The sequence below is a fragment of the Sphingomonas sp. KR3-1 genome, from assembly GCF_040049295.1.
In the GTDB taxonomy this organism is placed as follows: Bacteria; Pseudomonadota; Alphaproteobacteria; order Sphingomonadales; family Sphingomonadaceae; genus Sphingomonas.
In genome coordinates, this window is record NZ_JBDZDQ010000001.1 from 1,789,403 (window position 1) to 1,897,236 (window position 107,834).

A 107,834-nucleotide genomic window follows, 5' to 3' on the forward strand; every position below is an offset into this window, starting at 1 on the left:
GCAGTGGAACAAGGCGCCCTACGGCTATGCGGTGATGGCCGACGTCACCACCAAGGCGCAGGCGGACCATTGCCCGGGCTATTGGTGGTCCGAGCAGATGAAATATTACTGGCTGATCTTCTCCGACTGCCGCCGCTTCGATTACCGCAAGAACTATCTCTCGACCGAGGGGAATGTGCTGCTGGGGTTCAGGCACTAGCCATCATCCAAACCCGCCGTCATCCCGGCTTTCGCCGGGACGACGGATTGGCCCGGAGGCGTTTCGCAGGCGTACCGCCCACAGATTTTCGCCGCAGCGCGCTTCCCCCCGCCCCTCCCATACGCCAAAGCAGCCGGGATGACGGTGCGCGTAGACATGGGAACGGACGGCAAGGGCGATGCCGTGTCCATGGACCTCGAGGAGCTGCTGGCGACGCGCTTGCTCGTCCAGGGCAATTCGGGGTCGGGAAAGTCGCACCTGCTGCGCCGGCTGCTCGAGCGCAGCGCCGGGCACGTCCAGCAAGTGGTGATCGATCCCGAAGGCGACTTCGTCACGCTCGGCGACAAATATGGGCATATCGCGATCGAGGCGGCCGATTATTCGGAGCGCGAGATCGCGCGCTTCGCCACCCGGATCCGCGAGCATCGTGCCTCGGTGGTGCTCAGCCTCGAGGGGCTCGAGGCCGAGGGGCAGATGAAATGCGCTGCGGCGTTCCTCAACGCGATGTTCGATGCGCCGCGCGACCATTGGTATCCGGCGCTCGTGGTGGTCGACGAGGCGCAGCTGTTCGCGCCTTCGGGCGGCGGCGAGGTTGCCGAGGAGGTGCGGCGCGCCTCGCTGAGCGCGATGACCAACTTGATGTGCCGCGGGCGCAAGCGCGGCCTCGCCGGGGTGATTGCCACGCAGCGGCTGGCCAAGCTCGCCAAGAATGTCGCGGCCGAGGCCTCGAACTTCCTGATGGGGCGCACTTTCCTCGACATCGACATGGCGCGCGCCGCCGACCTGCTCGGCATGGAGCGCCGCCAGGCCGAGGCGATCCGCGACTTGGCCCGCGGGCATTTCCTGGCACTCGGCCCCGCCGTGTCGCGCCGACCGATCTCGGTGCAGATCGGCGCGGTCGAGACCAGCGCGCGCAGCGGCAGCCCCAAGCTAACGCCGCTGCCCGAGGCGCCTTCGGCCGAATTGAAGGACCTGCTGCTCGCGCCCGCCGAGCCCGAATGGACCCCGCCCGCGCCGCCGACGCCGATCGCCGCGCCGCAGCTGGCGAGCGACCGGCTGCTCGAGCAGCTCGCGCGCTCGACGCCGCAGCGCGAGGAGATTCCGGAGGTCGACCCAGAGGAAGCAGCGGCCAAGATCGCCGATGTGCTGCGCGACATCGTCGGCGATGCCGAAAGCGCCTATCGCTCGCCTTCGGTGCTCTACCAGGACTTCCTGGTGCGCTGCCGGATGGTCGGCCTCGCACGGCCGCCGCTCGATCTTTCGGGCTTTGTCCGCCGGCTCTCCGCCGCGCGCGCCGGCATTCACGGCAATCCCGACGACGACTGGGCGCAGGCGCTGGAGGCGGCGCGCGCGCTGCCCGACGACATGCTCGGCCCGTTCCTGCTCGTCGCCCGCGCCGCCCGCGAGGGCGCGCCCTGCCCCAGCGATGGCGAGATCGCCGCGACCTATGGCACCAGCTCGCTCGGCCGCGCCCGGCGCCTGCTGCAATATATCGAGAGCCGCGAGCTGTTCGTCACGCGCACCGATCTGGCGGGCAAGCGCTCGATCACGATCCCGCAGCTCGGCTGGACGACGCAGCCCGCCGAGATCGGCTAGGCCCGGTTTCGGCCACGCTCCCGCCGCCTTCGCCGGGGAGCTTGCGGGCAGGGAGGGCCCCCAATGAAATCCGTTGCGCTTGCCGCCATGTTCCTGCTCGCCGCCGACGACGCGCGCGTGTTCGCCGATGCGCCGGTGCCGGTCACCGTCCAGGGCGTGACCGCGCAGCTGCGTGTCGATCCCGGCGCGCCGACCATGCCGGTGTTCAATCCCGATTTCGCCGACCGGGCAAAGCTCGATGCCGGGCCCTTCGCCATCCGGGCCGGGATCGGGCCGGTGCGCGTGAACGGGCGCTCCGCCGTGGTGCGGCTCGACTTCGGCGCGGGCGAGTTCCGGCGCCGGGCGACCTGGTTCGCCGCGCCCTATGCGCAGGGCGCCGATGGCACGATCGGGCCCGGCGGCCTGCCGGAGGCGCGCATCCGCTTCGACCTGCACCCGGTACAGCCCGGCGAGCGCAGCGTGACGCTGCCGCTGACCGACTTCGGCTACGTCGGCATGGGCACCGAGATCAAGGTCGGCGATGCCAAGGTCCGCATCCTGTTCACGCTGGCCCGCGACCGGACTATCGCCACCGCGGCGGCCGGCGCAGCGATCGCGGCGGCGCAGGACGGGCGGTTCGCCGGGGCGGGCGAGACGATGCCGATCCGGCTCGGCGTGATGCGCCCGGTGCGGGTCATGACGCTCGGCCGTCCGCTCGGCGTCGGGCCGCTGGCGCTCGAGCGGATCTTCGTGCGCACCGGCGATTTCGGCAGCGCCGCGTCGATCCCTGACATGACCGCGCCCGAGGCCGACCCCGACGAGATCGTGGTGACCGGCGCCAAGAAGAAGGGGAAGCAGCGCAGCTTCCTCGAGATCGGGCGCGATGCGCTGGCCGGCTGCTCCTCGATCCTGTTCGACAAGCCGGCAAAGACCGTGACGCTCAGCTGCCGCTAGCGACGCGGCGCAGCCAGGTCTCGGTGGCGTCGACATGCGTCACCGGCAGCATATGGCCGCCGTCGAGCATCTCCACAGTGCCGTCCTGCACCTCCGATGCGGCCTTGCTGCCGTGGAGCGCCGGATCGAGCAGCGCGTCCTGGCGACCGTACAGGATCGAGACCGGCACCGCGATCTCGCCATAGCGCGGCGCCTGGGCCTGCATCGCTTCGGGCGCCATCGCGAGCTCGTAGCAGCCCGACAGGAACGCCTTGGGCCGGATGGCGAGCGCGCCGCCGGCCTTGATCGGGAAATCCTCCGGCACCGGATCGGGCGCGAAGATCGCCACGGTCTTGGCCTTGCCGGTGCGCATCGCGAGCGGCACTGCCAGCGTCCAGGCGATCAGCGGGCGGAGCGGCGCGGGGACGACGAAGCCCCTGAGCGGTTCGGGCGGCGTATCGACCGGCTGGGTATAGGGCGCGATCAGGCCGAGCGCGCGGACTGCCTGGGGATGGCGCAATGCCAGCGCCAGGCTGACCGCACCGCCCATCGAATGGCCGACGAGCAGCGGCTTCTCCAGCCCGAGCGCGGCGACCGCGGCGGCGACGGCATCGGCCTGGCCGGCAAGATCGAGCCGCGGGCCGGTGAGCGTCGAATAGCCCCAGCCGGGCCGGTCCATCACCACCACCCGATAGTCCTTCGCCAGCCGCCCGGCGAGCGCATAGGTGTAGACGCGCAGCTGGCTCAGAATGCCGTGGATCATCACGATCGCCGGCGCGTCGGCCGGGCCCATCTCGACGACATGCATCCGCACGCCCGGCACTTCGACCTGGCGGCCGTCCATCGGGATCCAGCGCTCGACGCCGCGCGACACCCAGGCCGACCAGAGCACCAGCGCCGCGATCAGCGCGAGCAGGATCAGCAGCAGCGTCGTCATCGGCCCTCCCCTTGTGTTTCAGGGGATATAGCCGGTTGCCCTCAGAAATGCGCGCAGCGATTCGGGGAAGGTGCGATAGTGGCTCGACGATGCCGGCGGGCAATTGTCGCCGGCCCAGGCCGAGCGCGGCACGCTGCAGCTCTGCCACAGGTCGTTTTCCGCGCGCTCCCAATGGCGCAGCATCTTTGCCCAGGCCTTGTCGAACTGGCCGACCCGGGCCGCGTCGGCGACATAGGCGGCGCAGGCGCCGTTGCGATAGCGCCGGGACGAGAGGCAGATCGGGGCGAGCCGCGCCATTTCCGCGCGATAGGCCCGCGCATAGCCAGGCTCGCGCGAGACGTCGACGGGCTTGCCCGCGCGCACGGTGAAGACCCTGGGCGGGCGCGGCGTGCAGGCGCCGCAGCCGAAGACATAGGCGAAGCGGCCGTCTTCGAAGACTAAATCGATCGCGCCGTCGCCCGAGAGGTCGGCGAGCGTGGCGGGCAACGCGCCCTGCAGCCTATCGGGCAGCCATTGCTCGTGATAGCCGGCGCCTTCGGGCAGCAACAGCTGCACCCAGACATCGCCCGCCGAGCCGCCGGACTGGTTCTCGATGACCAGTCCGGGCCGCGCGTCGCCGGCGTGGAAGCGCACGACCGCCAACCGGTAATAGCTCGTCTGGTTGCTCGTGCGGACCGTGACCGGCGCGCCGTTCGCCGGCGTGACCGTCACTTCGGCCTGGTTGTTCTGCGGATCGAAGCGGCATCCCTCGCTGCGCGGCGGGTTGTCGCAAGGCGCGGGCGCGATGCTGACATGGACCCCGTCCGAGACCCAGCTGACCCTGCCCTCCCTCGGCATCCACAGGCGCATCGCGGCGGGCGCCACCTGGATTTCGGGACGTGACGGAGCGGACGCCGCTGCGAGGAGCAGCAGCGGCAGGCAGGCGAGCAGCTTCATGGGCGCGAATCCTGGCTGGAGGGTGCGGCGATGCTAAGCCCGTTGACTGGCTCGATTCAACGACGAAATTGCACGCTTCGTCGCCGTTATTCGATAACTACCCCCGCGTCGCCCTCGGCCGCGCGCTCCTGTGCCTGGCGGGCCCACATCTCTGCATAGAGGCCTTGTTCACGCAGCAGCTCGGCATGCGTGCCCTGCTCTGCGACGCGGCCGGCCTCGAGCACGATGATCCGGTCGGCATGGACCACGGTCGACAGCCGGTGCGCGATCACGATCGTGGTGCGGCCATGCTCGATCGCTTCCAGCGTCGCCTGGATGTCCGCCTCGGTGCGGCTGTCGAGCGCGCTGGTCGCTTCGTCGAGGATCAGGATCGGCGGGTTCTTGACCAGCGTGCGCGCAATCGCGACGCGCTGCTTCTCGCCGCCCGACAGCTTGAGCCCGCGCTCGCCGACCCGCGTCTCGAAACCGTCGGGCAGCGCCTGGATGAAGCCAGCGATCGCCGCACCCCGCGCGGCGGCGGCGATCTCGTCGGCGCCCGCGCCTTCGCGGCCATAGGCGATGTTGTAGCCGATCGTGTCGTTGAACAGCACCGTATCCTGCGGGACGATGCCGATCGCGCCGCGCAGCGACGACTGGGTGACCGTGCGGATGTCCTGCCCGTCGATCGTGATGCGACCGCCGGTGACGTCGTAGAAGCGGTACATCAGCCGGGCCAGCGTCGACTTGCCCGCGCCCGAGGGGCCGACCACCGCGACGGTGGCGCCGGCGGGGATGTCGAGATCGATGCCCTTCAGGATCTCGCGGTCGGGATCGTAGCCGAAATGCACGCCCTCGAAGCGGACATGGCCGTGCTCGACGGTGAGCGGCACCGCACCCGCCGCATCCTTCACCTCGGCGCCGGTATCGAGCAGGTCGAACATGCTGCCCATGTCGATCACGCCCTGGCGGATCGTGCGATAGACCATGCCGAGCAGGTCGAGCGGGCGGAAGAGCTGGCTGAGCAGCGTCGAGACCAGCACCACGTCGCCCGCGGTGAACTTGCCCGAGGACCAGCCGAACACCACCAACGTCATGCCTGCGGCGAGCATCGCATTGGTGATCAGCGCCTGGCCGATATTGAGCCAGGCGAGCGAATTCTCGCTGACGGTCGCGGCCTTGGCATAGGCGGTGACGGCATTCTCGTAGCGCCGCGCCTCACGCTCCTCGGCGTTGAAATATTTCACCGTCTCGAAGTTGAGCAGCGAATCGACCGCGTGCGAGACCGCGCCGGTATCGAGATCGTTCATCTGCTGGCGCAGCTTCGAGCGCCAATCGGTCACCCAGCGGGTGAAGGCGATGTAGACTGCCACCATCGCCAGCGTGCCGGCGACCAGCCAAGGGCCGTAGCGCGTCCAGAAGATGCCGAGCACCATGCCGAGCTCGAGGATCGTCGGCGCGATGTTGAACAGCAGGAAATAGAGCATCGTATCGATGCTCTTGGTGCCGCGCTCGACCACCTTGGTGATCGCGCCGGTGCGCCGCTCGAGATGGAAGCGTAGCGAGAGCTGGTGGAGATGGCGGAACACATCGGCGGCGAGGCGCCGCGTGGCCTCCTGCCCCACCCGCTCGAACACGGCGTTGCGGAGATTGTCGAACAGCACCGTGCCGAAGCGCGCGAGCGCATAGCCGGCGACCAGCGCAGTGACGAGCCAGACCGCGTCGCGCGCGCCACTCGCCATCCGGTCGATCGCGCCCTGCAGCGCGAAAGGCGCGCCATAGACCTGGACCAGCTTCGAGCAAAGGACGAGCAGCAACGCGATGACGATGCGCACGCGCAGGGCAGGCGCGTGCTTCGGCCACAGATAGGGGAGGAAACGCCGCAGCGTGGCGAGCATCGGGCGCTCGCCGGCGGGTGCATCGGGTTTGGAAGCCATTGCCATGGATTTGGGGCGTCCGGCGCCACGATGCAACGGTTGAGCGCGCCGGCCGTTGTTAACCTTTGAAGGGCTGCCTTCAAAAGGATTGGGCGAATGGATCAGGTCTTCTATCTTCTGGCGATCATGGGGTGCAGCGACGACAATCTCGATTGCCGCCAGGCGCGGATCGAGCCGGCGCGCTACACCAGCTATGCGAGCTGCCAGGAGGCGATGGCCGACGCGCTGCGCCGCAATACCGATCTCGACTATCCGGTGATTGCCGGCGCCTGCCAGCGCCAGACACAGGAAATGGCGCGCCAGGCTGCCCAGAAGCTGGACGGCAAAGGCCGCTAGCACCTTCTGCCTATTTCAATTATGCTGCACCTGCGAAACTGTTCCGGGGGGAAACGGAATGAAGCAGCTGCTTGGACTGGCGATCGGACTCGCCGTGGGTATCGGCGTGATCCTGGGGCTCGACTGGCTCGGCGCCCGCTATGCGCTGCCTCAGGATTTCATCGGCAATAGCGCGCAGGCGATGACCGTGGGCGGCTGGGCGCTCGGCGCGCTGGCCGGCGGCGTCGCGGCGGTGCGCGTGGCGGACTGGCCGGCGAGCGGCTGGATCGTCACGCTGCTCGCGAGCGGCTTCGCGCTCAGCCAGGCGCTGATCAGCCCGCACCCCATGTGGATGCAGATCGCGGCGGTCGCGGCGCCGCTGCTGGCCGGCGTGGTCGTGTCGGGGATCGCGCGGCCCGCCTAGCGGGGCCGCTCCCAGAGATCGGCGTCGCGCGGCATGGCGGGATAGAGCGTCTTGCGGCGCAGCGCCTGCCACCAGGACCGGCCGATCCAGCCGAGCTTCGCGAAGCCCGGGGTCGCAACCCGGTGATCCCAGGCATGCTCGCCGCGCTCGGCGACCTTCACCGCGATATCGCCATAGATGCCGGCGGCGGCGAGCACCGCCCAGGCCGAGCGAAAACCGAGCGCCGGCGTGCCGGCCCGCGCGCTCTCGGCATAGTCGGCGGCGGCGCTGGTCAGCCGGCCGGCGAGCACCGCCAGACGCTGGCGGAAGGGCGGCTTCATGTGCTGGCCCGGCGGGATATCCATCTCGGTCAGCCAGTCCTGGGGCAGATAGCAGCGCCCCATCCGGTCATCGGCCTCGATATCGCGGGCGATATTGGCGAGCTGGAAGGCGATGCCGAGGTCGCAGGCGCGGTCGAGCGTCGCGTTGTCGTCGGGCGACACGCCCATCACCACTGCCATCAGGCAGCCGACCGCCCCGGCGACATGATAGCAATAGCGGTAGAGATCTTCCTCCTGCCGCGGCCCCCAATCGGCAGCATCGAGCGCGAAGCCCTCGACCACGTCCCAGATATAGCGGTGCGGGAGCTTCGCCTCCTCGGCGACGATACGCAGCGCGTCGAAGGCGGGGTCGCCGACCCATTGGCCGGCCAGCGCCGCTTCGGTGAGCAGGCGGATGCGGGCGAGCCCGGCCTCTGCGTCCGCGTCCGCCTCCGCCTCGCCTGCGCCATGCCCGTGATCCTGCCCGTCGGCGAGATCATCGCAGGCCCGGCACCAGGCATAGAGCAGCCAGGCCCATTCGCGCGTCCGGCGATCGAACAACCGGCTGGCAGCGGCAAAGCTGCCCGACCCGCGCGCTATCGATTCCTGCGCGGTCGCGACGAGCGCGGCACGCGAAGGAAGCGCCGCGCTCACAGATCGCCGCGCTTCATCTGGACGATCGTCTCGATCGGCTTGGCGGCGGCCATCTTGCCGAGCAGCCCGTCGAGCGTCGTATCGACGAGCAGCATGTTCTGGTGCTGCGGGCGGACGAAGCCGACCTGGCCCATATGCACCCAGAATTCGACCAGCTTGTCGTAATAGCCGGCGATGTTGAGCAGGCCGACCGGATCGCTGTGATAGCCGAGCTGCGCCCAGCTCAGCGCTTCCCACAGCTCGTCCATCGTGCCGGTGCCGCCGGGCAGGTTGAGGAAGCCGTCGGCTAGCTCGGTGAAGCGCGCCTTGCGCTCGTGCATCGTGCCGACGACGTGCAGCTCGGTGAGGCCGCGATGCGCGACCTCGGCATTGACCAGCAGCTCGGGGATGACGCCGATCACTTCGCCGCCGGCCTCCAGCGCCGAATCCGCCACCGCGCCCATCAGCCCGAGCTTGCCGCCGCCATAGACCAGCCCGATGCCGCGCTCCGCCAGCGTGCGGCCGACATGGCGCGCGGCCTCGATATAGACGGGGTCGGCCGGGCTGGCCGAACCGCAATAGACTGCGATGCGCTTCATCTGATCTTCCCGATATCCGTGGTCCGGCTTTCCTTCGGCCAGAACGCGCGGCGGGGCAAGCCGCTCACTTGCCGTCTCCCAGCATCAGCGCCGCGGTCGCCTTGGCGCTGCCGACCACGCCGGGAATGCCCGCGCCCGGATGCGTGCCGGCACCGACGAAGAACAGGTTGTGGATCGCATCGTCGCGGTTGTGGGTGCGGAACCAGGCGCTCTGGGTGAGGATCGGCTCGAGGCTGAAGGCGGAGCCGAGATGCGCGGCGAGGTCGTCGCGGAAGTTCAGCGGGGCGTAGCTGAACCTGGTGACGATCCGGTCCTTGAGGTCTGGGATCAGCCGGCGCTGGATCTCGGCCAGGATACGTTCCTCGAGCACTGGCGCGATCTCGTCCCAGTCGGCGGGGAACTTGCCGAGATGCGGCACCGGGGCGAGCGCGTAGAAGGTCGCGTGCCCCTCGGGCGCCATCGCGGGATCGCTGGCGCTCGGGTGGTGGAGGTAGAGCGAGAAATCCTCGCTCAGCACGCCGTGCTCGAAGATGTCGGCGAGCAGCCCCTGATAGCGCGGGCCGAACAGGATCGAGTGGTGCGGGATGTCCGGGAACGTGCCGCGCACGCCGAAATGGACGACGAACAGCGACGGCGAGAAGCGCTTGCGCTGGAGGCTCTGCGCGGCGCGCTGGCTCGAGCGCGAGCCCTTGAGCAGGTCGCGATAGCTGTGGACGACATCGGCATTGCAGGCCACCGCATCGACCTGCAGCTCATGCCCGCCCATCGTCCGCACGCCGGTGACGAGATCGCCGAGCGTGTCGATGCTGGCGACCGGATCGCCGAGCCGCAGCGTGCCGCCGAGCCGCTCGAACTGGCGGACCATCGCCGCGACCAACTGGTTGGTGCCGCCCTCGGCCCACCACACCCCGCTCTTGCGCTCGAGCTGGTGGATCAGCGCGTAGATCGCGCTCGCGGTCATCGGATTGCCGCCGACGAGCAGCGTGTGGAAGGAAAAGGCCTGGCGCAGCTTCTCGTTGCGGATGAAGCTGGCGACCTTGGCATAGACCGAGCGCCAGGCGCCATATTTGGCCAGCGCGGGCGCGGCGCGGACCATGGTCATCACGTCCTGGAACGCGACATGGCCGAGCTTCACATAGCCTTCCTCGTACACGCCGGCGGCATATTCGAGGAAGCGGCCATAGCCGGCGACGTCCTGCGGCTCGATCCGGGCGATTTCGGCGGCGAGCTTGTGATCGTCGTTCGAATAGTCGAAGCGCGTGCCGTCGGGCCAGGACAGCCGATAGAAGGGCGTGACCGGCTTGAGCGTCACGTCGTCGGCCATCCGGCGGCCGGAGAGCTGCCAGAGCTCCTCCAGCGCTTCGGGCGCAGTGATCACGGTGGGGCCGGCATCGAAGGTGAAACCGTCGCGCTCCCAGAAATAGGCGCGACCGCCGGGCTTGTCGCGCGCCTCGAGCACGACCGTCTCGACTCCCGCCGATTGCAGCCGGATCGCGAGCGCCAGCCCGCCGATGCCGGCACCCACCACTGCCGCACGTTTCACTTGAAGGACCCCCGAATTGCCGAAATCGCCTTGAGCACCGGAACGGGCGGCTTGCCGGAAACGATCCGCACGCGATCGAGCAGCGTCGAATGCCCGGCATAGAAGCGCCCGATCAGCTGGGGATCGAGCTGGTAGAAGCGCTGCAGGATACGGTACCGCTCCTGGGGCTCGGCAGCCTTGAACAACATGGCGGCGAGCATGCGGTAGAATGCGCGGCGACGCCATGTCGATCTGGCGAAATCATGGAGCAGCCGGTGCAATGCCGCGCCGCCAAGGTCGCTCGCCGCGGCGACCAGCGTGGCGGTGCGCACGGCATCGGGCAAGGAATAGCTGGTAAGCGGGTGGAACAGGCCGGCGCGGCCGCCCGCCTTGGCGACCTTGTTGCCGCCCGCCTGCCAATAGCCCTCGAAATCGCCGCCCATAACCACGGGCAGCGCGCCGCCCTCCTCGCGGATCACCCGATCGACCTGCCAGCCGCGCGCATCGGCATAGGCCTGGATCCGGGTGCCGAGCGCCTCGACATCGATCTCGGGCGTATCGCTGTAATAGGTATCCTCGACGAACGCGCAGGTGGGGCTGAAGGGCAGCGCATAGACGAAGCGATAGCCGTCCAGCTGCTCGACCGTGGCGTCCATGATCATCGGCCGGGCGAGGTCGTGTGCGGCTTCGAGCTGCAGCTCGCGGCCATAGAATTTCTGCCAGCCGCAGTGGAGCGCGCTCAGGTCCGCCGGCCCGCGGCAATCGATCACGCCCTTCGCCTCGATCCGGTCGCCATCGGCCAGGACGACCGCATTGGGGCTGGCGGCGAGCACCTTGCGCCGCATCATCATCGCCTGCTCGGGCAGCTCGGCGCGGACGACCTGGTCGAGCCGGCGCGATTCGATCGCATAATAGCCGGCGTTCAGCGTGCGCGAGACCTGCGGGAAGGCGACGTCATAGCTGCGCCAGCCATGGCCGATCAGCGGCGCGGTGAGCCAGCGGTCCGCCGGGGCGACATCGGTGGCGAAGAACGACCAGAGGTGGTTGCCGCCGATCCGGCCGCCGCGCTCGATGATCCGCACATCGCAGTCCGGGCGCTTCTTCCTGAGCGCCAACGCGATCAATCCGCCGGCAAGCCCGCCTCCGACAATCGCGACATCGCAGGAGTGAGTGGCGGGCATGGTCCTAGGCCTAGCCGAGCGATTCGCGCGATTCCACAAAAATGCCCCTCCCGCACGGAGACGGGAGGGGCAGGTGCGGCGGGAGCGGCGATGATGCGGCCGCGCCCGGAGCTTAGGCAGCCTTGAGCAAGGGCCATTCGGCGGCCATCGCCCGGGCCACGGCGGGCCGGGCGCGCAGGCGCTCGCGATACGCGGAAAGCACCGGCCAGTCGGCGATCGGCACCTTGGTGTATTCGCACCAGTTGAGCACCGCGAGCAGATAGGCGTCGGCGACGCTGAAACGGTCGTCGAGAAAGTCTCGGACCTCGAGATGCTTCGACAGCACGGCGAAGGGCCTGGCGTGGCGAGCGCGCGCCGCGGCCTGCTCGGCCTCGCCACCGGCCTGGACATAGGCGGTGCTGAGCAACGGCACGAACACCGCCTTGTGCAGCTCGGTCGCGACGAAGTTCAGCCAGGCGAGCATCCGGTAATGCGCGTCGGAAAAGCCGGTGAAGCTGATCGCGCCTTCGGGCGCCAGCTCGGCGATATAGGTGAGCACGGCCGGGCCTTCGGTGAGCACGAAGCCGGTGCCGGTCTCGATCGCCGGGACATAGCCCATCGGCGAGATCTCCGTAAAGTCGCGCCCGTCGGCCAGGCGGCCGCCGGCAGGCACCTGGACGAATTCGGCGTCGAGCCCGGCTTCCTCGAGCGCGATGCGCGCCGCGAGCGAGCAGGCGAAAGGTCGGAAATAGAGCTTAATGGCGAGTCTCCCTTGCTTTTTATACGATCTCGCACAAAAATAAGCGGGTCAAGGATTTTAATGCGAAACGATACAAAAATAGCGCCGCGAGCGCGCGGGCGACCGCGCAAGTTCGACGAGGTCCAGGTGCTGAAGCGCGCCATGGAACGCTTTCGGGCGCACGGCTTCTCCAACACCTCGCTCGACGATCTCGCCGAGGCGACGGGCGTGAACCGACCAAGCCTTTATGCGACGTTCGGTGACAAGAAGGCGCTGTACCTCGCCGGCCTGGCGCGCACGCATGCCAATGTCGACGCGACCTTCGCCCAGCTCCACGCCGCGCAGTTTCCGCCGGAAAAGATGCTGAAGGCGCTGTTCCTCGGCGCGCTCGAGGGGTTCCTGACCGGCGAGGACGGCCCGGCGGGCTGCATCGCCGTCAACACCGCGGCGACCGAGGCCGTGACCGATCCCGACATCCGCGCGGCGCTGGCAGGCTTCGTCGCGCTGCAGGATGACTGGATCGAGCGGTTGATGGCGGAGGCGGGCAGCGGCGATCCGCGCGGCGATGCGCAGATCGCCTCCTCGGTGATCCATTCGCTGAGCACCCGCGCCCGCGCCGGCACCCCGCGCGACGGGCTGATCGCGATCGCCAGGAAGGCGACTGTGCTGCTGCTGGCGGACTTGCCCGGCTAGTCCGCGCTAAGCAGCGCTGTCGAGGATCGCGCGCGCCGTCGCCGCGTCCTCGTCGTCGACCATCACGCGAACCGGGATGAGCAGGTACGAGCCATCGGCGATACTCGTGCCGGCGTCGAACACGAAGCTGGGGATACCTTCGTCCTCCAGGCGGCCCTGGACGATGAAGGCTTCCTGCCGGTCGAACCGGCCCAGTTCGACCAATGCCATCAGACGAGCCTTGGACGGCGCGGCACGCCCGGCACGCACTCGAGATGCGCGCGGTCCCACTCGCCGAGATCCGCCACGGCATCATAGGTCGCGTGGAGGAAGCCGAGCAGGTCCGCCTCGGGATCGTCCGCTATGCGCACCGCATCATAGTCGAGCAGCCATTCGCCCAGGCCGGTGTCGAAATAGGCGGGCGCCGGCACCTTCGCCTCGGCATAGCCGGCGGGCGACGGATAGCCATAGGCGTAGAAGGCGGCCTTCGGGAACGCGTCGCTGCCCGGCCAGAAGCCGGCACTGGCCTCTTCGTGGCTGTACGCCTCGCAGGTCACCGGATCGGGAAGCCCGGGGAAGCCGCCGGGGTGTCTGGGCGCAGTGCGGCCCGAAAAGCGCGTGACCGCCAGATCGAAGCTGCCCCAGAAGAAATGCACCGGGCTCGCCTTGCCGAGAAAGCCGGTGCGGAACTGCTGGAAGACACGATCGACCCAGAGAAGGGCGCGGTGGAAGTCGCGCACGGCTTCGGCGTCCCAGGAGCGTTCGGCGCGATCCTCGACGAACGGGATCGCGTCGGGGAGTTCGCTGGGCATGCCGTTGATCGCCACCGGCGTGCCGAGCGCGGCGAGCGCCGCCATCAGCGCGGCGTGGAAATCGGCGATGCTGCCCGGGCCCAGCGGGATCGTCGCCTCGCCGCCGCTATCGGTGGAAAGGCGCAGTTCGCTCCCAAGCAGATCGAGATCGAGCTGGAGCGTCGCCGCGTCGCACGGGATCGGCCCGGTGGTGTGGCCCCACGCCATCGGATAGAGCACGACATGCCAGCTATGGTTGAGCCAGGGCGTCTGGGCGAGGCGGACCTTGCCGACGATCTGGGTGATCAGATGCAGGTGCTGCGCGGTCTCGCGCCAGCGGGACCAGTCGAGCTCGGGGAGGGTCATGCCAACTCCATTGACGCGCATTGGGCATGCGCATAATTTATGCGCATGAAGCATGATGCTCTTTCCTCCGGCAAGCGCAAGGCTGTCAATCTTTCGCTCGATACCGGCGTGGTCGCCGCGGCGCGTGAGGCGGGGATAAACCTGTCGCAAATCTGCGAGGCCGCGTTGCGTGATGCGGCGAAAGCCGAACGCGATCGGAAATGGGCAGAAGACAATCGCGAGCGCATCGAGGCCTGGAACGACTGGACCGAGAAGAACGGGCTTCCGCTCGCCAAATATCGCCTGTTTTGATGGCGCAATACGATGTCCATCCGATCGACGGCGGGGCGCTCGTCGTGGATTGCCAGGCAGATACGCTGTCGCATCTCGAGAGCCGGGTGGTGATCCCTCTGCTGCGACGCGATGAAGCTCCGCCGGCGACCGATTTTCTGCATCCCATCCTGAACGTAAGCGGCCAGACGCTGGTTCTGGCGACGCAGTTGATGACCGCGGTCCGGAAGAGCGAGCTCGGGCGGCCGGTAGCTTCGCTGGCGGATGCCCGCTACGCGATCGTTCGGGCGACCGATTTGCTGCTCACGGGCTCCTGAGGCGACCGCGCGAACGCGGCACCCGCTCAACTCACGCCGCCGTGCCGCCCACCGTCAGCCCGTCGACCAGCAAGGTCGGCTGGCCGACGCCGGCCGGCACGCTCTGCCCTCCCTTGCCGCACATGCCGACGCCTTCGTCGAGCGCGAAGTCGTTGCCGATGCCGGTCACCCTGCCCAGCACGCTCGGCCCGTCGCCGATCAGCGTCGCGCCCTTGATCGGGGCACCGAGCTTGCCGTTCTCGATGAGGTACGCCTCGGTGCACGAGAAGACGAACTTGCCCGAGACGATATCGACCTGCCCACCACCGAACGACTTGGCGAAGATGCCCTTCTTGACGCGGCTGAGCAGCTCGGCGGGGTCGTCCTTGCCGCCCTTCATGAAGGTGTTGGTCATGCGCGGCATCGGGGCATGCTGGAACGATTCGCGCCGGCCATTGCCGGTCGGCTCGACGCCCATCAGCCGGGCATTCAGCCGGTCCTGCATATAGCCCTTGAGGATGCCGTCCTCGATCAGGATCGTCTCGCGCGTCGGCGTGCCTTCGTCGTCGATCGACAGCGAGCCGCGGCGGTCCATCAGCGAGCCGTCATCGACCACGGTGACGCCCGGCGCGGCAACCCGCTCGCCGATCCGGCCGGAGAAAGCCGACGTGCCCTTGCGATTGAAATCGCCCTCGAGGCCGTGGCCGACCGCTTCGTGAAGCAGCACGCCGGGCCAGCCAGGGCCGCACAGCACGGTCATGTCGCCGGCGGGGGCATCGACCGCGTCGAGATTGACCAGCGCCTGGGCCAGCGCCTCGTCGATCGCGCGGTTCCAGGTCTCGGGCTCGAAAAGGTTGTCGTAGAGTGTGCGGCCGCCGAGACCGAAGCTGCCGGTCTCGCGCCTGCCATTCTGCTCGACGACGATGCTGACGTTGAGTCGAACGAGCGGGCGGACATCGGTGGCGATGAAACCGTCCGGCCGGACGATCTCGACCACGCTCCACGAGCCGGTGAGCCCGACCGAGACCTGCGCGACGCGCGGATCGCGGGCGCGGGCGGCGGCGTCGATCGACTGGCAGAGGTTCACCTTGTCGGCGAAGGGCACCAGGTCGAGCGGATCCTGATGCGTGTAGAGATGGCGGTTATTGCCCTGGGGCGGGGACGCCTTGCCGGCCTTGCCCGGCTCGATCAGCGCCATCGTCTCCGCCGCGCGGCGAATCGCGGCGGGCGTGATCTCGTTGGCATGGGCGAAGGCCGTGGTCTCGCCCGACACGGCGCGCAGGCCGAAGCCCGATTGCGTGTCGAACGAGGCGGTCTTCAGCCGGCCATCGTCGAAGCCGAACGCCTCGGTCTTGCGGTACTGGAGATAGAGTTCGCCATCCTCGGCGCTGGCCAGCGCCTCGGCGGTGAGTTTCGCGGCGGTCTCGGGGTCGAGGCTGTCGCGATAGATATAGCTGCGCGGATCGGACGGGATGCTCATCCCGACGATATAGGAGGTTTAGACGCTCGCGCCAGCCGGGTGATCCGGAAGCTGGCTCTGGTCGGCGCCGTCGGCCGGGCCACCGATCAGGATGAAGCGGCGGTCGCAATAGCCGCAATCGACATAGCCATGCTCGTCGATCTGCAGGAACACGCGCGGATGGCCGAGCGCGGCGGGCAGGCCGGGGCCGGTGCCATCACAGGCGACTCGGGCGGTGGCGGTGCGGATGGTCTCGGGAAGCGGCGCGGTCATGAGTCGCCCGATAGCAAGCGCGGACAGGGCTCGCAATCGGTGCCGCGCAGTCTTATGCGGAGGCCATGACTCAGGCAGCCATCGCGATCGACTCCCTCTGCAAGACCTACCAGGGCGGCAAGCGCGCGCTCGACGGCGTGAGCTTCGAGGTGCCGCGCGGCCAGATCTTCGGGCTGCTCGGCCCCAATGGTGCCGGCAAGTCGACGCTGATCAACATCCTGGCGGGCCTGGTCAACAAGACCAGCGGCGCGGTCTCGATCTGGGGCTTCGACATCGATGCGCACCCGCGCAACGCCAAGGCGAGCATCGGCATCGTCAACCAGGAGATCATCTTCGATCCGTTCTTCACGCCGAAGGAAACGCTGGCGATCCAGGCCGGGCTCTACGGCGTGTCCAAGGACCGGTTCGATCCGATGACGCTGCTGCGCGCGGTGCATCTCGAGGACAAAGCCGATGCCTATTCGCGCACGCTGTCGGGCGGCATGAAGCGCCGGCTGATGGTCGCCAAGGCGATGGTGCACTCGCCGCCCGTCCTGGTGCTCGACGAGCCGACCGCGGGCGTCGACGTGGAACTCCGCCAGCAGCTCTGGGCCTATGTCCGCGAGCTCAACCAGCGCGGCGTGACCGTGGTGCTGACCACCCACTATCTCGAGGAAGCCGAGCAGCTCTGCGACCGGATCGCGATCATCAACCACGGCACGCTGATCGCCAACAAGCCGACCCGCGAGCTGGTGGGGATGGCGCAGGAGAAGGTGGTCGAGGTCACCGTCGACCGCGACGTCGGCACGCCCCCGGCCAATGCCTGCTTCCAGAAGGTCGAGATGAAGGGCGAACGCATCCTCGTCATCACCTATCGCAAGGACCAGGCGAATGCCGGCGAGGTGCTGGGCGCGGTGCAGGGCGCCGGCCTTGGCATCGTCGACGTCTCGACGCGCGAGGCCGACCTGGAGGACGTGTTCCTGAACCTCACCCGGGCGGCGAACGGCTAGGCCACCCCCGCAAAGTGCAGGGAGTCGCGGCAAATCATTTCACTTTGCCGCCTTCCTCGGCAGCGTTGAAAGAGCGGCCGCGCCACACCGCGGCCCGAGCAGCCAAGCAGGCAAAATCCTACATTGCAAGCGCGCTGTGACGGGACGCTAGCGCCGCTGGTGCCGGGCGAAAAAGGCCCACATCGCGTCATTGTCCGCCACCCAGACATGGCCGGCCCCGCGGGTGATCCGGCCGATCACTTCGGCGCCCGCGCGGCAATCGGCATAGCGGACCTCATGCACCTTGGCGTCAAGATCGCGCTGGACCGGGCCGGCGCGGCAGGCGTCGAGGTCGGCCCAGCGGGTGAGCGCGGTCGCCATCGTATATTGCCAATAGCCGGCGCCGCCGCCCTGGATCGGGTTGGTCGTGTCCTTGTCGCCGGCAAAGGCGATCACCGGCACCGGGCGCGACGGAGTGCAGGTCGCGGGATCGGGCACGCGCCTGTCGCTCGCCAGCGGATTGCCGGCGCGCAGGCCGACCACGGGCGCGATCGCGGCGAAGCGATCGGCGGCGACGCAGCCGAGCCAGCTGCTCATCCGCCCGCCGCCGGACAGGCCGGTGGCGTAGACGCGCGACCGGTCGATGCAGTGGTTCGCCGCAAGCCAGTCGACCACCGTGCCGAGGAAGGCGACATCGTCGGCATCGCCCGGGCCGGGCATCTTGCCGGTGACCGAGGGCACGCCGGGGATGTTCCACACAAAGCCCTTCTGCACCGCGATTCCGGCATCGGGCGCGGCGACGACGAAGCCATGCGCGTCGGCGGTATCGGCGAGCTTCGAGGCGTCGAGCATCTGCGCGCCGGTGCCGCCGCTGCCGTGGAGCAGCAGGACCAGCGGCGCTGGCCTCGCGAAGCCCCGGGGCAGATGGAGCATCGTCGCGCGGCCGCTATTCGCCACGCTCACCCGCACCGTCGCGCCCGGCGTGCCGAGCGTGCAGCCGGTCGCAGCGGCGGGCAGCGCCCAGAGCAGCGCGAGCACCGCACCGACGAAACCCAGGCTTTGGCGGCGCATATCTCTCTCCCGTTGCCAGCACCCCTGCCTAGCGCCTAGTCCGGGCACGAACCAGCGGAAGAGACATGGCGAACGACCCCCATAGCAGCGACGTCCTCGTGATCGGCTCCGGCGCGGCGGGGCTCACCGCGGCGCTCAACCTGGCCCAGCACCACAAGGTCACCGTGCTCGCCAAGGGCGGGTTCGCCGAGGGCTCGACCGCCTGGGCGCAGGGCGGCATCGCCGCGGTGCTCGAGCCCGGCGACACGTTCGAGAGCCATATCGAGGATACGATGATCGCCGGCGCGGGCCTGAACGACCGCGCCACGGTGGAGATGGTGGTCGAGAACGCGCCGCGGGCGATCGCGCGGCTGGCCGAGCTCGGCGTACCCTTCAACACCGAGGGCGGCGCGCTGCACCTCACTCGCGAGGGCGGGCACAGCCATCGCCGCATCGTCCATGTCGACGACGCCACCGGCCTTGCGGTGCAGACCGCGTTGCTCAAGGCGGCGCAGGCCAATCCGAACATCACGCTGGTCCCCGACATGGTGGTGATCGACCTCGCCACCAGCCGCCACGAGGAGCGCTATTCGGGCGCCGGCAATGTCTGGGGCGTCTATGCCTTCAACCGCGCGACCAACCGCGTCGAGCTGTTCACCGCCAACGCCACCGTGCTGGCCACCGGCGGCGCGGGGCGGACCTATCTGTTCTCGACCGCACCCAGGGGCGCCACCGGCGACGGCATCGCCATGGCCTGGCGCGCGGGCTGCCGCATCTCGAACATGGAGATGATGCAGTTCCACCCGACCTGCCTCTACAATCTCGAGGTCAAGAACTTCCTGATCACCGAGGCCGTGCGCGGCGAAGGCGGGCGGCTCCTCCTTCCCCCGGACGCCGGCGACGAGGCGGGGCATCGCTTCATGCCCGATTTCGATTCCAGGGCCGAGCTGGCGCCGCGCGACATCGTGGCACGCGCGATCGACCATGAGATCAAGCGGCTCGGCCTCGACTATGTCCATCTCGACATCAGCCACATGGGCGCGGAGTTCGTGAAGCATCACTTCCCGACCATCCATGCACGGCTGCTCGACCTCGACATCGACATGACGAAAGAGCCGATCCCGGTCGTCCCCGCCCAGCATTACACCTGCGGCGGCGTGGTGATCGATCGCGACGGGCGCACCGACCTGCCCAATCTCTATGCCGCGGGCGAAGTCAGCCAGTCGGGGCTGCACGGCGCCAATCGCCTGGCCTCCAACTCGCTGCTCGAATGCTTCGTGTTCGGCGAGGCGGTAGCCAACCACATCACCACGCACTGGGGCGAGCTCGCCCCGCCGCCGGCGATCCGCGCCTGGGACGAGAGCCGCGTCGCCGATTCGGACGAGGAAGTGGTGATCAAGCAGAACTGGACCGAGATCCGCCGCTTCATGTGGAATTATGTCGGCATCGTGCGGACGACCAAGCGGCTCGAGCGCGCCGCGCACCGGATCAAGATGCTGCGCGAGGAAGTGGCGGACTATTATGGCCATTTCCGCGTCACGCCCGACCTGATCGAGCTGCGCAACCTGCTCGAGAGCGCCGACCTGATCGTCCGCTCGGCGCTCCACCGCAAGGAGAGCCGCGGCCTCCACTATAATCTCGACTATCCCGAGACGCTGCCGGCGGCCGTCGACACGGTGTTGGTGCCCTGAGCGACGCCGTCAGCCCTGGGCGGATCTTCTGGGGCGCCATCCTGCTGGCGGCGGCGCTGCGCGCGCTCGCCGCGATCCCGTTCATGGTCAACTGGTTCGACGAGATCTGGCAATATCTCGAGCCGGCCTGGCACCTGGTCGCCGGGCCGTGGGTGCAGACCTGGGACTATCGCGCGGGCCTCAGGAGCTGGCTGATCCCGGAGCTGCTCGCCGGCCCGATGGCGCTCGGCCACGCGCTGGCACCCGACACGACGCTGCACCTGCTCCTGGTGCGGCTGACGCTGGCGGCGCTGTCGCTGGTGATCGTCGGCGCGGCGGTGGCGCTGGGGCTCAGGCTGTCTCGGCTGCACGGGATCCTTGCGGGCTTCGTCGCGGCGACCTGGTTCGAGCTGGTCTATTTCGCCCCGCGCGCGCTGTCCGAGCCGATCGGGCTGGCGCTGCTGATGGGCGCGATCTGGCTGCTGCTCGCCCGGCGCAAACCGGGGCCGCGCCAGTTCGCCGTCGCCGGGCTGCTGATGGGGCTCTGCTTCGTCGCGCGAATCCAATACGCCCCCGCTCTGCTCACGCTGGCGATCTTCACGGCGAAGAAGGACTGGCGCGGCGCCTGGCTGCCGCTGGTCGCGGGCGGCTGCGGCGCCCTGGCGATCGACGCGCTCGCCAACTTGGCAATGGGCGCGGTGCCGTTCCGCTGGATGATCGAGGCGGCGCGGGTCAACATCCTGGAGGGACGCGCCCAGGCCTATGGCACCCTGCCCCTGATCGGCTATTTCCAGCTGATCGCCTGGTATTGGGTCGTGGCGATCACGCCGATCCTGCTGCTCGCCTGGATCGGGGCGAAGCGCTACCCCGCCCTGCTGTGGATCGCCTTGGTCCACCTCGCCGCCCATTCGCTGATCGGCCACAAGGAATATCGCTTCGTGCTGGCGAGCACGGCCCTGCTGGTGATCCTGGCGGCGATCGGCAGCGCCGAGCTGCTGCGCCGCGTGCCGCGCCGGCGGCTGGCGCTGGCGACCGCCGGCACGCTGGCGCTGTGGGGCGGCACCTCGGTGGCGCTCGCGGCAGGGCATTTCCGGCCGAACTGGACGATGGAGGCAGGCCTGGCCGATGCGCTCGACCGCGCGGGGCGCCCGCCCCGGACCTGCGGGCTCGCGCTCTATCGTCCGCGCGACACGGTAGCGGGATCCTATGCGCTCTTCCGCCGCGCCGCGCCGATCTATGTGATCGCTAGCCCCGCGGACGCGGCGCGCCACGCCGGCGCCTTCGACGTGGTGGTGAGCCCCCGCGAGCATGCCGGCGAGCTGCCCAGCGCCTATGCCCGGGAGCGCTGCTCCAACCCCGGGTCCACCCAGGCGCCCGGCTGCGTCTTGCGCCGCACCGGCAGCTGCACGCCCGATCCGGCGGCGCAGACCCTGCAGTCCTGGCTCGAGGCCAGCGGAAACTGATCCCTCGACTCCGGCGTTTCGTCGCAAATGCGACGCGCGTTTCGGCATCGTTCACGCTTCATCGCTATAGAAGAGTCATTCGTCGCAACACTGCCCGCCGTGGACTTTCGCGCCGCGCGCATCCGCCGCATCTGGTGGAGACGGGCAAAGGGTCGAGTATTAAAGTGTTTAAGTTCGAGGACTTCTCGGCAATCCAACGCGCAGTGACGGTCGCGGGCTTCGGGCCTGCGCTGCTCGTCGGCTGCACCGTGCACGGCGATCCCTCGCTCGCCGCCTACATGCCTGCCTCCTACGGCATCAGCTTCCCCTTCCCCTGGGGCGACAGCGCCAAGGCCGCCGCCGTCCAGGCCTGGCGGCCGACCGCGCCGGCGCCCACCGGGCTCGAACAGGCGATCCGCGGCATCACCGGCAATTTCGACGGGCTGGTCGGCGTGGCGATCACCAGCGTCGAGGATGGCTGGATCGTCACCTCGAACGACGCCGCGCGGCCGATGCCGCAGCAGAGCGTCTCCAAGCTGTGGGTGACGATGACCGTGCTCGACGCGGTCGACCAGGGCCGGATCCGGCTCGACCAGCCGATCACCATCACCAGGGCCGATTTCACGCTGTTCCACCAGCCCGTCGCGGCGCTGGTCAAGGGCGATGTCGGCTATACCGCGACCGTCGGCGAGATCGTGCGCCGCGCGATGCAGATGAGCGACAACACCTGCAACGACAAGCTGCTCCGGCTGGTCGGCGGGCCCGATGCGATCCGTTCCTTCCTCGCGCGCAAGGGCATCACCGGCGTGCGCTTCGGCCCCGGCGAGAAGCTGCTCCAGGCGGGCACCGCCGGGCTCGAGTGGAAGCCCGAATATTCGATGGGCAACAGCTTCGCGATCGCCCGGTCGCGCCTGTCGCCCGCCGTTCGCCTCAACGCCTATGAATCCTATGTGAAGGATCCGCCCGATGGCGCCGCTGCCGCCGGCATCTCGGTGGCGCTCGCCCGGCTCAAGCGCGGCGAGCTGCTGTCGCCGGCCTCGACCGCCTGGCTGATCGCGACGATGGACGGCGCCAAGACCGGCCGCGCCCGCGTCCACGGCGCGGTGCCGCCGGGCTGGACCTATGGCCACAAGACCGGCACCGGCCAGGACCTCGGCCCGCGCACCGCGGGCTTCAACGACGTCGGCATCCTCACCGCGCCCGACGGCAAGTCCTATGCGCTCGCGGTGATGATCGGCGACACCCGCCGGCCGCCCCAGGCGCGCCAGGCGCTGATGCAGCAGGTCGCGCAGGCGATCGTCGCCAACCATGTCAGCGGGCCGCGCGTGCAGGACAATGCCGATCCGGCCTGGAAGGCGTTCACCGGCCGCACCGGCAAATAAGTTCGGGCGCAAGCCGCGGAAGGCGGGCCGCGGCGCGGGGCGCTAGTCCGCTGCCATGCTTGACCGTTTCGACTGGACCGCGATCGCCGCATCGCTCGACGCGCAGGGCTGGGCCGTGCTGCCCGGACTGCTTTCCCCCGACCAGTGCGCCGCGACCGCCGCGCTCTATGACGAACGCGCGCGGTTCCGCAGCGAGGTCATCATGGCGCGCCACGGCTTCGGGCGCGGCCAGTATCGCTATTTCGCCTATCCGCTGCCCGAGCCGGTCGCGACGCTCCGGGCCGGGCTCTATCCGCCGCTGGCCGCGCTCGCCAACCTCTGGCACCACCGCATGGGGATCGCGCATCGCTTCCCGCCCGCCCATGCCGATTTCCTCGCGCGCTGCCACCAGGCCGGCCAGCAGCGCCCCACCCCGCTGCTGCTTCGCTATGGCCCCGGCGACTATAATTGCCTCCACCAGGACCTGTACGGCGAGCATGTCTTCCCGCTCCAGCTCGCGGCGCTGCTCTCCGCGCCGGGCACGGACTTCACCGGCGGCGAGCTCGTGCTGACCGAGCAGCGCCCGCGGATGCAGTCGCGCGCCGCGGTGGTGCCACTGGCGCAGGGCGATGCGGTGGTGTTCGCCGTCCACCAGCGCCCGGTGCGCGGTTCAAGGGGCGACTACCGCGTCACCATGCGTCATGGCGTCAGCGAAATCCGCGCCGGGCAGCGCCATGTGCTCGGGATCATCTTCCACGACGCAAGTTGAGGCACAGCAGGGCTTTGTTCGGGGCACCGGCTCGGCTATCCCCGCACCGATGCCTCATCTCTATCTCGTCGACGGCTCCGGCTATATCTTCCGCGCCTATCACCGGCTGCCGCCGCTCACCAACAAGCATGGCGAGCCGGTGGGGGCGGTCTATGGCTATACGACCATGCTGTGGAAGCTGGTCGATACGCTGAACAAGGCGGACGGCCCGACCCATATGGCGGTGGTGCTCGACAAGAGCGAGCACACCTTCCGCAACGAGATGTACGACCAGTACAAGGCGCACCGCCCGCCGGCGCCCGAGGACCTGGTGCCCCAGTTCCCGATGATCCGCGACGCGACGCGCGCCTTCTCGCTGCCCTGCATCGAGGAAGCCGGCTGGGAGGCGGACGACCTGATCGCCAGCTACACCAAGGCCGCGCTGGCGCAGGGCTGGAGCGTGACCATCGTCAGCTCCGACAAGGACCTGATGCAGCTGATGACCGATCCGTCGGTCGACATGCTCGATACGATGAACAACCGCCGGCTGGGCCCGGCCGACACGATCGAGAAGTTCGGCGTCGGCCCCGAGAAGCTCGGCGAAGTGCTCGCGCTGATGGGCGACAGCGTCGACAACGTGCCCGGCGTGAAGGGCATCGGCCCCAAGACCGCCGCCAAGCTGATCCAGGAATTCGGCGACGTCGAGGGGGTGCTCGCCGCCACGCCGACGATGAAGCCGTCCAAGATGCGCGACAATCTGATCGAGCATGCCGAGATGGCGCGGCTGTCGCGCAAGCTCGTCGAGCTGGCGAGCGACGTGCCGCTACCCGAGCCGCTCGAGGATTTCGCGCTGCAGGGCATCCCCGACGCGCCGCTGCGCGCGTTCCTCGAGCATCACGGCTTCCGCACGCTGATCAACCGCCTCGCCGCGGTGGCCGACGCGCCGGTCGAGACGCACGAGACGCCCGGGCTCGAGGAAGACCTGCCCTGCAACCACGACGGCTACGAGACCGTCGTCGACCAGGCCGCGCTCGACCAGTGGATCGCCGCGGCGCACCACCAGGGCTGGGTCGCGATCGACACCGAGACCACCGGCGTCGACGCCACGCGCGCCGAGCTGGTCGGCATCAGCATGTGCCTGGCGCCCAACAAGGCCTGCTACATCCCGCTCGGCCATGGCGGCACCGACATGTTCGCCGAGAAGCCGGTGCAGATCGATCGCGCGGTCGCCCTGACCCGGCTCAAGCCGCTGTTCGAAGACCCCGCCGTCCTCAAGATCGGCCACAACCTGAAGTACGACATGATCGTGCTGGGCGGCGCCTATGCGCAATCGGGCGGGCTGAGGCTGGCGCCGTTCGACGACACGATCGTGATGAGCTTCGACCTCGACGCCGGGCTGCACGGGCATGGCATGGACGAGCTCGCCGCCACCCACCTCTCGCATTCGTGCATCGCCTACAAGGACGTGGTCGGCACCGGCAAGAGCCAGCTCGGCTTCGGCCAGGTCGATCTCAAGGCCGCCACCCGCTACGCCGCCGAGGATGCCGACGTGACGCTGCGGCTGTGGCGCCGCTTCAAGCCGCGCCTCGCGTATGAAAGCTCGACGCGCGTCTACGAGATGGTCGACCGGCCGCTCGTGGCGGTGATCGCCGGCATGGAGCGCGAGGGCATCAAGGTCGACGCGCAGGTGCTCCACCGCCTCTCGACCGACTTCGCCCATCAGATCGCCGCGCTGGAGGAAGAGATCCACGGCATCGCCGGGTTCAAGTTCACCATCGGCAGCCCCAAGCAGCTCGGCGACGTGCTGTTCGACAAGATGGGGATCAAGGGCGGCCGCAAGGGCAAGTCGGGCGTCTATTCGACCGACGTCAACGAGCTCGAGCGGATCGCGGCGGACAAGGACTCCCCCGGCCGCGAGATGGTGGTCAAGGTGCTCGACTGGCGCCAGCTGACCAAGCTCAAATCGACCTATACCGACGCGCTGCAGGCACAGATCAACCCGGCGACGGGCCGCGTCCACACCAGCTACTCGCTGACCGGCGCGCAGACCGGCCGGCTGAGCTCGACCGACCCCAATCTCCAGAACATCCCGATCCGCACCGAGACCGGCCGCCAGATCCGCGACGCCTTCGTCGCCGAGCCCGGCAACGTCATCCTCTCCGCCGACTATTCGCAGATCGAGCTGCGCCTCGCCGCGCACATCGCCGACGTGCCGGCGCTGCGCGAGGCCTTCGAGCAGGGCGAGGACATCCACAACCGCACCGCGATGGAGCTGTTCGGCGAAGTGAACCGTGACACCCGCGGCCGCGCCAAGACGATCAACTTCGCGATCCTCTACGGCATCTCGCGCTGGGGCCTGGCCGGCCGCCTCGACGTGACGCCCGACGAGGCGCACGCGATGATCAACCGCTATTTCGAGCGCTTCCCCGGCATCAACCGCTACATCGCCGACACGCTCTCGCTCGCCAAGGAGCGCGGCTATACCACTACCCTGTTCGGCCGGAAGACGCATTTCCCGCGGCTCAAGGCGAGCAACCCGAACGAGCGCGCCGGCAGCGAGCGCGCGGCGATCAACGCGCCGATCCAGGGCACCAGCGCCGACATCATCAAGCGCGCGATGGCGCGGATGGGCCCGGCCTTGCTCGAAGCAGGCCTGCCCAACGTCAAGATGCTCCTCCAAGTGCATGACGAACTGGTGTTCGAGCTGCCCGAGGCCGATGTCGAGGCGGCCAGGCCGGTGATCCAGCGCGTGATGGCCACCGCCGCCGAGCCCGCGGTGAAACTCACCGTGCCGCTCGGCGTCGAGATCGGCGTCGGCGCGAGCTGGGGCGCCGCGCATTGAAACCGATGCATATGCTTCTCGGCCTCGCTCTCGCGCTCGCCTCTCCGGAAGCCTTCGCCCAGATTCCCGACATCTCGGCCACGCCGCATTCCCTGCGCACCATGTCGCCCAGCCAGCTTGGCGCGCTGCTATTCGGTGAAGGCTCCCCGCCTTTTACCGATGCATGGGTCGAGGGGCCCACCCGACGCTGGCGGGCAATCACGGTCGATCTTGCGACGACGCCCGTACCCACGGGCTATGACGGCCTGTGCGCCTTGAAGACGGCAACCACCTATTTCATGGAGACGGAGACGCCGCGCGAGGACGAGCCCGTCCAGCTGGGTACCTCGTTATGGGTCAACGACGTATTCCTGTTGACCTCGGACAATCCCGGGCTGCAGCCTTCTACTGGAAGCACCGGCTGCATAGCACGCAAGCCGCTCTCCGAATACGTCGTGCCGCCAACCATCCTTCGGGTTGAGAACAGCTTGAAGGATGGCAGGCCGGACACCGATCCCGCAGTTCCGCGCTTCGCCCTCTCCGCGCTCATCGCCGCGCAGAAGCAGGCGGAACACCAGCATGTCTCCGTGGAGCGATGCTCTACAGGCTTTACTGACGTCCCTGCCGCCTGTGGCGATCCCGGGGCCTTCGTCCGCGGCTTCTATCTGCGTCAGGTGATCGCGCTCACCGTCGCACGTTGTCCGAAAGCGAGCACGCTTTGCATCGATGCCGCCGTACAGGGCTTGGGCGGGTTCGGCCTCGATCATGTTGTAGTTGCGACAGGCGAGACCATCATTAGTGAGAAGCCCGCTTCGGCGATCAGCGTGCGTTCGATCGTCGCCCGTGCCGGAAGTGATCCGATCGTTGACTGACGCTGCCGCCCCGCCTTCCGAGGACATCAACACGCTCGCCAAGGGCGGGCGGACCAACCTGCTGGGCTTTGCCATCCGGCTCGTCGCCCGGCTGCCCTTCCTGTTCATCGCGGGCCGCGCCTATGGCCCCGATATCGTCGGCCGCTATGCGATCGCGGTGCTGGTGATCGAGTTCGCCGCGCTGGTCGCCACGCTCGGCCTCAAGCGCGGGCTGGCGCAGGCGCTGTCGAAGACCGACCGGCCGCATGCGCATGTCGTATGGGATGCGATGGCGGTGGCGCTGATCGCCTCGCTGCTGGTCAGCGGCGTGCTGATCGCCTTCCCCCAGGCGCTGTTCCCCAACAGCCCGGTGATGGGGCTCGAGCGCTTCCTGCCGCTGGTGGTGGTGGCGACGGCGCTTTCCGACGTCTCGCTCGCCGCGCTCGCCTATCGCCACAATATCGGCGCCTCGGTGACCGCGCGCGCGATCATCGAGCCCTGGACGATCAGCATCGCCGCCTGGATCTTCTCCTATTTCTCGGCGCGCGACGGGCTGGTGCTCGCCTATGTCGCCTCGATGAGCGCGGCGGTGATCGCCTCCCTGGTGCCGTTCGTCCGCGAATATGGCCTGCCGCATGGCTGGCGGCCGCGGCTCGCCGATATCTGGTCGCTGGCCCGGCGCAACGCCCCGCTCGCCGGCGCCGACACGATCGAATGGGCGACGCGCAATGTCGACCGCTTCATCCTCGCCTTGCTGTTCGCGCCCGGCGTGGTCGGCATCTATTACATGGCGCAGCAGGTCTCGTCGGTGCCGCAGAAGCTCAAGTCGAGCTTCGATCCGATCCTCGGCCCCGTGGTGACCAAGGCGCTCGCCGAGAACGACCGCAAGGCCGTCGCCAAGCAGGTCTATCAGGTCGGCTTCTGGATCCTCAGCGCCCAGGCGGCGCTGGCGGTGATGTTCTCGATCCCCAGCGAAGGCGTGATGGGGCTGCTCGGCAAGGACTTCGTCGCGGGCTGGATGGCGCTGTGCGTGCTGCTCGCGGCCGAGGTGCTCGCCTCGTCCGGCGCGGTATGCGAAACCGCGCTCGTCTATATCGCGCGCCACACCAACCTGGCGATCTCGGTCGGCGTGCTGCTGTTCCAGATCGCGCTGACCTTCGTGCTGCTGTTCGTCGCGCGCAGCGCGGACTGGCCGCTGCCGATGCTGGTGGCGACGCCGGCGATCGCGCTGGCGACGGCGCTGACCTGCGGCTCGGCGATCAAGGCGGTGCTGCTGCGCCGGCTGCTCGGCGCGCCGGTGGTCAGCATCCGCCCGAGCTTCTTCGCCGCGATCGGCATCGCCTGCCTGGTCGGCTCGGCGTTCATGTCGCTGCCGCACAGCTATGAATGGGCCGAGCTCAGCCTCGGCATGCCCGCTATCCTGGTGACCTACCTGTTCGTGATCATCAAGTTCGGCTTCGGCCCCGAGGACCGCGCGCTGTTTCGCAAGATGCCGCGGGCGGGCGAGGCCGAGCTGCCGGTGGAAGAGGCGCGCGGATAGCCGTCATCCCGGCGAAAGCCGGGATCTTAGGCGATGGCCGGAATGGAGCCACAAGATCCCGGCTTTCGCCGGGATGACGTACCGGGCCTCAATGCCGGAAGTGACGCATCCCGGTGAAGACCATCGCCAGCCCGGCCGCGTCGGCCGCCGCAATCACTTCCTCGTCGCGGATCGAGCCGCCCGGCTGGATCACTGCGGTGGCGCCGGCTTCCACCGCCGCCAGCAGGCCGTCGGCGAAGGGGAAGAAGGCGTCCGAGGCCACCGCCGAGCCGAGCGTGCGCGGCGTCGCCCAGCCGGCCTTTTCGGCGGCGTCCTTGGCCTTCCACGCGGCGATGCGCGCCGATTCGAGCCGGTTCATCTGGCCGGCGCCGACGCCGGCGGTGCTGCCGTCCTTGGCATAGACGATCGCGTTCGACTTGACGTGCTTCGCCACCGTCCAGGCGAACAGGCAGTCGGCCAGCTCCTGGTCGGTCGGCTGGCGCTTGGTGACGACCTTGAGTTCGGCCGGGCCGATGATGCCGTTGTCGCGGCTCTGGACCAGCCAGCCGCCGGTGATCGCCTTCGCCATCAGGCCGTTCCGCGCCGGATCGGGCAGCGCGTCGGTCAGCAGCAGGCGCAGGTTCTTCTTGGCGGCGAACAGCGCCAGCGCTTCCTCGTCGGCACCCGGCGCGACCACCACTTCGGTGAAGATCGACGTGATCTGCTCGGCGGTCGCCCGGTCGAGCGGGCGGTTGACCGCGATGATGCCGCCGAACGCCGAGACGGTGTCGCAGGCGAACGCCGCGGCATAGGCCTCGGCCAGCGTCGCGCCGCTCGCCACGCCGCAGGGATTGGCGTGCTTGACGATCACTGCGGTCGGCGGGCCGTCGCGGAATTCGCTGACCAGCTCGAGCGCGGCGTCGGCGTCGTTGTAGTTGTTGTAGCTCAGCTCCTTGCCCTGGAGCTGGCGCGCCTGGCCGATGCCGGGCGTCGCCGGGCCGGTGGCGGCATAGAAGGCGGCCGACTGGTGCGGGTTCTCGCCATAGCGCAGCGCCTGACCGCGCTTGAGGCTGAGGTTGAGCGTCTCGGGGAAGGCCTCGCCCTGGTCGGCAAAGGCGAACCAGCTCGAGATCATCGAATCATAGGCCGCGGTGGCGGCATAAGCCTTTGCAGCGAACTTGCGGCGCTGCTCAAGCGTGGTGACGGCTTCGTGGACCAGCGCATAGTCGGCGGGATCGGTGAGGATCGCGACACTCTCGTGGTTCTTCGCGGCGGAGCGGACCATCGACGGGCCGCCGATGTCGATATTCTCGATGATCGTGTCGCGATCGGCGCCGCGGGCGACGGTCTGGGCGAAGGGATAGAGGTTGACCACGACGAGATCGATCGGGCCGATCGCATGCTCGGCCATCGATGCCTCGTGCTCGGCATTGCCGCGCACCGCGAGCAGGCCGCCATGGACCTTGGGGTGGAGCGTCTTGACGCGGCCGTCCATCATCTCGGGGAAGCCGGTGAGATCGGAGATGTCGCGCACCTCGAGCCCGGCATCGCGCAGCGCGGTGGCGGTGCCGCCGGTCGAGACCAGCTCGACGCCCTGGCCGGCAAGGGCGGTTGCAAGTTCGACGATCCCGGTCTTGTCGGAGACGGAGAGCAGCGCGCGGCGGATTTTCACCTGGTCCATGCGGCATGCCCCTCTACGGATCGGGGGGCCGCTGGCAACCCTTATCCGCTCGACAAGGCGTAAAGTTCCTGTTCCCCGGCGAAGGCCGGGGCCCAGCCGCGATGTCGCTTGAGAGGCTTTCGCGACCGATCAACTGCGCCCAGAATGGATCCCTGCCTTCGCCGGGAACGCTATTTCGCCCGGTGGAACAGCCAGCTCACATTCGCCCCGCCGGCGAGCGATTCGCCCGTGATGACGAGCTGGCGGGTGGGGACCGGCTTGCCGGTGCCGTCGATCCAGATCGAATCCTCGAACGCCAGCGTGCCGCCCTTGCAGCGGAACTGCCAGAGATGCCCGCCCGGCAGGCGCAGGATCGCCGCCTGGCCGTCGGCGGTGGGCGAGATCTCGACGCTCGGCGCGAGGTGGAAGCGGACCGCGAAGGGCGTGTTGGCCTTGTGCCGGCGCTTGTCGGCGGGAAGCAGCATGTCCTCGCCGCGCACGTCGCGCCCGTCGCCGCCCAGCGCGATCAGGCGGCGGTGGACGAAGCCGAGGCGGCGGACATAGCCGTCATGGCTCGCCTCGATCCGGCTGCCATTCTCGCTCTCAGTGCGTGCCAGCTCGACCTCGACGACGCCGCGGCCGAGCGAGCCGTCCGGGTGGATCGCAGTCGAGTTGCTGTCGGCCAGCGTCAGCGTCGAATGCGCCGCGGTGGTGCGCAGCGCCGCGGACAGCGCGTTGGGCACCGAATGCAGCGTCATGCCCGAGCCGCCGCAATTGACGACGATGCGGTTCGGCCCGTCGGAAAGCTCGAAGGCGAGCGTCGAGGCGCAGCCGCCCGCGGCCAGCCGCGCCAGCGGCGGCGGCGCGGCGTCGACGATCAGCACGGTGCTGCCGGCGTTGAGGCGCTGATAGCCCCATTCGCGCGCCTGCTTGAGCGGGCGGGTGCGCACGCCCGTCGCCTCGACTGCCTGCTCGATCAGCGCGCCGGGCACGGGTGCCGAGCCCTGCCAGCTGCCCAGCCCCTTGTCGCCGTGGCAGACGCCGAGCAGCGCGGTCACCATGCGGTTGAGCGCCGAGGAGACGAAGGCCGGCGGCTCGAGCCGGCGCGCCTCATAGGCGCTCGACAGGATCGTCAGCAGCTGGACCGCGTCGAGCTGGCCCCAGGGCGAGCGGCCGACGGTGCCGCCATCGTCGAAGATCGATTGCTCGAGCGCGCGGCGCATGCCGGTCTCGCCGAACGAGCGGCGCGGATCGCCGCCGGGGATCATCAGCCCCGCGACCAGCACGCCGCACCAGGCGGCGATGCGCGGTGTACCGGCCGGGACCCGGTCGGCGGCGCGGTCGAGGTGGCGCGCGCCCTTGGCCAGCGCGTGGAGCACCGAGGAGCGATAGACCAGGTCGTTGGCCGACAGGATCAGCGGCGCGTGCGCGGTCCAGGCGAGGATGCGCCGGCCGACCAGGTCGGCGCGCCAGGCGGGATCGGAGACCTTGTCGCCATGCACCGCCAGCCAGCGCTGCATCAGCCCCTCGGCGATCGGCGCGGCGGTGACGCGGGTGGTGACGCTCGAGAGGTCGCGCAGCCAGCCAAAGCCGTGGAGATATTCGCCCATCGCCGGCGACCAGTCGGGCCGGGTGAAGTCGAGGCTGGCGATCGAGCGCTCCTCGCCGCGATAGCTCACCATGCCGTCGAGCAGCGCGTTGCCGCGCTCGACATCGCCGAAGAACGGGTCCTCGCCGACCGCGATCAGCTTGAGCGGGTGCCGGCCCTTCAGGCGCATGTTATGGAGCGGCGTGCGCCAGGCGAGGCGCTGAAAGCGCTCGGAAACGCGCTCCGCGAGGCTGAGTCCGCGATCCCCCCCTGTGCGGATGAGCCGCTTACCCTGCTCGACCCCGTCGGCCCCGGAGTACGAGCCGCCATCGCTCACCCGCCGCGCAACGCGGCAATGTTTGCCGCATATTGGGCAGGGCCGCCGGTGAAGGTCGCGGTGCCGGCGACGAGTGCGTCGGCACCGGCCTCTATCGCGCGCGGCGCGGTCGCGCGGTCGATGCCGCCATCGACTTCGAGGTCGATCGCGCGGCCGCTGGCATCGATCCGCTTGCGCAGCTCGGCGATCTTGCCGAGCTGGCTCTCGATGAACTTCTGCCCGCCGAAACCGGGGTTGACGCTCATCACCAGGACGAGATCGATCAGGTCCATGACATAGTCGATCGATTCAACCGGGGTGGCGGGATTGAGCACGACGCCAGCACGCTTGCCCAGGCCCTTGATTGTCTGGAGCGTGCGGTGGAGATGCGGGCCCGATTCCGGATGCACCGAGATGCAGTCGGCCCCGGCGTCCGCGAACGCCTGGAGCATCGGATCGACCGGCGCGATCATCAGATGGACGTCGAACGGCTTGGCGGTGTGCGGGCGCAGCGCCTTGATCACCCCCGGGCCGATCGTGATGTTGGGCACGAAATGCCCGTCCATCACGTCGACATGGATCCAGTCGGCGCCGGCAGCGTCGATGGCGCGGATCTCCTCGCCCAGCTTGGCGAAATCGGCGGAGAGGATCGAAGGTGCGATGCGGACGGCCATGATGAATCCTTAGGCACCCCGCGATTCGCGCGCAACCGGGCTTCTAGGGGTTGCGGGTGAGCCTCGCGATGAAGAACCCGTCCAACCCGCCGACATCGGCGAGCGTTCCCGGCAGCAGGCGCAGGCTCCCGTCCGCGCGCGGCATGACGCCATGGGGGAGCTCCTCGGCACGGATGGGGGCGATCGCATAGTCCGAACGCGCCTTGAGGAACGCCGCCAGTTGCGCCTCGCCCTCCTCGGGCTCGAGCGAGCAGGTGGAGAAGACAAGTATGCCGCCCGGCTTCACCCATTCCGCCGCCCGGAACAGCAGCTTGCCCTGCAGCTCGGCCATCTCTCGGATCAGGCTGGGGCGGACGCGGTGGAGCACGTCGGGATGGCGGCGGAAGATGCCGGTGGCGCTGCACGGCGCGTCGAGCAGCACCGCGTCCGCCTGCGCCCTGGGCTTCCAGACGAGCAGGTCGGCGGTGATCACCTCGGCGCTGAGCCCGGTGCGCTCGAGATTCTCGTGAAGTCGCGCCAGACGACTTTCGGAGACGTCCACGGCCGTCACCTGCCAGCCGGCGGCGGCGAGCTGGAGCGTCTTGCCGCCCGGGGCAGCACACAGGTCGAGCGCCGTGCCCGTGTCCTTCCCGATCAGCCGGGCGGGGAGCGAGGCGGCGAGGTCCTGCACCCACCAATCGCCCTCGGCAAAGCCTTCGAGCATCACCACCGGGCCCTTCTCGTCGAGGCGGAGATGGCCGGGAAGCAGGCTCTTGCCGGGCAGGTCGGGCGCGACTTGCGCATCGCGCAGCGTCAGGTCGAGCGGCGGCGGCACCGCGATCGCGCGCTCGGCGTCCTCGATCATCTGGTCGCCCCAGGCGGCGTGCCAGCGCAGCGCCACCGCATCGGGCAGCGTCGGCGGCTCGGGCAGCGTCACGCCCTGGCGCACCAGCGTACCGAACACGCCGTGGACCAGCTTGCGCGGGCCGCCATCGACCAGCGGCAGCACGGTGGAGATCGCGGCATGGCCCGGCGTGCCGAGCGCCAGCGCCTGGACGAGCGCGATGCGCAGCGCAAAGCGCGCCTTGGCGTCGTCGGGCAGCTGCTGCTTGGTCGCCGAATCGATCAGCGCGTCGAGGTCGGGCAGCCGGCGCAGCACTTCGGCGGCGATGGCATGGGCAAGCCCGCGATCGTTGGGCGCGAGACCCTGTGCCGCGCTGTCCAGCGCCTGCTCGAGCGCCAGCCCGCGCCGGAGCACCGCATCGAGCAGCTTGAGCGCTGCACGGCGAGTGGGGACGCCGGGACCATCGGGCTCGTGGCGGGAAGAAGGGCGACGCGGTGGCTTCACTTGACCTCTTGGATTGGAAGGACGATCTGCCGCCTATGGCCCAGCGCCCCGCAAATGTGAAACCGCCCGCGTATCTGACGCCCAGCCCGCCCGTGCCCAAGCCCGCGCCGGCCAAGGAAAAGCCCGATGCGCTCGACCCGACTCGCTATGGCGACTGGGAGCGCAAGGGCGTGGCGGTCGACTTCTAGTCGCTGACCGCAGCCAGCAGCTTCAGCACCGTGTTCCAGTTGCGCCCGGTATTGCCGTGCGCCAGCTTGGCCTTCTGCAGCGCCGGGATCAGGTTCGAGCGACCCTGGCCATCGGGGAAATCGGTGAACAGCTCGCGCCCGACGATCACCATGCGTTCGGGACCGTCATAGCTCTCGGCAAGCTTGTCGATCGCCGCGCGATCGGGCGATTCGCGGTGAAAGCTGACGACGAGGAAGCTCGGCCGCTCCTCGGCTTCCTTCGGGAAGGGATTGGCCGCGACCAGCTGCTCGAGATCGGCGCGATTGCGCACATAGACATCGGACTTGAGCCCGGTGGCCTTTTCCAGCGCGGCGTGGAGATCGCGCTCCAGCGCCTCGGGCTTCGCGTCGCCCGCCTCGAAGACGACATTGCCCGAGGCGAGGATCGTCTTCACCTCGGTGAAGCCCATGCCCTCGACCACGGCCTTCAATTCCGCCGACTTGAGCTGGCGCTTGCCGAGGTTGATGCCCCTGAGCATCGCCGCCCATTTCACAGCGCTTCTTCCTTGAGCGGGCGAGTGAGCAGCGCCTCGATCACCTTCGCCACGGGCGCGCCCTCGAGCAGGGCGTTGACTGCCTCGGTGACCGGCATGTCGATCCCGGCATCCCGGGCGGCCTCGCGCAGGACGGGAGCAGTGTGCGCGCCCTCGGCGACGGTCTTGCGGTCGGCCATCAGCTCGGCGGCGCTCCGGCCATGGCCAAGGCCCAGGCCGAGCGAGAAGTTGCGCGAGTTGGTGGAAGAGCAGGTGAGGACGAGGTCGCCGAGGCCCGACAGGCCGGTGAGCGTCTCCGCCTGGGCACCGCGGGCCATGCCGAAGCGCGTCATCTCGGCAAAGCCCCTCGCGATGAGCGCGGCGCGGGCGTTGAGGCCGAGGCCGGCGCCTTCCACCACGCCGCAGGCGATGGCGAGGACGTTCTTGACCGCGCCGCCGATCTCCGCCCCGACCACGTCCGCGGAGCCATAGGTGCGGAAGGCCGGGCCGGCGAGGCGCTCCGACAGCCGGGTGCGCAGCGCCTCGTCCTCGCAGGCCAGGGTGACCGCAGTGGGCTTTCCGGCGGCGACCTCATGGGCGAAGGTGGGGCCCGAGAGCACCGCGAGGGGGGCATCGGGAGCGACTTCGGCCGCGACCTCGCCGACCAGGCGCTTGGTGCCGGCCTCGATCCCCTTGGCGCAGAGGACCAGCGGGGTAGCGCCGACGGAGAGCTGCGACAGCACCGCGCGGACGTGCTGGGCGGGGGCGACAACCAGCAGAGCGTCCGTATCGTTGAGCTCGCCAAGATTGGGCGTAGCGCGGATGGTCGGGCTCAGAGGGACTCCAGAGAGGAACAGGTCATTCCGGTGGCGGATGTTGACACTCTCCACCACCTCGGGCTCGCGCGCCCAGAGCAGGACCTCCTGCCCGCCGCGCGCCGCGACCTGGGCCAGGGCCGTTCCCCAGGCGCCGCCGCCGATGACACCTATCCTCATGCCTTCACTCCTGCCCCGCGCACCTTCTCCGCGTCCGGATCGAGCGGCCAGCGCGGCCGCGCCGCGACGTCGAGCGGATCGCTGAAACCCGCCGCGAAGCGCTCGGCGCCCGCCCAGCCGATCATCGCCGCATTATCGGTGCAGAGCCAGAGCGGCGGCGCGACGAAGCGCATGCCACTGTCCGCGGCCAGTCGTTCCAGCGCGCCGCGCACCGCCCGGTTCGCCGCGACCCCGCCGGCGACGACCAGCGCGGTCGCATCGACCGCCGCGATTGCGCGGCGGGTGCGGTCGATCAGGCAATCGACCACCGCCTGCTGGAAGGAGGCGGCGATATCCTCGGCGCGGTAGAGCCCGACCTTGCGCGCGACATCGCTCTTGAGGCCGGCAAAGGAGAAATGCGGCTCGGCCGAACCGAGCAGCGGGCGCGGCAGCGGCACGGCGCGGGGATCGCCCCTGGCCGCCGCCTCTTCCACCGCGGGACCGCCGGGAAAGCCGAGGCCGAGCATCTTTGCGGTCTTGTCGAACGCCTCGCCCGCGGCATCGTCGATCGTGGTGGCGAGGCGCCGATAGCGGCCCACGCCCTCGACCAGCAGCAGCTGGCAATGGCCGCCCGAGACGAGCAGCAGCAGATAGGGGAAGGCGAGATCGGGGTCGGTGAGCCGCGGCGAGAGCGCATGGCCCTCGAGATGGTTGACCGCGATCAGCGGCTTGGACCCCGCCAGCGCCAGCGCCTTGCCCGCGACCAGCCCCACCATGACGCCACCGATCAGCCCCGGGCCGGCAGTGGCGGCAACCGCATCGACATCGGCGAGGGTGAGCCCCGCTTCCTCGAACACGCCGGTGATCAGCGGCCCGATCGCCTCGACATGGGCGCGCGCGGCAATTTCGGGCACGACCCCGCCATAGGGACGGTGCGCCGCCTCCTGGCGGGCGAGCTTGTGCGCCAGCACCTGCCGATCGGTGGTGACCAGCGCCGCCGCGGTTTCGTCGCAACTCGATTCGAGGCCGAGGATCAGGGCCATAAGTGGTCTTTTCGTACTCCGTTGTTTGCGCATCTAGGGTTTCAGGAGGCGATTGTCGAAATCGCGGGGCATTTTTGATTCACGCGAAGCCGCGAAGGCGCGACGATGTTAGCCCCAGGGACGAGCCGAAGGCTCTCCCATCTCGGCGAAAATGCCCGCCGCTTCGCGGGATCCTTCGATCGTCGTGCCTTCGCGTGAATATCCGTGTCCGCTTCGACAAGGACGGAGCGAGCCGGTAAGGGCAAGGCCATGACCGTTTTCAAACTTGGGACGCGGGGTTCGCCGCTGGCGCTGATGCAGGCGAACCTGGTGCGCGACGCGCTGGCGGCGGCGCACAGGCTGCCGGTCAGCGACTTTGAGATCGTCGTGATCAGGACCACCGGCGACAAGGTGCAGGACCGCGCGCTCGCCGAGATCGGCGGCAAGGCGCTGTGGACCAAGGAGCTCGACCGGGCGCTGCTCGGCGGCGAGATCGACTGCGCTGTCCATTCGATGAAGGACGTCGAGACGATCCGGCCCGGGATGATCGCGATCGCCGCGATCCCGCCGCGCGCCGATGTGCGCGACCGGCTGGTGGGTGCACCGTCGATCGACGCGATCCGCCCGGGCGGGGTGCTCGGCACCAGCTCGCCGCGCCGCGCCGCGCAGGTCCGCCGGCTGCGCCCCGACCTTTCGACCACGCTGTTCCGCGGCAATGTCGATACCCGGATCGCCAAGCTCGCTGCAGGCGAGGCCGATGCGACGCTGCTTGCCGCCGCGGGCCTGGTGCGGCTCGGGCGTCATGACGTCGGCATTCCCCTCCCCACCAACGTGCTGCTGCCCGCACCGGCGCAGGGCGCGGTGGGGATCGAGATCCGCGCTGACGACAGCCGCGCCCGAGCGCTGGTCGGCGCGATCGACCATGCCGAGACGCATGCCTGCATCCATGCCGAGCGCGCGCTGCTCGCTGCGCTCAAGGCCGATTGCCATTCGCCGGTCGCCGCGCTCGCGACGATCGAAGGCGCGATCCTGACGCTCGAGGCCGAGCTGCTTTCGGAGGACGGCGCCGCGCACGTCCACGGCACGATCGAAGGCGCGCCGCTCGACCCTGCCCTGCCCGCCGCGCTTGCCCGCGACCTGCTCGCGCGCGCACCGGAGGCGGTGCGGCGATTGTTCGCGGGATGAGCCGCGCGATCGCCGTACTGCGGCCCGAACCGGGCAACCGCGTGACGGCGTCGGCAATCGAGGCGGCGGGGCGGGCCGCGATCCGGTTGCCGCTGTTCACGGCCAGGCCGGTGCCCTGGACGCTGCCCGATCCGGCGCGCTTCGACGCGCTGCTGCTGACCAGCGCCAATGCCGTGCGCCATGGCGGGCCCCAGCTCGATGCGCTGCTCGGCCTGCCCGTCCACGCGGTAGGCCATGTCACGGCCGAGGCGGCGCGGCGAATCGGCTTCGCCATCGCGCACATCGGCGAAGGCGGCGCGGCGGCGCTGGTGCAGGCGGCCGAGGCGATGGGAGTGCGCCGGGCGCTGCTGCTCGGCGGACGCGAGCGGATGCTGGGGGCCGGCGGCATCGTCGCCGAGGCGATCACCGTCTATGCCAGCGAGGCGCTGGAGATCGACCAGGCCCAGGCGGTGCGGCTGCGCGGCGCGGTCGTGCTGGTCCAGTCCGCCCGGGCCGGCGCGCGGCTTGCCGAGCTGGTCGCGCCCGACCACCGGGCGATCACCAGCATTGCCGCGATCAGCACGCGCGCCGCAGTGGCGGCGGGGCCGGGCTGGCGGCGGGTGGAGATCGCCGCCGACACGCAGCCGGACACGCTGCTCGCGCTCGCGCTGCACCTCGCCGATTGAGCGCACGCATTGACCGCACGCGCCGGCACGGCGAATAAGGGCGCATGACCGACGACACCCTCGCGCCCGCGGCGCCGCGCGTGCCCTGGTGGCGCAGCGCCAGCCTGATCGGCACGATAGCGTTTGCAGCCGGCATCGGCGTGACCATCGGCGCCGTCGGCCTGGCCGGCGGGCTCTCGCCGCGCGTCGATCCGCCGGCACCGCTGCCCAGCCCGCTGGCGACCCAGGTCGCCGTGCCCCAGCTGCCGCCCGGCACCGACCTGGCGACGCTGAGCGCGCGCGAGACGATGCTGGCCGGCAAGCTCGACCAGATCGAGCTGCGCCTGCGCGATTCCGATGCGAGCTCGCGAAACGCAGCTTCCTATGCCACCCGCGCCGAGCGGATGATGATCGTGTTCGCGGTGCGCCGGGCGATCGAGCGCGGCCAGCCGCTGGGCCCGCTCGACGCGCAGCTGCGCGCCCGCTTCGGCGAGCGCAACGGCGATGCCGTGGCCGCGATCCTGCGCGCCGCCGCGCAGCCGGTGACGCTCGAGGACCTGCGCGCCGCGCTCGACACGCTGGGGCCCCAGCTCGCCAACGATCCCAAGGACAGTTTGTGGAACCGGGTGCGCCGGATGCTCGGCAACCTGGTGGTGCTGCGCGAAGCCGGCACGCCGAGCCCGCTGCCGGCCGAGCGGCTGCGCCGGGCGCGGCGCGCGCTCGACCGCGGCGACGTCGAGGCCGCGCTCGCCGAAGTCGCGCACATGCCGGGCGTCGCGGTTGCCGAGAGCTGGACCGGCGCGGCGCGGCGCTATGTCGCGGCGCGCGTGGCGCTCACCGAGATCGAGCGCGCGGCGATGGACCTGCCGGCCACGGCCGCAGCCCCCGCTCCTGCCCAGGCGGGATAGCCGCGCTCTATACCCCATGCCGCGATCCCTTGCGCGCGCCGCCAGGCGCAGCCGCTAGGACGACAGAGTTAGTTGAGAGGATTTGGAAATGGCAGAGATGGGCCGGTTCGACTGGGCGGATCCCTTCGGGCTCGATGCGCAGCTGACCGATGAGGAGCGGATGGTCCGCGACGCCGCGCGCGACTATGCGCAGGGCGAGCTGCTGCCGCGCGTGACCAGCGCCTATCTCGAGGAGCGGTTCGACCGCGAGATCATGTCCGAAATGGGCGCGCTCGGCCTGCTCGGCGCGACGATTCCCGAGGCATATGGTGGCGCCGGCCTCGGCTATGTCTCCTACGGGCTGGTGGCACGCGAAGTGGAGCGGGTTGATTCGGGCTATCGCTCGGCGATGTCGGTGCAGTCGAGCCTCGTGATGCACCCGATCCACGCCCATGGTACCGAGGAACAGAAGCGGAAATACCTCCCCAAGCTCGCCACCGGCGAATGGATCGGCTGTTTCGGGCTGACCGAACCCGATGCCGGCTCGGACCCGGGCGGCATGCGCACGCGGGCCGCGAAGATCGACGGCGGCTACCGGCTGACCGGCAACAAGATGTGGATCACCAACTCGCCGATCGCCGACGTCTTCGTCGTCTGGGCGAAGAGCGAGGCGCATGGCGGGAGCATCAAGGGCTTCGTGCTCGAAAAGGGCATGAAGGGGCTTTCGGCGCCCAAGATCGAAGGCAAGCTGAGCCTGCGCGCGAGCATCACCGGCGAGATCGTGATGGACGGGGTGGAAGTGAGCGAGGATGCGCTGCTCCCCGAAGTGCAGGGGCTGAAGGGTCCGTTCGGCTGCCTCAACCGCGCGCGCTACGGCATCGCCTGGGGGAGCATGGGCGCTGCCGAGGCCTGCATGCACGCCGCGCGGCAATACACGCTCGACCGCGCCCAGTTCGGCAAGCCGCTCGCCGCCAACCAGCTGGTGCAGCTGAAGCTCGCCAACATGGAGACCGAGATCGCGCTCGGGCTGCAGGCGGCACTGCGCTGCGGGCGGATGTTCGACGAAGGCACGCTCGCGCCCGAGGCGATCAGCATCATCAAGCGCAACAATTGCGGCAAGGCGCTCGATATCGCGCGGGTTGCCCGCGACATGCATGGCGGCAACGGCATCGCGGCCGAGTTCCACGTGCTGCGCCACGCGATCAACCTGGAGACCGTCAACACCTATGAGGGCACGCACGACGTCCATGGCCTGATCCTCGGCCGGGCGATCACCGGGATCGCGGCGTTCTGATGGAGCCCGAGCGGCAGCCGGTCCTCGAAGGCGAGCGGGTGCTGCTGCGGCCGAGCACGCCCGAGGATTGGGACGCGCTGTTCGCGGTCGCCTCCGATCCGCTGGTCTGGGAAGTCCATCCGGCGCACGACCGCTGGCAGGAAAGCGTGTTCCGCGCCTATTTCGATGCCGGCATCGCCAGCGGCGGGGCGCTGACGATCCTCGACAAGGCCAGCGGCCAGGTGATCGGATCGTCGCGCTTCGACAATTGGGATCGAGCCGCCGACGAGATCGAGATCGGCTGGACCTATCTGGCGCGGCGCTATTGGGGCGACGGCACCAATCGCGAGATCAAGCGGCTGATGCTCGACCATATCCACCGCTTCGTGCGCACCGCGGTGTTCACCGTCGGGGTGGACAATGTGCGGTCGCGCAAGGCGATGGAGAAGATCGGCGGCGTAGTGCGGCCGGGCACGGTCGACCGGCTGATGGCAGGCGCGATGAAGCCGCATGTGATCTACGAGATACGCCGTCCATGAAGCCGCTTCAGGGCATCAAGGTCGTCGAGCTGGCGCGGATCCTTGCCGGGCCCTGGTGCGGGCAGCTGCTCGCCGACCTGGGCGCCGAGGTGACTAAGATCGAGCGGCCGGGCGAAGGCGACGATACCCGGCATTGGGGGCCGCCCTTCCTCCACGATGCCGAGGGCGAGAATCGCGACGCCGCCTATTTCCATGCCTGCAACCGGGGCAAGACCTCGCTGGCGATCGATATCGCCACCGCGGAGGGCCAGGCGGCGGTGCGCGCGCTGGTCGCCGATGCCGATGTGGTGATCGAGAACTACAAGGTCGGCGGGCTGGTGAAATACGCACTCGATCCCGCATCGCTCCGGGCGCTGAACCCCAAGCTGGTCGTCTGCTCGATCACCGGTTTCGGCCAGACCGGGCCCTATGCGCCGCGCGCGGGATACGACTTCATCATCCAGGGCATGGGCGGGTTCATGTCGCTGACCGGCGAGCCCGACGGCGCGCCGCAAAAGGCCGGCATCGCCTATGCCGACATCTTCACCGGCGTCTATTCGGCGGTGGCGATCCTGGTGGCGCTGCGCAGGCGGGACACCACGGGCGAGGGCGCGCATATCGACATGGCGCTACTCGACACGCAGGTGGGCGTGCTCGCCAACCAGGCGCTCAACTGGATGGCCAATCCAGCCAAGGTGCCGCACCGGATGGGCAATGGCCACGCCAACCTGGTGCCCTACCAGGCGTTCGACGCGAAGGACGGCGCGCTGATCATCGCGGTCGGCAATGATTCGCAGTTCCGCAAGCTCTGCGGGGTGCTCGGGCTCGACTATGGCGCCGATCCGCGCTTCGCGACCAATCCCGCGCGGGTCGAGAATCGCGCGACGCTGCTGCCGCTGCTCGAGGCGGCGATCCGGCAATGGGCCAAGGCCGATCTCTACGAAGCGCTCGAGGCCGAGGGAGTCCCGGCCGGGCCGATCAACACGATCGACGAAGTGTTCGCCGACCCGCAGGTGATCGCCCGCGGGATGCGGATCGCGCGCGACGGCCTGCCCGGCATCGCCTCGCCGATCACGATCGACGGCGAACGGATGGTGGCGGACCGGGCGAGCCCGAAGCGGCCACGATCTTAACGCACTCGACTTCCTGTCATTTTTGCTCGAGCAGACTCGAATCTCGACGAGCACGAGACGAGTCCCGAAATTGTCATCGAATTCGATAAGTATCCGCAACGGTTTACGGCAGATCAGTTTTGCACGGACTTGAATCGTTCTGCGGAGAAAAGACGTTGCCCAACGCGCTACTTATATCGCAAGCTCTCTATTCTGTTCCGACACTAGCATCGGAACTGGAAACCCTCGGTTATCCGGGTGCGCCCGGCTACCAGCGCTTGAAGGACAAATATTCGAAGCCGCTCGCGGAGGAAAAGGCGGAGGTTCCGAGCGTGAGCTCGATCCACAGCATCTTCCGCGGCGAACTGATCAAATATGTGCTGTGCGACGGCGTCATTCGCCTGCTCAACGTGGCGCGAACGGACAAGGAGCTTCCGGTGCTCGCGTTGAGTGCCATTGAGGCGCACGAGTTCTGGATGCCGGACCTCGAGGGCGCGCTGCGCCAGGCCGCGGCACGCGAAGGCAAGAAGCAGAATGTCGTCGTCAAGGAGATCGCGCTCAAGACCGGTCGGCACACGGGCCTGATCACCCATCTGCGCCGCAAGCACCGTACGACCGAGGATCGCTGCGCCGATATTCGCGATGCGATTCAGGATCTCTACGGCTTGAGCTGCAGGATCACCGACGAATTGCCGCCGCTGGGCCCGCGCTCGGGCAAGGGACGGCGGCGAACGCTGGCGGTCGTTCCCAAAAAGGTACGCGACCCCGTCTGATCCTGTTTTGATTTGCGCGATCCTCCGTTGCGCCGCGCAAACAAATATTGAGCTGCCGCATATTCCGCAGTCATTCGCCCCGAATCGGGCCACCCCGCTTCCAGCAACAACTGGAGGCAAGTCCATGACGTTGACGATCGCCTATATCTTCCTGGGCTGCGGCTACATGGCGCACGGTGGTGCAGGGCTGATGCAGGAAAGCCTGCGCCACGGCACCTGGCGGCGGATGTGCAGCCGCGCCGACCATTGCGCGACGATCTTGATCGGCTCGTCCTGCTGCGCCGTGGCGGCGCTGCACCTCATCCACTAGCCGGCGCAGCACCTCAGCCGAGCCGGCGGATCAGCTCTTGCGCCGCCGCCGGCGCGCGCACCTTGCCGCCATGGATGAAGAAGACAAAGGTCTCGCGCGGCTGCTTTGGCGGATCCTGGTCCTCGACATAGGGAAGCCCGGCGGGGCGGCCGCCCGCGGCCCAAGTCTTCGCCGCTTCGGTCCAGCGCGGCAATTCGCTTTCGGGATAGCAAAATGGGTTCTCGTCCGCGCCTGCTTCGAGCCGCGCATAGACGAAGTCGCCGGTCACATCGGCGATCGCCGGATAGGTCGGCGAATCGGCATAGACGATCGCGACGCCCGCCTTGCGGCACAGGTCGACGAACTCGGGCACCGCGAAGCTCTCGTGCCGCACCTGGACGGCGTGGCGGAGCGGCACGCCTTCATGCGCGCGCGGCAGCAGGTCGAGGAAGGCGCCGAAATCCTGGGCGTCGAACTTCTTGGTGGCCATGAACTGCCACATCAGAGGCCCGAGCCGGTCGCCGAGCTCGATCACGCCCTGGCCGACGAACTTCGCCACCGATTCGCCGGCGTCCGCCAGCACCTTGCGGTTGGTGCAGAAGCGCGAGCCCTTCACCGCGAAGACGAAGCCGTCGGGCACCGTCTTCGCCCAACCCTCGAACGTCGCGGGCTTGAAGCTCGAATAATAGGTGCCGTTGATCTCGATCGCGGTCAGCTGGCGCGAGGCATATTCGAGCTCCTTCTTCTGGGAGAGCTTCTCCGGATAGAAGGCACCGCCCCGCCAGGGCTCGAAGGTCCAGCCGCCGATACCGACTCGAATGGGTGCACTGCTCATGGCGCCACCCTAGCCGCTCGGCGGGCCGCCGCCAGCCCGAAGGCTGCGGCCAAACCTTTCTCAGCGCACGCGCGACCAGGTCTGCGACTTGCAGATGATCCCGAACAGCACGCAGCCCTTGCCGACCATCTTGTCGCCGTCCTGGAACTCGACCGTGCCCGAAAAGGTCTGGCGGATATCGGGGACGAACACCTTGCCGCTCCACCGGCCGGCGCCGTCGGGCTTCAGGTCGCGGAAGAGATGCGTGCCGACCAGCTGGGTCGTGCCGCCGCGCTTCGCATCGGCGATCGCCTTGTCGCTGGCCCAGGTGACCGTGCCGCAGATCGCGCCGCCGCACCGGTCGAGGCGGACGTGCACGCTGTTGCTGGGGTTGCGCCACTCGCTGGCGATCGGCGCCGAATCGGGCGGGGAGCCGGCCGAGGCGGGAGCGACGAGCGAGAGGGAAAGCGCGAGTGCGGGCAGAATCGCCCGAAAGATCTTGCCGAACATGAGGGAGCTTCTTGTCTCTGGAACCTGTATGCCCCCTGAAGTGGAAAGCAGGCGGTTTCAGGACAAGATCATGTTCCGGAAACGCAGCGTTCGCGAATCAGGCTGGGCGGTTCATTCCGCGACCCGCAACCAGGTCTGCGACTTGCAGCCGACGCCGAGCACCAGGCAGCCGCGGCCGATCATCTTGTCGCCTTCGATCGTCACCGTTCCCGAGAACGTCTTGCGGATGTCGGGCACGAACACCTTGCCCTTCCAGCTGTTCGGGCCGGCCTTGTAGAGGTTGCGGAAGATCTGGGTGCCGATCAGGCTGTCCGTCCCGCCGCGCCTGGCGTCCGCCATCGCCTTGTCGCTCGCCCAGACGACGGTGCCGCAGATCGCGCCCTTGCCGCAGGATTCGTAGCGGATGTGGACGCTGCCGCGCGGATTGGCCCACACGCCCTCGATTCCGTCGGGAAGCGGCGCGGCGGAGAGGAGGAAGGCGGCGCCGAGCGCCAGGGCAAGTCGTGCGATCATCGGGCGCTTCTTTGTCATCCGAGCCCGCGCCTGCGCAAGCTACACAAAGGGGTAGGCCCGGACGTGACCGCGCGGCCCTGGCAGCGAATTTCTGAAGTTTCTCGGAGAACCGCATGAAAACGGTTGAGAAACGCTGGAGCGGGCGAAGGGATTCGAACCCTCGACCCCGACCTTGGCAAGGTCGTGCTCTACCCCTGAGCTACGCCCGCTCGGCGTTCTAGTCCGGGGCGGCGAGCGCCACCGGGCTGGGTGAGGCGCGGCCACTAGCACCGGCTTTTGGGGCGGGCAACCCCATCCGGCCAGTTTTTTTAGAGGCTTGGCGCTTTCGCTGCGAAAGCCCACATAGCGCACGACCCCAATAGTGCATTTTCAGGAGCACCCACCTTGGCCACGCTTGGACTCACCCCCGCGGAGAAGGAAGCCGTCGACGCATTCCGCCGCGACGTCGTCGAGCCCTCGATGACCAGTCTGGTCATCATCGACTTCTGGGCGGAATGGTGCGGGCCGTGCAAGGCGCTCACGCCCGTGCTCGAAAAGGTCGCCGCCGACTATGCCGGCAAGGGCGTGGCGCTTGCCAAGGTCGATGTCGATGCGAATCAGTTCATCGCCAACCAGTTCCAGGTCCGCTCGATCCCGACCGTCTATGCGATGTTCCAGGGCCAGCTGGTCGCCGACCTGAGTTCGGCCCGCACCGAGACGCAGCTGCGCACGATGCTCGACCAGATCCTGCGCCAGCTCCCCGTGCAGAGTGCCGAGGGCGAGGCCCAGGCCGAGCTCGAGCCGCTGATCGCCGCCGCCGAGCAGATGCTGGCCGATGGTGACGCCGACCAGGCGCTGAGCGTCTTCGAGCAGATCGCCGAGATTGCCCCCGATCACCCCCAGGTCGCCGCCGGCCGCGCCCGCGCGCTGCTGGCGCTGGCCCGTGCCGACGAGGCCGAGGCGGTGCTCGCCACCCTGCCCGAGGACGCCAAGGGCGCCGAGATCGAGCAGGCACGCGCCGCGCTCGCGCTCGCCCGGGAAGCGACTCCGGTCGAGGACCTCAGCGGCCTCGCCGCCCAGGCCGCGACCGGCGACATGGAAGCGCGCTACGAGCTGGCCGGCGGCCAGATGGCCGCGGGCGACCGCGACGCCGCCGCAGGCACGCTGCTCGACATGATTCGCGACGACCGCGAATGGAACGAGGGCGCTGCGCGGCAACGTCTGCTGAAGCTGTTCGAAGCCGTCGGCCTGGAAGACCCCTGGGTCTCGGCGCAGCGCCGCAAGCTCTCCGCGATCCTGTTCGGATGACGCCTTCGGGGCAGATCACGCGGCTCTCGGTATTTCCGCTGGGCGGCGCGCTGCTCCTGCCGCGGATGCACTTGCCGCTGCACATCTTCGAGCCGCGCTACCGGGCGATGGTCTCAGATTCGCTGGTCCGCGACCGGCGAATCGGGATGATCCAGCCGCGCGGGGCCGGCGAGCCGCCGCCCTTATTCGACATCGGCTGTGTCGGCCGGATCGCCGAAGTGGAAGCGCTCGACGACGGGCGCTTCGACATCGTGCTGGAAGGGCTGGCGCGCTTCACCGTGCTGCGCGAGCTGGACGTCACGACGCCGTTCCGCCAGGTCGAGGCCGAGCTGGAGGCGGTCGGCGAAAGCGAGATCCTCGCGCTTGCCGAGCGCGCCGCGCTGGAAATCGAATCGCGCCGCTTCGCCGATGGCCTTGGCTATGCGGTCGACTGGGAAGCCGTCGCGCGGCTCGACGACGAATCGCTGGTCAACGGCATCGCCCAGATCGCCCCGTTCGACGCGGCATCGAAACAGGCGCTGCTCGAGGCGGACACGCTGGCCGAGCGCTCCGAGCTGATCGTCCAGCTGATGCAATTCTATGGCCGCCACGACGGGGACGAGGCCGGGACGCTGCAATAGGCGTCAGGGCCTGGGCTCCGCTGCCTCCGATTCGCCCGCGATCTTCTTGGGCGTCATCAACTCGCGCACCTGGTCGAGCGACGCCGGTTCGGCGGGCAGGACGAAGCGGGCGGGCGGAATCGCGTCGTGCCGTACCGTCTGCAATTCCATCCCGGCAAAGGCGAGCGGAGCGCCCTGGGCGAGAACGGCGTCCATCGAGCTCCCCATCGCCGGGAAGCCGGCCGAGCCCATCATCTGCATGGAGGTGGCGAACTGGCGGCGCATCGCTTCGCCCAGCTTGGCAAGGTCCGGATCGGTGCTGATCACCGCCACCGGCAGGACCTTGGTGCTAGCCTTCGCGTCCGCGCCGTAAAACGCCTTGCCGGTGCGGCCGTTGATCGTCGCCGTCCCGCGCGCGACCAGCTTGGGGCCTTGCATCGCGTCTTCCGGCGGCTTGGAGAAATCGGCCATGTGCGCGGCCATGAACTCCTTCATCACCGCCGCAGCGTCGCGCATGCGGATCACCCTGACTTTCCCGTCGGGTCCGGGCTGGAGCATGTAGTTCTCGCCGTCGCGGACGATGCCGCCGAACTGGTCGAGGTCCATGCCCGCCGGAGCCTTGGCCTTCAGCTGCTCGAGCATCTTGCCGCCCATGGTAACGCGCATCTCGCCGGTCGTGGCGATTTCGACCGTCATCGTCATCATCCCGCCCTGGGCGGAGTAGGTGGCGATGGTGTCGGCCCATGCCGGCGTAGCGAGGAAGAGTGCGAGCAGGGTTGGCAACAGACGCATGGCATTTCCCCCGTTCAACCGGCGACGCGGTACCCCTCGTCCGGCCGCACCCAGATCAGATCCATCGTATCCTGGATCGCCACGCCGTCCAGCGTCACCTGCGCGACGAGATGATCGCCGCTCGCCGAATAGCGCGTGCAGATCTCGTGGTCGAACAGTGTCGCCATGTTCTGGAGAAGCGACGCGCGCAGCGACTCTGCCTTGTCTGGCGCGAGCGGCTGGCCCGCCGCCAGGAACACCGCCTTTTCCAGCGACACACGCGTGATCGCGCCGCAGATCGCGCCGTCGCGGATCTCGACCGGCGTGACGGTGCGCATCGTGATCGCGTTCTGGGCCGAGATCAGCACTTCCGCATCGTTGAGGAACCCGCCCTTGGCGTCGATCCGGTAACCGGCGAGCGACTGGCAGATGTGCCGCGCGCGATCGGGCCTGTGGCATTGCAGCTCGCCGCGTGCCGCGGGCGCGATCGGATCCGGAAAGTCCGGAGGTGGGGCGAAGCTCAGCAGGAACGCGAGCACGAGGCTCACGCCGTCATCCCCTGGAGCAGCTTGGGCACGTCACCGCTTTCGCCGCGCGCCTCGGCCATGAACCAGTCCTTGAGCGGTGGCAGCCTGTCGACGGAGGAGAGGCCGAAGCGGCGGACGGCGCTTGCGGTCTTGCCGGGGATGCCGAACAGCCGGGTCAGCCCGTCGGTGGCGGCAGCGACCATGAAGGTGTCGAGCCCGCGCCAGCGCTGGTAGCGGGCGAGCAGCTGGGGATCGCCCATGTCGAGGCCGAGCCTTTTGCCGTCGACCAGCACCTCGACCAGAGTCGCCACGTCGCGAAAGCCGACATTGACGCCCTGGCCGGCGATCGGGTGGATGCCGTGCGCCGCGTCGCCGACCAGCGCCAGCCGGTCGCTGGTGATCCAGGCGGCGTGGTGGAAGCCGAGCGGATGGCTGAAGCGTGCCGTCAAGGGCCCGAGCGTGCCCAGGAAGCCGCCCATCCGCTTCTCGGCCTCGGCCAGATAGCCCCGCTCGGAAAGCTTCATCATCCCGGCGGCATCGCGGGCGTTGACCGTCCAGACCACGGCCGAGCGATGACCGTTCTCGTCATCGAGCAGAGGCAGAATCGCGAAGGGGCCTTCGGGATAGAAGATCTCGAACGCGATGTTTTCGTGGGAACGTTCATGGCCGAGCGTGGCGACCATGGCGGCATGATCGTAGCTCCAGCGCGCGGTGTTGAGTCCGGCGGCCTCGCGCGTCGGCGAGTTGCGGCCCTCGGCGCCGACCAGCAGCTGGGCGGCGACGCGGGTGCCGTCGGAGAGATCGGCGGTGACGCCGAACTCGCCGCGCTCCACGTGAAGCGCCCGGGTCTGCATGCGCACGTCCGCAAGCGGCGCGGCGACCGCGGCTTCGTAGAGCGCGGTGCGCAGGATGCGGTTCTCGAACATGTGGCCGAGCGCGCCCTCGCCTTCGCCCGGGGCGAAATCGAGCTTGCCGGGTTCGAGCCCGTCGGAGACGCGGATACCCTGGATCGGGCAGCCCTTGCCGGCGAGCCGCGGGGCGACGCCGATCGCCTCGAACATCCGCATCGGCGCGCTGGCGATCGCCGAGGCGCGGCCGTCATGCTTCGCCGCGAGGATCGTCGCCGGATCGGCGGGATCGACCACGATCGAGGAAATGCCATGCGCATCGAGCGCGGTGGCCAGCGCCGAGCCGACCAGCCCGCCGCCGAGGATGAGGACATCTGCGCGATCCATAGCCGTGCCGTAGCGCCTCGCTTCCTTCCCGTCATCCCCGCCGATGCGCTGGCAGATGCGGCGGCCAATGCGCCGGAACGTGGCGGGAACGCTTGACGGCGGAGTCCCGGCAGGCGATTAACCGGTTGCACCCCTGAAAATCTGGAGGCTGGGCATGGCGTCCCGGGCACAAACGCCGCTTTGGCGCGAAACGATGAAGGCCGGCGCGCGCCGCAGCGGCGCCGTGATCGGCGGAGCAGCCCTGTTCCTGGGCGTGCTCGCGCTCGGCGTTGCGCTGGGCAGCTATCATCCCAACGATCCGTCGATGAACACCGCCGCGGCAGGCCCGGCGCGCAACTGGATGGGCGAGCCCGGCGCGTGGATCGCCGATGCGCTCTATGCGCTGCTCGGCCCCGGCGTGTGGCTGTTCCTGCCGATCGGGCTGATCGTCGCCTTCCGCCTGCTCAAGGACCGGCCGGTGGGCAATTGGGGAACGATGTTCCGCGGCGTCGGCGTCGGCGTGATCTTCGTCGCCACCGCGCTCGCCTTCTTTTCCACCGATGCGGTGCTGTCGCTTGCCGGCGGTTGGGGCGGCGTAGTCGGCCTGAGCATCGCCGGGCTGTTCAACTGGGCGATCGGCTTTGCCGGCGATCCCACCGTGAGTTGGTGGGCAGCGCGCGGGCTCGGGCTGGTCTGCGGGTTGATCGGGCTGTTCATCTGGTGGCGCAGCCTCGATTTCTCGCTGCCCGAGCGGGTGAGCCTGCCGAGCATCCCGAGCCTGAAGGGCTCGGCCCGGCCGGCGCTGCTCGGCGGACCGGAGCCGCGCGAGCGCGAGCTGCCCGAGCCGAAGATCCGCGAGGGCCTGGCGCCGCGCAAGACCGTGGTGCCCGACAATCGCCCCGGCCCGGTGATCGCCGACCGCAACGTCACGCCTGCGCCGGTGCGCACCAAGCCGCCGACCCAGACCAGTCTCGACTTCAAGGACAGCTACCAGCTGCCGAGCATCGACCTGCTCAAGCCGCCGCCGGTCAACAAGAATGCGGGAATCGACAAGGCGGCGCTGGAGCGCAACGCCCGGCTGCTCGAGAGCGTGCTCGACGATTTCAACGTGAAGGGCCAGATCGTCGAGGTTCGGCCGGGCCCGGTCGTGACGATGTACGAGCTCGAGCCCGCTGCCGGCATCAAGGCGAGCCGGGTGATCCAGCTCGCCGACGACGTGGCGCGCAACATGTCCGCCACCTCGGCGCGCATCGCGACGATCCCCGGGCGCAGCGTGATCGGCATCGAGCTGCCCAATGCGGTGCGCGAGCCGGTCAACCTGCACGAGCTGATAGCCAGCCAGACCTTCGAGGACCAGGGCGCGACGCTGCCGCTGGTGCTCGGCAAGAATATCGGCGGCGATCCCGTCATCGCCGACCTGGCGCCGATGCCGCACCTGCTTGTCGCCGGCACCACCGGCTCGGGCAAGTCGGTCGGCCTCAACTCGATGATCCTGTCGCTGCTCTACCGGCTGACGCCCGAGCAGTGCCGGATGATCATGATCGATCCCAAGATGCTCGAACTGAGCATGTACAAGGACATTCCGCATCTGCTCGCCGATGTGGTGACCGAGCCGGCCAAGGCGGTGCGCGCGCTCAAATGGGCGGTGGAGCAGATGGAGGACCGCTACCGGATGATGGCGCACGCCAATGTCCGCAGCCTCGCTTCGTTCAACGACAAGGTGCGCCAGGCCAAGGCCAAGGGGCAGAAGCTCGGGCGCAAGGTGCAGGTCGGCTATGATCCCGACAGTGGCAAACCGATCTACGAGGAGGAAGCGCTCGACCTGCAGCCGCTGCCGCAGATCGTGGTGATCGTCGACGAGCTCGCCGACCTGATGATGACCGCGGGCAAGGAAGTCGAGTTCCTGATCCAGCGGCTCGCGCAGAAGGCGCGCGCGGCGGGCATCCACCTGATCATGGCGACGCAGCGCCCCTCCGTCGACGTCATTACCGGCGTGATCAAGGCGAACCTGCCGACCCGCCTCTCCTTCTACGTCGCCAGCAAGATCGATTCGCGCACCATCCTGGGCGAGCAGGGTGCCGAGCAGCTGCTCGGCAAGGGCGACATGCTCTACATGCCCGGCGGCAAGCAGCTCGTCCGCGTCCACGGCCCTTTTGTCAGCGACGACGAAGTGCAGGCGGTGGCCGATCACTGGCGCTCGCAGGGCACGCCCGAATATATCTCGGCGGTCACCGAGGAGCCCGAGGATGGCGGGTTCAGCCTCGACGGCGCGCCCGAGGGCGACGACAGCCCCGAGGACCAGCTCTATCGCCGCGCGATCCAGCTGGTGGCGGAGAGCCAGAAGGCATCGACCTCGTGGCTGCAACGCCAGCTGCGCGTCGGCTACAACTCGGCGGCGCGGCTCGTGGAACGCATGGAGAAAGATGAACTCGTCTCGCGCCCTGACCATGTCGGCCGCCGGGAAGTGCTGATGGATACCGACGGCCGACAGCTCTAGACGGGATCGAAATTCAAGCCTGGCGGGTTCAGGAGGCATTCAAGCCCGCCCCGCCAGGGCATCAGCCGCAATTTCGGAGATATGACACGTGTTTGCACGGCCTCTCGCCCTCAGCCTCGTCCTGGCCGCCCCGGCGCTGGCCTCGGCCGCCCCCGCGCCGGCCCCAGTAGCTGCTGGCGAGCTTGCCCAGGTGCAGCAGCACCTCCAGGGCGTCAGCGCGATGACCGCCGGTTTCGCACAGACCGACCGCAACGGCCGCACGCTCACCGGCACGATGACGCTGAAGCGCCCCGGCAAGATCCGCTTCCAGTATCAGAAGGGCGTGCCCCAGCTGATCGTCGCGGACGGCAGCAGCCTCTATTTCATCGATTACCAGGTGCGCCAGGTCGATCGCTGGCCGATCGGCAACTCGCCGCTGGCGGTGCTGCTCAACCCGAAGAAGGACATCACCAAATACGCCAAGCTGGTGCCGACGGGCAGCGACCAGCTCGTCTCGGTCGAGGTGCATGACAGCAACCATCCCGAATATGGCAGGATCACGCTGATCTTCCAGAAGAACGCGAGCGCCCCAGCCGGCCTGATGCTCCAGGGTTGGGTCGCGCTGGATTCGCAGAATAACCGCACCACGATCCGTCTGTCGAATCAGCAGTTCAACGCCAATATCAGCGATGGGGCGTTCCGTTGGAACGACCCGCGGAAGCAGGGCCCGCGCTGAAGCTGAACACCGTTCATGCTGGCGACAGGTAGCCCCGCCTAGAACCGGTCTTGCGGATGTGGGGCGTACCCGGGATTTTCCCCCTGTTACCCGGGGTTTCCACTTCCCGCCTGCGTGACGAACGCTAGGTCGGCCCTCGTTCCATTGCCCCCGGGACGAGGGCCTTTCCATGTCCGGCGGACTTGGACTGGTGCACGGGCGAAACACTCCCTAAATCCGGCGCGATGAAGATCGCCTCCTGGAACATCAACTCCGTCCGCTTCCGCATCGAGATCGTCGAGCAGTTCCTGCGCGAGGAAGCGCCCGATGTGCTCTGCCTGCAGGAAACCAAGGTGATCGACGGGGACTTCCCCGAAGGCGCCTTCCGCGCGCTGGGCTATGACCATGTCATCAAGCACGGCCAGCGCATGCACCACGGCGTGGCGATCATCAGCCGCATCCCCGTGGTCGAGGATGACCGATTCGACTGGCAGGCCAATGGCGAGGCGCGCCATGTCGGCGTGCGGCTGCCGAACGGCGTGCGGCTCGAGAATGTCTATGTGCCCGCGGGCGGCGACATCCCCAATCGCGAGCTCAACCCCAAGTTCGGCCAGAAGCTCGATTTCCTCGAGCGGATGATCGCCTGGTCCGAGAAGCTCGATGTGCCGTCGATCCTGACCGGCGACTTCAACGTCGCGCCGCTGGAGAGCGACGTGTGGAGCCACAAGCAGCTGCTCGACGTGGTCAGCCACACGCCGATCGAAGTCGAGACGCTGGGGCGGCTGCAGGCAGCGAACGACTGGGTCGATCTCGGCCGCCACTTCGTCCCCGCGCCGGCGCGCTATTACAGCTGGTGGAGCTACCGGGCGAAGGACTGGGCTGCGTCGGACCGCGGGCGCCGGCTCGATCACATGTGGGCAAGCCGCGACGTCGCCGAGAAGGCGACGAGCCACAAGGTCTGCGAACCGTGTCGCTCCTGGCTCAAGCCCTCCGATCACGTGCCGATCGTCACCGAGTTCGCCTTTTGAGCGCGCATGCCGCCGCCCGCGCCGTCGATGCGATGCGCCGCGGCTGGCCGATCGCGATCGGCGACCTCGCACTGCTCGCGGTCGAGACCGCCGATGCGCCGCGGCTGGCGGCGTTCGACGAAGGCGGCAAGGCCGACCTGCTGCTTTCCGCCGGCCGCGCGGCGACGCTCAAGCTCGCCAACCAGCGCGATGCCGCGACGCCGGACGGGCCGGTGCTGGTCGAGCGCGCGCCCTGGCTCGATTTCGATACCGCGACGGCGCTGGCCGATCCGCAATTCGATCTCGCCACGCCGCTCAAGGGCCCCTTCCGCGCGATCCCGCTGGTCGAGCCCGAACTTTCCGCCGCTGCGCTGCGCCTGGCGCGCGTCGCGGGGCTGCTGCCGGCCTTCTTCGTCCGCAAGTCGGCCGGCGAAGAGACGATCACTCCCGCCGATATCGACGCGCATGAGGATGCCGATCGCCTGCGCATCGTCGCCCGCGCGCGGTTGCCGGTGCTCGATGCCGAGGACAGCGAGATCGTCGCCTTCCGCACCGACGAGATGCCCGGCGAGCATGTCGCGCTGCTGATCGGCGAGCCGAACGGCAAGCCGCCGCTGGTGCGGCTGCACAGCGAATGCCTGACCGGCGACGTGCTGGGCAGCCTGAAGTGCGATTGCGGACCGCAGCTCCAGGCAGCGATCCGCGAGATCCGCGCGAGCGGCTGGGGCATCCTGCTCTATCTGCGCCAGGAAGGGCGCGGGATCGGGCTGATCAACAAGCTGCGCGCCTATGCGCTGCAGGACCAGGGCTTCGATACGGTCGATGCCAATACCAGGCTCGGCTTCGCGGTGGACGCGCGCAACTTCGCCACCGCCGCCAAGATGCTGTCGCTGCTCGGCCAGCACCGCATCCGCCTGCTGACCAACAATCCAGACAAGGTGGCGGCGCTGGAAGCCGCTGGGATCGGGGTCGCCGAGCGCGTGCCCCATTTCCTCCCGCCCAACCCGCACAACGAACGCTATCTCGCGACCAAGCGCGACCGCACGGGGCACCAGTTCTGAGATATTTCCTCGACACCGAGTTCAACGGGTTCGGCGGGCCGCTGATCTCGCTGGCCCTGGCGCCCGAGGATGGGGGCACGCCCTTCTACATGGCCCTGCCCTGCCCGGCACCGACGCCCTGGGTGGCCGAGCATATCCTGCCCGCGCTGGACGTGGGGCCGGTCAGCCGCGAGACGATGGGGCACGCCTTCGCCGCCTATCTGGGCGACGATCCCGATCCGCTGCTGGTCGCCGACTGGCCCGAGGACATCGCGCATGCCGCGACCCTGCTGATCGCCGCGCCGGGGCATCGCTATCCGATCGACCGCATCCGCTTCGAGCTGTGCGATGCCTTCGGTTTCGACAGCGCGGCGCTCAGCCAGCGGCCGCACAACGCGCTTTCTGACGCCATGGCGTTACGGGAGTACCTCCTCGCCCGAGAGGCGCGCGGCTTCTAGCCTCGTTTCCGTCATCCCGGCCTTGTGCCGGGATCCACCGGGAGGCTGGGTGGTGGACAAGAGGCTAGAGGCCAGCAGGCGCGGCACCGTGGACCCCGGAACAAGTCCGGGGTGACGATGGTGGTTGTGGCAGGCCTCAGCCGAGAACCAGCCGTGCCACTTCGTCGAAGTCATGCGCGATAAGCTTCACGCCGAGCGCCCGCAGCCGCTCGGCATGGTCGGGCGCGCAGTGCGAGCCGGCGCACAGGCCGATCACGTCCGCGCCGGAGGCGACCGCGCCGGTGACGCCCACCGGCGAATCCTCGAGAATCACGCAGCGCTCGATCGGCACACCCAGCGCCGCGGCGGCGTGGAGATAGAGATCGGGTGCCGGCTTGCCGCGCTTCACATGCTCGCGGCCGCTATAGATATGGTCGCCAAACGCCGCGCGGATGCCAAGATGCTCGAGATGGCGGCTGATCCATTGGGTCGTGCTCGACGAGGCGATCGCCCGCGGCAGGTCGGCGGGCAGCCCCTCGACGAAGCGGATCGCGCCGGCGACGGCGGGCAGTCCTTCCTCGAGCACCCGCGCATCCTCTTCGGCGCGCACGGCGTGGAAATCGTCCGGCATCGCCCGGCCGATCCATTTCTCGACCGCGCCGAGAAAATCGGCGCCGGCAAGGCCCATGAAGTTCGCCATCGAATCCTCAGGGGAAGTCGGATGGCCGATGCTGGTCAGGTACGCCGCGATCTGGCGGTTGCCGGCCGCTTCGCTCTCGAGCAGCACGCCGTCGAAATCGAACAGGATCGCTTCATACTTCATGCGCGGGCTCCGAACAGCGCCGTGCCGACGCGGACATGGGTGGCGCCGATCGTCACGGCGGTCTCGAAATCGCTCGACATGCCCATCGACAGCCCGGCCAGGCCATGGTCGCGGGCGATCTTGGCGAGCAGCGCGAAATAAGGGGCGGGCTCAAGCTCGAGCGGGGGCACGCACATCAGCCCGGCGACCGGCAGGTCGGCGGCACGCGCCTCGGCGAGCAGGGCGGGCAGCTCGGCGACAGGGCAGCCGCCCTTCTGCGCCTCGTCGCCGATATTGACCTGGAGGAAGCAGGTGGGGCGCTTGCCGGCCTTGTCCATCGCCTTGGCGAGTGCGCCGACCAGCGAGGGGCGGTCGACCGAATGGATCGCGTCGAACAGCGCGACGGCCTCCTCGGCCTTGTTCGACTGGAGCTGGCCGACCAGGTGAAGCGCGATGTCCGGAGTCGTCTCGCGCAACTTCGGCCATTTGGCTTCGGCTTCCTGCACGCGATTCTCGCCGAACACGCGCTGGCCGGCGTCGATCAGCGGCTGGATGGCATCGGCGTCATGCATCTTCGAGATGGCGAGCAGCGTGACTTCATTGGCTTTGCGCCCGGCGATCTTCGCGGCGTGCGCGATTCGGGCGCGCACATCGGCAAGGCGCTGGCTGGCTTCGTCTATCGGCATGGTCCGCGCTATAGGCAGGGCGATGCGCTGCCGCCACCCCCTCCCGCGCCTTTGGCTGATGACCGACGAACGCATGGGCGAGGCGCTGTGGCCGGCGCTGGAGCGGCTACCGCGGGGATCGGGCGTCGTGTTCCGGCACTATGCCTTGCCGCTCGCCGAGCGCCGGGCGCTGTTCGCCAGGATACGGCAAGTGGCGCGGCGCAGGGGCCTGGTGCTGGTCCGCGCCGGTGCCCGGCCGATGCGCGGCGAATCGGGCGTGCATGGCGGTCGCGGGCGCGGGATCCGCACGGCACCGGCGCATGATAGGCGCGCGGCGATCGCGGCATTGCGGGCGGGCGCACAGGCGCTTTTCGTCTCGCCGGTCTTCACCACCCGCTCGCACCCGGGCGGCCGGGCTTTGGGCCGGGCCCGGTTCGGGCTACTGATACGCGGGCTCGACGTGCCGGTGATCGCGCTGGGCGGGATGGACGCACGCAAGGCGGCCAGCCTCAAGCGCTTCGGGATTCACGGCTGGGCGGCGATCGATGCGTGGACGAACGGTGGAAGCTAATTGCCCGAGATCCCGACTTTCGTCGGGATAACGCGTTCCGCGTCAGAAGCGGAAGGCGGTGCCCACATAGACCGCCTGGCTGTCGCGGCGGCTCTCGTCGAGCTTGGGCAGGCGATCTTCCTCGCTGCGATAGCGCACGCCGGCGGTGACATCGAGGTTGCGGGTCAGCGAATAGCTGCCGCCGACATCGATCGAATAGCTGGGCTTGTCGCCAATCAGGATCGGCGTGTTGGCGAGCGGGCGATCGGCGGTCGCGCTGAGGCGGCCGCTGAGGCGCTTGCCGGTATAGCTGACGCCGATATCGGCGCGGTCGCGACTGCCCGGCTGATCGACCAGCTCGACATGCGTCACGTCGCCCGAGACGGCCAGACGCTTCCAGCCGACCGAGACGCCGAGATTGTACGAGATCGGCGCGAGGTTGACCGGCGCCGCGGCGGCGACTTCGCGCGTCACGTCGCGGCTGCGCACGGCGCGGCTCGAGCTGGCGCGCACCGCGACGGTGACGCCGCGGGGATTGCCGCGTGCCTCGGCCGGCGTGAACCGGAAGGCACCCTCGGGCAGGCCCGAACGGGCGAGCACGGCGGCAAGCTTCGGATCGGCCGCTGCGGGGGTGAAGATACCGATGCCGGCGCGGGCCGATGCTTCGCGCTTGGCCGGGGCGACGCGCTCGTTACGGCTCGTCTGCGCCTGAATCGCAGGCGCGAGCAGGAGACCGGCAGCGCAGAGCGCCCCCAGTGCAATTCCTGTCCTGACCTGTACGACTCGCATCAGCATGTTTCCCTAGATAGGTTCGCCTACCATGATTCAGAAGCATGGTTCCACCGGTGGCACAAATTTCGTGCCGGTGTTGCACAAGACCCACATAATTCGCTTGAAACGCCTTTAACCACGCCCGTTTCAACGCGCGACTCGGGTCAAGGCTTCCGCCTTGCTCCCGCCACATGCGCCACTATAGATGCTTGCGACTTTTGCCTGGTAGGAATTGACGATGAACCGCCTGTTGCGCACCGCGATCCTGGGGTCGCTTGCTCTCTCGATCACCGCGTGCGGCGGTCATAACAAGCGCCCCGAGGCCGATCTCGCCGCCTCGAAGGTGACGACGATCGGCGTGAACTCCTATCTGTGGCGCGCCAGCCTCGACACGCTGAGCTTCATGCCGCTGCTGCAGACGGATTCGAACGGCGGCGTGATCGTGACCGACTGGTATGTGAACCCGAACGTCCAGACCGAGCGGATGAAGGTGACCGTGACGATCCTCGACCAGGATCTGCGCGCCGATGCGCTCCGCGTCGCCGCGCTGCGCGAAGTAAACCGCAGCGGCGCCTGGGTCGCCGCCCCGGTCCAGGCCGCGACGGTGCAGAAGCTCGAGGACATCATCCTCACCCGCGCCCGTGACCTCCGCCGCGCCGCGGTCGCCACCAACTGATTCATAGTGGCGGTACCTGCCTGCTCTCCCGCCCGGCGAAGCAGGCCGGCGCCGCCGCAAGAGAGCAGCAGGAACTGATTTGTCTCGCTTCAACCCGTTGAAGGCAGACGCCGCGTGGCAGAAGGTGTGGGAAGAAAACCGCACCTTCGCCGCGCGCGACGATTCGCCCAAGCCCAAGTCCTATGTCCTCGAGATGTTCCCCTATCCGTCGGGGCGCATCCATATGGGGCATGTCCGCAACTACACGATGGGCGACGTGCTAGCGCGCTTCCGGCGGATGAAGGGCATGGAAGTGCTCCACCCGATGGGCTGGGACGCGTTCGGCATGCCGGCCGAGAATGCCGCGATGGAGAAGAAGGTCCATCCCGGCAGCTGGACCCGCGCCAATATCGCGACGATGAAGGCGCAGCTGAAGCGGCTGGGCTTCGCGCTCGACTGGACCCGCGAAGTCGCCACCTGCGAGCCGGACTATTACGGCCATGAACAGGCGATCTTCCTCGATTTCTTCGAGAATGGCTTGGTCTATCGCAAGGAATCGGCGGTCAACTGGGATCCGGTAGACATGACCGTGCTCGCCAACGAGCAGGTGATCGACGGACGTGGCTGGCGCTCGGGCGCGCTGGTCGAGCGGCGCAAGCTCAGCCAGTGGTTCCTCAAGATCACCGACTTCGCCGAGGACCTGCTGACCGGCGTCCAGGGGCTCGAACATTGGCCGGACAAGGTCAAGCTGATGCAGGAGAACTGGATCGGCAAGTCCGAGGGGCTGCAGTTTCACTGGACGCTTTCGGACGGCGAACGTCTCGAAGTGTACACGACCAGGCCTGACACGATCTTCGGCGCGAGCTTCATCGCGGTGGCGGCCGATCATCCGATCGCGCAGAAACTGGCCGCTTCGAACCCGGAAGTTGGCGCGTTCATCGAGCTGTGCAAGCAGGGCGGCACCACCGCGGCCGAGCTGGAGACGCAGGAGAAGCTGGGCTTCGATACCGGCCTAACCGCGACGCATCCCTTTGATAATGCTTGGCAAGTTCCGGTCTACATCGCCAATTTCGTGCTGATGGACTATGGCACCGGCGCGGTGTTCGGCGTGCCGGCGCACGACCAGCGCGACTTCGAGTTCGCCAGCAAATATGCGCTGCCGATCCGCCGCGTCGTCTCCGAAGGCGACAAGACCGATCCCGCATTCCACGATGCCGAGGCCTATACCGGCCCCGGCACGCTGGTGAACTCGCACTTCCTCGACGGGATGGACGTGACCGATGCCAAGCGCGCGGTGATCGCCCGCGCCGAGGAAGGCGGCTGGGGCAAGGGCCAGACGGTGTGGCGCCTGCGCGACTGGGGCGTCAGCCGCCAGCGCTATTGGGGCACGCCGATCCCGATCATCCATTGCGAGGCCTGCGGCGTGGTCCCCGCCCCGCGCGAATCGCTGCCGATCGTGCTGCCCGAGGACGTCAGCTTCGACATCCCCGGCAACCCGCTCGACCGGCATCCGACCTGGAAGCATGTCGACTGCCCGAAATGCGGCACGCCTGCCCGGCGCGAGACCGACACGCTCGACACTTTCGTCGATTCCTCCTGGTATTTCATCCGCTTCGCCAGCCAGCCTAGGGACAAGCCGTTCGACAAGGCGGTGGCCGAGCAATGGCTGCCGGTCGGCCAGTATATCGGCGGGGTCGAGCATGCGATCCTCCACCTGCTCTATGCGCGCTTCTTCACCCGCGCGCTCCAGCACATCGGCAAGCTCGACGTGGCCGAGCCCTTTGCCGGGCTGTTCACCCAGGGCATGGTGACGCACGAGACCTACAAGAGCCTCGACGGCCGCTGGCTCTCGCCGCAGGAGATTCGCAAGGACAGCGCCGGCGCGGTGGAGCTCGCCTCAGGCGACCCGATCGAGATCGGCCGCATCGAGAAGATGTCCAAGTCGAAGAAGAACACCGTCGACCCCGAGCCGATCGTCGATCAGTATGGCGCCGACGCGGTACGCTGGTTCATGCTCTCCGACAGCCCACCCGAGCGCGACCTCGAGTGGAGCGAGAACGGCATCGAAGGCGCCTGGCGCTTCGTCAACCGGCTGTGGCGGCTGTTCCATAGCGTCACGGAAGACGAAGCTGGCGCCGGGGAAGACAAGGACCTCGACAAGCGCCTGCATCGCACGATCGCCGGCGTCGCCGAGGATGTCGAGGCGCTGACCTTCAACAAGTCCGTCGCCAAGCTCTACGAGCTGGTCGGCGCGATCGAGAAGGCCCAGCCCTCTGCCTCGCGCACCAACGCGATCCGCACCCTCGCCCGCATCGTCGCGCCGATGGTGCCGCATATCGCCGAGGAAGCCTGGGCCGGCATGGGCGGCGCCGGGCTGATCGCCGACGCCGAATGGCCCGAAGTGAACCCCGCGCTGCTCGTCGACGACGAAGTGACGATTGCCGTCCAGGTCAATGGCAAGCTGCGCGATACGCTGCTACTGCCCAAGGGTGCGGCCAAGGATTTGGTCGAGGCCGCGGCACTTGCCAGCGACAAGATCGTTCGAGCGCTCGAAGGCAACCAACCGAAGAAGGTGATCGTCGTGCCCGATCGTCTGGTGAACATCGTCGCATGAGGGCCGTAGCGCTCCTCGCCGCCGCGCTTGCGCTGTCCGGGACCCTCTCGGGCTGCGGCCTGCGCCCGCTCTATGGCGGCGGGCCGAACGGCGCGGTGCGCTCCACGCTCGCCGCGATCGAAGTCGCGCCGATCTCGGGCCAGTCGGGCTGGCTGGTCGCCAATGCGCTCAAGGACCGGCTCGACCATGGCGGCACCGCGCGCTTCCGGCTCGACGTGACGCTCGACGACCAGATCACCGGCCTCGGCGTGAAGCGCGACGATTCGGTGACGCGCGAGCGGCGCATCCTGCGCGCGCGCTATCAGCTGGTCGATCTTGCCAACGGCAATGTCGTGCTCGACGCCACCGCCGGCTCCGATGCCGGCATCGACGTGGTCGGCAGCGAATATGCCACGATCGCCGCCGAGCAGACCGCGCTCGAGCGGCTTTCGGGCATCGTCGCCGACCAGATCGTCGCGCGCGTCGCCCGCTACGCCCAGACCGCGCCGGGAGCGGGCAACCCGTGAAGGCCAATGCGACGCAGATCCGCGCCGCCATCGACAAGCTCAAGCCCGAGACGCGGCTCTATCTGTTCCACGGCCCCGACGAGGCCGGCGCCGCCGACTGGTCCGAGAAGCTCGGCCGGTCGCTGGGCCCCGATGTCGAGCGCATCGACCTCGACATGAAGGCACTGCGCGAACAGCCCGGCCGGCTCGCCGACGAGGCGGCGTCGCTCTCGCTGTTCGGCGGGGTGCGCTTCATCCGTGTGCTCGGCGTCGAGGAGGGCGCCGCCGAGGCGATCGGGCTGCTGCTCGGCGCCGAGCGCGCCGGCAATCCGGTGGTGGCGATCGGCCCGGGGCTGAAGGCGAGCGGCAAGCTGGTGAAATCGGTGATCGCCGCGCAGAACGCCCTCGCCCACGCCTGTTACGTGCCCGAGGGTGTCGATGCGACGCGGCTGGCGGCCAATATCGCCCGCGAGCAGGGCCTGCGCCTCACCGGCGACGTCGCCCAGCGCTTGGCAAGCGCCACTGCGGGCGACCGCGCGATCCTGGCGCGCGAGATCGAGAAGCTGGCGCTGTATCTCGACGCGGCGCCGGACCGGCCGCGCGACGCCGATGGCGCCGCCTTGGACGAAATCGGCGCGGACCTCGGCGATTCGGACCTCAGCGATGCGATCGGTGCGGTGGTCGATGGCCGGGTCGGCGAGCTCGGCACCGAGCTGGCGCGGCTGGGCGAAGGCATCGGCGTGCCGCTGATGCGCCAGCTTGCCCGCCGGCTGCAGAACATGGCCGAGATGCGAATCGACCTGGATCGCGGCAGCGATATCGACGAAGTACTTGAAAAACATCGCGTTTTCTTCCGCGAAAAAGCCGCGACCGGCCGCGCGCTGCGTCGCTGGAACGGCACACAGCTTGCCCGCGCGATCGACCGGGTGCGCGAGGCCGAGCGGGCGCTGATGCATTCGGGCAGCGCCGGCGAAGTGCTGGCCGAGGCGGAAGCCACCGCGATCGCGCGCCAGGCGGCGCGGGCGCGGGGCTAATCCGTCAGATCCGCTCGCCGCTCAGCCGCTGGCAGACCATGTCGAGCTGGTCGAGCGTCGAATAGGACAAGGTCAGCGTGCCGCCTTTGGCACTGTGCGCGATCTTCACGTTGAGGCCGAGCACGTCGCCGAGCTGGTGCTCGAGCGCCATGATGTCCGCATCGCGAATCTTGGGGTCGCTGCCCTTGCGCTTCGCGTTGGGCTTGGCGTGACGCGCCAGCTTCTCGGTCTCGCGCACGGACAGGCCCTTGCTCGCGACTTCGCGGGCAAGCTTCTCCGCCTCGGGCGCGCCGATCAGCGCGCGGGCGTGGCCCATGTCGATATCGCCGACCACGACCATCTGGCGTACGCCCTCGGGCAGGTCGAGCAGGCGCAGCAGATTGGCGATATGGCTGCGCGACTTGTGGACGAGCTTGCCGAGCGCTTCCTGGCTGTGGCCGAACTCGCGGATCAGCCGGGCATAGGCCTCGGCCTCTTCGATCGCGTTGAGATCCTGGCGCTGGATATTCTCGACCAGCGCGATTTCCATCGTCTCGGTATCGTCGAAGTCGCGGACGATGACCGGGACCTCGTGCAGCCGCGCGCGCTGCGCCGCGCGCCAGCGCCGCTCGCCGGCGACGATCTGGTAGTTGTGGCCGAACGGGCGGACGACGATCGGCTGGATCAACCCGCGCTGCTTGAGCGACTGGGCCAGCTCCTCGAGCGCATCCTCGTCGAAATGGCGGCGCGGCTGGTCCGGATGCGGCACCAGCGAGCTGACCGGCAGCATCCGCAGGCCCGACGCCATGTCGGGCGTGCCGGAGACCGGCGCCTCGGGAACATTGTCACCGAGCAGCGAGGAGAGCCCGCGGCCGAGACCTGGGCGAGGCTTGCGGGTTGCTTCGGTCATGCGGCTTTCTTGAGCTTGGGCAGGCGATCGATCACTTCGCGGGCGAGCGCGATATAGGCTTCCGATCCCGGGCAGCGATGATCGTAGATCAATGCCGGCAGGCCGTGGCTCGGCGCCTCGGAGAGGCGGACGTTGCGCGGGATCACCGTGTCGAACACCACCCGGCCGAGCACGGCCCGGACATCGTCCGAAACCTGATCGGTCAGGCGGTTGCGGCGATCATACATGGTCAGCACCACGCCGAGGATCGACAGGCCGGGATTGAAGCGGCTGCGGATACGCTCGACCGTGCTGAGCAGCTGGCTGAGGCCTTCGAGCGCGAAGAACTCGCACTGGAGCGGCACCAGCAGCGCATGCGCGGCGACCATTGCATTGATCGTCAGCAATCCCAGCGAGGGCGGGCAATCGATCAGGATCACGTCCCAGCGCTGCGCATTGTGCCGCGCGATCGCCGCGTCGAGCCGGTGGGTACGCGCCTCGAACTCGATCAGCTCGATCTCGGCGCCCGACAGGTCCTGCGTCGCCGGCACGATATCGAGACCGGGCACCTTGGTCGGCGAGGCTACGTCGACGAGGTCGACGTCGGTGACCAGCAGGTCATAGCTCGAATGCTCGCGCTCGGCGCGGCTGATGCCGAGCCCGGTCGAGGCATTGCCCTGCGGATCGAGGTCGATCAGCAGGACGCGCTGGCCGGTCGCAGCGAGCGCGGTGCCGACATTGATCGCCGTGGTGGTCTTCCCCACCCCGCCCTTCTGGTTGGCGATAGCGATGCAGATCATCTGGGGCGTACCTTTCGCGCGACCACGATTCCGGATTCCGGCGACGTGATGCTGGGTTCCACGTGAAACACACCCTGCCATTTCGCGCGCGCGTCTTCCACCTCCGAATGCGCGCTTTGGCCCTTCGGAAGCAACCAGATTGTGGACGAGTCCGCGCAATGGGCGGTGGACTTGAACAAATCGGGCAAGGCAGCGACCGCGCGGGCGGAGACGATGGCAGCCTTGTGCTTCGGCTTGTACGCCTCGACCTTGCAATGCTCGACCGTGGCGGTCGCGCCGATTCCGAGCTCGGCGATGGCAGCGCGGAGGAACTCGACCCTGCGGATGCGCGGCTCGATCATCACCACCGGCCGCTCGAGCAGCAGCGCGACGACCAGGCCAGGCATGCCCGCGCCGGTGCCGATATCGAGCCAGGCACCCTCGCCTGCTTCCTCCGCAAGTGGGATCAGCTGGGCCGAATCGACGAAATGGCGCGCCCATAGCGTCTCGAAGGACGCCGCCGAGATCAGGTTCTGCCGGCCCGATTCTGCGCGCAAAATCTCTCCGAAGCGCTGCAGCTGCGTTTCACGTGAAACATTGAAATGTGCACGGATCCATTCGCGTGCTTCATCCTCGGTCATGCGGCCTTCCGTTTCGCGTGGAGCAGGATCGCCGAAAGCGCCGCAGGGGTGATACCGCGGATGCGGGCGGCAGCGCCAATCGTCTCGGGGCGCGATGCCGTGAGCTTCTCGATCATCTCATTGGACAAGCCGGCGATGGCAGCAAAGTCCAAGGTCGCAGGCAGCTTGACGGCATCATTGCTGCGCAGCTGGGCAACCTCAGCCTCCTGGCGCTCTAGATAGGGCGCGTAACGGGCATCCTCGACATATTCGGCGAGCAATGCCGGATCCGCCTGCGGGTGCACGTCGAGATGGTCGAGCTCGACGCCGGGGAAGCGCAGCCACTCCTTCGCCGGGCGCTTGGCGCCATCCTGTGCGACCGGGGCGCCCCGCGCGCCAAGCGCCGACGCGGTGCGCAGGACGGCAAAGGCCTGGTCGAGCGCCGCTCTCCCCTGTTCGCGCGCGTGCAGCCAGGCGAGACGCTCGGTACTCAGGCAGCCCAGCGACGCGGCGATCGGGCCGAGGCGGGTCGCAGCATTGTCAGCACGCAGGCGGAGGCGGAACTCGGCGCGGGCGGTGAGCATGCGGTAGGGCTCGGTAACGCCCTGCAGCACCAGATCGTCTACCATGACGCCAAGATAGGAAGTCGCGCGGTCGAGGATCAGCGGTGCACTGTCGCAGGCGAAAGCTGCGGCGTTGAGCCCTGCGACAAGGCCCTGCCCCGCCGCTTCCTCATAGCCGGTGGTGCCGTTGATCTGGCCGGCACACCACAGCCCCGAAATCGCCGGCAAGCCCAGCGTTGCGTCGAGCGCGCGCGGGTCGATATGGTCATACTCGACGGCATAGCCGGGGGTGACGATCGCCGCCCGCTCGAGCCCCGGGATCGAGTTGACCATCGCTACCTGGATGTCGACCGGAAGCGAGGTCGACATGCCATTGGGATAGATAAGGTGCGTGTCGAGGCCCTCGGGTTCGAGGAAGATCTGATGGCCGTCACGGTCGCCGAACCGGTGGATCTTGTCCTCGATCGAGGGGCAGTAGCGCGGGCCCTGCGCATCGATCGCGCCGGTGAACAAGGGCGAGCGGTCCAGCCCGGAGCGGATCGCATCGTGCGTGGCGTGGGTAGTACGGGTGACGCCGCAATGGAGCTGCGGCAGCATGCGGTGCGGGGTGAGCGGCGACATCGTCCAGGGATCGCTGTCGGACGGTTGTTCCTCGATCCGCGCCCAGTCGATCGTGCGGCCATCGAGGCGCGGCGGCGTGCCGGTCTTGAGCCGTGCCATCGGCAGGTTCAGTTCGCGCAGCTGCTCGGCCAGGCGGATGGCAGAGCCCTCGCCCACCCGGCCGCCGGTCTCACGCTCCTCGCCGCGAAAGATGCGCCCGCCCAGGAAGGTGCCGGTGGCGAGCACTACGGCCCGGCAAGAGAGCAGCGTACCGTCGGCGAGGCGAATGCCGGCAACGGCACCGCCAGCCAGCTCCAGCGCTTCTGCCTCACCGGCGACAAGATGCAGGTTTGGCTGTTCGGCCAGCATCTGCTGGATCGCCGCCGCATAGCGCACCCGGTCGGCCTGGACGCGCGGCCCCTGCACTGCGGTGCCCTTGGAGCGGTTGAGCATGCGGTAGTGGATGCCAGCGGCATCGGTCGCGCGGCCCATCAGCCCGTCGAACGCATCGACTTCGCGGACGAGATGCCCCTTGCCGAGGCCCCCGATCGCAGGGTTGCACGACATCGCTCCCAGCTTCGTCAGGTCGAAGCTGAGCAGCGCCGTACGCGCGCCGCGGCGGGCCGACGCGGCGGCCGCTTCGGTGCCGGCGTGCCCGCCGCCGATGACGATGACATCGAAATCCATTGCCCGCGCGCTACAGAATGCAGCGCCGCGCGTCAAAACCGTTCCACGTGGAACAGCCTATTTGCCGATGCAGAAGCGCGAGAACAGCGCGTCGAGCATCGCCTCGACTCCGGCCCTCCCCGTAATCGCATCAAAGGCACGCATCGCCGAACGGAGATGCTCGGCGATCAGCAACAGATCGGTTTCCCGCCCGAGGGCCCGCAATGCTTCGGCCGCAGCCTGCGAAAGCGCGCGCTGGCGAGCGTTGAGCGCCATCTGGTCTGGCGCCGGAAGCAGTCCGGCAGCGAGCACCGCCATCGCTTCCCAAAGCGCTTCCAAGCCCCCGCCTGTGAGCGATGATAGCGATGTTCGACCCTCGATAGGCTCCCGCCCGGGCAGATCGGCACGCGGATTGAGCCACAGGAGACGATCATGCGCCGGCGGCGCCTCGTCGCCGAGCCACAGCAGGATATCCGCCTCGGCTTGCGCCGCCTGGGCGCGGGCGATGCCAATCGCCTCGATCGCGTCGCCGGGGGTCTCGGCAAGGCCCGCGGTATCGACCAGCAGCCACGCGATGCCGCCGCGCACCACCGGCGCCTCGATCCGGTCGCGCGTGGTGCCCGAGATCGGCGAGACAATCGCGGCGTCGCGCCCGGCCATCGCGTTGAGCAGCGAGGACTTGCCGGCATTGGGCGGCCCCGCCAGCACCACGCGGATGCCATCGCGCAGCCGCTCGACCGGCGGGCGGCTCGCTACCGCGTCGATGTCCGCAGCGAGCCCGGCAGCGCCAGACCGGATCGCCGGAAGCAGCCCGCCATCGGACACATCGTCCTCGTCGCTATGATCGAGCTCGGCCTCGACCCGCGCGGCGAGCCCCAGCAACCGATCGGTCCAGCCTTCCACCGCGCGGCGCACCGCACCCTCAGCCGACCGGATCGCCGACCGGCGTTGCGCCTCGGTCTCGGCCATCAGCAGGTCGCCCAGCCCTTCGGCCTCGCTCAGGTCGATTCGGCCATGGAGCAGCGCGCGCCGCGTGAACTCGCCCGGCTCCGCGGACCGGAGCCCGGGCCGGGCAGCGAGCGCCGCCTCGACCGCGCGCACCACCGCGCGGCCGCCATGAAGATGGAATTCGGCAAGGTCCTCCCCCGTCGCGCTGCGGGGTCCGGGAAAGCACAGCACGAGCGCGCGATCGAGCAATGCGCCATCGGCAGGATCGCTGAGCGCACGCACCGCGGCCCGGCGCGGCGCCGGCAGGTCGCCGGCAAAGTCGCGCACCACGGCGAACGCCTGCGGCCCGCTCACCCGCAGCACCGCGATCGCGGCGGGCGGTGCGCCGCTCGATACCGCGTAGATCGTGTCCATTACTTCGCGGTCTTGCTCCCGGCGTCGAACATCGCGCGCCACAGGCCCATGCCGGCGTCGCCCATCGGCGACCAGCTTTGCAGCATCTGTTGGAACGCCTCGGGACTCGCCTGCTTGTCGATCGCATCGACCATCATCGACACATAGCGCTCGTGCACGGGGGCAAGGTCGGGCAGGCCCATCGCGCGCCGTGCTTCTTCGGGCGTGCATTCCACCTCGACATTGATCTTCATACGAGCCGTCTCCGTTGCGCGCGCAGCACCACGGCTGCTAGTTCGAACGCCATGTATGCGCGCGACCATGCCGTAATCGCAACGCCCATCGGCCCGGTGCGGGTCGAGGGTGACGACGGCGTGCTGGTGTCGGTGCGGATCGGCGAGGGTTCGCCCGCGCCCGGCACTGCCGCTGCGGTCCGCGCGGCGATCGCGCAGCTTGAGGCGTGGTTCGCCGGCGCGCGCCAGGATTTCAATCTGCCGCTCGCGCCCCTGCCCACTCCACGTGGAACAACGCTGCGTCACGCGATGATGGCGATCCCCTTTGGCGAGACGCTGAGCTATGGCGCGCTTGCCCGGATCGCCGGATCGAGCGCGCGGGCGATCGGCCAGATCTGCGCGAACAACCCCCTCCCGATCGTCGTCCCCTGCCACCGCGTGCTCGCCGATGGCGGCAGGCTCGGCAATTATTCGGGCGGCGACGGACCCAAGACCAAATCCTGGCTGCTCGAGCACGAGCGCCGCCTCTCCGGAAGGACATTGCTATGAGCGACATGATCGAGATCCAGACCATCGACGGGAGCGGCAGCTTCCAGGCCTATGTTGCGAAGCCCGAGGGCACGCCGCGTGCCGCGGTCATCGTGATCCAGGAGATCTTCGGCGTGAACCCGGGCATCCGCCAGAAGTGCGACGACTGGGCGGCCAAGGGCTATCTCAGCCTCGCACCCGACCTGTTTTGGCGACTCGAGCCCGGCATCCAACTCGACGCCGATGTGCCCGAGCAGTTCCAGCAGGCGCTCGGGCTGATGGGCAAGTTCAATCAGGACGCCGGCATCCGCGACATCGAAGCGACGATCAAGGCGGCGCGCGCGCTGCTTGGCGACGCCGGCAAGGACGGGGGCAAGGTCGGCGTGGTCGGCTTCTGCCTGGGCGGCCGCCTGGCATTCATGACCGCGACGCGGACCGACAGCGATGCAAGTGTCGGCTATTACGGCGTGGGCATCGACAATCTGCTCGGCGAGAAGCACGGCATCGCCCGCCCGGTGCTGATGCACATTCCCCAGGCCGACCATTTCGTCAGCCCCGAGGCACAGGCCGCGATGCACGCCGGCCTCGACGACCACCCCAAGGTCACGCTGTTCGATTATGCCGGCGAGGACCATGGCTTCGCCGACACCTTCGGCAAGCGCCGCTCGGACGAGGCAGCCAAGCTGGCGGACCAGCGCACCGCCGACTTCTTCGCGGAGAACCTGCTCTAGAAACAGGGCCTTGCTGGCGATGCTTCAGACGAGCGTCGCCAGCCCGGTCTCCTGGTTGACCACGCCCTCATAGAGCATCCGCACCGCGACCCAGACGATCACGGCCAGCCCGCCGAAACCGATCCAGCGATAGCGGTCGATCACCTTGGCGATGAGGTTGGCGGCGAGGCCCATCACCGCCACCGAGAAGATCAGTCCGAAGACGAGGATCGCGGGATGCTCGCGCGCGGCACCGGCGACGCCAAGGACATTGTCGAGGCTCATGCTGACATCGGCCAGCGCCACCGACCAGGCGGCGGCCAGGAAGCGCTTGGGCGGCTTCTCGGCATGGGCATCGTGGTGCGCCTGCCCGCGCAACTCGCGCCACATCTTCCAGGCCACCCAGAGCAGCAGGATGCCGCCGGCGAAGAGCAGCCCGATCACCTGGAGCAGCTGCGTCGCGATCAGCGCGAAGGCGATGCGCATGACGAGCGCCGCGCCGATGCCGACCAGGATCACCTGGCGCTGCTGCCGTGCCGGCAAGCCCGCCGCCAGCGCGCCCACCACCACGGCATTGTCGCCGGCCAGCACCAGATCGATGACGACGACTTCGCCCAGCGCCTGCAACGCATCGGGAGTGAGGAAGCCGGCAAGATCCATGGCGATGCCTTATACGAGCAGGTGGAGGATGCCGATCTTGTTGTCGACGATCCCCTCATAGATCATCCGCCCGGCGACCCACAGGATCACGACCAGGCCGATATAGGTGATCCAGTGATGGCGCTGGATCAGCCGCGCGACGACATTCGCAGCCAAGCCCATCAGCAGCACCGAGAAGCTGAGGCCGAAGACGAGCAGCGCCGGGTTCTCGCGCGCGATCGAGGCGACGAGCAGCACATTGTCGAGGCTCATCGACAGGTCGGCGATCGTGATCTGGATCGCCGCGGCGAGGAAGGTCTTGGCGACCTTGGGCTTCTCGGCGGTTTCCTCGGCACCATGGCCGCGGATCTCGCGGTACATGTTGAACGCCACCCAGAGCAGCAGCAGTCCGCCGGCGAGGACCAGCCCGGTGATCTGGAGCAGCTGCACCGCGATCAGCGAGAAGCCGATCAGGAAGACCAAGGCCATGCCGACGCCGAGCAGCAGCACCTGCTTGCGCTGCTTGTCGGGCAGGCCCGAGGCGAGCGAGCCCATCACCACGACATTGTCGCCGGCCATGGTGAGGTCGCCCAGGATGATCTGGCCAAGGCTGGCGAGGCCGGTGGGCTTGAAGACGGCGCTGAAGTCGAAGTGCATGGGCTGGCCTTAATTACAAAAAAGGCGCGGGCAAAGCCCACGCCGTCGGCCGGGCTTTGCCCGCCGGCCGGATCGGAACGAGACCTGGGTTAGCGCCCGCTAACCCAGGCCGTTCTCGATCACTGGTTCATCGAATCGAAGAAGTCCTCGTTGGTCTTCGAGTCCTTCATCTTGTCGAGCAGGAACTCCATCGCGTCGACGGTGCCCATCTGCATCAGGATGCGGCGCAGCACCCACATCTTGGTAAGCTTGGCCTTGTCGACGAGCAGCTCTTCCTTGCGGGTGCCCGACTTGCCGACGTCCAGCGCCGGGAAGATGCGCTTGTCCGCCACCTTGCGGTCGAGGACGATTTCCGAGTTGCCGGTGCCCTTGAACTCTTCGAAGATGACTTCGTCCATGCGGCTGCCGGTGTCGATCAGCGCGGTGGCGATGATCGAGAGCGAGCCGCCCTCCTCGATATTGCGCGCGGCGCCGAAGAAGCGCTTCGGGCGCTGCAGCGCATTGGCGTCGACACCGCCGGTCAGCACCTTGCCCGACGAGGGCACCACGGTGTTGTAGGCGCGGCCGAGGCGCGTGATCGAGTCGAGCAGGATCACCACGTCCTTCTTGTGCTCGACCAGGCGCTTGGCCTTTTCGATCACCATTTCAGAGACTTGCACGTGGCGCTGCGCCGGCTCGTCGAAGGTCGAGGAGATCACCTCGCCCTTCACCGAGCGCTGCATGTCGGTGACTTCCTCCGGGCGCTCGTCGATGAGCAGCACGATCAGGAAGACCTCGGGATGGTTGTCGGTGATCGCCTTGGCGATGTTCTGCAGCATCACCGTCTTGCCGACGCGCGGCGGCGCCACGATCAGCGTGCGCTGGCCCTTGCCCTGCGGCGAGACGATGTCGATGACGCGCGCCGACTTGTCCTTCTGGGTCGGATCGAGCTGGTCGAGCGTCAGCTTGCTCTCGGGATAGAGCGGGGTGAGGTTGTCGAAATTGACCCGGTGGCGGACCGCGTCGGGATCGTCGAAATTGACCGAGACCAGGCGGGTCAGCGCGAAATAGCGCTCGCCGTCTTTGGGCCCGCGGATCTCGCCTTCCACCGTGTCGCCGGTGCGCAGGCCGAACTTGCGGACCTGGTTGGGCGAGACATAGATGTCGTCGGGGCCAGCGAGATAATTCGCCTCGGGGCTGCGCAGGAAGCCGAAGCCGTCGGGCAGCACTTCGATCGTGCCCTCGCCCATGATCTGGTCGCCATTCTCGGCCTGCGCCTTGAGGATCGCGAACAACAGGTCCTGCTTGCGCAGCGTCGACGCGCTCTCGACGCCCAGCTCCTCGGCCATCGAGACCAGCTCTGCGGGCGGGGTTTTCTTGAGTTCCTTGAGGTGCATTTGGAGTCCGGATGTTGATCTGGGGGGAGCGTCGGTTTGTCGGCGGTAAGGTCGCGCGCGAATAACGATGCTAGGAGGAATGTCCCGGTGACCCGGTCCACGCTGTGGAATTAGGAGTGGCCCACCCCCAAGTCAACCGGGATCGGCGGTCTGGGATGCGCTTTTGCGACAGGCCTCATATTGCTGCGATGCACCGTTTCGGAGCAATAATGTTACACAGGGCTCAGAAGGGCTTCACCACCGCCAGGATCACGACCAGCACCACTGCCAGCGCGGGCAGCTCGCCGAGCATGCGCAAGCGGCGCGGCGCGATGCTGCCCTGCCCCTTGGCGAGCTTCTTCGAATAGCCGACCGCCCAGCCGTGGAATCCGGAAAGCAGCAGCACGATCAACAGCTTGGCATGGAGCCAGCCGAGCCCGGCGCCGCCTTCGAACAGGCCGAGATTGGCCGCGAGGCAAAGGCCCAGGATCCAGACGATCAGGATCGAAGGGGCGAGGATCATCCGGCGGAGCAGCGCCTCGCGCCTCTCCCAGGCGGCGGCCTCCGCGGTGCCGAGCGCTTCCTGGTGATGCACCAGATAGCGCGGCAGCAGGAACAGGCCGGCCATCCAGAAGATCACGAAGATGATGTGGAACGCCTTGACCCACAGATAGGCACCGCCAAGCCATCCCGCCATTGTCTATCCCCTGATCCTGGCCAGCAGCCGCTCGACATGCGCGATCGGCGTGTCCTGCTGGATGCCGTGCCCGAGATTGAACACATGCGGCCGGCTTGGAAAGGCCGAAAGGATGCGGTCGACCGCGCGATCGAGCGTTTCGCCGCCGGCGATCAGCGCGAGCGGATCGAGATTGCCCTGCACCGGCAGCCCCTCGGGCAGCACGGCGTTCGCCCAGGCCGGGTCGACCGTTTCGTCGAGCCCGAGCGCGTCCACCCCGGTCTCGCGGGCATAGGCAGGCAGCTTGCCGCCAGCGCCCTTGGGGAAGCCGATCACCGGCGCCTTGCCCTGCACCGCGGCGGCGATCCGTGCGGTCGGCGCGATCACCCAGCGCTCGAACTGTTCGGGGCTCAGGCTACCGGCCCAGCTGTCGAAAAGCTGCACCGCCTCGACGCCCGCGCCGATCTGCGCGCCGAGATAGTCGATCGTGCATTCAGCGATGCGATCGATCAGCGCCTGCATCAGGCCCGGATCGGCATAGGCCAGCCGCCGCGCTTCGGCCTGCTCGCGGCTGCCCTGGCCGGCGATCATATAGGTGGCGACGGTCCAGGGGCTGCCTGCAAAGCCCAGGAAGGTGGTCTTGGGGTCGAGGGCGGCCGAGACCCGCCGAACCGTCGCATAGACCGGCTGAAGGGTCTCTGGCTGCGATTCAAGGCCATCCAGGATCTGGCGGGCGGTCACCGTCGGCGCCAGGCGCGGGCCTTCGCCGGTCTCGAACCACAGCTTCTGCCCCAGCGCCATCGGCACCATCAGGATGTCGGAGAACAGGATCGCGCCGTCCATGCCGAAGCGGCGGATCGGCTGGAGCGTGATCTCGGCCGCAGCCTCGGGGTCCAGTGCCAGCGCGAGGAATCCGCCCTTCTCGGCCCGAAGCGCGCGATATTCGGGGAGATAGCGCCCGGCCTGGCGCATCAGCCACACGGGCGGTTTCTCCTGCCGAGCACCCTTGAGCGTTTCGAGCAGCGGCTTGGGGCTGGGGACGGTCAGTGCCTCGATCCTAATACTATAAAGAATGAATCTAGAGATTGTTGGAGTCTGTTGGGGCGTGGAAGCCGGGGCTTATGCGCTCGTCCGCGACTTGCCAACAGATTGACTCGCGCGGCCCCACGGGACTCTCCGGATTCGCTGGCGCTATCCCCGTTTTCCACAGGCCGTGCATCGGAACGACAGGCTGGGGACGCGGTTGTGGACGAATCACCAGCGGGAGTCATCGAACTGACCCGATTGGTTCGCGCGCCTGGTTGCGCTAGTGGCTGTGGGGCATGTTCTCCACAGATTCACTAACGGCGTGATGCGGCTGCACCTTCACCTCCTCTCCGACTCCACCGGCGAGACGCTGGAGAATATCGCCAAGGCGGCGCTCGCCCAATATGACGATGTCGAAACGCTCCGGCATTTCTGGCCGATGGTGCGCAGCGAAGCGCATCTCGAGCGGATCCTCCAGGAGATTTCGCAGAATCCCGGCCTGGTGCTGTTCACGCTGGTGAACCCCGAGACGCGGCGCACGCTCGAGAGCCGCTGCCGCGCGATGGGCCTGCCGGCGATCGCCCCGCTCGATCCGGTCAACCACGCGCTCTCCAACCTGCTCGGCCAGGAAGCCAAGGCGCGGCCCGGACGCCAGCACACCCTCGACGCTGCCTATTTCGCCCGCGTCGATGCGATCCAGTTCACCATCGCGCATGACGACGGGCTGCTCGCCGAGGATTGGGAGGAGGCGGACATCCTTCTCGCCGGCGTCTCGCGCTCGTCCAAGACGCCGACCTCGATCTACCTGGCGAACCGCGGCTACAAGACCGCCAACATCCCGATCGTGGTCGAATCGCCGCCGCCGCCCGAGCTCTACAAGCTCAGGCACCCGCTGATCGTCGGCCTCACCACCAGCGCCGATCGGCTGATCCAGATCCGCCGAAACCGCCTGCTTTCGCTGAATCAGGCGACGGAAACCAGCTATGTCGAGCAGGACGCGGTGACGCGCGAAGTCGCCTATGCCCGCCGAATGTTCGCCGACAATGGCTGGCCGGTGATCGACGTGACGCGCCGCTCGATCGAGGAAACCGCGGCGGCGATCATCCAGCTGTGCAACGAACGCACGCTCGAAAAGGGAAGTTCATGAAGCTCGTTCTCGCTTCACAAAGCGCCTCGCGCCGGGCGATGCTCAATGACGCCGGCGTGCCGCACGAGGCAGTGACCGCGCAGGTCGACGAAGCCTCGGCCAAGGCGGCTTTGCGTGCCGACGGCATTTCGCCGCGCGACCTGGCCGATGCGCTGGCGGAGCTGAAGGCGCGCAAGGTCTCCGGCCTGGTGCCGACCGCCTTGGTGCTTGGCGGCGATTCGCTGGTCGCGCTCGACGACGGTTCGTTGCTCGACAAGCCGGAGAGCCGCGAGCAGGCCGCGGATCACCTCCGCCGCATGTCGGGCAAGACCCATGACATCTTCAGCGCCGCAGTGATCGCCGAAGGCGGCCGCGCGGTGTGGCGCCATGTCGATCGGGCGAAGCTCCATGTCCGCCCGCTTTCGGAGAAGTTCATCGCCGAATATCTCGATGTCGAATGGCCCGCGATCGCCGGGTGCGTCGGCTGCTTCCGGATCGAGGGCCCGGGCGTCCAGCTGTTCAGCCGGACCGAAGGCAGCCAGTTCACCATCCTCGGCATGCCGCTGCTGCCGATCCTCGACTATCTGCGCATCCGAGGGATTCTGACGTCATGACACCGTATGCCGAAGTGATCGGCGATCCCATCGCCCAGTCCAAGTCGCCGCTGATCCACGGCTTCTGGCTGGAGCAACTCGGCATCGAGGCCGACTATCGGCGCGCGCATGTTAAGCCCGACGAGCTTGCCGGCTATTTCGAATCGCGCCGCGGCGATCCGGCCTGGCGCGGCTGCAACATCACGCTGCCGCACAAGGAAGCCGCGCTCGAATTTGTCGAGGATCGCGGCGGCATCCGCCAGTCGATCGGTGCGATCAACACCGTCATCCGCGCCGAGGACGGCGCGTTGATCGGCACCAACACCGATGCCGGCGGCTTCTACACGCCAATCGCGGGGCTCGATCTCGACGGCAAGCACGCGGTGGTGATCGGCGCGGGCGGCGCCGCGCGGGCGATCCTGTTCGCGCTCTCCAAGATCGGCATCGGCCGCGTGACGATCCTCAACCGCAATGTGCTCAAGGGCGCGGCGTTGCTATCGAGCTTCGGGATCAAGGGCGATGCGCTGGCGCTGAACGCCAAGCTGCCGCCGGCCGCCTTGCTGGTGAATGCCAGTGCGCTCGGCATGGTCGGCCAGCCGCCGCTTGAGGTCGACCTGTCGCCGCTGCCCGAGGATGCGGTCGTCTATGACGCCGTCTATTCGCCGCTCGAGACCGGCCTGCTCGCCCAGGCGCGCGCGCGCGAGCTCGACACGGTGGACGGGCTCGGGATGCTGGTCGGCCAGGCCGCGCTCGCCTTCGAGCTGTTCTTCGGCGCCGAGCCTCCGCGCGACCGCGACGAGGAGCTGCGCGAGCTGCTGCTCGCATGATCACGCTAGGCCTGACCGGGTCGATCGGCATGGGCAAGTCGACGGTGGCGGCGATGTTCCGCGACGAGGGCGTGCCCGTGTTCGACGCCGATGAAGCGGTGCACCAGCTCCAGGGTCCGGGCGGCCGGATCGTCTCGGCGATCGAGGCGATGTTCCCCGGCACCACCGGCCCCGAAGGCGTCGATCGCCCGGCGCTGCGTGCCCAAGTGTTCGGCGACCAGGCGGCGTTCGCCCGGCTCGAATCGATCATGCACCCCGCGGTCGGCGAGGAGCGTGAGACATTCCTGGCGCGCCATGCCGGGGCGGCGCTGGTGGTGCTCGACGTGCCGCTGCTGTTCGAGACCGGCGGCGATGCCGGGGTCGATCGCGTCGCGGTGGTCTCCGCGCCGCCCGACGTCCAGCGCCGCCGCACCCTCGCCAGGCCCGGCATGACCGCCGCGCGATTCGAGGAGATCCTCGCCCGCCAGATGCCGGATGCGGCCAAGCGCGCCCGCGCCGATTTCGTGATTCCGACGGGCGGTTCCCTCGATGAGACGCGCGCCGCGGTGCGCGATGTCATCGCTTGCCTCGAAGCCCTGGCGGGAGGATAAGTGACAAATGCGTGAAATCGTGTTCGACACCGAAACCACCGGGCTCAGCTTCTCGGGAGGCGACCGGCTGGTCGAGATCGGCTGTGTCGAACTGGTCAACCGGGTGCTGACCGGGCGCCATTTCCACGCTTATGTGAATCCCCAGCGGCCGATGCCGATCGAGGCGTTCAATGTCCACGGCCTTTCGGAAGTGTTCCTTTCGGACAAGCCGCTGTTCCACGACGTGGTCGAGGACCTGCTCGAGTTCATCGGCGACAGCCCGATGATCGCGCACAACGCGAATTTCGACTTCGGCTTCGTCAATGGCGAGCTGACCAAGTGCGGCCGGCCGATCGTCGATCTCTCGCGCATGGTCGATACGCTGGCGATCGCCCGGGTGAAGCATCCCGGCGCCAAGCACACGCTCGACGCGCTGTGCACGCGCTACGGCATCGACCTGACCCAGCGCACGCTGCACGGCGCGCTGATCGACGCGTCGCTGCTGGCGCAAGTCTATGTCGAACTGACCGGCGGGCGGCAGATCACGCTGGGCCTCGCGGTGGACGCGCCGATCGTGCGCGAGACCGCGGCCGAGGCCCCGACGCGGGTACATGTGCGCCCCGCGCGGCAATTTGAAGCGAGCGCGGCGGAACTTGAACGCCACGCAGCCTTTCTCTCTAAGATGGAGGAGCCGCTCTGGGGCGCCGCCGCAGCCAGTTGAACCCGGTTTTGGCCGGAATCAAAGGGCTGGGACCCCGCCCCAGCTAACGTCCTCGCAATAGCGGAGGTGAAGATGGACATCCGGGTTTCTGGGCATCAGGTCGAGACCGGCGCCGCGCTCAAGGCGCAGGTCAACGAACGGCTCCAGGGGATCGCCGACAAATATTTCTCGCGCGCGATCTCGTCCCAGGCCACCTTCGGCAAGGGACCGCACGACAACGGTTTCACCTGTGACATCGTGATGCACGTGATGCAGGGCCTGGTGCTGAAGGCGGCGAATACCGGGATGGAAGCGCATGGCGCGTTCGACGGCGCCGCGGACCGTATCGACAAGCAGCTGCGGCGCTACACGCGCCGGCTCAAGGATCGCCAGAACGGCGTGGTCAGCGCGTTCGCCGAGAACGGTGCGTACGACAATAATGCCGGATACACGCTGTTCCAGGAGCCGGCCGACGAGGAAGAACCGTCGGATGCGCCGCTGATCATCGCCGAGACTCGAGTCGATGTGCCCGATGCCACCGTTTCGGACGCAGTTATGATGCTCGACCTGCGCCACACCAACGCGCTGCTCTTCCGAAATAGCGCGACAGGGGCGCACAACATGGTCTATCGGCGCGGCGATGGGACGATTGGCTGGGTGGAACCCAATCGAGCTGCCTGAGTTAGGCACGCGCCGGGGGGCGGACCTCAACTGGAAATTCGATGACGACGATCAGTGATTTGCTCGTGCCGGAGGCAGTGCTCTCCGGCGTGAGCGTTGCCAGCAAGAAGGCGCTGTTCGCAGCGCTGGGGGCAGCCGCCGCCGAGGCCTATGGCCTCGACGCGCGGGCGGTGGCCGATACGCTTGCCGAGCGCGAGAAGCTCGGCTCGACCGGCTTCGGCGCCGGAATCGCCATTCCGCATGGCAAGCTCGATGCGATCCGCCGCGTCTGCGGCGTCTTCGTGCGGCTCGACAAGCCCGTCGATTTCGGCGCGGTGGACGAGCTGCCCGTCGACCTGGTGTTCATGCTGCTCTCGCCGGTCGGCGCGGGTGCCGATCACCTCAAGGCGCTGGCCTGCGTCTCGCGGCTGTTGCGCGACAAGGGCGTGGCGGCCAAGCTGCGTGGCGCCGGATCGAAGGATGCGCTCTACGCGCTGCTCGCCGGCGTGGAGACGCGTGACGCTGCCTGAGATGCCCGGGTCCGCGTCGCCGACCGGTGCCGAGGCGCATTTCCGCGCCTTGGAATCGCTCTATGCGGCGGCGCCGATCAACCGGCTGTTCGAATCGGTGCTTGAGATTCCCGAGCCGGGTGTCGCGCGGATCCGCTTCGATATCGACGAGCGCTATTTCCATGCGGCGGGCGCCGCGCACGGCACGAGCTATTTCAAGATGCTCGACGATGCGGCCTTCTATGCGGTCAACAGCCTGGTCACCGATCGCTTCGTGCTGACCACCCAGTTCAACCTGCTGCTCACCAAGCCGCTCGGTCCCGGACCGGTGGTCGCGGAGGGGCGGTGGGTGAGCGGGCAGCGGCGGGTGTTCGTCGGCGAAGCGCGGCTGATCGACGCGACCGGCGAGGAAGCCGCGCGCGGCACAGGCACCTTCATGCGCTCGCGGATCGCGCTCGCCTCGCTGCCTGGCTACGTCCAGGGCTGATGGCGCGGCTCGCCACCGGGTTGCTCGTCAACGCGCTGATCCGTCGTGCCGAGGGCGCGGGCGGCGGCGCGATGGTGTTGGCAAAGGGCGACGCCACGGCGGGTGCGCTGCTGCTGCTGCTGGTCGAGCGCGGTGCCAACCCGCGCTTCGTCGAGCGCGGCCTCGGCCCGGATGGAAATCCCGCGCTGATCGCCTCGGGCCCGCGCGAATTGACCGATGACGGTGAGGTCAGCGCCTATTGGCAGCGACGCCGGCAGCGCGATTCCGACCTGTGGGTGGTCGAACTGGATATCGCGGATGGGGAACGGTTCGCCGCTGAAACATTGGCGATGAATTGACATATCGGTGCCGCGAAGCGAAAGGCCGCACCCACATGCAATCGCGTTGTGCTGCCCGGGGTGTGAAGTCGGTCGGTTACGCAGTCGGGGGGGAAGCCCGGCGGTCCATATGAAAACCAGGGCCGGCCGCGCACCAACCGCATAATAACGAAGTTTAATGAAGCTCATTCACCGTGTCGCGTGCTTCGCGACCGTGACCTTTTGCGCTGGCGCACTTGCGAATGCCGCCACGCTCGATGTGACCCTCGCCGCGCAGGAAGCGCCGGTTCAGATGGTCAACTCGCTGGAACATCAGGTTGTTCCCACGCCGGCTCCCCAGGCCGCGCCGCTTCCGGTCAAGGAAGCAGTCCAGCAGATCCCGAACGCGGATGCGGACGAAGATTTCGACTCGCTCACCGAAGCCGTGGCCGCGCAGGCAGCGCCCGCGTCGCTCGACAGCGAGCTCAATTGCCTTGCGGTCAGCGTTTATTACGAATCGAAGAGCGAGCCGCTCGCCGGCCAGCTCGCCGTGGCGGACGTGATCCTCAACCGCACCGAATCGGGCCGCTTCCCGCGCTCGGTGTGCGGCGTCGTCACGCAGCGCGGCCAGTTCTCCTTCGTGCGCGGCGGCAAGCTGCCGACGCCGCCGGCGAACGGCCAGTGGAAGAAGGCGCTTGCCGTCGCCCAGGTGGCGATGAAGGAGCAGTGGGATTCGCCCGTGCCTGAGGCGCTGTATTTCCATGCTCGCTATGTGAAGCCGAGCTGGAAGCGCGCCCGTGTCGGCTCGGTCGGCAATCATGTTTTCTATCGCTGAGTGAGTCGCGGGCTTCCCCGCGTTCGCTTAATGTTCTAGACGGCCGGGGATGAACTCCCCGGCCGTTTCGATTCAGACCGATCCGCTTATCGCCGCAGACGTCGCGCGCGGGGTCACGCGCCTGCTGCTCCGCCACGATTGCGTCGCGCTCGCCGAGGTACCGCTCGAGGGCGGTCGCCGCGCCGACCTGATGGCGATCGATTCGCGCGGCAACATCGTCATTGTCGAGATCAAGGTTGCGCGCGCCGATCTGCTCGGCGACGGCAAATGGACCGACTATCTCGCGCATTGCGACCGCTTCTTCTGGGCGGTGCCCGAGGGCTTCGACCTGCGCCCGCTCGAGCAGCAGGGCTTCCTGCCCGCCCGCGCCGGGATCATCGTCGCCGATCGCTATGATGCCGCGGTGATGCGCGAGGCGGCGACGGTGCCGCTGCCCGCCCCCACCCGCAGGAAATGCACGCTGGCCTTTGCCCGGCGCGCCGCGCGCCGGGTCATCCAGATCCTCGATCCCGACGCCGAGGCGAGCTTCTAGAGCTTGGGTCCGGCCGGGCCGAGGCCGCCGCTCGTCTTGCCGCCCTTCTGGGCCTCGGCGAGCAGCTTGGCGATCTGCGGATAGCGCGTCTCGTCGCGGGCATAATCGCGCGCCGACTTGCCGGTGACATTGTCGGTCCGGTCCGGATTGGCACCGGCGGCGAGCAGCTGGCGGACGACTTCGATCTCGTGCACCTGCACTGCGCGGATCAGCGGAGTCTCGCCGCTCGCATTCTGCGTGTTCACGTTCGCGCCGTACTTGATCAGGATCGACACGCCCTCGCCCCAGCCGCGCTCGGCGGCGATGAGCAGCGCTGTGTTGCCGCGATTGTCCTTCAGGTTGGCGTCGATGTCGTCCTGCTGGAGCAGCACGCGCAGATAGGTCGCGTCGCTGCGGCGGGTGACGATGTGGATCGCGCCCTCGCCCGTCGTCTTGTCCTTGGTGTTGACGATGCGGAGCGACTTGTTCTCGAGGAACTTGTTCACCTTGGCGCCGTCCGTCTCGCGGACCGCGTTCAGGAAATTATAGCTGTCGGAGAATTGCTGGGCCGATGCCGGCAGCGCGGCGAACATCAGCAGGGCGGCGCCGGCGGCGCCCATTACGCGAACGATCATCTCTTGCCCAAACCCCATAGCGGCAGTGCTTGCAAGCCCGGAACTATCAGATCATGGCTGGAGACACCATGAGCAGGATATTTCAGGGCATTGCGCCTTTGCTACTGATCGTCTCGGGCTGCAGCGGCCCCGCGGACGAGCCGCCCCTCGCCGGCGCCCGCATCGGCGGCCCCTTCACGCTCACCGATCAGCGCGGCAAGGCGGTGCACGACAGCGATTTCGCCGGCAAATATCGCATCGTCTATTTCGGCTACACCTATTGCCCGGACATCTGCCCGACCGACATGCTCAAGATCGGCCAGGCGATGAAGGCGCTCGACAAGCAGGCGCCGGAAAAGGCCAGGGCGATCGTGCCAATCTTCATCACCGTCGATCCCGAGCGCGACACGCCCCAGGTGGTCGGCGAGTTCGTCCGCAATTTCGACGACCGGATCGTCGGCCTGACCGGCAGCCCCAAGGCGATCGAGGCCGTCGAGAAGCAATATGCGGTCTATGCCAGGAAGGAAGCGCCCGGTCCGGGCGGCGCCTATCTGGTAGGACACAGCCAGATTGCCTATCTGATGGACAAGGACGGCAAGCCGATCACGTCGCTGCCGATCGAGAAGGATGCTGCGGCCGTGGTGGCGCAGCTCGACCATTGGGTGAAATGACCGGTAGATAATGACCAGTAGATTCTGGGAAGACGTGCCGCTGGCAAAGCTCGACCGCGCGCAATGGGAAGCCTTGTGCGACGGGTGCGGGAAGTGCTGCATCCACAAGCTGGAGGATGAGGAGACCGGCGAGCTCCTCGCCACCAACGTCGCCTGCCGCCTGCTCGACCGGCGGATGGGCCGCTGCTCGGACTACAAGCACCGCCATGCCTATGTCGCCGAATGCGTGCGGCTCAATTCGAGCAATGTGAGCAAGATCGAGTGGCTCCCCTCGACCTGCGCCTATCGCCTGCGCGGCGAGGGCAAGCAGCTGCCCGGCTGGCATTATCTGGTCAGCGGCGATCCCGAGTCGGTCCACGCCGCCGGCCAGTCGACGCGCGGCTGGACGGTCAGCGAGGACGATGTGATCGATTTCGAGCATCACCTGGTGGACCGCGAGCTTTGAACGAGCCCGAGATCGAGGTGGTCCGCAATGCCCGGTCGCGGCGGATGCGGCTCTCGATCGATCCGCGCTCGGGCAAGGTGAAGCTCACCCTGCCGCCGCGCGCCTCGCTCAAGAAGGCGATGGACTGGGCGCGCGAGCACCAAAGCTGGATCGCCGCGCAACAGGCCAGGATGCCCGAGGCGCGGCCCTTTGCGCCCGGCGCGCGCATTCCGATCGGCGATGCCGAGGTGGAGATCGTGTGGCCAGCCAGCGGTGCGGGCAGGACGCCGCGACTCCTCGGCGAGCAGTTGCTCTGCGGCGGCCCGCGCGAAGGGCTGGAGAAGCGCATCGAGCGCTGGCTGCGCCAGGCGGCGCTCGACCTGCTCAGCGAAGAGACCGCCGAATATGCCGAGCGCGCCGGCGTGACCGTCACCAAGGTGTCGATCGGCGATCCGCGCGGCCGCTGGGGCAGCTGCACCTCCTCGGGCCAGATCCGCTACAGCTGGCGGCTGCTGCTTGCGCCGAGCCATGTCCGCCGCTCGACGGTGGCGCACGAGGTGGCGCACCGCGTGCACATGAATCACTCGCCGGCCTTCCACCGGGTGGTGGCGGAACTGTACGAGGGCGATCCGGATCGAGCGCGCGCCTGGCTCAAGCGCAACGGCGCCGGACTGCACTGGTACGGCAGGTAACAGCCGGTACCCCCGCGCAAGCGGGACGCCCTCTCGTGCGCTATCCCAGATCCCTGTCGTTGTGCTTGCCGCCCATCCGGGAGATGGGTCCCCGCTTTCGCGGGGATGCCGACAGGGCCTGCAGCTATTCGCCCCGCGGCGCCTCACCGCGCGGCGCCGGAGCCGGCTGGCGCGGGGCATCGCGCGGCACGTCCCGCGGTGCATCGCGCTGGTCCCGCTGCGGCTGGGCCGGGGCAGGCGTGCGCTTGCCGGTCATCCGGTCGATCCAGTCCTGGTCGAGCTGCTCGTCGCCCTGCTGGGCCGGCTGGCCCTGCTGCTGCGGCGGAAGCTGCTGCTCGGTGCCGTCGCCATGCGGCTGCTGGTCCTGGGGCAGCGGGTTGCCGTCCTGGTCGACGAACAGGCCATTGTCCGGCTCGGCATAGGCCGCATTCTCTTCGTCGAGCTGATATTCGGGCAGCGTCACCTGCGTGTCGAACGCCTCGGCCGGTCGCTTCGCCACCGCCTTGATCATGAAGTCATGAAAGGCGCGCGCCGGCGCGGTGCCGCCCTGCAGGCCGGGGACGACCTTGGCATCGTCGCGGCCCATCCACACGCCCGTGGTCAGGCCCGAGGAGAAGCCGATGAACCAGCCATCCTTGTTCGAAGTGGTGGTGCCGGTCTTGCCCGCCACCGGGCGGCCGATCTGCGCGGCGCGGCCGGTGCCGGTGGCAACTGCGGTCTGCATCAGGTCGGTCATCTGCGCGGCGACATAGGGAGCGACGAGCACATGGCTGGTATCGACTTCGTGCTGGTAGATCACTGCGCCGTTCGCGGTCACCCGGGTGATGCCATAGGGCGTCACCGCCACGCCCTTGGCCGCCACCGAGGCGAAGGCGCGGGTCATGTCGATCAGGCGCACGTCGGAGGTGCCGAGCACCATGGCCGGGTGCGTGTCCACCGGGGTGGTGATGCCGAAGCGGCGCGCCATGTCGGCGATCGTGCCGAAGCCGACTTCCTGGCCCATCTTCGCCGCGATCGTGTTGACCGAATAGGCGAAGGCGGTGCGGATATTCATCTCGCCGCGGAACGCGCCCGAGCTGTTGCGCGGGCTCCAGCCGTTGATCGTCACCGGCTCGTCGACCACCAGGTCGTCGGGCTTGTGGCCGGCCTCGAGCGCGGCGAGATAGACGAACAGCTTGAAGGCCGAGCCCGGCTGGCGCGTCGCCTGAGTCGCGCGGTTGTAGATCGACGCGACATAGTCCTTGCCACCCACCATCGCGCGCACGGCGCCGTCACGGTCGAGGCTGATCAGCGCGCCCTGGGCATTGGCCGGGGCGTTGGCGCGGATCGCGTCGTCGGCGGAACGCTGCATCGAAAGGTCGAGCGTGGTCCACACTTCGAGCGGCGCCTCGGTCTCGTCGATCAGCACTTCGAGCTGGGGCAGCGCCCAGTCGGTGAAATAGCGCACGCTGTTCTGCTTGGGCTCGGGGGCGAGCGCCACGGTGTGCGGATCGGTCGCCTTGGCCTGGGCCTCGGTGATCTTGCCGGTCTCGGCCATCAGGTCGAGCACCACGCTGGCGCGGTCGATTGCGGCTTCGGCGTCGGCGGTGGGCGAATAATGCGACGGGGCCTTGACCAGCCCGGCGATCACCGCGGCCTCGGCCAGCGTCAGGTTGGTCGCCGAATGGCCGAAGAATTTCCGGCTCGCCGCGTCGATGCCGTATGCACCGCCGCCGAAATAGACTTTGTTGAGATAGAGCTCGAGGATCTCGTCCTTCGAGAACTTCCGCTCCATCGCCAGCGCGATCACGCCCTCGCGCACCTTGCGGCCAAGGTCGTACTTGTTCGACAGGAAGATCGTGCGCGCCACCTGCTGGGTGATCGTCGAGCCGCCCTGCAGGCGCCGGCCCTCGTCGTGCAGCTGCTTGGCGCGCCAGAACATGCGGGCGACGCCGACGGGATCGACGCCCCAGTGCGATTCGAAGCGGCGATCCTCGGTCGCGATGATCGCGTCCTTCATCACCTGCGGGATCTGGTTGTACTTGATCCACTCGCCATAGCTCGGCCCGAGCGAGACCAGCACGGTGCCGTCGGCGGCATGGACGCGGATCATCTGGCCGTTGGGCGAGGATTTGAGCTCGTCGAAGCTCGGCAGCGTCGACTTGGTCGAATAGACCGCGATCAGCAGCGCGATGAAGCCGAGCAGCGCCAGGCTGCCCCCGCCCACCAGCGTCCAGAACGCAAAGCGCTTCCAGAAGGAGAGGTCACGCCATTTGGGCGTGCGGATCACGGCGGGCAGATTGGATGGCATCGGGGGAGTGCGATTAAGCCCTATTCGGCCCGCTCACAAGGATCAGGCGCCGGTTTCGCTGCTAGCCGGGCCCGGGTTGCCACCGCGTGAACGAAAATCGAGGCTGACCGAGTTCATGCAGTAGCGAAGTCCGGTCGGCGGCGGGCCGTCTGGGAAGACATGGCCGAGATGCCCGTCGCAGCGCGCGCAGCGGGCCTCTACCCGGCGCATGCCGTGGCTGACGTCGGCATGCTCGCTGATGTGCGTCGGGTCGATCGGCTGGGTGAAGCTCGGCCAGCCCGATCCCGAGTCGTATTTGTCGATGCTGTCGAACAGCTCGAGCCCGCAGGCGGCGCAGCGATAGATGCCGTCGGCCTTGTTGTCGTTGTAGCGCCCCGAAAAGGCGCGTTCGGTGCCGGCTTCGCGCAACACGTGAAACTGTTCCGGAGTGAGGCGCTTGCGCCACTCGGTCTCAGAGAGATTCAGATGCTCCATGGCGAAAGCATGTGTGCCCGCCCGAGGTCCGCGTCAATCCGGGTTCGCGCGGAAGCGGGCCAAACCCTTGTTGACCTTCAATTGCCGCTTCAATTCCTCGGCCGGCGGCGCCCAGAGAAAGCCGAAGCTCACCGCGCCCAGCCGCGACTCGACGGCGTGGTGCAGCCGGTGCGCCTGGACGATTCGCTTCATGTAGCGGGAGCGCGGGACATGGCGGTGCGCCACGCGCTGGTGTACGATCACGTCGTGGAAGCCGAAATAGATCGCGCCATAGCCGGCGATTCCCGCACCGATCCAGGTGAAGCCCGGCCACCAGCCCGCCTGCACTCCGCCATAGAGCAGCACGATAGAGGGGATGGCGAAGATCACCGCATAGAGGTCGTTCCACTCGAACCAGCCGCTGCGCGCCCGGTGGTGGCTGGCGTGGAGCACCCAGCCCGGCCCGTGCATCACCCAGCGGTGCATCGCCCAGGCGAACAGCTCCATCGCGGCAAGCGTGGCGAGGAAGAGGGCAAGACCGAACGTCCAGTGCACGGCCCCGCCATAGGCCCGGGCACTCCCGCTGTCACCGACCTCGAAGCTATTGCGATTATGTCGCAATCTCAATAACGCGGAAAAGATTGGATTCACGCGCGCGCTTGTGCTTAGGGCGGCCCAAATTCCCGATCTTCGACAGCGAAGGACGCGCTCCCCATGAACATCCACGAATATCAGGCCAAGGAACTGCTCGCAAAGTATGGCGCGCCGATCGCCGCCGGCTTTGCCGCCTTCACCGTCGAGGAGGCCGTCGAGGCCGCCAAGAAGCTGCCTGGGCCGCTCTACGTCGTGAAGTCGCAGATCCATGCCGGCGGCCGCGGCAAGGGCAAGTTCAAGGAGCTCGGCCCCGATGCGAAGGGCGGCGTCCGCCTCGCCTTCAGCCTCGACGAGGTCCGCGCCCACGCCACCGACATGCTCGGCAACACGCTGGTGACGATCCAGACCGGCGAGCATGGCAAGCAGGTCAACCGCCTCTACATCACCGACGGCGCCGACATCGCCAAGGAATTCTACCTCGCGCTCCTCGTCGACCGCGCCACCAGCGAAGTCGCCTTCGTCGTCTCGACCGAGGGCGGCATGGACATCGAGGAAGTCGCGCACTCGACGCCCGAGAAGATCCACAGCTTCTCGGTCGATCCCGCGACCGGCTTCATGCCGCACCACGGCCGCGCCGTCGCCGCGGCGCTCGGCCTGACCGGCGATCTCGCCAAGCAGGCCGCCAAGGTCGCCTCGTCGCTCTACGCCGCGTTCCTCGCGACCGACGCCGAGCAGATCGAGGTCAACCCGCTGGCGCTGACCGAGCAGGGCAACCTCCTCGTCCTCGACGCCAAGGTCGGGTTCGACGGCAACGCGATGTTCCGCCACAAGGATCTCGCCGAGCTGCGCGACGAGAGCGAGGAAGATCCCGCCGAGCTCGAAGCCTCGAAGTACGATTTGGCCTATATCAAGCTCGATGGCGACATCGGCTGCATGGTCAACGGCGCCGGCCTGGCGATGGCGACGATGGACATCATCAAGCTCAACGGCATGTTCCCGGCCAACTTCCTCGACGTCGGCGGCGGCGCCTCGAAGGAGAAGGTGACGGCCGCGTTCAAGATCATCCTCGCCGATCCGAACGTGAAGGGCATCCTGGTCAACATCTTCGGCGGCATCATGAAGTGCGACATCATCGCCGCCGGCATCGTCGCCGCGGCGAAGGAAGTGAACCTCGCGGTGCCGCTGGTCGTCCGCCTCGAGGGCACCAACGTTGCCGAGGGCAAGGAAATCCTCGCCAATTCGGGCCTCGCCATCGTTCCGGCGAACGACCTGGGCGATGCGGCGAAGAAGATCGTCGCCGAAGTGAAGAAGCTGGCCGCCTGAGGCCGCTCGGCAGGCGGGCCGCCAGCGCGGCCCGCCTCGCCCGCTACTTGATACCCTTTTCGCTATGCCCCTTGGCCGGTGCGGCCGGGGCCGGCGCCACCATTTTCGCCGTGGTCGGCGTCATCGACAGACGCGACGGCATTGCGTTGGCACCCGGTGCCACGACACTCGCCTCCACCGCTGCCGAAGGCGCATCCGCGGTGCGGCGCCCACCGGTATAGGTCCGGCCCTTGCCGTCCGCGGGCTCGCCGGCGCCCGACGGCGGGCAATTCCCCTCGGGCTCCGCGACCGTCGCGCTCGACTCGGTCTTGCCGCCCTTCACCACGATCCCGCCGATCGGCTGGCCCGGCTCCGGCGCGCAGCGCGCATAGCTCGACGAGACCGCGCCGCCTCCCCTGGTCATCCCGCCGACACTGCTCGCCGCCGGCGCCTTCTTCTCGGCGGCGGCCGTCGCATCCTGCGCCATGGCGGGCGTCGCCGCGGCAGTCATCGCCGTCATCGCCCAGAGCGCAATGCCATATTTCCCCATGGTTCCTCTCCTTTTCCTGCAGGAAGCTGCAGCTTCCATCCTGAATTTCGGGTGAACTCATCCCGCCTCCGTAACAAGGCGTTTGGGCAGCTTTTTCGAGGTTCGGGTATGCTCGAGGCGCTTTGAGGCTGGACTTGAATCGATTCTTCGGCATTAGCGATTGGCATTGCCGATCTTCCAGCGATGGAGAGGATTTCGATGAAGGTGCTGGTGCCGGTCAAGCGCGTGCTTGACTATAACGTGAAGCCCCGCGTGAAAGCGGACGGGACGGGCGTCGATCTGGCGAACGTCAAGATGAGCATGAACCCGTTCGACGAGATCGCGATCGAGGAAGCCGTGCGCCTGAAGGAAAAGGGCGCCGCGACCGAAGTCGTCGTCGTCACGATCGGCGTCGCCAAGGCGGAGACCGACGTGCTGCTCACGGCGCGCGCGATGGGCGCCGATCGCGGCATCCTGATCCAGACCGATGACGAGATCGAGCCGCTGGCCGTCGCCAAGCTGCTCGCCAAGGTCGCCGAAGAGGAGCAGCCCGGGCTGATCATCCTCGGCAAGCAGGCGATCGACGACGACAGCAACCAGACCGGCCAGATGCTGGGCGCGCTGCTCGGCTGGCCGCAGGGCACCTTCGCCTCGAAGGTCGAGCTGGGTGGCCAGGGCGTGCAGGTCACCCGCGAAGTCGATGGCGGCCTCGAGACGGTCGACCTCAAGCTCCCCGCGATCGTCACCACCGATCTGCGCCTCAACGAGCCGCGCTACGCGACGCTGCCCAACATCATGAAGGCCAAGTCCAAGCCGGTCGCGAAGAAGACCGTCGCGGATTACGGCGTTGACGTGACCCCGCGCCTCAAGACGCTCAAGGTCGTCGAGCCGGCCAAGCGCTCGGCCGGCATCAAGGTGGGCTCGGTCGACGAGCTGGTCGAGAAGCTCAAGGGTCTGGGAGTCGCGAAATGAAGACGCTGGTTTGGGTCGAGCACGACAATCAGAACCTCAAGGACGCCACCCTCGCCGTGGTCACCGCCGCGGCGAAGCTCGGCGAAGTCCATCTCCTCGTCGCCGGCAAGGGCGTCGACGGCGTGGCCAAGCAGGCAGCGGCGATCGAGGGCGTGGGCAAGGTCCATGTCGCCGACGACGCGGCCTATGAGCACTTCCTGGCAGAAAACGTCGCGCCGCTGATCACCGGCCTGATGGCCGATCACGACGCGGTCCTCTTTCCGGCGACCACCACCGGCAAGAATGTCGCGCCGCGCGTCGCCGCCGCGCTCGACGTGATGCAGCTCTCGGACATCCTCTCGGTCGAGGGTGCCGACACCTTCACCCGCCCGATCTATGCCGGCAACGCGATCGCCACCGTGCAGACCAGCGACAAGAAGCTGGTGATCACCGTGCGCGGCACCGCCTTCGCCAAGGCCGCCGCCACCGGCGGCTCGGGCACGATCGAGGCGGTGTCGGGTGAAGGCGACAAGGGCCTTTCCACCTTCGCCGGTGCCGAGATCGCCAAGTCCGAGCGTCCCGAGCTGACCAGCGCCAAGGTGATCGTCTCGGGCGGCCGCGCGCTGCAGAACTCCGAGAACTTCCACACGATCATCGAGCCGCTCGCCGACAAGCTCGGCGCCGCGGTCGGCGCCAGCCGCGCCGCGGTCGATGCGGGCTATGTCCCCAACGACTATCAGGTCGGCCAGACCGGCAAGATCGTCGCTCCCGAGGTCTATATCGCGATCGGCATCTCGGGCGCGATCCAGCACCTGGCCGGCATGAAGGACTCGAAGACGATCATCGCGATCAACAAGGACGAGGACGCCCCGATCTTCCAGGTCGCGGACATCGGCCTGGTCGGCGATCTGTTCAAGATCGTCCCGGAGCTGACCGAGAAGCTCTGAGGTTGGCGCATCGCTGAAGCAAGAGGGGTGGCGCACTTCGGTGTGGCCGCCCCTTTTCTTATGGTAGCCGTCGGGCCCCAATTCTGATAGGTGTTCACGTTACGTTCGGACAATGGGCACGGGGACCAGGACATGACCGATTTGGAACCTGTGCATCTGCACGAGGATGAAGTGACTGGAGATCGTTTCCTGATCTACGGCAGCGATTCCGGTGTCCACATCGAGCTTCAATATCAAGGCGATCGCCTGTGGATGACCCAGGCACAGATCGCCGCCCTTTTCGGCCGCGACGTTTCGACGGTGTCCCGGCATATCAGCACTATCCTTGAGGATGGTGAGCTCGACGAGAGCAATTTGCAAAAAACGCAAATTGCTTCCTCGGCCAAGCCGATCACCCTCTACAGCTTGGATATGGTCATCTCGGTCGGCTACCGGGTTTCCTCCACCCAGGCGACGCAGTTTCGGCGATGGGCCACTGACAAGCTGGTGCAATTCGCCACCAAGGGGTTTGTCATTGACGCTCCCAAGCTGAAGAATCCTGACGCGCAGGATCGTGTAGCCGAACTTCGCGAGATCATCCGGGACATCCGGTCGGATGAAGCGAATGTATATCGCGAACTGCGTCAAATCTGCGCGATGTGTCAGGATTATGATGGGCAATCCCAAGCGTGGCACGAATTCTACAGGCTGACGCAAGCTAAGTTGATCTATGCGGTGTGTTCAAACACGCCTGCGGAGGTGCTGCGCACACGCGCCGATGCAAGCGAACCGAACATGGGCCTTCAGGCGTGGCCCAATGACAATATCCGGAAATCGGACGTCACGACGTCGAAGAACTATCTGGCTTCGGCGGAGATTAAGGAGCTGAATCGGCTCACCACGATCCTTCTCGACATTTTTGAAGATCAGCTGGACCTTGGCAGACTTCACACCATGGTCGAAGCGGCGAGCCTCCTTGATGGTCAGCTCAGCAATTTGGGCCGCGTGGTGCTGCGAAATGGTGGGCGCGTTTCAATGACAGACGCTAAGGCACATGCCGAGCGGGAATACGGGAAATACAAGGCGCAGCAGAAACAGCTTCGCCATCGCGAAGCCGATAAAGCCATTGCCGAAATAAAGGCTGCGCAGAAGTCTTTCCCTAAAGGACGGCGCAGCTAGGCACTTGTCGGGCCCTAGTCCGTCCCCATCGCCCGCACCGGCGTAACCTCGGGCAGCGCCAGCGGCGGGATCGTCGAGAGCTTCGCCGCGATCGCCAGCGCCATCACCGTCAGCACCCCGCAATAGGCGGCCACGCCGCTCCAGCCCCAGCCGGTCCAGGCGACGCCGCCCGCGGAGCCAAGCAGGCTCGATCCGAGATAGTAGAAGAACAGATAGAAGGCCGCGGCCTGCCCCCGGCTCGCCCGCGCGCGCCTTCCGACCCAGCTCGAGGCGATCGAGTGCGCGCCGAAAAAGCCGATGGTGACGATGCCGATCCCCGCCACCACCAAAGGCAACAGGTGCGAGGCGGTGAGCGCGGTGCCGACCAGCAGCATCGCGGTCGGGATCCAGAAGATCAGCCGCCGCCCGCGCTTCTCGGCCAGGTGCCCGAACCAGGTCGAGCTCAGCGAGCCGAGCAGATAGAGCAGGAAGATCGCGCCGATCGCCGCATGGCTCAGGCTGAACGGCGGCGCGAGCAGGCGGAAGCCGACATAATTATAGATGGTGACGAACACGCCCATCAGCAGGAACGCCTCGGCATAGAGCAACGGCATCGCGCGGTCCTTGAGCAGCTCGCGCCCGGCGGTGAACACGGCGCGCGGGTGCACCGGCTGCGGCACGAAGCGGCGCGAGCGCGGGGCGAGGCGGCGAAAGCCCTCGGCCATCGCGATGCCGACCAGCCCGACGACGATCAGCCCCCAGCGCCAGTCGACCAGGCTGGTCATCAGGCTCACGCCCAGCCGCCCGGCCATGCCGCCGATGCCGCTGCCAGCGATATAGAGCCCCATTGCCGGGCCCACCGAGCGCGGCTCGATCTCCTCGCTGACATAGGCCATGGCGACAGCGGGCATGCCGGCCAGCGCGATGCCGGTGAGCAGGCGTAGCGCGAGCAGCGCGTCCCAGCCCGGTGCCAGCCCGGTGAGCATGGTCAGCACGCCGGCGCCGAACATCGCCGCGACCATCAGCGGCCGCCGGCCGAGCTTGTCCGAAAGCATGCCGGCGATGACGATCGCGACGGCGAGCGGCCCGGTGGCAAGCGAGATCGCCAGGCTCGACACCTCGGCGCTCAGCCCGAACTCGCGGGCGAACAGCGGCAGCAGCGGCTGCGCCGAATAGAGCAGCGAAAAGGTCGAGAACCCCGCGAACAGCATCGCGAGCGTCAGGCGCCGATAGCCGGGAGTGCCGCGGGAATAGCCGCTGGTTTCAGTCATGGTTCGCCAACGCGTCTGGACCCCTCGAGTGCACGGCGCACCTGCATTTTTCGCAGCTACCCTTTCTTATAGAGCAAGCGGGGCGTGCCCAGTATGCCGCCCAACCATTTGCCGCAGCTTGCCAAAGCCCGATTTCGGCCGATAGTCGAAGCCCATGGCGAACGGCGTCTTCATCCACCGCGAGGACTCGATCTATCGGGATACGCCGGCCGTCCGCTATCACTTCCCCAGGCAATATCTCGGACGGGCGCAGGCCTGTATCGGCGACTGGATCCTCTATTACGAGCCGGTGAAGGTCCGGCAGAGCCGTGGCTATTGGGCGGTAGCGCGGGTGGAATCGATCGTTCCCGATGAGGATCAGCCCGGCATGTATTATGCGAGGGTCGAGCCCGGCAGCTTCCTGCAGTTCAGCACGCCGGTGCCGTTCATGGTCGACGGAGAATGGGTCGAACGCGGCCTGCTGAACGACCAGGCGAAACTTTCCGGCCGTGCGCAGGCGGCGGTACGCCCGATCTCGACCCAGGATTTCATCCGCATCGTCAATCTCGACCTGCGTGACGAGGACGAGCTGCTCCCCCGCCGCGACGCGCCCGAGAATCGCGTGCGCGAGGAAGGGCCGGCTTTCCAGTTCGAGGATCGTGAACGCGTCCGGCAACTGGTGTCACGGCCGCTGCGGGACCGCGCCTTCCGCCGCACCGTGCTCGACGCCTATGATGCCCGCTGCGCGCTGACCGGCCTCAAGCTGATCAATGGCGGCGGCCGCGCCGAGGCGGAGGCCGCGCATATCCGCCCGGTCGAGGCCAATGGGCCGGATATCGTCTCCAACGGCCTCGCGCTGTCGGGAACGGTGCACTGGATGTTCGATCGCGGGCTATTGTCGCTGAAGGACGACCTGACGATCCTGATCTCGCGCCACGTCAACGATCGCGACGGCATCGCGCCGTTGCTCAACCGCTCGGGCCGCGCCCGGCCGCCCTCGCGCGGTGCGGATCAACCGCATCCGCTGTTCCTGGGCTGGCACCGGGAACATTGCTTCAAGGCCTGATTGCACCCGCCTGCATTCGTATGCGCTGCCCGCTGCCATTGACGCTGCGGTGCAGCATGGCCACTTGGGGCCGATGCTCGCCCCCACGCCTTCCGTCCCGCACAATGTCGGCCTCGTCCATTTCGCGCTGGCGATGGGCGGGTTCGCGATCGGCACCACCGAATTCGCGACGATGAGCCTGGTGCCCTATATGGCGCAGGGGCTCGGCATCGATGCGCCGACCGCAGGCCATGTGATCAGCGCCTATGCGCTCGGCGTGGTCGTCGGCGCGCCGCTGATCGCGGTGGCGGCGGCCAAGCTGTCGCGGCGGTTCACCCTGCTCCTGCTGATGGGCGCGTTCGCGCTGTTCAACACGCTGAGCGCGCTCGCCCCGGACTATCACTGGCTGCTGCTGTTCCGCTTCCTCTCCGGGCTACCGCACGGCGCCTATTTCGGCATCGCTGCCCTGGTCGCCGCCTCGCTGGTACCGGTCAACAAGCGGTCTCAGGCGGTAGGGCGGATGATGCTGGGCCTGACCGTGGCGACGATTCTCGGCGTGCCGCTCGCCAACTGGCTGGGCCAGGCGGTCGGCTGGCGCTGGGGCTTCGTCGTGGTCGGCGTGCTCGCGCTGGCAACGGTGGCGCTGGTCGCGCTGCTCGCCCCGCGCGATGCGCCCCAGCACGATGCGAGCCCGCTCAAGGAGCTCGGCGCGCTCGCCAACGGCCAGGTCTGGCTCACGCTCGGGATCAGCGCGATCGGCTTTGGCGGCATGTTCTGCGTCTACACCTATGTCGCCTCGACCATGCTCGAGGTGACCCACACCACGCCGGGCATGATCCCGGTGGTGCTGGCGATCTTCGGCATCGGCGCGACGGCGGGCAGCATCATCGTGCCCAGGTTCGCCGATCGCGCGCTGATGCCTACCGCGGCGGTGCTGCTGCTCGGCAGTGCGGTGGCGCTGATCCTCTATCCGCTCGCCGCGCACAATATCTGGACGCTGGCGGCCGACATCGCCGCGATCGGCTTCCTCGGCGCGCTTGGCGCGGTGCTGCAGACCCGGCTGATGGACGTGGCGGGCGAGGCGCAGGGGCTTGCCGCATCGCTCAACCACTCCGCCTTCAACTTCGCCAACGCGCTCGGCCCTTGGCTCGGCGGCCTCGCGATCGCCGCCGGCTATGGCTGGACGTCGACCGGCTGGGTCGGCGCGCTGCTCTCGCTCGGCGGGTTCGGCGTGCTGGTGGCGGCGGTACTGGTCGAGCGCAGGACCAGGTAACCGGCCAGCGCCGAGACGATCGAGCCGGCGAGCACGCCGATCTTGACTTGGTCGGTCAGTGGTCCCGCCGGGAAGGCGAGCCCGCCGATGAACAGGCTCATCGTGAAGCCGATGCCCGCCAGCAGGGCCATGCCATAGACCTGGCTCCAGCGTGCCTGCGGGCGCGGCGCGAGCCCGGTCTTCGCCGCCAGCCAGATGCTGCCGAACACGCCGACCTGCTTGCCGAGGAGCAGCGCCAGCGCGATGCCGAGCGGCAGCGGCGCGATCAGGATCTCCGGCCCCATCCCCGCTAGCGACACCCCGGCATTGGCGAAGCCGAACAGCGGCAGGATGGCGAAGGCGACCCAGGGGTTGAGCATCTCCTCGAGCCGGTGGCCGACAGTGCGCGGGATCACCATCGCCGCCGCCACGCCCGCGATCGTCGCATGCACGCCCGAGAGCAGGACCAGCAGCCAGAGCAGCACGGCCAAGGGCAGGTAGATCCACAGCTTCCGCACGCCGGCGCGGTTGGCGACGTACATCCAGGCGAGCACGATTGCCGCGCCGGCCAGCGCCATCAGGTCGAGCGCGGCGGTATAGGCCAGCGCGATGATCAGCACCGCGCCCATGTCGTCGACGATCGCGATCGTGGTGAGCAGCAGCTTGAGCGACGCCGGCACGCGGCTGCCGAGCAGGCCCATCAGCGCGAGCGCAAAGGCGATGTCGGTTGCCGCCGGGATCGCCCAGCCGCGCAGCAGCGCGGGATTGCCGCCGGCGACGGCGAGATAGAGCAGTGCCGGCACCGCCATCCCGGCCACCGCGGCGATCACCGGCAAGGTGCGCTGCGACCAGCTGGCGAGGCGGCCCCCCGTCACCTCGGCCTTGATCTCGAGCCCGACGACAAGGAAAAACAGCGCCATCAGCGCGTCATTGATCCAGGCATGCGTGTCGAGCGGCCCCAGTTCCACGTGGAGCAGGTGGAAATAGGCTGGCGCCAGCGGCGAGTTCGCCGCCACCAGCGCGAGCGCAGAAGCGACCATCAGGACGATCCCGCCGGCAGCCTCGCTGGCGATGAAGTCCCGCAGGATCGCCCGCAGGCTCATGCCTTGGCGAGCGCCTCGGCGATCAGCTTGCGCGAGTTCTCGATCCCGTAGAGCGCGATGAAGCTGCCCATGCGCGGCCCCTGCTCGCTGCCGAGCAGCGTCTCGTAGAGCGCCTTGAACCAGTCGCGCAGATTCTCGAACGCGTCGGTCTTGCCGATCTCGTAGACGATGTTCTGGATATCCTCGGCCGAGGCATCCTCCGGCAACTCAGCGAGCTGCGCGTCGAGCTGGCGGAGCGCCCCGGCTTCGGCCTGACTCGGCGCACGGCGCTGCAGCGTCGGCTCGACGAAGTCCTTCGCATAGCGGATCGCATAGCCGACCATCCGGTCGAGCTCGGGATGCGATTCGGGCGAGAGGTCCGGCGAATAGCGACGCAGGAATCCCCAGATCGTCTCGCGATTGCCCACGCCGGGCAGGCTGACCAGGTTGAGCAGCAGCCCGAAGGTCACCGGCAGCGTCTCGGCCGGCACCTTGCCGCCATGGATATGGTGCACCGGGTTGCCAAGCTGCTGCGCGACTTCCTGCGTCGGGTAATTGGCGCGGAACTGCCAATATTCCTCGATCGCGCGCGGGATCAGCCCGAGATGCAGCGACTTGGCCTTTTTCGGTTCGCGGTAGATGTAGAAGCTCAGGCTCTCGTCCGGGCCATAGGTCAGCCACTCGTCGATCGACAGGCCGTTGCCCTTGGTCTTGGAGATCTTCTCGCCCTTGGCGTCGAGGAACAGCTCGTAGATCAGTCCCTCGGGCCGGCGGCCGCCGAGCACCTGGGTGATCTTGCCGCTCTGAATGCCGCTGTCGATCAGGTCCTTGCCGTACATCTCGTAGTCGACGCCGAGCGCCGCCCAGCGCATGCCCCAGTCGGGCTTCCACTGCAGCTTGGCCTGGCCGCCGAAGATCGACTGCTCGATCGTCTCGCCCTCGTCGACGAAGCGGATGATCCCCGCCTCGGCATCGATGACTTTCACCGGCACCTGCAGCACCACGCCGCTCTTCGGGCTCACCGGCAGCACCGGCGAATAGGTCGCCGCCCGCTCGGCGCGCAGTGTCGGCAGCATCACGTCCATGATCGCCTGATAGTTGCGCAGCACCGTGCGCAGCGTCGCGTCGAAGCGGCCGCTCGTGTAATAGTCGGTCGAGGACGCGAACTCATAGTCGAAGCCGAAGCGGTCGAGGAATTCGCGCAGCATCGCGTTGTTGTGCGCGGCGAAGCTGTCGAACTTCTCGAACGGATCGGGCACGCGCGACAGCGGCTTGCCGAGATTGGCGGCGAGCAGCGCCTGGTTGGGGACGTTGTCCGGCACCTTGCGCAGCCCGTCCATGTCGTCGCTGAACGTTACGAGCCGCGTCGGCAGGCCGGTCATCTCCTCATAGGCGTGGCGCACCATCGTGGTGCGCAGCACTTCCTGGAAGGTGCCGATATGCGGCAGGCCCGAGGGGCCATAGCCGGTCTCGAACAGCACCGGCGACCCGTCGGGCTTGCCCTGCGGATAGCGTTTCACCAGCTTGCGCGCTTCTTCGTAGGGCCAGGCCTTGGATTCGAGCGCGGCGGCGCGCAGGATAGCATCGTCTGTCATGATCGATCGCGCGTGCGCGAAAGACGGCGTTTTTGCAAGTTTTGGGGTGTAAAGGCGAGGAATCGGGGCCTCGCGGCGGCACTTTCGCCGGGCAATCGTGCATTGGTCGCCGAATTGCTGCCGGGCGCATAGTTCGGATAGGATGCCAAACGTGCCTGTCGCATTATCGAAGGGGACGACGGAATGTTCGGACGCAAGCGGCCCGGGGATAGTGTCGGCCCCGAAGACAGGCAGAAGCTGCTCGCGGCGTATCGCGAAGCGACAGCCGAAGTCGAGCAGACGGCGCAGCGGCTGATGCTGGGCCTTTCGCCGGATAAGGCGCTCTACATTCCGCCCGACCTGGCGCGTGCGTTCCGCGACTATGTCGAGCATCTGGGCCGGCATGCGACTTCGCTCCGCGAAAGAATGCCGGTCATTCAAGGCGGCACGATCGTCTTGGCGGATCTTCAGAAGGAGATGGTGGCTGCGAACGCCGATGTCGTCGCGGCCGATGGGTTGATAACCGAGGCGGTGGCACAAGGTCTGATCCACGCCATGATATTCTCGGACAAGACTCGAACCGGCGGCTAATTGCCCGATCCCTGCTCCAGCGACACGGGGATCGCGCTACCCTCTGTCAAGCAGGGCCTTCCAATGTAGGATTTCGTCTGGAATAGACTCGTAGATGGACGAGTCGGCGAAGATCCTCATCCCGCATTTTACCCCCGTGCCGATGGCGCGCAGCCGCAAGGACGGCTGGACGCCGGCGCGCCAGCGCATCTTCCTCGCCGCGCTCGCCACCACCGGAATCGTGTCGCGCGCGGCGAAGGCAGCGGAGATGGGCGTCACCTCGGCGTACAACCTGCGCAAGCGCCAAGGGGCGGAGAGCTTCGCCGCTGCCTGGGACCAGGTCGAGCGCGCGGCCCGCGATCGCGCGCTCGCCTATGTCATCGAGCATGTCCTGAACGGCGAGACGCGCCCGCGCTTCTATCGCGGCCGCTTCGTCGGCACCGTCCACCGCGTCGACCAGAAGGTCGCGCTCGCCGCGGTTCGCGCCATGTATGCCGAGCCGCCGCGGCAGCGCGGCCCAAAGTGAAATGATTTGCCCCGACTCCCTTCACTTTGCCGCGTTCGGCACCGGCATTGCGTTGCTCTTTCGTTCCGCCTTGGGCAGGGTGGGCCGGTGACCAGCCTCCTGGAAGCCCGCGGCAGCGATGCCATCGACGATGCGCCGCGCGGGCCCGCCCTGTGGGAAGCGCGCCAGACGGTGGCGGCGCGCCTGGTCAATCCGCTGCTCGTCACGCTCGTCCTCGCGCCCTTCTGGGGCGTCGCGCTGTGGATGCTGCGCAATCCGCATCCCGAGGCCATGCGCATGCGGCTCAGCATCGGCGGCGTCGATGTGCCCCTCGATGCGGAGGGCGCGCTGGAGGCCTATTATGCCTTCATCATCGTCCTGCTGAGCTTCACCCTTCCGCCGATGGTCTCCGCGGTGCTCCGCGCCTGGCGGATGCGCTACCGGGTGGACGGGCTGGCGATCGAGACCTGGCGCGGCGCCACGCTGGTCCGCCGCATTCCCCTCGCCGAGATCCGCAGCGTCGCGGTGGACGCCGCGCTCGCCTGGATGCGCGTGCGGGTCGGCCGGTCGCGCCGGGGCGGGATCGAGATGCGGCTGCGCGCAGACGATGCGGCGCGCCTGCTCGCGGTGCTGGACGGCCTCGGCATCGAGGAAGACGATGTCGTGGAGCCCATCGGCATCGCCGAGCTCGCGGCCGACGAGCCGGTGCGCTGGCAGGGGCGCCCGGGATTCGCGGCGCTGAACATGTTCCAGCTCGTCGCCGCGCCGGCGCTGTTCCTGCCGGTCCTGATCTACGTGCTGGCGCTCCAATGGTCCTGGGATAGTGGCTTTCCGTTCAAGGCCAGCCTGTTCCTTTCGGCGATCTGGACGATGCTGCTGGGCGGACTCGTCATGATATCGCTGGTCGGATTCAGCGATATGCTGCGCGGCTGGATCCGTGCCGCCTTCGGCACGGTGTTGGTCACCGACCGCCGCATCGCCTGGCGCGTGCCCTTTTCCGACCGGATCTACCGCGAGATCGCGCTGGCCAAGCTGGTCGATGCCGTGATCGTCGAGCGGAAGCGTACCCGCGCCTGGGTGGCGCTCACCGTGCGCAAGAAAACGGATGTCCGCGCGGAGGATTTGCGCGGCATTCCCGATGCCGATGGCTTTCTCGCCGCGCTGGGCCTGGCCGCGCGATGAACCTCCCCTATCCCGCCCTCCACGCCAGCCATGGCGGCGTCTGGCTCGCCACCGCCGAGGAAACCCGCGCGATCAGCCGGGGCGAGGCGATCCGCATCGCCGCCGATACGCCGGTAATCCTGCTCAATGCGCCGCTGATCGGCCAGCGGCTCGGCTATGCGGAGCTGTCCGGGCTCGACCTGCTCGAGCTCTTCGCCTTTCTCCACCCCGCCCGCTTCATGGTGCCGACGCCCAAGGGCCTGGCCCGCGTCACCGGGCTGGAGCCGCCCGCCGAGGACGCCGATATCGCCGCCTTCCTCCGCGAAGCCGCGGTCCGGCTGCTCGCCGTCACCCAGGGCGACTGGCCCGAGCGCGAGGGCGCATGGAATTCGGCGCAGTCGCTGTTCCGGCTGCGCTGGCCCTGGGCGCCGGTGGTCAGCCAGGCGATCGCCAAGCCGGCCCAGGCCGAGCGCTGGCTCTTCTCCCGGCTGCCCGAATGGACCGAGCAGCCGCCCCGCGTGCCGCCGCGCACCGTGACGCTCGCCGATCCCGACATCGCCGATCGCCTCGCCGCGCTCACCGGCAGCGCCGCCGAGCGCCGCCAGGGCCAGCGCGATTATGCCGCCGCCGCCGCCGGTGCCTTCGCTCCGCGCGACCTGCGCGACTCGCCCAATGTCGTCCTCGCCGAGGCCGGCACCGGCATCGGCAAGACGCTCGGCTATCTCGCGCCCGCCTCGCTCTGGGCCGAGCAGGCCGGCGGCGCGGTCTGGGTCTCCACCTTCACCAAGGCACTGCAGCGCCAGCTCGGCCATGAGGGCGAGCGGCTCGTCCCCGATGCCGAGCTGCGCCGGAAGAAGATCGTCACCCGCAAGGGCCGCGAGAATTATGTCTGCCTGCTCAACCTGGAGGATGCGCTCCAGGGCGGGTTCGCCGGCCGCGCCGCGATCCTGGCGCAGCTGGCGGCGCGCTGGGCGGCATATACGGCGGACGGCGACATGATCGGCGGCGACTTGCCCGGCTGGCTGCCCACCTTGTTCCGCCGCAACGGATCGACCGCGCTCACCGATCGGCGCGGCGAATGCATCTATGCCGGCTGCCCGCATTACCGGAAATGCTTCATCGAGCGCGCCGCCCGCAATTCGGCGGACGCAGACATCGTCATCGCCAACCACGCGCTGGTGATGGTCAACGCCGCCCGTGGCCGCGAGACCGCCAGCCGGCCGACGCGCTATGTCTTCGACGAAGGGCATCACTTGTTCGATGCGGCCGACGCGATGTTCGCCGCGGCGCTCACCGGCCAGGAAGCGATCGAGATCCGCCGCTGGGTCACGGGCCCCGAATCGGGCTCGCGCGGCCGCCGCCGCGGGCTCGCCGCCCGCCTGTCGGACGTCGCCAGCTATGACGAGGAAGGCGGCCGGGCGATCACCGAGGCGGTCGACGCCGCCCGCGCGCTGCCCAGCGACGGCTGGCTCCAGCGCCTCAACGAAGGCGAGCCGTTCGGGCCGGTCGAGCATCTCCTCGCTGCGGTCCGCGGCCTGGTCTATGCCCGCGACGTCAATGGCGCTGCCGATGCCGGCTATGGCCTCGAGACCGAGCTGGCCGAGCCCGATGGCGCGCTGGTCGATGCCGCCGGGCCCGCCGGCGAAGCGCTCGATGCCCTGCTCCGCCCGCTGGTCAAGCTCGGCCGCCGGCTCGAGGCAGTGCTGGCCGAGGCGCCGGACTGGATGGACGGCCCGGCCCGCGCGCGCATCGAGGGCGCGGTCGCCTCGCTTGGCTGGCGCGCCGATACCGTCGGCGCCTGGCTCGCGCTGATCGCCCGGATCGGCGGCCCGGCCGATTCGGCCTTTGTCGACTGGCTCGCGGTCGATCGGGTCGAGGGGCGCGAATATGATGTCGGGCTGCATCGGCACTGGCTCGATCCGTCCAAGCCCTTCGCCGAGACCGTGCTCAAGCCCGCGCATGGCGCGCTGATCACTTCGGCGACCCTGCGTGCCGGCGGCGACTGGGACGTGGCCGAGGCGCGCTCGGGTGCGGTCCATCTGACGCGCCCTGCCCAGCGCTTCGAAGCGGTCAGCCCGTTCAACTATGCCGAGCAGGCCGAGGTGCTGATCGTCACCGATGTGAAGCGCGGCGACATGCCCGCGCTCGCCAATGCCTATGCCCGGCTCGCGGTGGCGGCGGAGGGCGGCACGCTTGGGCTGTTCACTGCGATCCGCCGGCTGCGCGCCGTCCATGCCCGCATTGCCGATCGGCTGGCGCGCGAGGGGCTGCCCTTGCTCGCCCAGCATGTCGATCCGATCGACACCGGCACTTTGGTCGACATCTTCCGCGACGATCCGCGCGCCTCGCTGCTCGGCACCGATGCGCTCAGGGACGGGGTGGACGTGCCAGGCGATTCGCTGCGGCTGGTGGTGATGGAGGGGATCCCCTGGCCCAAGCCGAGCGTGCTCCACGCTGCCCGGCGCCTCGCCGGCGGCGGCACCGCCTATGACGACCGGATCGTCCGCGCCCGGCTTGCCCAGGCGTTCGGCCGGCTGATTCGCCGGGCGGACGATCGCGGCACCTTCGTCCTGCTTTCCGCCGCCAGCCCGTCGCGGCTGCTCGACGCCTTTCCGGCGGGCACGCGAGTGACGCGGGTGACGCTCGATCAGGCGGTCGAGCGGGTTCGGCTTTCCTTGTCCGCCAAGCTGGGGCAAGAGGCCCCCGCGAACGCCTGACCGGGGATTCCATGAAGACGCTCACGCTGCTCCGCCACGCAAAATCGGGATGGGACGATCCCGTGGCGCGCGATTTCGATCGGCCGCTCAATCCCAAGGGCCAGCGCGCTGCCGCGATGATGGGGCGGCACATGCGCAGCGAGGGGCTGGCGTTCGATCATGTCCTCGCCTCGCCCGCTGCGCGCGTGGTCGAGACGCTGGCGCAGGTCGGCGCGGGCTATGGCAGCGATCTGGCGCCGCATTGGGACCAGCGCGTCTATCTCGCCTCGGCGGCAACGCTGCTCGATCTGATCCACGACCTGCCCGATGGCGCGCGCAGCGTGCTGGTCTCGGGGCACAATCCCGGGCTCGAGGAGCTGGTGCTGCTGCTTGCCGGCGAGAATGCGCTGCGCGATTCGGTCGAGATGAAATTCCCCACCGCGAGCCTGGCGGAGATGCGGTTCGAAGTGGATGCCTGGAGCGAAGTGAAGCCCGGCAAGGGCGAGCTGCTGCGCTTCACGCGGCCGCGTGACCTCGATCCGACGCTGGGGCCGGACTACAAATAGCGCTCAGCTGTCGTCGTCGAGCGCCTGGGCGAGCGAGTCGCGGACGGCCTTGAGGCCGGGCTTGTCCTCGCTGCCGGCGGCTGCCGTCCCCGCCGCGGCGCGGGCGGTGCGGCTGCCCTTCTCGGCGGTCAGCAGCTTCTGCACGCCGCGGATGGTATAGCCCTGGTTGGAGAGCAGGTCGTGGATGCGCCGGACCAGCGCGACGTCTTCGGGCCGATAGTAGCGGCGATTGCCCGCCCGGGTCAGCGGGCGCAGCTGGGGGAAGCGCGTTTCCCAGTATCTGAGGATGTGCTGGGGCCGCCCGATCTCCTGGGCGAGCTCGCCTATCGTCCTTAGCGCGCCAGCAGCCTTTTCGGGCCCCGGCATTCCGCTATCCCTCAGCCGGCCGAGACGATGCGGTCACGCATCATCTGGCTGGCACGGAAGGTGAGGACTCGGCGCGGCGCGATCGGCACTTCAACGCCGGTCTTCGGATTGCGGCCCACCCGCTCGCCCTTGTCGCGCAGGATGAAGCTGCCAAAGCCCGAGATCTTGACGTTCTCGCCCTTGGAAAGCGCTTCGCACATGTGGCTGAGGATCTGCTCGACCAGCCGCGCGGCATCGGCACGCGAGAGTCCAACCTCGCGGTGCAACGATTCGGCGAGATCGGCTCTGGTCAGCGTGCCCACGGCCGTCATTCGGCAACTCCCCCTTGCGTTCCACTGTAGCGAGTCGGTCGTATCAGATTGTTTCGACACAGCAAACGGGAACATTGTGGTTCCGGAATGATTATCTGCGTTTTTGCGCAGGCGTCAGAAACGAACGACGGCGGCGCCCCAGGTGAAGCCGCCACCCATCGCTTCCAGGACCAGCAGGTCCCCTTGCTTGATGCGCCCGTCGCGCACCGCGGCATCGAGCGCGAGCGGCACCGAGGCGGCAGAGGTGTTGGCATGCTGGTCGACGGTGACGATAACCTTCTCGGCCGGCAGGTCGAGCTTGCGCGCGGTCGCGTCGAGGATGCGGGCATTGGCCTGGTGCGGCACGACCCAGTCGACGTCGCTGGGCTCGAGGCCTACCGCTGCGAGCGATTCGGCCATCACCGAGGCGAGGTTGACCACGGCGTGGCGAAACACTTCGCGGCCCTTCATGCGCAGCTTGCCCACGGTCTGCGTCGTCGAGGGCCCGCCATCGACATAGAGCATGTCGTTGTAGCGGCCATCGGCGTGGAGTTTGGTGGTCAGGATGCCGCGGCCGCCTTCGTCCGCCGACTCCTGCGCCTCGAGCACGATCGCGCCGGCGCCGTCGCCGAACAGGACGCAGGTGGTGCGGTCCTCCCAGTCGAGGATGCGGCTGAACGTCTCCGCGCCGATCACCAGCGCCCGCTTGTGGACGCCGGCGCGCAGCATCGAATCGGCGACCTGCACGGCATAGAGGAAGCCCGAGCAGACTGCGGCGACGTCGAACGCCACGCAGTCGTTGATGCCGAGCGCCGCCTGCACCTTGGTGGCGGTGGCGGGGAAGGTCTGGTCCGGCGTCGCGGTGGCGAGGACGATCAGGTCGATATCGGCGGCGGCGATGCCCGCCTTGGCAATCGCGGCCTTGGCAGCCTCGGCGGCGAGCGTGCCGGTGGTCTCGTCCGGCCCCGCGATGTGGCGGAAGCGGATGCCCGTGCGCTCGACGATCCACTCGTCGCTCGTATCCACTTCCTGGGCGAGTTCGGCGTTGGAAACGCGGCGCGGCGGCAGGGCGGAACCAGTGCCGATGATGACGGAACGCAAGGTCATCTTGAAGTGTCTACGCCGCCTTTGCTTCGAAGTTCCCGAGATCCTCGGCGATGCGGCGGTTGAGATCGTCGCGCAGCATCTTCGCCGCGAAGCCGATCGCGGTGTCGACGCCGAGTTCGTTGGCGCTGCCATGGCTCTTCACGACGATGCCGTTCAGGCCGAGGAAGACCGCGCCGTTATGGTTGTTGGGGTCGAGGTGCGTGCGCAGCAGCTCGGTCGCCGGCTTGGAGATCAGGAAGCCGATCTTCGAGCGGGTCGAGCTGGAAAAGGCGCGCTTGAGCAGGTCCGCGACGAAGCGCGCGGTGCCCTCTACGGTCTTGAGCGCGATATTGCCCGAGAAGCCGTCGCACACGATCACGTCGACATCGCCGCGCGAGAGCTTGTTGCCCTCGATGAAGCCCTGGAAGTCGAGCCGCAGATGCTCGGCCTTGCGCAGCTCGGCCGCGGCTTCGCGGATCGAGTCGGTGCCCTTCATGTCCTCGGTGCCGATGTTGAGCAGCGCGACCCGCGGGTTCTGGAGGTCGAGCGCGGTGCGCGCATAGGCAGCGCCCATCACCGCGAACTGGACGAGGTTGCGCGCATCGACTTCGGTGTTGGCGCCGAGATCGAGCATCACCGTGTCGTTCTCGCCGAGCGTCGGCATTAGCGCCGCGAGCGCGGGGCGGTCGATTCCGGGCATGGTGCGCAGTGAGAGCTTGGCCATCGCCATCAGCGCGCCGGTATTGCCCGACGAAACGGCAGCGCCGGCGCGGCCCTTCTTCACCAGGTCGATGGCGATTCCCATCGACGTGGTCTTGGCACGGCGAATCGCCGCGCTCGGCTTCTCTTCCGAGGCGACGACGTCCGGTGCGTGGACGATTTCGGAGGCGGCCGTGAGATTCGGGTGGTTCTTCAGACCCTCGCGGATCTGTGCCTCGTCACCGACGAGGATGAACTCCATGCCCTCGAACCGACGGCGCGCGCGGGCGACACCGGCGAGCATCACCGCAATTCCCTCGTCACCGCCCATCGCATCGACGGCGATTCGAGAGGAATTCGTCATGCTCGCATGCCCCCGCGCGATTCGGCCGATCGTCGCCGATTAATCTTCGGCCGAGACGATCTCGCGGCCGTTATAGTGGCCGCACGAACCGCACAGCACGTGCGGACGCTTCAGCTCGCCACAGTTCGGGCACTCCTGGAACGCCTGCGGCGCCAGGGCATCGTGCGACCGGCGCATGCCACGCCGCGACGGCGTGGTCTTTCTCTTGGGAACTGCCATTTCGGCACCTTCTAACGAAACCAAAGTCAAAATCGCGATACGCCCGCACGGCCCAGCGGGCAAGCGACGGAAGATCCGGCGCTCGCCGGACCAGCGGACGGTCACGAAAGCGAGTGGGCGCCTATAGCGATTCTTGCGGGCGAAGCAAGGGAGTGTAGGAGTGGCTCTCCTGAGGGGACCTTACGATATGCTCATTCTGCCCGTAACGCTCTGCACCGCCGGCGCCGCCGCAGTGATCAACTTCTGGCTCGGCCTGCGAATCAGCCGGCTGCGACTCGCCGAGAAGATCTTCGTCGGCGATGGCGGCGACGATCGGCTGGTCCGCCGGATGCGCGCGCAGCTGAACTTCGCCGAATATGTCCCGCTGATCCTGGTGCTGCTCGCCCTGGTCGAGGCGGCGGCCGGCACCAGCATCTGGCTGTGGGGCACCGGCGCGGCGCTGGTGATCGGGCGCATCTGCCACGCGCTCGGCATGGACGGCTGGGCGCTGGGCCGCCGGATCGGCATCGCGCTCACCATGCTGACGATGCTGGGCCTCGCGGTCTCCGGCATCTATATCGCGAGCACCTACCAACAGGCCGCGCCGGCCATGGTCTTCAGGATCGGCCCGAAGGGCTGAGGGAGCGAAGGTTCGCGATGTCCAGAAACGCCGTCTTCATCAGCACCATGACATTGATCGTGGTGCTCGTTCTTCTGGTTCTCGGGGTAGCGGCGTGGAAGGTCCTCGTTTTCGCGCCGCTGGTAGCGCTCGTCTTCTACATGACGAATCTACGAGACCGCGCCTACCGCAGGCAGGTGGGACTGCAGGGAGAAGAGGATCAGGACTAGCTCTTCGCCAGCACCGAATCGGCGACATACGGATTCGTCTTCCGTTCGTGGCCGAAATTGCTGAGCGGCCCGTGCCCCGGCACGAACACCGTCTCGTCGCCGAGCGGCCAGAGCCGGGTGGTGATCGCGTCGAT

At 68.2% G+C, this 107,834-nt stretch carries 120 protein-coding genes and 1 tRNA gene (2 of these 121 running past the window's edge); 66 read left to right on the forward strand and 55 right to left on the reverse strand.

Annotation, left to right across the window (positions count from 1 at the left end):
- From ABLE38_RS08700 to ABLE38_RS08710, 3 genes are all read left to right on the forward strand, one after another.
- A protein-coding gene (locus ABLE38_RS08700; protein ID WP_348973762.1) for a glycoside hydrolase family 47 protein crosses the window boundary here: on the forward strand, positions 1-199 show its 3' end. The gene continues 1,172 nt to the left of window position 1, outside the view; only the last 199 of its 1,371 coding nucleotides appear in the window; its start codon lies beyond the left edge, outside the window; the stop codon is at positions 197-199.
- Between the two features lie 138 nt (positions 200-337).
- Positions 338-1,795: an ATP-binding protein gene (locus ABLE38_RS08705; RefSeq protein ID WP_348973763.1), complete on the forward strand. Its 1,458-nt coding sequence runs from the start codon at positions 338-340 to the stop codon at positions 1,793-1,795.
- A gap of 63 nt (positions 1,796-1,858) precedes the next feature.
- Positions 1,859-2,728, forward strand: coding sequence for a hypothetical protein (locus ABLE38_RS08710; RefSeq protein WP_348973764.1), 870 nt, complete (start codon positions 1,859-1,861; stop codon positions 2,726-2,728).
- On the opposite strand, the gene ABLE38_RS08715 is transcribed toward ABLE38_RS08710, so the two are convergent.
- The 3 genes from ABLE38_RS08715 to ABLE38_RS08725 all read right to left on the reverse strand — a co-directional run bounded on the left by ABLE38_RS08715 (position 2,715) and on the right by ABLE38_RS08725 (position 6,493).
- Complete coding sequence (locus ABLE38_RS08715; RefSeq protein ID WP_348973765.1) at positions 2,715-3,644, reverse strand: alpha/beta fold hydrolase; 930 nt, start codon at positions 3,642-3,644, stop codon at positions 2,715-2,717. The two genes, ABLE38_RS08710 and ABLE38_RS08715, sit on opposite strands and share 14 nt — an antisense overlap.
- Positions 3,645-3,662: 18 nt before the next feature.
- Positions 3,663-4,580 (reverse strand): hypothetical protein, encoded by a 918-nt coding sequence (locus tag ABLE38_RS08720; RefSeq protein WP_348973766.1) that lies wholly within the window; start codon positions 4,578-4,580, stop codon positions 3,663-3,665.
- An 86-nt stretch (positions 4,581-4,666) separates the two neighbouring features.
- Entirely contained in the window at positions 4,667-6,493 is a 1,827-nt protein-coding gene (locus ABLE38_RS08725) for an ABC transporter ATP-binding protein/permease (protein ID WP_348973767.1), read from the reverse strand.
- A gap of 96 nt (positions 6,494-6,589) precedes the next feature.
- Here ABLE38_RS08725 and ABLE38_RS08730 point away from each other — a divergent pair, with 96 nt between their 5' ends.
- Together ABLE38_RS08730 and ABLE38_RS08735 are read left to right on the forward strand one after the other, a co-directional pair.
- Positions 6,590-6,829: a hypothetical protein gene (locus ABLE38_RS08730; RefSeq protein WP_348973768.1), complete on the forward strand. Its 240-nt coding sequence runs from the start codon at positions 6,590-6,592 to the stop codon at positions 6,827-6,829.
- A gap of 58 nt (positions 6,830-6,887) precedes the next feature.
- Complete coding sequence (locus ABLE38_RS08735) at positions 6,888-7,232, forward strand: hypothetical protein (protein WP_348973769.1); 345 nt, start codon at positions 6,888-6,890, stop codon at positions 7,230-7,232.
- Here the strand turns inward: ABLE38_RS08735 and ABLE38_RS08740 are convergent.
- The 5 genes from ABLE38_RS08740 to ABLE38_RS08760 form a co-directional block, all read right to left on the reverse strand.
- Positions 7,229-8,185: a phytoene/squalene synthase family protein gene (locus tag ABLE38_RS08740; RefSeq protein WP_348973770.1), complete on the reverse strand. Its 957-nt coding sequence runs from the start codon at positions 8,183-8,185 to the stop codon at positions 7,229-7,231. The genes ABLE38_RS08735 and ABLE38_RS08740 overlap by 4 nt on opposite strands.
- Positions 8,182-8,763, reverse strand: a complete 582-nt coding sequence (locus tag ABLE38_RS08745) for a TIGR00730 family Rossman fold protein (RefSeq protein ID WP_348973771.1) — start codon at positions 8,761-8,763, stop codon at positions 8,182-8,184. The genes ABLE38_RS08740 and ABLE38_RS08745 overlap by 4 nt, the downstream gene beginning before the upstream one ends.
- A gap of 64 nt (positions 8,764-8,827) precedes the next feature.
- A complete protein-coding gene (locus tag ABLE38_RS08750; protein WP_348973772.1) occupies positions 8,828-10,306 on the reverse strand; it encodes a phytoene desaturase in 1,479 nt (492 codons plus the stop codon).
- Positions 10,303-11,466, reverse strand: a complete 1,164-nt coding sequence (crtY, locus tag ABLE38_RS08755; RefSeq protein ID WP_348973773.1) for a lycopene beta-cyclase CrtY — start codon at positions 11,464-11,466, stop codon at positions 10,303-10,305. Before crtY ends, ABLE38_RS08750 begins: the two co-directional genes overlap by 4 nt.
- 112 nt (positions 11,467-11,578) lie before the next feature.
- Positions 11,579-12,205, reverse strand: coding sequence for a glutathione binding-like protein (locus ABLE38_RS08760; RefSeq protein WP_348974468.1), 627 nt, complete (start codon positions 12,203-12,205; stop codon positions 11,579-11,581).
- Positions 12,206-12,346: 141 nt separating this feature from the next.
- Here ABLE38_RS08760 and ABLE38_RS08765 point away from each other — a divergent pair, with 141 nt between their 5' ends.
- On the forward strand, positions 12,347-12,877 hold the full coding sequence (locus tag ABLE38_RS08765) for a TetR/AcrR family transcriptional regulator (protein WP_348973774.1): 531 nt from the start codon (positions 12,347-12,349) through the stop codon (positions 12,875-12,877).
- A gap of 6 nt (positions 12,878-12,883) precedes the next feature.
- Here ABLE38_RS08765 and ABLE38_RS08770 read toward each other — a convergent pair whose 3' ends face one another.
- Complete coding sequence (locus ABLE38_RS08770; RefSeq protein ID WP_348973775.1) at positions 12,884-13,087, reverse strand: DUF2007 domain-containing protein; 204 nt, start codon at positions 13,085-13,087, stop codon at positions 12,884-12,886.
- Positions 13,087-14,013, reverse strand: a complete 927-nt coding sequence (locus tag ABLE38_RS08775) for a DUF5996 family protein (RefSeq protein ID WP_348973776.1) — start codon at positions 14,011-14,013, stop codon at positions 13,087-13,089. The genes ABLE38_RS08770 and ABLE38_RS08775 overlap by 1 nt, the downstream gene beginning before the upstream one ends.
- Positions 14,014-14,058: 45 nt before the next feature.
- Between ABLE38_RS08775 and ABLE38_RS08780 the strand changes: the two genes are divergently transcribed.
- Positions 14,059-14,304 carry a type II toxin-antitoxin system CcdA family antitoxin gene (locus ABLE38_RS08780; RefSeq protein WP_348974469.1) on the forward strand — a complete coding sequence of 82 codons (246 nt, stop codon included), beginning with the start codon at positions 14,059-14,061 and terminating at the stop codon, positions 14,302-14,304.
- On the forward strand, positions 14,304-14,600 hold the full coding sequence (locus ABLE38_RS08785) for a CcdB family protein (protein ID WP_348973777.1): 297 nt from the start codon (positions 14,304-14,306) through the stop codon (positions 14,598-14,600). The genes ABLE38_RS08780 and ABLE38_RS08785 overlap by 1 nt, the downstream gene beginning before the upstream one ends.
- A gap of 31 nt (positions 14,601-14,631) precedes the next feature.
- Here the strand turns inward: ABLE38_RS08785 and tldD are convergent, their stop codons facing one another.
- Together tldD and ABLE38_RS08795 are read right to left on the reverse strand one after the other, a co-directional pair.
- Positions 14,632-16,059: a metalloprotease TldD gene (gene tldD / locus ABLE38_RS08790; protein ID WP_348973778.1), complete on the reverse strand. Its 1,428-nt coding sequence runs from the start codon at positions 16,057-16,059 to the stop codon at positions 14,632-14,634.
- Between the two features lie 18 nt (positions 16,060-16,077).
- Positions 16,078-16,311, reverse strand: a complete 234-nt coding sequence (locus ABLE38_RS08795) for a zinc-finger domain-containing protein (protein WP_348973779.1) — start codon at positions 16,309-16,311, stop codon at positions 16,078-16,080.
- Positions 16,312-16,376: 65 nt separating this feature from the next.
- On the opposite strand from ABLE38_RS08795, the gene ABLE38_RS08800 reads away from it, so the two are divergent.
- The gene (locus ABLE38_RS08800) at positions 16,377-17,300 is read left to right on the forward strand and encodes an ABC transporter ATP-binding protein (RefSeq protein ID WP_348973780.1); all 924 of its coding nucleotides are present in this window, start codon (positions 16,377-16,379) and stop codon (positions 17,298-17,300) included.
- 147 nt (positions 17,301-17,447) lie between these two features.
- Here the strand turns inward: ABLE38_RS08800 and ABLE38_RS08805 are convergent, their stop codons facing one another.
- A complete protein-coding gene (locus ABLE38_RS08805) occupies positions 17,448-18,350 on the reverse strand; it encodes a PHB depolymerase family esterase (protein WP_348973781.1) in 903 nt (300 codons plus the stop codon).
- 65 nt (positions 18,351-18,415) lie between these two features.
- Here ABLE38_RS08805 and nadB point away from each other — a divergent pair, with 65 nt between their 5' ends.
- The 7 genes from nadB to ABLE38_RS08840 all read left to right on the forward strand — a co-directional run bounded on the left by nadB (position 18,416) and on the right by ABLE38_RS08840 (position 28,762).
- Entirely contained in the window at positions 18,416-20,020 is a 1,605-nt protein-coding gene (gene nadB, locus ABLE38_RS08810) for an L-aspartate oxidase (RefSeq protein ID WP_348973782.1), read from the forward strand.
- 44 nt (positions 20,021-20,064) lie between these two features.
- Entirely contained in the window at positions 20,065-21,462 is a 1,398-nt protein-coding gene (locus ABLE38_RS08815; protein WP_348974470.1) for a hypothetical protein, read from the forward strand.
- Positions 21,463-21,626: 164 nt separating this feature from the next.
- The gene (locus tag ABLE38_RS08820; protein ID WP_348973783.1) at positions 21,627-22,823 is read left to right on the forward strand and encodes a serine hydrolase; all 1,197 of its coding nucleotides are present in this window, start codon (positions 21,627-21,629) and stop codon (positions 22,821-22,823) included.
- Between the two features lie 55 nt (positions 22,824-22,878).
- Entirely contained in the window at positions 22,879-23,571 is a 693-nt protein-coding gene (locus ABLE38_RS08825; RefSeq protein ID WP_348973784.1) for a 2OG-Fe(II) oxygenase, read from the forward strand.
- 49 nt (positions 23,572-23,620) lie between these two features.
- On the forward strand, positions 23,621-26,392 hold the full coding sequence (polA, locus tag ABLE38_RS08830) for a DNA polymerase I (RefSeq protein WP_348973785.1): 2,772 nt from the start codon (positions 23,621-23,623) through the stop codon (positions 26,390-26,392).
- A gap of 5 nt (positions 26,393-26,397) precedes the next feature.
- Positions 26,398-27,243 (forward strand): hypothetical protein, encoded by an 846-nt coding sequence (locus ABLE38_RS08835; protein WP_348973786.1) that lies wholly within the window; start codon positions 26,398-26,400, stop codon positions 27,241-27,243.
- Positions 27,236-28,762 carry a lipopolysaccharide biosynthesis protein gene (locus ABLE38_RS08840; RefSeq protein WP_348973787.1) on the forward strand — a complete coding sequence of 509 codons (1,527 nt, stop codon included), beginning with the start codon at positions 27,236-27,238 and terminating at the stop codon, positions 28,760-28,762. Before ABLE38_RS08835 ends, ABLE38_RS08840 begins: the two co-directional genes overlap by 8 nt.
- A gap of 88 nt (positions 28,763-28,850) precedes the next feature.
- Here the strand turns inward: ABLE38_RS08840 and purH are convergent, their stop codons facing one another.
- The 4 genes from purH to ABLE38_RS08860 form a co-directional block, all read right to left on the reverse strand.
- Positions 28,851-30,422 (reverse strand): bifunctional phosphoribosylaminoimidazolecarboxamide formyltransferase/IMP cyclohydrolase, encoded by a 1,572-nt coding sequence (gene purH / locus ABLE38_RS08845; protein WP_348973788.1) that lies wholly within the window; start codon positions 30,420-30,422, stop codon positions 28,851-28,853.
- A 170-nt stretch (positions 30,423-30,592) separates the two neighbouring features.
- A complete protein-coding gene (locus tag ABLE38_RS08850; RefSeq protein WP_348973789.1) occupies positions 30,593-32,179 on the reverse strand; it encodes a heparinase II/III family protein in 1,587 nt (528 codons plus the stop codon).
- A 143-nt stretch (positions 32,180-32,322) separates the two neighbouring features.
- The gene (gene rpe / locus ABLE38_RS08855; RefSeq protein ID WP_348973790.1) at positions 32,323-32,979 is read right to left on the reverse strand and encodes a ribulose-phosphate 3-epimerase; all 657 of its coding nucleotides are present in this window, start codon (positions 32,977-32,979) and stop codon (positions 32,323-32,325) included.
- Positions 32,980-33,022: 43 nt separating this feature from the next.
- A complete protein-coding gene (locus tag ABLE38_RS08860) occupies positions 33,023-34,306 on the reverse strand; it encodes an RsmB/NOP family class I SAM-dependent RNA methyltransferase (protein WP_348973791.1) in 1,284 nt (427 codons plus the stop codon).
- 35 nt (positions 34,307-34,341) lie between these two features.
- Here ABLE38_RS08860 and ABLE38_RS08865 point away from each other — a divergent pair, with 35 nt between their 5' ends.
- Positions 34,342-34,494, forward strand: a complete 153-nt coding sequence (locus ABLE38_RS08865) for a DUF1674 domain-containing protein (RefSeq protein ID WP_348973792.1) — start codon at positions 34,342-34,344, stop codon at positions 34,492-34,494.
- Here the strand turns inward: ABLE38_RS08865 and ABLE38_RS08870 are convergent.
- Genes ABLE38_RS08870 through tsaD form a run of 3 tightly spaced genes read right to left on the reverse strand, consistent with a single transcriptional unit; the run spans position 34,491 to position 37,023 of the window.
- On the reverse strand, positions 34,491-35,027 hold the full coding sequence (locus ABLE38_RS08870) for a DUF1697 domain-containing protein (protein WP_348973793.1): 537 nt from the start codon (positions 35,025-35,027) through the stop codon (positions 34,491-34,493). The two genes, ABLE38_RS08865 and ABLE38_RS08870, sit on opposite strands and share 4 nt — an antisense overlap.
- Positions 35,024-36,001, reverse strand: coding sequence for an NAD(P)H-dependent glycerol-3-phosphate dehydrogenase (locus tag ABLE38_RS08875; protein ID WP_348973794.1), 978 nt, complete (start codon positions 35,999-36,001; stop codon positions 35,024-35,026). The genes ABLE38_RS08870 and ABLE38_RS08875 overlap by 4 nt, the downstream gene beginning before the upstream one ends.
- On the reverse strand, positions 35,998-37,023 hold the full coding sequence (gene tsaD / locus ABLE38_RS08880; RefSeq protein WP_348973795.1) for a tRNA (adenosine(37)-N6)-threonylcarbamoyltransferase complex transferase subunit TsaD: 1,026 nt from the start codon (positions 37,021-37,023) through the stop codon (positions 35,998-36,000). Before tsaD ends, ABLE38_RS08875 begins: the two co-directional genes overlap by 4 nt.
- A 249-nt stretch (positions 37,024-37,272) precedes the next feature.
- Here tsaD and hemC point away from each other — a divergent pair, with 249 nt between their 5' ends.
- The 8 genes from hemC to ABLE38_RS08920 all read left to right on the forward strand — a co-directional run bounded on the left by hemC (position 37,273) and on the right by ABLE38_RS08920 (position 43,704).
- Complete coding sequence (gene hemC / locus ABLE38_RS08885) at positions 37,273-38,187, forward strand: hydroxymethylbilane synthase (protein WP_348973796.1); 915 nt, start codon at positions 37,273-37,275, stop codon at positions 38,185-38,187.
- Entirely contained in the window at positions 38,184-38,852 is a 669-nt protein-coding gene (locus ABLE38_RS08890; RefSeq protein WP_348973797.1) for a uroporphyrinogen-III synthase, read from the forward strand. The genes hemC and ABLE38_RS08890 overlap by 4 nt, the downstream gene beginning before the upstream one ends.
- Positions 38,853-38,896: 44 nt before the next feature.
- Positions 38,897-39,739, forward strand: coding sequence for a hypothetical protein (locus tag ABLE38_RS08895; RefSeq protein WP_348973798.1), 843 nt, complete (start codon positions 38,897-38,899; stop codon positions 39,737-39,739).
- Positions 39,740-39,827: 88 nt separating this feature from the next.
- The gene (locus tag ABLE38_RS08900; protein WP_348973799.1) at positions 39,828-41,012 is read left to right on the forward strand and encodes an acyl-CoA dehydrogenase; all 1,185 of its coding nucleotides are present in this window, start codon (positions 39,828-39,830) and stop codon (positions 41,010-41,012) included.
- Entirely contained in the window at positions 41,012-41,530 is a 519-nt protein-coding gene (locus ABLE38_RS08905; protein WP_348973800.1) for a GNAT family N-acetyltransferase, read from the forward strand. The genes ABLE38_RS08900 and ABLE38_RS08905 overlap by 1 nt, the downstream gene beginning before the upstream one ends.
- Positions 41,527-42,642 carry a CaiB/BaiF CoA-transferase family protein gene (locus tag ABLE38_RS08910; protein ID WP_348973801.1) on the forward strand — a complete coding sequence of 372 codons (1,116 nt, stop codon included), beginning with the start codon at positions 41,527-41,529 and terminating at the stop codon, positions 42,640-42,642. The genes ABLE38_RS08905 and ABLE38_RS08910 overlap by 4 nt, the downstream gene beginning before the upstream one ends.
- Before the next feature lie 155 nt (positions 42,643-42,797).
- Positions 42,798-43,394, forward strand: a complete 597-nt coding sequence (locus tag ABLE38_RS08915) for a hypothetical protein (RefSeq protein ID WP_348973802.1) — start codon at positions 42,798-42,800, stop codon at positions 43,392-43,394.
- A 124-nt stretch (positions 43,395-43,518) separates the two neighbouring features.
- Positions 43,519-43,704, forward strand: coding sequence for a hypothetical protein (locus ABLE38_RS08920; RefSeq protein ID WP_348973803.1), 186 nt, complete (start codon positions 43,519-43,521; stop codon positions 43,702-43,704).
- A gap of 13 nt (positions 43,705-43,717) precedes the next feature.
- On the opposite strand, the gene ABLE38_RS08925 is transcribed toward ABLE38_RS08920, so the two are convergent.
- From ABLE38_RS08925 to ABLE38_RS08940, 4 genes are all read right to left on the reverse strand, one after another.
- Positions 43,718-44,518: a DUF72 domain-containing protein gene (locus tag ABLE38_RS08925; protein WP_348973804.1), complete on the reverse strand. Its 801-nt coding sequence runs from the start codon at positions 44,516-44,518 to the stop codon at positions 43,718-43,720.
- Positions 44,519-44,578: 60 nt separating this feature from the next.
- Positions 44,579-45,007 carry a DUF2147 domain-containing protein gene (locus tag ABLE38_RS08930; protein ID WP_348973805.1) on the reverse strand — a complete coding sequence of 143 codons (429 nt, stop codon included), beginning with the start codon at positions 45,005-45,007 and terminating at the stop codon, positions 44,579-44,581.
- A 111-nt stretch (positions 45,008-45,118) separates the two neighbouring features.
- Entirely contained in the window at positions 45,119-45,520 is a 402-nt protein-coding gene (locus tag ABLE38_RS08935) for a DUF2147 domain-containing protein (RefSeq protein ID WP_348973806.1), read from the reverse strand.
- A 134-nt stretch (positions 45,521-45,654) separates the two neighbouring features.
- Positions 45,655-45,729 (reverse strand) — tRNA-Gly (locus tag ABLE38_RS08940).
- A 175-nt stretch (positions 45,730-45,904) separates the two neighbouring features.
- Here ABLE38_RS08940 and ABLE38_RS08945 point away from each other — a divergent pair.
- The gene (locus ABLE38_RS08945) at positions 45,905-46,807 is read left to right on the forward strand and encodes a tetratricopeptide repeat protein (RefSeq protein WP_348973807.1); all 903 of its coding nucleotides are present in this window, start codon (positions 45,905-45,907) and stop codon (positions 46,805-46,807) included.
- Positions 46,804-47,427, forward strand: a complete 624-nt coding sequence (locus tag ABLE38_RS08950) for an LON peptidase substrate-binding domain-containing protein (RefSeq protein ID WP_348973808.1) — start codon at positions 46,804-46,806, stop codon at positions 47,425-47,427. The genes ABLE38_RS08945 and ABLE38_RS08950 overlap by 4 nt, the downstream gene beginning before the upstream one ends.
- Before the next feature lie 3 nt (positions 47,428-47,430).
- Here ABLE38_RS08950 and ABLE38_RS08955 read toward each other — a convergent pair whose 3' ends face one another.
- Genes ABLE38_RS08955 through ABLE38_RS08965 form a run of 3 tightly spaced genes read right to left on the reverse strand, consistent with a single transcriptional unit; the run spans position 47,431 to position 49,939 of the window.
- On the reverse strand, positions 47,431-48,198 hold the full coding sequence (locus tag ABLE38_RS08955) for a hypothetical protein (RefSeq protein ID WP_348973809.1): 768 nt from the start codon (positions 48,196-48,198) through the stop codon (positions 47,431-47,433).
- A 14-nt stretch (positions 48,199-48,212) separates the two neighbouring features.
- A complete protein-coding gene (locus ABLE38_RS08960) occupies positions 48,213-48,725 on the reverse strand; it encodes a hypothetical protein (RefSeq protein ID WP_348973810.1) in 513 nt (170 codons plus the stop codon).
- A complete protein-coding gene (locus ABLE38_RS08965) occupies positions 48,722-49,939 on the reverse strand; it encodes a UbiH/UbiF/VisC/COQ6 family ubiquinone biosynthesis hydroxylase (RefSeq protein WP_348973811.1) in 1,218 nt (405 codons plus the stop codon). Before ABLE38_RS08965 ends, ABLE38_RS08960 begins: the two co-directional genes overlap by 4 nt.
- 154 nt (positions 49,940-50,093) lie before the next feature.
- Between ABLE38_RS08965 and ABLE38_RS08970 the strand changes: the two genes are divergently transcribed.
- The 5 genes from ABLE38_RS08970 to ABLE38_RS08990 all read left to right on the forward strand — a co-directional run bounded on the left by ABLE38_RS08970 (position 50,094) and on the right by ABLE38_RS08990 (position 55,614).
- Positions 50,094-52,415, forward strand: a complete 2,322-nt coding sequence (locus tag ABLE38_RS08970) for a DNA translocase FtsK 4TM domain-containing protein (protein WP_348973812.1) — start codon at positions 50,094-50,096, stop codon at positions 52,413-52,415.
- 88 nt (positions 52,416-52,503) lie between these two features.
- Entirely contained in the window at positions 52,504-53,130 is a 627-nt protein-coding gene (locus tag ABLE38_RS08975) for an outer membrane lipoprotein carrier protein LolA (protein ID WP_348973813.1), read from the forward strand.
- 224 nt (positions 53,131-53,354) lie between these two features.
- Complete coding sequence (locus ABLE38_RS08980) at positions 53,355-54,137, forward strand: exodeoxyribonuclease III (RefSeq protein WP_348973814.1); 783 nt, start codon at positions 53,355-53,357, stop codon at positions 54,135-54,137.
- 32 nt (positions 54,138-54,169) lie between these two features.
- A complete protein-coding gene (gene ribA / locus ABLE38_RS08985) occupies positions 54,170-55,177 on the forward strand; it encodes a GTP cyclohydrolase II (protein ID WP_348974471.1) in 1,008 nt (335 codons plus the stop codon).
- Between the two features lie 89 nt (positions 55,178-55,266).
- Positions 55,267-55,614 (forward strand): hypothetical protein, encoded by a 348-nt coding sequence (locus ABLE38_RS08990; protein WP_348973815.1) that lies wholly within the window; start codon positions 55,267-55,269, stop codon positions 55,612-55,614.
- Positions 55,615-55,750: 136 nt separating this feature from the next.
- On the opposite strand, the gene ABLE38_RS08995 is transcribed toward ABLE38_RS08990, so the two are convergent.
- Both ABLE38_RS08995 and ABLE38_RS09000 read right to left on the reverse strand, forming a co-directional pair.
- Positions 55,751-56,416 (reverse strand): HAD family phosphatase, encoded by a 666-nt coding sequence (locus tag ABLE38_RS08995; protein WP_348973816.1) that lies wholly within the window; start codon positions 56,414-56,416, stop codon positions 55,751-55,753.
- On the reverse strand, positions 56,413-57,081 hold the full coding sequence (locus ABLE38_RS09000) for a YggS family pyridoxal phosphate-dependent enzyme (RefSeq protein ID WP_348973817.1): 669 nt from the start codon (positions 57,079-57,081) through the stop codon (positions 56,413-56,415). Before ABLE38_RS09000 ends, ABLE38_RS08995 begins: the two co-directional genes overlap by 4 nt.
- Before the next feature lie 58 nt (positions 57,082-57,139).
- On the opposite strand from ABLE38_RS09000, the gene ABLE38_RS09005 reads away from it, so the two are divergent.
- Positions 57,140-57,631, forward strand: a complete 492-nt coding sequence (locus ABLE38_RS09005; RefSeq protein ID WP_348973818.1) for a thiamine phosphate synthase — start codon at positions 57,140-57,142, stop codon at positions 57,629-57,631.
- Between the two features lie 42 nt (positions 57,632-57,673).
- Here ABLE38_RS09005 and ABLE38_RS09010 read toward each other — a convergent pair whose 3' ends face one another.
- Positions 57,674-58,399, reverse strand: a complete 726-nt coding sequence (locus ABLE38_RS09010) for a hypothetical protein (RefSeq protein WP_348973819.1) — start codon at positions 58,397-58,399, stop codon at positions 57,674-57,676.
- A gap of 220 nt (positions 58,400-58,619) precedes the next feature.
- Here ABLE38_RS09010 and ABLE38_RS09015 point away from each other — a divergent pair, with 220 nt between their 5' ends.
- From ABLE38_RS09015 to holA, 4 genes are all read left to right on the forward strand, one after another.
- Positions 58,620-59,057: a DUF3576 domain-containing protein gene (locus ABLE38_RS09015; protein WP_348973820.1), complete on the forward strand. Its 438-nt coding sequence runs from the start codon at positions 58,620-58,622 to the stop codon at positions 59,055-59,057.
- 97 nt (positions 59,058-59,154) lie between these two features.
- Complete coding sequence (gene leuS / locus ABLE38_RS09020; RefSeq protein ID WP_348973821.1) at positions 59,155-61,650, forward strand: leucine--tRNA ligase; 2,496 nt, start codon at positions 59,155-59,157, stop codon at positions 61,648-61,650.
- Positions 61,647-62,156 carry an LPS assembly lipoprotein LptE gene (gene lptE, locus ABLE38_RS09025; protein ID WP_348973822.1) on the forward strand — a complete coding sequence of 170 codons (510 nt, stop codon included), beginning with the start codon at positions 61,647-61,649 and terminating at the stop codon, positions 62,154-62,156. The genes leuS and lptE overlap by 4 nt, the downstream gene beginning before the upstream one ends.
- Positions 62,153-63,169 carry a DNA polymerase III subunit delta gene (gene holA / locus ABLE38_RS09030; RefSeq protein WP_348973823.1) on the forward strand — a complete coding sequence of 339 codons (1,017 nt, stop codon included), beginning with the start codon at positions 62,153-62,155 and terminating at the stop codon, positions 63,167-63,169. Before lptE ends, holA begins: the two co-directional genes overlap by 4 nt.
- A gap of 4 nt (positions 63,170-63,173) precedes the next feature.
- Here the strand turns inward: holA and ABLE38_RS09035 are convergent, their stop codons facing one another.
- Genes ABLE38_RS09035 through ABLE38_RS09060 form a run of 6 tightly spaced genes read right to left on the reverse strand, consistent with a single transcriptional unit; the run spans position 63,174 to position 68,860 of the window.
- Positions 63,174-64,058 (reverse strand): ParB/RepB/Spo0J family partition protein, encoded by an 885-nt coding sequence (locus ABLE38_RS09035; protein WP_348973824.1) that lies wholly within the window; start codon positions 64,056-64,058, stop codon positions 63,174-63,176.
- Complete coding sequence (locus ABLE38_RS09040) at positions 64,055-64,837, reverse strand: ParA family protein (RefSeq protein WP_348973825.1); 783 nt, start codon at positions 64,835-64,837, stop codon at positions 64,055-64,057. Before ABLE38_RS09040 ends, ABLE38_RS09035 begins: the two co-directional genes overlap by 4 nt.
- Complete coding sequence (gene rsmG, locus ABLE38_RS09045) at positions 64,834-65,457, reverse strand: 16S rRNA (guanine(527)-N(7))-methyltransferase RsmG (RefSeq protein WP_348973826.1); 624 nt, start codon at positions 65,455-65,457, stop codon at positions 64,834-64,836. Before rsmG ends, ABLE38_RS09040 begins: the two co-directional genes overlap by 4 nt.
- On the reverse strand, positions 65,454-67,286 hold the full coding sequence (gene mnmG, locus ABLE38_RS09050) for a tRNA uridine-5-carboxymethylaminomethyl(34) synthesis enzyme MnmG (RefSeq protein WP_348973827.1): 1,833 nt from the start codon (positions 67,284-67,286) through the stop codon (positions 65,454-65,456). Before mnmG ends, rsmG begins: the two co-directional genes overlap by 4 nt.
- A gap of 57 nt (positions 67,287-67,343) precedes the next feature.
- On the reverse strand, positions 67,344-68,627 hold the full coding sequence (gene mnmE / locus ABLE38_RS09055) for a tRNA uridine-5-carboxymethylaminomethyl(34) synthesis GTPase MnmE (RefSeq protein ID WP_348973828.1): 1,284 nt from the start codon (positions 68,625-68,627) through the stop codon (positions 67,344-67,346).
- Positions 68,627-68,860 (reverse strand): DUF6489 family protein, encoded by a 234-nt coding sequence (locus tag ABLE38_RS09060; RefSeq protein ID WP_348973829.1) that lies wholly within the window; start codon positions 68,858-68,860, stop codon positions 68,627-68,629. Before ABLE38_RS09060 ends, mnmE begins: the two co-directional genes overlap by 1 nt.
- A 51-nt stretch (positions 68,861-68,911) precedes the next feature.
- Here ABLE38_RS09060 and ABLE38_RS09065 point away from each other — a divergent pair, with 51 nt between their 5' ends.
- Together ABLE38_RS09065 and ABLE38_RS09070 are read left to right on the forward strand one after the other, a co-directional pair.
- Positions 68,912-69,388 carry a methylated-DNA--[protein]-cysteine S-methyltransferase gene (locus tag ABLE38_RS09065; RefSeq protein ID WP_348973830.1) on the forward strand — a complete coding sequence of 159 codons (477 nt, stop codon included), beginning with the start codon at positions 68,912-68,914 and terminating at the stop codon, positions 69,386-69,388.
- Positions 69,385-70,098 carry a dienelactone hydrolase family protein gene (locus tag ABLE38_RS09070; protein WP_348973831.1) on the forward strand — a complete coding sequence of 238 codons (714 nt, stop codon included), beginning with the start codon at positions 69,385-69,387 and terminating at the stop codon, positions 70,096-70,098. Before ABLE38_RS09065 ends, ABLE38_RS09070 begins: the two co-directional genes overlap by 4 nt.
- 24 nt (positions 70,099-70,122) lie before the next feature.
- Here ABLE38_RS09070 and ABLE38_RS09075 read toward each other — a convergent pair whose 3' ends face one another.
- From ABLE38_RS09075 to hemE, 5 genes are all read right to left on the reverse strand, one after another.
- Complete coding sequence (locus ABLE38_RS09075; RefSeq protein WP_348973832.1) at positions 70,123-70,737, reverse strand: TerC family protein; 615 nt, start codon at positions 70,735-70,737, stop codon at positions 70,123-70,125.
- Positions 70,738-70,746: 9 nt separating this feature from the next.
- Positions 70,747-71,373 carry a YjbE family putative metal transport protein gene (locus ABLE38_RS09080; protein ID WP_348973833.1) on the reverse strand — a complete coding sequence of 209 codons (627 nt, stop codon included), beginning with the start codon at positions 71,371-71,373 and terminating at the stop codon, positions 70,747-70,749.
- A gap of 119 nt (positions 71,374-71,492) precedes the next feature.
- Positions 71,493-72,749: a transcription termination factor Rho gene (gene rho, locus ABLE38_RS09085; RefSeq protein WP_116839525.1), complete on the reverse strand. Its 1,257-nt coding sequence runs from the start codon at positions 72,747-72,749 to the stop codon at positions 71,493-71,495.
- Positions 72,750-72,972: 223 nt separating this feature from the next.
- The gene (locus ABLE38_RS09090; RefSeq protein ID WP_348973834.1) at positions 72,973-73,425 is read right to left on the reverse strand and encodes a CopD family protein; all 453 of its coding nucleotides are present in this window, start codon (positions 73,423-73,425) and stop codon (positions 72,973-72,975) included.
- A 3-nt stretch (positions 73,426-73,428) separates the two neighbouring features.
- On the reverse strand, positions 73,429-74,451 hold the full coding sequence (hemE, locus tag ABLE38_RS09095) for a uroporphyrinogen decarboxylase (protein ID WP_348974472.1): 1,023 nt from the start codon (positions 74,449-74,451) through the stop codon (positions 73,429-73,431).
- Between the two features lie 301 nt (positions 74,452-74,752).
- Between hemE and ABLE38_RS09100 the strand changes: the two genes are divergently transcribed.
- The 11 genes from ABLE38_RS09100 to ABLE38_RS09150 all read left to right on the forward strand — a co-directional run bounded on the left by ABLE38_RS09100 (position 74,753) and on the right by ABLE38_RS09150 (position 81,564).
- Positions 74,753-75,577, forward strand: a complete 825-nt coding sequence (locus tag ABLE38_RS09100) for a pyruvate, water dikinase regulatory protein (RefSeq protein ID WP_348973835.1) — start codon at positions 74,753-74,755, stop codon at positions 75,575-75,577.
- On the forward strand, positions 75,574-76,170 hold the full coding sequence (locus ABLE38_RS09105; protein ID WP_348973836.1) for a nucleoside triphosphate pyrophosphatase: 597 nt from the start codon (positions 75,574-75,576) through the stop codon (positions 76,168-76,170). The genes ABLE38_RS09100 and ABLE38_RS09105 overlap by 4 nt, the downstream gene beginning before the upstream one ends.
- Positions 76,167-76,976: a shikimate dehydrogenase gene (aroE, locus tag ABLE38_RS09110; protein WP_348973837.1), complete on the forward strand. Its 810-nt coding sequence runs from the start codon at positions 76,167-76,169 to the stop codon at positions 76,974-76,976. Before ABLE38_RS09105 ends, aroE begins: the two co-directional genes overlap by 4 nt.
- Positions 76,973-77,566 carry a dephospho-CoA kinase gene (gene coaE / locus ABLE38_RS09115; RefSeq protein WP_348973838.1) on the forward strand — a complete coding sequence of 198 codons (594 nt, stop codon included), beginning with the start codon at positions 76,973-76,975 and terminating at the stop codon, positions 77,564-77,566. Before aroE ends, coaE begins: the two co-directional genes overlap by 4 nt.
- Positions 77,567-77,573: 7 nt before the next feature.
- The gene (gene dnaQ / locus ABLE38_RS09120; RefSeq protein ID WP_348973839.1) at positions 77,574-78,266 is read left to right on the forward strand and encodes a DNA polymerase III subunit epsilon; all 693 of its coding nucleotides are present in this window, start codon (positions 77,574-77,576) and stop codon (positions 78,264-78,266) included.
- Between the two features lie 72 nt (positions 78,267-78,338).
- Positions 78,339-78,926 (forward strand): ribosome-associated translation inhibitor RaiA, encoded by a 588-nt coding sequence (gene raiA, locus ABLE38_RS09125; RefSeq protein ID WP_348973840.1) that lies wholly within the window; start codon positions 78,339-78,341, stop codon positions 78,924-78,926.
- A 41-nt stretch (positions 78,927-78,967) separates the two neighbouring features.
- Entirely contained in the window at positions 78,968-79,435 is a 468-nt protein-coding gene (locus ABLE38_RS09130) for a PTS sugar transporter subunit IIA (protein ID WP_348973841.1), read from the forward strand.
- Position 79,436: 1 nt separating this feature from the next.
- The gene (locus tag ABLE38_RS09135) at positions 79,437-79,901 is read left to right on the forward strand and encodes a PaaI family thioesterase (RefSeq protein WP_348974473.1); all 465 of its coding nucleotides are present in this window, start codon (positions 79,437-79,439) and stop codon (positions 79,899-79,901) included.
- A complete protein-coding gene (locus ABLE38_RS09140; RefSeq protein WP_348973842.1) occupies positions 79,901-80,239 on the forward strand; it encodes a DUF1491 family protein in 339 nt (112 codons plus the stop codon). The genes ABLE38_RS09135 and ABLE38_RS09140 overlap by 1 nt, the downstream gene beginning before the upstream one ends.
- 157 nt (positions 80,240-80,396) lie before the next feature.
- Positions 80,397-81,032, forward strand: coding sequence for a cell wall hydrolase (locus tag ABLE38_RS09145; protein ID WP_348973843.1), 636 nt, complete (start codon positions 80,397-80,399; stop codon positions 81,030-81,032).
- Positions 81,033-81,081: 49 nt separating this feature from the next.
- Positions 81,082-81,564 carry an MmcB family DNA repair protein gene (locus ABLE38_RS09150; RefSeq protein ID WP_348973844.1) on the forward strand — a complete coding sequence of 161 codons (483 nt, stop codon included), beginning with the start codon at positions 81,082-81,084 and terminating at the stop codon, positions 81,562-81,564.
- Here the strand turns inward: ABLE38_RS09150 and ABLE38_RS09155 are convergent.
- On the reverse strand, positions 81,561-82,178 hold the full coding sequence (locus ABLE38_RS09155) for an ankyrin repeat domain-containing protein (protein ID WP_348973845.1): 618 nt from the start codon (positions 82,176-82,178) through the stop codon (positions 81,561-81,563). The two genes, ABLE38_RS09150 and ABLE38_RS09155, sit on opposite strands and share 4 nt — an antisense overlap.
- A 68-nt stretch (positions 82,179-82,246) precedes the next feature.
- Between ABLE38_RS09155 and ABLE38_RS09160 the strand changes: the two genes are divergently transcribed.
- Genes ABLE38_RS09160 through ABLE38_RS09170 form a run of 3 tightly spaced genes read left to right on the forward strand, consistent with a single transcriptional unit; the run spans position 82,247 to position 83,944 of the window.
- On the forward strand, positions 82,247-82,828 hold the full coding sequence (locus tag ABLE38_RS09160) for an SCO family protein (protein WP_348973846.1): 582 nt from the start codon (positions 82,247-82,249) through the stop codon (positions 82,826-82,828).
- 10 nt (positions 82,829-82,838) lie between these two features.
- Positions 82,839-83,273: a YcgN family cysteine cluster protein gene (locus tag ABLE38_RS09165; RefSeq protein WP_348973847.1), complete on the forward strand. Its 435-nt coding sequence runs from the start codon at positions 82,839-82,841 to the stop codon at positions 83,271-83,273.
- On the forward strand, positions 83,270-83,944 hold the full coding sequence (locus tag ABLE38_RS09170) for a SprT family zinc-dependent metalloprotease (protein ID WP_348973848.1): 675 nt from the start codon (positions 83,270-83,272) through the stop codon (positions 83,942-83,944). Before ABLE38_RS09165 ends, ABLE38_RS09170 begins: the two co-directional genes overlap by 4 nt.
- A 124-nt stretch (positions 83,945-84,068) precedes the next feature.
- Here ABLE38_RS09170 and ABLE38_RS09175 read toward each other — a convergent pair whose 3' ends face one another.
- Genes ABLE38_RS09175 through ABLE38_RS09185 form a run of 3 tightly spaced genes read right to left on the reverse strand, consistent with a single transcriptional unit; the run spans position 84,069 to position 87,194 of the window.
- Complete coding sequence (locus ABLE38_RS09175) at positions 84,069-86,234, reverse strand: PBP1A family penicillin-binding protein (RefSeq protein WP_348973849.1); 2,166 nt, start codon at positions 86,232-86,234, stop codon at positions 84,069-84,071.
- A gap of 42 nt (positions 86,235-86,276) precedes the next feature.
- Positions 86,277-86,708 (reverse strand): peptide-methionine (R)-S-oxide reductase MsrB, encoded by a 432-nt coding sequence (gene msrB, locus ABLE38_RS09180; protein ID WP_348973850.1) that lies wholly within the window; start codon positions 86,706-86,708, stop codon positions 86,277-86,279.
- Positions 86,709-86,741: 33 nt separating this feature from the next.
- Positions 86,742-87,194 (reverse strand): beta-carotene hydroxylase, encoded by a 453-nt coding sequence (locus ABLE38_RS09185; RefSeq protein WP_348974474.1) that lies wholly within the window; start codon positions 87,192-87,194, stop codon positions 86,742-86,744.
- A 207-nt stretch (positions 87,195-87,401) separates the two neighbouring features.
- On the opposite strand from ABLE38_RS09185, the gene sucC reads away from it, so the two are divergent.
- Entirely contained in the window at positions 87,402-88,604 is a 1,203-nt protein-coding gene (gene sucC, locus ABLE38_RS09190) for an ADP-forming succinate--CoA ligase subunit beta (protein WP_348973851.1), read from the forward strand.
- A gap of 43 nt (positions 88,605-88,647) precedes the next feature.
- Here the strand turns inward: sucC and ABLE38_RS09195 are convergent, their stop codons facing one another.
- Positions 88,648-89,133 (reverse strand): hypothetical protein, encoded by a 486-nt coding sequence (locus tag ABLE38_RS09195; protein WP_348973852.1) that lies wholly within the window; start codon positions 89,131-89,133, stop codon positions 88,648-88,650.
- Between the two features lie 198 nt (positions 89,134-89,331).
- On the opposite strand from ABLE38_RS09195, the gene ABLE38_RS09200 reads away from it, so the two are divergent.
- The 3 genes from ABLE38_RS09200 (at position 89,332) to rhuM (ending at position 92,168) form a co-directional block, all read left to right on the forward strand.
- Entirely contained in the window at positions 89,332-90,084 is a 753-nt protein-coding gene (locus ABLE38_RS09200; RefSeq protein WP_348974475.1) for an electron transfer flavoprotein subunit beta/FixA family protein, read from the forward strand.
- The gene (locus ABLE38_RS09205) at positions 90,081-91,010 is read left to right on the forward strand and encodes an electron transfer flavoprotein subunit alpha/FixB family protein (protein WP_348973853.1); all 930 of its coding nucleotides are present in this window, start codon (positions 90,081-90,083) and stop codon (positions 91,008-91,010) included. Before ABLE38_RS09200 ends, ABLE38_RS09205 begins: the two co-directional genes overlap by 4 nt.
- Positions 91,011-91,142: 132 nt before the next feature.
- The gene (rhuM, locus tag ABLE38_RS09210) at positions 91,143-92,168 is read left to right on the forward strand and encodes a RhuM family protein (protein WP_348973854.1); all 1,026 of its coding nucleotides are present in this window, start codon (positions 91,143-91,145) and stop codon (positions 92,166-92,168) included.
- Between the two features lie 14 nt (positions 92,169-92,182).
- On the opposite strand, the gene ABLE38_RS09215 is transcribed toward rhuM, so the two are convergent.
- Positions 92,183-93,418 (reverse strand): MFS transporter, encoded by a 1,236-nt coding sequence (locus tag ABLE38_RS09215; protein ID WP_348973855.1) that lies wholly within the window; start codon positions 93,416-93,418, stop codon positions 92,183-92,185.
- Positions 93,419-93,572: 154 nt separating this feature from the next.
- On the opposite strand from ABLE38_RS09215, the gene ABLE38_RS09220 reads away from it, so the two are divergent.
- Positions 93,573-94,463 carry an HNH endonuclease gene (locus ABLE38_RS09220; RefSeq protein WP_348973856.1) on the forward strand — a complete coding sequence of 297 codons (891 nt, stop codon included), beginning with the start codon at positions 93,573-93,575 and terminating at the stop codon, positions 94,461-94,463.
- A gap of 73 nt (positions 94,464-94,536) precedes the next feature.
- Positions 94,537-95,715, forward strand: a complete 1,179-nt coding sequence (locus ABLE38_RS09225; RefSeq protein ID WP_348973857.1) for an MFS transporter — start codon at positions 94,537-94,539, stop codon at positions 95,713-95,715.
- Here the strand turns inward: ABLE38_RS09225 and nhaA are convergent.
- Both nhaA and ABLE38_RS09235 read right to left on the reverse strand, forming a co-directional pair.
- Positions 95,616-96,797: a Na+/H+ antiporter NhaA gene (gene nhaA, locus ABLE38_RS09230; RefSeq protein WP_348973858.1), complete on the reverse strand. Its 1,182-nt coding sequence runs from the start codon at positions 96,795-96,797 to the stop codon at positions 95,616-95,618. The genes ABLE38_RS09225 and nhaA overlap by 100 nt on opposite strands.
- Positions 96,794-98,371: a lysine--tRNA ligase gene (locus ABLE38_RS09235; RefSeq protein WP_348973859.1), complete on the reverse strand. Its 1,578-nt coding sequence runs from the start codon at positions 98,369-98,371 to the stop codon at positions 96,794-96,796. The genes nhaA and ABLE38_RS09235 overlap by 4 nt, the downstream gene beginning before the upstream one ends.
- A 183-nt stretch (positions 98,372-98,554) precedes the next feature.
- On the opposite strand from ABLE38_RS09235, the gene ABLE38_RS09240 reads away from it, so the two are divergent.
- From ABLE38_RS09240 to ABLE38_RS09260, 5 genes are all read left to right on the forward strand, one after another.
- A complete protein-coding gene (locus ABLE38_RS09240) occupies positions 98,555-98,941 on the forward strand; it encodes a hypothetical protein (RefSeq protein WP_348973860.1) in 387 nt (128 codons plus the stop codon).
- A gap of 94 nt (positions 98,942-99,035) precedes the next feature.
- The gene (locus ABLE38_RS09245; protein WP_348973861.1) at positions 99,036-99,446 is read left to right on the forward strand and encodes a hypothetical protein; all 411 of its coding nucleotides are present in this window, start codon (positions 99,036-99,038) and stop codon (positions 99,444-99,446) included.
- A gap of 87 nt (positions 99,447-99,533) precedes the next feature.
- A complete protein-coding gene (locus tag ABLE38_RS09250; protein ID WP_348973862.1) occupies positions 99,534-100,607 on the forward strand; it encodes a hypothetical protein in 1,074 nt (357 codons plus the stop codon).
- The gene (locus tag ABLE38_RS09255; protein ID WP_348973863.1) at positions 100,604-103,303 is read left to right on the forward strand and encodes an ATP-dependent DNA helicase; all 2,700 of its coding nucleotides are present in this window, start codon (positions 100,604-100,606) and stop codon (positions 103,301-103,303) included. Before ABLE38_RS09250 ends, ABLE38_RS09255 begins: the two co-directional genes overlap by 4 nt.
- An 11-nt stretch (positions 103,304-103,314) precedes the next feature.
- Positions 103,315-103,848, forward strand: coding sequence for a histidine phosphatase family protein (locus ABLE38_RS09260; RefSeq protein ID WP_348973864.1), 534 nt, complete (start codon positions 103,315-103,317; stop codon positions 103,846-103,848).
- Between the two features lie 3 nt (positions 103,849-103,851).
- Here the strand turns inward: ABLE38_RS09260 and ABLE38_RS09265 are convergent, their stop codons facing one another.
- The 5 genes from ABLE38_RS09265 to rpmF all read right to left on the reverse strand — a co-directional run bounded on the left by ABLE38_RS09265 (position 103,852) and on the right by rpmF (position 106,872).
- On the reverse strand, positions 103,852-104,214 hold the full coding sequence (locus ABLE38_RS09265; protein WP_348973865.1) for a MerR family transcriptional regulator: 363 nt from the start codon (positions 104,212-104,214) through the stop codon (positions 103,852-103,854).
- An 11-nt stretch (positions 104,215-104,225) separates the two neighbouring features.
- The gene (locus tag ABLE38_RS09270; RefSeq protein ID WP_348973866.1) at positions 104,226-104,525 is read right to left on the reverse strand and encodes an integration host factor subunit alpha; all 300 of its coding nucleotides are present in this window, start codon (positions 104,523-104,525) and stop codon (positions 104,226-104,228) included.
- Between the two features lie 114 nt (positions 104,526-104,639).
- Positions 104,640-105,611: a beta-ketoacyl-ACP synthase III gene (locus tag ABLE38_RS09275; RefSeq protein WP_348973867.1), complete on the reverse strand. Its 972-nt coding sequence runs from the start codon at positions 105,609-105,611 to the stop codon at positions 104,640-104,642.
- 10 nt (positions 105,612-105,621) lie between these two features.
- Positions 105,622-106,653, reverse strand: a complete 1,032-nt coding sequence (gene plsX, locus ABLE38_RS09280; protein WP_348973868.1) for a phosphate acyltransferase PlsX — start codon at positions 106,651-106,653, stop codon at positions 105,622-105,624.
- Positions 106,654-106,692: 39 nt separating this feature from the next.
- Positions 106,693-106,872: a 50S ribosomal protein L32 gene (gene rpmF / locus ABLE38_RS09285; protein ID WP_116839563.1), complete on the reverse strand. Its 180-nt coding sequence runs from the start codon at positions 106,870-106,872 to the stop codon at positions 106,693-106,695.
- A gap of 187 nt (positions 106,873-107,059) precedes the next feature.
- Here rpmF and ABLE38_RS09290 point away from each other — a divergent pair, with 187 nt between their 5' ends.
- Together ABLE38_RS09290 and ABLE38_RS09295 are read left to right on the forward strand one after the other, a co-directional pair.
- Positions 107,060-107,491: an MAPEG family protein gene (locus ABLE38_RS09290; RefSeq protein ID WP_348973869.1), complete on the forward strand. Its 432-nt coding sequence runs from the start codon at positions 107,060-107,062 to the stop codon at positions 107,489-107,491.
- Positions 107,492-107,508: 17 nt separating this feature from the next.
- Entirely contained in the window at positions 107,509-107,700 is a 192-nt protein-coding gene (locus tag ABLE38_RS09295; RefSeq protein ID WP_348973870.1) for a hypothetical protein, read from the forward strand.
- Here ABLE38_RS09295 and ABLE38_RS09300 read toward each other — a convergent pair.
- Positions 107,697-107,834, reverse strand: the 3' end of a protein-coding gene (locus tag ABLE38_RS09300; RefSeq protein ID WP_348973871.1) for an MBL fold metallo-hydrolase. It continues 525 nt past the right edge of the window; 138 of the gene's 663 nt are visible here — the last part of the coding sequence; the start codon falls outside the window, past its right edge — the gene reads right to left on this strand; it ends in the stop codon at positions 107,697-107,699. The genes ABLE38_RS09295 and ABLE38_RS09300 overlap by 4 nt on opposite strands.

Excerpts from the sequence above, each read along its gene's own strand:
- ABLE38_RS08745 (WP_348973771.1), bottom strand. The coding sequence starts at position 8,763 with ATGAAGCGCATCGCAGTCTATTGCGGTTCGGCCAGCCCGGCCGACCCC.
- ABLE38_RS09015 (WP_348973820.1), top strand. The coding sequence starts at position 58,620 with ATGAACCGCCTGTTGCGCACCGCGATCCTGGGGTCGCTTGCTCTCTCG.
- ABLE38_RS08890 (WP_348973797.1), top strand. The coding sequence starts at position 38,184 with ATGAGCCGCGCGATCGCCGTACTGCGGCCCGAACCGGGCAACCGCGTG.
- ABLE38_RS08785 (WP_348973777.1), top strand. The coding sequence starts at position 14,304 with ATGGCGCAATACGATGTCCATCCGATCGACGGCGGGGCGCTCGTCGTG.
- mnmE (WP_348973828.1), bottom strand. The coding sequence starts at position 68,627 with ATGGACACGATCTACGCGGTATCGAGCGGCGCACCGCCCGCCGCGATC.
- ABLE38_RS08900 (WP_348973799.1), top strand. The coding sequence starts at position 39,828 with ATGGCAGAGATGGGCCGGTTCGACTGGGCGGATCCCTTCGGGCTCGAT.
- ABLE38_RS09200 (WP_348974475.1), top strand. The coding sequence starts at position 89,332 with ATGAAGGTGCTGGTGCCGGTCAAGCGCGTGCTTGACTATAACGTGAAG.
- ABLE38_RS09185 (WP_348974474.1), bottom strand. The coding sequence starts at position 87,194 with ATGGAGCTGTTCGCCTGGGCGATGCACCGCTGGGTGATGCACGGGCCG.
- ABLE38_RS08835 (WP_348973786.1), top strand. The coding sequence starts at position 26,398 with ATGCATATGCTTCTCGGCCTCGCTCTCGCGCTCGCCTCTCCGGAAGCC.
- rpe (WP_348973790.1), bottom strand. The coding sequence starts at position 32,979 with ATGGCCGTCCGCATCGCACCTTCGATCCTCTCCGCCGATTTCGCCAAG.
- ABLE38_RS09295 (WP_348973870.1), top strand. The coding sequence starts at position 107,509 with ATGTCCAGAAACGCCGTCTTCATCAGCACCATGACATTGATCGTGGTG.
- ABLE38_RS08965 (WP_348973811.1), bottom strand. The coding sequence starts at position 49,939 with ATGGATCGCGCAGATGTCCTCATCCTCGGCGGCGGGCTGGTCGGCTCG.
- ABLE38_RS09135 (WP_348974473.1), top strand. The coding sequence starts at position 79,437 with ATGCCCGGGTCCGCGTCGCCGACCGGTGCCGAGGCGCATTTCCGCGCC.
- ABLE38_RS08970 (WP_348973812.1), top strand. The coding sequence starts at position 50,094 with ATGGCGTCCCGGGCACAAACGCCGCTTTGGCGCGAAACGATGAAGGCC.
- ABLE38_RS09225 (WP_348973857.1), top strand. The coding sequence starts at position 94,537 with ATGCTCGCCCCCACGCCTTCCGTCCCGCACAATGTCGGCCTCGTCCAT.
- ABLE38_RS09245 (WP_348973861.1), top strand. The coding sequence starts at position 99,036 with ATGGACGAGTCGGCGAAGATCCTCATCCCGCATTTTACCCCCGTGCCG.
- ABLE38_RS09060 (WP_348973829.1), bottom strand. The coding sequence starts at position 68,860 with ATGAAGATCAATGTCGAGGTGGAATGCACGCCCGAAGAAGCACGGCGC.
- ABLE38_RS09160 (WP_348973846.1), top strand. The coding sequence starts at position 82,247 with ATGAGCAGGATATTTCAGGGCATTGCGCCTTTGCTACTGATCGTCTCG.
- lptE (WP_348973822.1), top strand. The coding sequence starts at position 61,647 with ATGAGGGCCGTAGCGCTCCTCGCCGCCGCGCTTGCGCTGTCCGGGACC.
- ABLE38_RS09240 (WP_348973860.1), top strand. The coding sequence starts at position 98,555 with ATGTTCGGACGCAAGCGGCCCGGGGATAGTGTCGGCCCCGAAGACAGG.
- ABLE38_RS08875 (WP_348973794.1), bottom strand. The coding sequence starts at position 36,001 with ATGAGGATAGGTGTCATCGGCGGCGGCGCCTGGGGAACGGCCCTGGCC.
- ABLE38_RS08710 (WP_348973764.1), top strand. The coding sequence starts at position 1,859 with ATGAAATCCGTTGCGCTTGCCGCCATGTTCCTGCTCGCCGCCGACGAC.
- ABLE38_RS08805 (WP_348973781.1), bottom strand. The coding sequence starts at position 18,350 with ATGCGCCGCCAAAGCCTGGGTTTCGTCGGTGCGGTGCTCGCGCTGCTC.
- ABLE38_RS08920 (WP_348973803.1), top strand. The coding sequence starts at position 43,519 with ATGACGTTGACGATCGCCTATATCTTCCTGGGCTGCGGCTACATGGCG.
- sucC (WP_348973851.1), top strand. The coding sequence starts at position 87,402 with ATGAACATCCACGAATATCAGGCCAAGGAACTGCTCGCAAAGTATGGC.
- aroE (WP_348973837.1), top strand. The coding sequence starts at position 76,167 with ATGACACCGTATGCCGAAGTGATCGGCGATCCCATCGCCCAGTCCAAG.
- ABLE38_RS09195 (WP_348973852.1), bottom strand. The coding sequence starts at position 89,133 with ATGGGGAAATATGGCATTGCGCTCTGGGCGATGACGGCGATGACTGCC.
- ABLE38_RS09220 (WP_348973856.1), top strand. The coding sequence starts at position 93,573 with ATGGCGAACGGCGTCTTCATCCACCGCGAGGACTCGATCTATCGGGAT.
- ABLE38_RS09010 (WP_348973819.1), bottom strand. The coding sequence starts at position 58,399 with ATGCGAGTCGTACAGGTCAGGACAGGAATTGCACTGGGGGCGCTCTGC.
- ABLE38_RS09275 (WP_348973867.1), bottom strand. The coding sequence starts at position 105,611 with ATGACCTTGCGTTCCGTCATCATCGGCACTGGTTCCGCCCTGCCGCCG.
- rhuM (WP_348973854.1), top strand. The coding sequence starts at position 91,143 with ATGACCGATTTGGAACCTGTGCATCTGCACGAGGATGAAGTGACTGGA.
- ABLE38_RS09080 (WP_348973833.1), bottom strand. The coding sequence starts at position 71,373 with ATGCACTTCGACTTCAGCGCCGTCTTCAAGCCCACCGGCCTCGCCAGC.
- ABLE38_RS08935 (WP_348973806.1), bottom strand. The coding sequence starts at position 45,520 with ATGATCGCACGACTTGCCCTGGCGCTCGGCGCCGCCTTCCTCCTCTCC.
- ABLE38_RS09000 (WP_348973817.1), bottom strand. The coding sequence starts at position 57,081 with ATGCCGATAGACGAAGCCAGCCAGCGCCTTGCCGATGTGCGCGCCCGA.
- purH (WP_348973788.1), bottom strand. The coding sequence starts at position 30,422 with ATGGACCAGGTGAAAATCCGCCGCGCGCTGCTCTCCGTCTCCGACAAG.
- ABLE38_RS09215 (WP_348973855.1), bottom strand. The coding sequence starts at position 93,418 with ATGACTGAAACCAGCGGCTATTCCCGCGGCACTCCCGGCTATCGGCGC.
- ABLE38_RS09140 (WP_348973842.1), top strand. The coding sequence starts at position 79,901 with ATGGCGCGGCTCGCCACCGGGTTGCTCGTCAACGCGCTGATCCGTCGT.
- ABLE38_RS09235 (WP_348973859.1), bottom strand. The coding sequence starts at position 98,371 with ATGACAGACGATGCTATCCTGCGCGCCGCCGCGCTCGAATCCAAGGCC.
- ABLE38_RS08770 (WP_348973775.1), bottom strand. The coding sequence starts at position 13,087 with ATGGCATTGGTCGAACTGGGCCGGTTCGACCGGCAGGAAGCCTTCATC.
- ABLE38_RS09290 (WP_348973869.1), top strand. The coding sequence starts at position 107,060 with ATGCTCATTCTGCCCGTAACGCTCTGCACCGCCGGCGCCGCCGCAGTG.
- ABLE38_RS08725 (WP_348973767.1), bottom strand. The coding sequence starts at position 6,493 with ATGGCTTCCAAACCCGATGCACCCGCCGGCGAGCGCCCGATGCTCGCC.
- ABLE38_RS08990 (WP_348973815.1), top strand. The coding sequence starts at position 55,267 with ATGGCCCTGCCCTGCCCGGCACCGACGCCCTGGGTGGCCGAGCATATC.
- plsX (WP_348973868.1), bottom strand. The coding sequence starts at position 106,653 with ATGACGAATTCCTCTCGAATCGCCGTCGATGCGATGGGCGGTGACGAG.
- mnmG (WP_348973827.1), bottom strand. The coding sequence starts at position 67,286 with ATGGATTTCGATGTCATCGTCATCGGCGGCGGGCACGCCGGCACCGAA.
- ABLE38_RS09175 (WP_348973849.1), bottom strand. The coding sequence starts at position 86,234 with ATGCCATCCAATCTGCCCGCCGTGATCCGCACGCCCAAATGGCGTGAC.
- ABLE38_RS08955 (WP_348973809.1), bottom strand. The coding sequence starts at position 48,198 with ATGCGTCTGTTGCCAACCCTGCTCGCACTCTTCCTCGCTACGCCGGCA.
- ABLE38_RS08705 (WP_348973763.1), top strand. The coding sequence starts at position 338 with ATGACGGTGCGCGTAGACATGGGAACGGACGGCAAGGGCGATGCCGTG.
- coaE (WP_348973838.1), top strand. The coding sequence starts at position 76,973 with ATGATCACGCTAGGCCTGACCGGGTCGATCGGCATGGGCAAGTCGACG.
- ABLE38_RS08930 (WP_348973805.1), bottom strand. The coding sequence starts at position 45,007 with ATGTTCGGCAAGATCTTTCGGGCGATTCTGCCCGCACTCGCGCTTTCC.
- tsaD (WP_348973795.1), bottom strand. The coding sequence starts at position 37,023 with ATGGCCCTGATCCTCGGCCTCGAATCGAGTTGCGACGAAACCGCGGCG.
- ABLE38_RS08865 (WP_348973792.1), top strand. The coding sequence starts at position 34,342 with ATGGCCCAGCGCCCCGCAAATGTGAAACCGCCCGCGTATCTGACGCCC.
- ABLE38_RS09070 (WP_348973831.1), top strand. The coding sequence starts at position 69,385 with ATGAGCGACATGATCGAGATCCAGACCATCGACGGGAGCGGCAGCTTC.
- ABLE38_RS09035 (WP_348973824.1), bottom strand. The coding sequence starts at position 64,058 with ATGACCGAAGCAACCCGCAAGCCTCGCCCAGGTCTCGGCCGCGGGCTC.
- ABLE38_RS09065 (WP_348973830.1), top strand. The coding sequence starts at position 68,912 with ATGTATGCGCGCGACCATGCCGTAATCGCAACGCCCATCGGCCCGGTG.
- ABLE38_RS09145 (WP_348973843.1), top strand. The coding sequence starts at position 80,397 with ATGAAGCTCATTCACCGTGTCGCGTGCTTCGCGACCGTGACCTTTTGC.
- ABLE38_RS08925 (WP_348973804.1), bottom strand. The coding sequence starts at position 44,518 with ATGAGCAGTGCACCCATTCGAGTCGGTATCGGCGGCTGGACCTTCGAG.
- ABLE38_RS08800 (WP_348973780.1), top strand. The coding sequence starts at position 16,377 with ATGACTCAGGCAGCCATCGCGATCGACTCCCTCTGCAAGACCTACCAG.
- ABLE38_RS09205 (WP_348973853.1), top strand. The coding sequence starts at position 90,081 with ATGAAGACGCTGGTTTGGGTCGAGCACGACAATCAGAACCTCAAGGAC.
- ABLE38_RS09130 (WP_348973841.1), top strand. The coding sequence starts at position 78,968 with ATGACGACGATCAGTGATTTGCTCGTGCCGGAGGCAGTGCTCTCCGGC.
- ABLE38_RS08950 (WP_348973808.1), top strand. The coding sequence starts at position 46,804 with ATGACGCCTTCGGGGCAGATCACGCGGCTCTCGGTATTTCCGCTGGGC.
- msrB (WP_348973850.1), bottom strand. The coding sequence starts at position 86,708 with ATGGAGCATCTGAATCTCTCTGAGACCGAGTGGCGCAAGCGCCTCACT.
- ABLE38_RS09165 (WP_348973847.1), top strand. The coding sequence starts at position 82,839 with ATGACCAGTAGATTCTGGGAAGACGTGCCGCTGGCAAAGCTCGACCGC.
- ABLE38_RS08910 (WP_348973801.1), top strand. The coding sequence starts at position 41,527 with ATGAAGCCGCTTCAGGGCATCAAGGTCGTCGAGCTGGCGCGGATCCTT.
- ABLE38_RS08850 (WP_348973789.1), bottom strand. The coding sequence starts at position 32,179 with ATGCGCCTGAAGGGCCGGCACCCGCTCAAGCTGATCGCGGTCGGCGAG.
- rho (WP_116839525.1), bottom strand. The coding sequence starts at position 72,749 with ATGCACCTCAAGGAACTCAAGAAAACCCCGCCCGCAGAGCTGGTCTCG.
- crtY (WP_348973773.1), bottom strand. The coding sequence starts at position 11,466 with ATGCCCGCCACTCACTCCTGCGATGTCGCGATTGTCGGAGGCGGGCTT.
- ribA (WP_348974471.1), top strand. The coding sequence starts at position 54,170 with ATGCGCCGCGGCTGGCCGATCGCGATCGGCGACCTCGCACTGCTCGCG.
- ABLE38_RS08735 (WP_348973769.1), top strand. The coding sequence starts at position 6,888 with ATGAAGCAGCTGCTTGGACTGGCGATCGGACTCGCCGTGGGTATCGGC.
- ABLE38_RS08765 (WP_348973774.1), top strand. The coding sequence starts at position 12,347 with ATGGAACGCTTTCGGGCGCACGGCTTCTCCAACACCTCGCTCGACGAT.
- ABLE38_RS09005 (WP_348973818.1), top strand. The coding sequence starts at position 57,140 with ATGACCGACGAACGCATGGGCGAGGCGCTGTGGCCGGCGCTGGAGCGG.
- raiA (WP_348973840.1), top strand. The coding sequence starts at position 78,339 with ATGGACATCCGGGTTTCTGGGCATCAGGTCGAGACCGGCGCCGCGCTC.
- ABLE38_RS09090 (WP_348973834.1), bottom strand. The coding sequence starts at position 73,425 with ATGGCGGGATGGCTTGGCGGTGCCTATCTGTGGGTCAAGGCGTTCCAC.
- ABLE38_RS09260 (WP_348973864.1), top strand. The coding sequence starts at position 103,315 with ATGAAGACGCTCACGCTGCTCCGCCACGCAAAATCGGGATGGGACGAT.
- ABLE38_RS09270 (WP_348973866.1), bottom strand. The coding sequence starts at position 104,525 with ATGACGGCCGTGGGCACGCTGACCAGAGCCGATCTCGCCGAATCGTTG.
- ABLE38_RS08980 (WP_348973814.1), top strand. The coding sequence starts at position 53,355 with ATGAAGATCGCCTCCTGGAACATCAACTCCGTCCGCTTCCGCATCGAG.
- ABLE38_RS09150 (WP_348973844.1), top strand. The coding sequence starts at position 81,082 with ATGAACTCCCCGGCCGTTTCGATTCAGACCGATCCGCTTATCGCCGCA.
- ABLE38_RS08715 (WP_348973765.1), bottom strand. The coding sequence starts at position 3,644 with ATGACGACGCTGCTGCTGATCCTGCTCGCGCTGATCGCGGCGCTGGTG.
- hemC (WP_348973796.1), top strand. The coding sequence starts at position 37,273 with ATGACCGTTTTCAAACTTGGGACGCGGGGTTCGCCGCTGGCGCTGATG.
- tldD (WP_348973778.1), bottom strand. The coding sequence starts at position 16,059 with ATGAGCATCCCGTCCGATCCGCGCAGCTATATCTATCGCGACAGCCTC.
- ABLE38_RS09255 (WP_348973863.1), top strand. The coding sequence starts at position 100,604 with ATGAACCTCCCCTATCCCGCCCTCCACGCCAGCCATGGCGGCGTCTGG.
- ABLE38_RS09265 (WP_348973865.1), bottom strand. The coding sequence starts at position 104,214 with ATGCCGGGGCCCGAAAAGGCTGCTGGCGCGCTAAGGACGATAGGCGAG.
- ABLE38_RS08720 (WP_348973766.1), bottom strand. The coding sequence starts at position 4,580 with ATGAAGCTGCTCGCCTGCCTGCCGCTGCTGCTCCTCGCAGCGGCGTCC.
- ABLE38_RS09105 (WP_348973836.1), top strand. The coding sequence starts at position 75,574 with ATGAAGCTCGTTCTCGCTTCACAAAGCGCCTCGCGCCGGGCGATGCTC.
- ABLE38_RS09075 (WP_348973832.1), bottom strand. The coding sequence starts at position 70,737 with ATGGATCTTGCCGGCTTCCTCACTCCCGATGCGTTGCAGGCGCTGGGC.
- ABLE38_RS09040 (WP_348973825.1), bottom strand. The coding sequence starts at position 64,837 with ATGATCTGCATCGCTATCGCCAACCAGAAGGGCGGGGTGGGGAAGACC.
- dnaQ (WP_348973839.1), top strand. The coding sequence starts at position 77,574 with ATGCGTGAAATCGTGTTCGACACCGAAACCACCGGGCTCAGCTTCTCG.
- rsmG (WP_348973826.1), bottom strand. The coding sequence starts at position 65,457 with ATGACCGAGGATGAAGCACGCGAATGGATCCGTGCACATTTCAATGTT.
- rpmF (WP_116839563.1), bottom strand. The coding sequence starts at position 106,872 with ATGGCAGTTCCCAAGAGAAAGACCACGCCGTCGCGGCGTGGCATGCGC.
- ABLE38_RS08795 (WP_348973779.1), bottom strand. The coding sequence starts at position 16,311 with ATGACCGCGCCGCTTCCCGAGACCATCCGCACCGCCACCGCCCGAGTC.
- ABLE38_RS08775 (WP_348973776.1), bottom strand. The coding sequence starts at position 14,013 with ATGACCCTCCCCGAGCTCGACTGGTCCCGCTGGCGCGAGACCGCGCAG.
- ABLE38_RS08825 (WP_348973784.1), top strand. The coding sequence starts at position 22,879 with ATGCTTGACCGTTTCGACTGGACCGCGATCGCCGCATCGCTCGACGCG.
- nadB (WP_348973782.1), top strand. The coding sequence starts at position 18,416 with ATGGCGAACGACCCCCATAGCAGCGACGTCCTCGTGATCGGCTCCGGC.
- polA (WP_348973785.1), top strand. The coding sequence starts at position 23,621 with ATGCCTCATCTCTATCTCGTCGACGGCTCCGGCTATATCTTCCGCGCC.
- ABLE38_RS08780 (WP_348974469.1), top strand. The coding sequence starts at position 14,059 with ATGAAGCATGATGCTCTTTCCTCCGGCAAGCGCAAGGCTGTCAATCTT.
- ABLE38_RS08905 (WP_348973800.1), top strand. The coding sequence starts at position 41,012 with ATGGAGCCCGAGCGGCAGCCGGTCCTCGAAGGCGAGCGGGTGCTGCTG.
- nhaA (WP_348973858.1), bottom strand. The coding sequence starts at position 96,797 with ATGAGCCTGCGGGCGATCCTGCGGGACTTCATCGCCAGCGAGGCTGCC.
- ABLE38_RS09155 (WP_348973845.1), bottom strand. The coding sequence starts at position 82,178 with ATGATCGTTCGCGTAATGGGCGCCGCCGGCGCCGCCCTGCTGATGTTC.
- ABLE38_RS08895 (WP_348973798.1), top strand. The coding sequence starts at position 38,897 with ATGACCGACGACACCCTCGCGCCCGCGGCGCCGCGCGTGCCCTGGTGG.
- ABLE38_RS08730 (WP_348973768.1), top strand. The coding sequence starts at position 6,590 with ATGGATCAGGTCTTCTATCTTCTGGCGATCATGGGGTGCAGCGACGAC.
- ABLE38_RS08995 (WP_348973816.1), bottom strand. The coding sequence starts at position 56,416 with ATGAAGTATGAAGCGATCCTGTTCGATTTCGACGGCGTGCTGCTCGAG.